The 114,659-nt window shown below is 67.8% G+C and carries 100 protein-coding genes and 1 tRNA gene (1 of these 101 only partly in view); 39 read left to right on the plus strand and 62 right to left on the minus strand.

Annotated features, from left to right (window positions below; all coding sequences use genetic code 11):
• The 3 genes from AC04ME_RS16425 to manA all read right to left on the minus strand — a co-directional run.
• Nucleotides 1-2,425, minus strand: partial view of a glycosyltransferase gene (locus AC04ME_RS16425; protein WP_475436050.1) — the 5' portion only. The gene continues 668 nt to the left of window position 1, outside the view; only the first 2,425 of its 3,093 coding nucleotides appear in the window; it begins with the start codon at nt 2,423-2,425; its stop codon lies beyond the left edge, outside the window.
• A gap of 147 nt (nt 2,426-2,572) precedes the next feature.
• Entirely contained in the window at nt 2,573-2,890 is a 318-nt protein-coding gene (locus tag AC04ME_RS16430; RefSeq protein WP_079112584.1) for a WhiB family transcriptional regulator, read from the minus strand.
• Between the two features lie 158 nt (nt 2,891-3,048).
• Nucleotides 3,049-4,191 (minus strand): mannose-6-phosphate isomerase, class I, encoded by a 1,143-nt coding sequence (gene manA, locus AC04ME_RS16435; protein WP_475436052.1) that lies wholly within the window; start codon nt 4,189-4,191, stop codon nt 3,049-3,051.
• Between the two features lie 87 nt (nt 4,192-4,278).
• On the opposite strand from manA, the gene AC04ME_RS16440 reads away from it, so the two are divergent.
• From AC04ME_RS16440 to AC04ME_RS16455, 4 genes are all read left to right on the plus strand, one after another.
• A complete protein-coding gene (locus AC04ME_RS16440) occupies nt 4,279-5,694 on the plus strand; it encodes an O-antigen ligase family protein (protein WP_311879396.1) in 1,416 nt (471 codons plus the stop codon).
• On the plus strand, nt 5,691-6,989 hold the full coding sequence (locus AC04ME_RS16445) for an O-antigen ligase family protein (RefSeq protein ID WP_475436053.1): 1,299 nt from the start codon (nt 5,691-5,693) through the stop codon (nt 6,987-6,989). The genes AC04ME_RS16440 and AC04ME_RS16445 overlap by 4 nt, the downstream gene beginning before the upstream one ends.
• A 97-nt stretch (nt 6,990-7,086) precedes the next feature.
• The gene (locus AC04ME_RS16450; protein ID WP_475436055.1) at nt 7,087-8,043 is read left to right on the plus strand and encodes a glycosyltransferase family 2 protein; all 957 of its coding nucleotides are present in this window, start codon (nt 7,087-7,089) and stop codon (nt 8,041-8,043) included.
• Nucleotides 8,044-8,047: 4 nt separating this feature from the next.
• The gene (locus AC04ME_RS16455; RefSeq protein WP_475436057.1) at nt 8,048-8,668 is read left to right on the plus strand and encodes a hypothetical protein; all 621 of its coding nucleotides are present in this window, start codon (nt 8,048-8,050) and stop codon (nt 8,666-8,668) included.
• Nucleotides 8,669-8,696: 28 nt separating this feature from the next.
• Here the strand turns inward: AC04ME_RS16455 and AC04ME_RS16460 are convergent, their stop codons facing one another.
• Entirely contained in the window at nt 8,697-9,062 is a 366-nt protein-coding gene (locus tag AC04ME_RS16460; protein WP_042541943.1) for a hypothetical protein, read from the minus strand.
• 43 nt (nt 9,063-9,105) lie between these two features.
• The gene (locus AC04ME_RS16465) at nt 9,106-9,804 is read right to left on the minus strand and encodes a glycosyltransferase family 29 protein (protein WP_475436060.1); all 699 of its coding nucleotides are present in this window, start codon (nt 9,802-9,804) and stop codon (nt 9,106-9,108) included.
• A gap of 83 nt (nt 9,805-9,887) precedes the next feature.
• On the opposite strand from AC04ME_RS16465, the gene pseI reads away from it, so the two are divergent.
• Nucleotides 9,888-10,949 carry a pseudaminic acid synthase gene (gene pseI, locus AC04ME_RS16470; protein ID WP_231567646.1) on the plus strand — a complete coding sequence of 354 codons (1,062 nt, stop codon included), beginning with the start codon at nt 9,888-9,890 and terminating at the stop codon, nt 10,947-10,949.
• Between the two features lie 9 nt (nt 10,950-10,958).
• On the opposite strand, the gene AC04ME_RS16475 is transcribed toward pseI, so the two are convergent.
• Complete coding sequence (locus tag AC04ME_RS16475; protein ID WP_475436062.1) at nt 10,959-12,443, minus strand: GNAT family N-acetyltransferase; 1,485 nt, start codon at nt 12,441-12,443, stop codon at nt 10,959-10,961.
• Between the two features lie 106 nt (nt 12,444-12,549).
• On the opposite strand from AC04ME_RS16475, the gene pseB reads away from it, so the two are divergent.
• From pseB to AC04ME_RS16490, 3 genes are read left to right on the plus strand one after another with little or no spacing between them, the layout of a single operon-like run.
• Nucleotides 12,550-13,539: a UDP-N-acetylglucosamine 4,6-dehydratase (inverting) gene (gene pseB, locus AC04ME_RS16480; RefSeq protein ID WP_042541945.1), complete on the plus strand. Its 990-nt coding sequence runs from the start codon at nt 12,550-12,552 to the stop codon at nt 13,537-13,539.
• Nucleotides 13,540-13,541: 2 nt separating this feature from the next.
• A complete protein-coding gene (locus tag AC04ME_RS16485) occupies nt 13,542-14,666 on the plus strand; it encodes a DegT/DnrJ/EryC1/StrS family aminotransferase (protein WP_042541946.1) in 1,125 nt (374 codons plus the stop codon).
• Nucleotides 14,552-15,394, plus strand: a complete 843-nt coding sequence (locus AC04ME_RS16490) for a cytidylyltransferase domain-containing protein (protein ID WP_228385678.1) — start codon at nt 14,552-14,554, stop codon at nt 15,392-15,394. The genes AC04ME_RS16485 and AC04ME_RS16490 overlap by 115 nt, the downstream gene beginning before the upstream one ends.
• A 25-nt stretch (nt 15,395-15,419) precedes the next feature.
• On the opposite strand, the gene AC04ME_RS16495 is transcribed toward AC04ME_RS16490, so the two are convergent.
• The 8 genes from AC04ME_RS16495 to rfbA all read right to left on the minus strand — a co-directional run bounded on the left by AC04ME_RS16495 (nt 15,420) and on the right by rfbA (nt 25,790).
• Complete coding sequence (locus AC04ME_RS16495; protein WP_042541947.1) at nt 15,420-16,157, minus strand: ABC transporter ATP-binding protein; 738 nt, start codon at nt 16,155-16,157, stop codon at nt 15,420-15,422.
• Complete coding sequence (locus AC04ME_RS16500; RefSeq protein ID WP_042541948.1) at nt 16,154-16,975, minus strand: ABC transporter permease; 822 nt, start codon at nt 16,973-16,975, stop codon at nt 16,154-16,156. Before AC04ME_RS16500 ends, AC04ME_RS16495 begins: the two co-directional genes overlap by 4 nt.
• Before the next feature lie 10 nt (nt 16,976-16,985).
• Entirely contained in the window at nt 16,986-18,122 is a 1,137-nt protein-coding gene (gene glf, locus AC04ME_RS16505) for a UDP-galactopyranose mutase (RefSeq protein WP_042541949.1), read from the minus strand.
• Nucleotides 18,123-18,214: 92 nt separating this feature from the next.
• A complete protein-coding gene (locus tag AC04ME_RS16510; RefSeq protein WP_475436065.1) occupies nt 18,215-20,245 on the minus strand; it encodes an acyltransferase family protein in 2,031 nt (676 codons plus the stop codon).
• A gap of 116 nt (nt 20,246-20,361) precedes the next feature.
• On the minus strand, nt 20,362-22,506 hold the full coding sequence (locus AC04ME_RS16515) for an acyltransferase family protein (RefSeq protein WP_475436066.1): 2,145 nt from the start codon (nt 22,504-22,506) through the stop codon (nt 20,362-20,364).
• Entirely contained in the window at nt 22,503-23,918 is a 1,416-nt protein-coding gene (locus tag AC04ME_RS16520) for a sugar nucleotide-binding protein (RefSeq protein ID WP_475436068.1), read from the minus strand. The genes AC04ME_RS16515 and AC04ME_RS16520 overlap by 4 nt, the downstream gene beginning before the upstream one ends.
• A 4-nt stretch (nt 23,919-23,922) precedes the next feature.
• Complete coding sequence (gene rfbB, locus AC04ME_RS16525) at nt 23,923-24,921, minus strand: dTDP-glucose 4,6-dehydratase (protein ID WP_042541952.1); 999 nt, start codon at nt 24,919-24,921, stop codon at nt 23,923-23,925.
• Entirely contained in the window at nt 24,921-25,790 is an 870-nt protein-coding gene (gene rfbA / locus AC04ME_RS16530; protein ID WP_475436070.1) for a glucose-1-phosphate thymidylyltransferase RfbA, read from the minus strand. Before rfbA ends, rfbB begins: the two co-directional genes overlap by 1 nt.
• Nucleotides 25,791-25,894: 104 nt before the next feature.
• Here rfbA and AC04ME_RS16535 point away from each other — a divergent pair, with 104 nt between their 5' ends.
• From AC04ME_RS16535 to AC04ME_RS16550, 4 genes are read left to right on the plus strand one after another with little or no spacing between them, the layout of a single operon-like run.
• Nucleotides 25,895-28,180, plus strand: a complete 2,286-nt coding sequence (locus AC04ME_RS16535) for a hypothetical protein (RefSeq protein WP_475436072.1) — start codon at nt 25,895-25,897, stop codon at nt 28,178-28,180.
• Between the two features lie 28 nt (nt 28,181-28,208).
• Entirely contained in the window at nt 28,209-28,964 is a 756-nt protein-coding gene (locus AC04ME_RS16540; RefSeq protein ID WP_042541955.1) for a glycosyltransferase family 2 protein, read from the plus strand.
• A complete protein-coding gene (locus tag AC04ME_RS16545; RefSeq protein WP_455904552.1) occupies nt 28,961-29,359 on the plus strand; it encodes a DUF2304 domain-containing protein in 399 nt (132 codons plus the stop codon). The genes AC04ME_RS16540 and AC04ME_RS16545 overlap by 4 nt, the downstream gene beginning before the upstream one ends.
• The gene (locus AC04ME_RS16550; RefSeq protein ID WP_475436075.1) at nt 29,356-30,303 is read left to right on the plus strand and encodes a glycosyltransferase; all 948 of its coding nucleotides are present in this window, start codon (nt 29,356-29,358) and stop codon (nt 30,301-30,303) included. Before AC04ME_RS16545 ends, AC04ME_RS16550 begins: the two co-directional genes overlap by 4 nt.
• A gap of 6 nt (nt 30,304-30,309) precedes the next feature.
• On the opposite strand, the gene AC04ME_RS16555 is transcribed toward AC04ME_RS16550, so the two are convergent.
• A complete protein-coding gene (locus AC04ME_RS16555; RefSeq protein WP_475436077.1) occupies nt 30,310-31,311 on the minus strand; it encodes a glycosyltransferase in 1,002 nt (333 codons plus the stop codon).
• A gap of 110 nt (nt 31,312-31,421) precedes the next feature.
• Between AC04ME_RS16555 and AC04ME_RS16560 the strand changes: the two genes are divergently transcribed.
• Complete coding sequence (locus AC04ME_RS16560; protein WP_475436079.1) at nt 31,422-32,678, plus strand: polysaccharide biosynthesis protein; 1,257 nt, start codon at nt 31,422-31,424, stop codon at nt 32,676-32,678.
• A complete protein-coding gene (locus AC04ME_RS16565) occupies nt 32,675-33,421 on the plus strand; it encodes a glycosyltransferase (protein WP_042541958.1) in 747 nt (248 codons plus the stop codon). Before AC04ME_RS16560 ends, AC04ME_RS16565 begins: the two co-directional genes overlap by 4 nt.
• A 45-nt stretch (nt 33,422-33,466) precedes the next feature.
• On the opposite strand, the gene AC04ME_RS16570 is transcribed toward AC04ME_RS16565, so the two are convergent.
• From AC04ME_RS16570 to AC04ME_RS16585, 4 genes are read right to left on the minus strand one after another with little or no spacing between them, the layout of a single operon-like run.
• Nucleotides 33,467-34,357: a glycosyltransferase gene (locus AC04ME_RS16570; RefSeq protein WP_042541959.1), complete on the minus strand. Its 891-nt coding sequence runs from the start codon at nt 34,355-34,357 to the stop codon at nt 33,467-33,469.
• Nucleotides 34,354-36,294 (minus strand): DUF6541 family protein, encoded by a 1,941-nt coding sequence (locus AC04ME_RS16575; RefSeq protein WP_475436081.1) that lies wholly within the window; start codon nt 36,292-36,294, stop codon nt 34,354-34,356. Before AC04ME_RS16575 ends, AC04ME_RS16570 begins: the two co-directional genes overlap by 4 nt.
• Nucleotides 36,291-37,190 (minus strand): glycosyltransferase family 2 protein, encoded by a 900-nt coding sequence (locus AC04ME_RS16580; RefSeq protein WP_228385676.1) that lies wholly within the window; start codon nt 37,188-37,190, stop codon nt 36,291-36,293. Before AC04ME_RS16580 ends, AC04ME_RS16575 begins: the two co-directional genes overlap by 4 nt.
• Nucleotides 37,187-38,872, minus strand: coding sequence for a glycosyltransferase (locus AC04ME_RS16585; RefSeq protein ID WP_475436083.1), 1,686 nt, complete (start codon nt 38,870-38,872; stop codon nt 37,187-37,189). The genes AC04ME_RS16580 and AC04ME_RS16585 overlap by 4 nt, the downstream gene beginning before the upstream one ends.
• A gap of 230 nt (nt 38,873-39,102) precedes the next feature.
• Here AC04ME_RS16585 and AC04ME_RS16590 point away from each other — a divergent pair, with 230 nt between their 5' ends.
• Both AC04ME_RS16590 and AC04ME_RS16595 read left to right on the plus strand, forming a co-directional pair.
• Nucleotides 39,103-39,936, plus strand: coding sequence for an ABC transporter permease (locus tag AC04ME_RS16590; protein WP_042542182.1), 834 nt, complete (start codon nt 39,103-39,105; stop codon nt 39,934-39,936).
• Nucleotides 39,920-40,663 carry an ABC transporter ATP-binding protein gene (locus tag AC04ME_RS16595; protein WP_042541962.1) on the plus strand — a complete coding sequence of 248 codons (744 nt, stop codon included), beginning with the start codon at nt 39,920-39,922 and terminating at the stop codon, nt 40,661-40,663. The genes AC04ME_RS16590 and AC04ME_RS16595 overlap by 17 nt, the downstream gene beginning before the upstream one ends.
• A 36-nt stretch (nt 40,664-40,699) precedes the next feature.
• Here AC04ME_RS16595 and AC04ME_RS16600 read toward each other — a convergent pair whose 3' ends face one another.
• Nucleotides 40,700-41,773, minus strand: a complete 1,074-nt coding sequence (locus AC04ME_RS16600) for a glycosyltransferase (protein WP_079112561.1) — start codon at nt 41,771-41,773, stop codon at nt 40,700-40,702.
• Nucleotides 41,774-41,882: 109 nt separating this feature from the next.
• Here AC04ME_RS16600 and AC04ME_RS16605 point away from each other — a divergent pair, with 109 nt between their 5' ends.
• Nucleotides 41,883-43,643, plus strand: a complete 1,761-nt coding sequence (locus AC04ME_RS16605; RefSeq protein ID WP_475436086.1) for a DUF4012 domain-containing protein — start codon at nt 41,883-41,885, stop codon at nt 43,641-43,643.
• A gap of 143 nt (nt 43,644-43,786) precedes the next feature.
• Nucleotides 43,787-44,368 (plus strand): hypothetical protein, encoded by a 582-nt coding sequence (locus tag AC04ME_RS16610; protein ID WP_056376206.1) that lies wholly within the window; start codon nt 43,787-43,789, stop codon nt 44,366-44,368.
• Between the two features lie 229 nt (nt 44,369-44,597).
• On the opposite strand, the gene AC04ME_RS16615 is transcribed toward AC04ME_RS16610, so the two are convergent.
• The 6 genes from AC04ME_RS16615 to AC04ME_RS16640 all read right to left on the minus strand — a co-directional run bounded on the left by AC04ME_RS16615 (nt 44,598) and on the right by AC04ME_RS16640 (nt 50,499).
• Nucleotides 44,598-46,052 carry an LCP family protein gene (locus AC04ME_RS16615; protein ID WP_042541966.1) on the minus strand — a complete coding sequence of 485 codons (1,455 nt, stop codon included), beginning with the start codon at nt 46,050-46,052 and terminating at the stop codon, nt 44,598-44,600.
• Nucleotides 46,049-46,516 carry a 5-(carboxyamino)imidazole ribonucleotide mutase gene (gene purE, locus AC04ME_RS16620; RefSeq protein WP_042542183.1) on the minus strand — a complete coding sequence of 156 codons (468 nt, stop codon included), beginning with the start codon at nt 46,514-46,516 and terminating at the stop codon, nt 46,049-46,051. The genes AC04ME_RS16615 and purE overlap by 4 nt, the downstream gene beginning before the upstream one ends.
• A gap of 109 nt (nt 46,517-46,625) precedes the next feature.
• Nucleotides 46,626-47,750 (minus strand): 5-(carboxyamino)imidazole ribonucleotide synthase, encoded by a 1,125-nt coding sequence (locus tag AC04ME_RS16625; protein ID WP_475436089.1) that lies wholly within the window; start codon nt 47,748-47,750, stop codon nt 46,626-46,628.
• 89 nt (nt 47,751-47,839) lie between these two features.
• Nucleotides 47,840-48,394 carry a PH domain-containing protein gene (locus tag AC04ME_RS16630; RefSeq protein WP_475436090.1) on the minus strand — a complete coding sequence of 185 codons (555 nt, stop codon included), beginning with the start codon at nt 48,392-48,394 and terminating at the stop codon, nt 47,840-47,842.
• Nucleotides 48,395-48,451: 57 nt separating this feature from the next.
• A complete protein-coding gene (locus AC04ME_RS16635; RefSeq protein WP_475436092.1) occupies nt 48,452-49,213 on the minus strand; it encodes a biotin--[acetyl-CoA-carboxylase] ligase in 762 nt (253 codons plus the stop codon).
• A 2-nt stretch (nt 49,214-49,215) separates the two neighbouring features.
• Nucleotides 49,216-50,499, minus strand: coding sequence for a CDP-glycerol glycerophosphotransferase family protein (locus AC04ME_RS16640; RefSeq protein WP_475436094.1), 1,284 nt, complete (start codon nt 50,497-50,499; stop codon nt 49,216-49,218).
• Nucleotides 50,500-50,650: 151 nt separating this feature from the next.
• Here AC04ME_RS16640 and AC04ME_RS16645 point away from each other — a divergent pair, with 151 nt between their 5' ends.
• Nucleotides 50,651-51,676 (plus strand): glycosyltransferase, encoded by a 1,026-nt coding sequence (locus AC04ME_RS16645; protein ID WP_042542184.1) that lies wholly within the window; start codon nt 50,651-50,653, stop codon nt 51,674-51,676.
• 25 nt (nt 51,677-51,701) lie between these two features.
• Here AC04ME_RS16645 and AC04ME_RS16650 read toward each other — a convergent pair whose 3' ends face one another.
• The 3 genes from AC04ME_RS16650 to AC04ME_RS16660 are packed head-to-tail and all read right to left on the minus strand — an operon-like array spanning nt 51,702 to nt 56,061.
• Nucleotides 51,702-53,138: a CDP-glycerol glycerophosphotransferase family protein gene (locus tag AC04ME_RS16650; RefSeq protein WP_475436095.1), complete on the minus strand. Its 1,437-nt coding sequence runs from the start codon at nt 53,136-53,138 to the stop codon at nt 51,702-51,704.
• A complete protein-coding gene (locus tag AC04ME_RS16655; RefSeq protein ID WP_475436096.1) occupies nt 53,135-54,388 on the minus strand; it encodes a CDP-glycerol glycerophosphotransferase family protein in 1,254 nt (417 codons plus the stop codon). Before AC04ME_RS16655 ends, AC04ME_RS16650 begins: the two co-directional genes overlap by 4 nt.
• A gap of 53 nt (nt 54,389-54,441) precedes the next feature.
• On the minus strand, nt 54,442-56,061 hold the full coding sequence (locus AC04ME_RS16660) for a S1C family serine protease (protein ID WP_475436097.1): 1,620 nt from the start codon (nt 56,059-56,061) through the stop codon (nt 54,442-54,444).
• A 100-nt stretch (nt 56,062-56,161) separates the two neighbouring features.
• On the opposite strand from AC04ME_RS16660, the gene AC04ME_RS16665 reads away from it, so the two are divergent.
• Complete coding sequence (locus AC04ME_RS16665) at nt 56,162-57,361, plus strand: aminotransferase class I/II-fold pyridoxal phosphate-dependent enzyme (RefSeq protein ID WP_475436099.1); 1,200 nt, start codon at nt 56,162-56,164, stop codon at nt 57,359-57,361.
• A gap of 13 nt (nt 57,362-57,374) precedes the next feature.
• On the opposite strand, the gene AC04ME_RS16670 is transcribed toward AC04ME_RS16665, so the two are convergent.
• Nucleotides 57,375-58,187 carry a carbon-nitrogen hydrolase family protein gene (locus AC04ME_RS16670; RefSeq protein ID WP_475436101.1) on the minus strand — a complete coding sequence of 271 codons (813 nt, stop codon included), beginning with the start codon at nt 58,185-58,187 and terminating at the stop codon, nt 57,375-57,377.
• A gap of 78 nt (nt 58,188-58,265) precedes the next feature.
• Between AC04ME_RS16670 and AC04ME_RS16675 the strand changes: the two genes are divergently transcribed.
• Nucleotides 58,266-58,339: transfer RNA gene (locus AC04ME_RS16675), tRNA-Met, on the plus strand.
• A 229-nt stretch (nt 58,340-58,568) separates the two neighbouring features.
• Here the strand turns inward: AC04ME_RS16675 and AC04ME_RS16680 are convergent.
• Entirely contained in the window at nt 58,569-61,466 is a 2,898-nt protein-coding gene (locus tag AC04ME_RS16680) for a UPF0182 family membrane protein (protein ID WP_309687253.1), read from the minus strand.
• Between the two features lie 46 nt (nt 61,467-61,512).
• Nucleotides 61,513-62,607 carry a YlbL family protein gene (locus AC04ME_RS16685; protein WP_475436103.1) on the minus strand — a complete coding sequence of 365 codons (1,095 nt, stop codon included), beginning with the start codon at nt 62,605-62,607 and terminating at the stop codon, nt 61,513-61,515.
• Nucleotides 62,608-62,723: 116 nt separating this feature from the next.
• Between AC04ME_RS16685 and AC04ME_RS16690 the strand changes: the two genes are divergently transcribed.
• Nucleotides 62,724-64,139 carry a zinc-dependent metalloprotease gene (locus tag AC04ME_RS16690; protein ID WP_309687248.1) on the plus strand — a complete coding sequence of 472 codons (1,416 nt, stop codon included), beginning with the start codon at nt 62,724-62,726 and terminating at the stop codon, nt 64,137-64,139.
• Between the two features lie 788 nt (nt 64,140-64,927).
• Here AC04ME_RS16690 and AC04ME_RS16695 read toward each other — a convergent pair.
• Together AC04ME_RS16695 and nudC are read right to left on the minus strand one after the other, a co-directional pair.
• Nucleotides 64,928-66,649, minus strand: coding sequence for an ATP-dependent helicase (locus AC04ME_RS16695; RefSeq protein ID WP_042541978.1), 1,722 nt, complete (start codon nt 66,647-66,649; stop codon nt 64,928-64,930).
• Nucleotides 66,646-67,545, minus strand: coding sequence for an NAD(+) diphosphatase (gene nudC, locus AC04ME_RS16700; RefSeq protein WP_475436106.1), 900 nt, complete (start codon nt 67,543-67,545; stop codon nt 66,646-66,648). The genes AC04ME_RS16695 and nudC overlap by 4 nt, the downstream gene beginning before the upstream one ends.
• A gap of 63 nt (nt 67,546-67,608) precedes the next feature.
• Here nudC and AC04ME_RS16705 point away from each other — a divergent pair, with 63 nt between their 5' ends.
• Nucleotides 67,609-68,940: a phosphotransferase gene (locus AC04ME_RS16705; protein WP_475436107.1), complete on the plus strand. Its 1,332-nt coding sequence runs from the start codon at nt 67,609-67,611 to the stop codon at nt 68,938-68,940.
• On the opposite strand, the gene AC04ME_RS16710 is transcribed toward AC04ME_RS16705, so the two are convergent.
• Entirely contained in the window at nt 68,886-72,335 is a 3,450-nt protein-coding gene (locus AC04ME_RS16710) for a UvrD-helicase domain-containing protein (protein ID WP_475436109.1), read from the minus strand. The genes AC04ME_RS16705 and AC04ME_RS16710 overlap by 55 nt on opposite strands.
• On the minus strand, nt 72,332-75,568 hold the full coding sequence (locus AC04ME_RS16715) for an ATP-dependent helicase (RefSeq protein WP_475436111.1): 3,237 nt from the start codon (nt 75,566-75,568) through the stop codon (nt 72,332-72,334). Before AC04ME_RS16715 ends, AC04ME_RS16710 begins: the two co-directional genes overlap by 4 nt.
• 186 nt (nt 75,569-75,754) lie before the next feature.
• On the opposite strand from AC04ME_RS16715, the gene AC04ME_RS16720 reads away from it, so the two are divergent.
• The 3 genes from AC04ME_RS16720 to AC04ME_RS16730 all read left to right on the plus strand — a co-directional run bounded on the left by AC04ME_RS16720 (nt 75,755) and on the right by AC04ME_RS16730 (nt 76,522).
• Nucleotides 75,755-75,979: a DUF3107 domain-containing protein gene (locus AC04ME_RS16720; RefSeq protein ID WP_042541981.1), complete on the plus strand. Its 225-nt coding sequence runs from the start codon at nt 75,755-75,757 to the stop codon at nt 75,977-75,979.
• A gap of 7 nt (nt 75,980-75,986) precedes the next feature.
• Nucleotides 75,987-76,274, plus strand: a complete 288-nt coding sequence (locus AC04ME_RS16725; RefSeq protein WP_475436113.1) for a hypothetical protein — start codon at nt 75,987-75,989, stop codon at nt 76,272-76,274.
• Between the two features lie 89 nt (nt 76,275-76,363).
• Nucleotides 76,364-76,522: a hypothetical protein gene (locus tag AC04ME_RS16730; protein ID WP_197066113.1), complete on the plus strand. Its 159-nt coding sequence runs from the start codon at nt 76,364-76,366 to the stop codon at nt 76,520-76,522.
• Here the strand turns inward: AC04ME_RS16730 and AC04ME_RS16735 are convergent.
• Nucleotides 76,519-77,232 carry a ferritin-like fold-containing protein gene (locus AC04ME_RS16735; RefSeq protein WP_042542188.1) on the minus strand — a complete coding sequence of 238 codons (714 nt, stop codon included), beginning with the start codon at nt 77,230-77,232 and terminating at the stop codon, nt 76,519-76,521. The two genes, AC04ME_RS16730 and AC04ME_RS16735, sit on opposite strands and share 4 nt — an antisense overlap.
• 167 nt (nt 77,233-77,399) lie before the next feature.
• On the opposite strand from AC04ME_RS16735, the gene AC04ME_RS16740 reads away from it, so the two are divergent.
• Nucleotides 77,400-78,923 carry a DEAD/DEAH box helicase gene (locus tag AC04ME_RS16740; RefSeq protein WP_475436116.1) on the plus strand — a complete coding sequence of 508 codons (1,524 nt, stop codon included), beginning with the start codon at nt 77,400-77,402 and terminating at the stop codon, nt 78,921-78,923.
• A gap of 97 nt (nt 78,924-79,020) precedes the next feature.
• Here the strand turns inward: AC04ME_RS16740 and AC04ME_RS16745 are convergent, their stop codons facing one another.
• Nucleotides 79,021-79,896 carry a PHP domain-containing protein gene (locus tag AC04ME_RS16745; RefSeq protein WP_042541984.1) on the minus strand — a complete coding sequence of 292 codons (876 nt, stop codon included), beginning with the start codon at nt 79,894-79,896 and terminating at the stop codon, nt 79,021-79,023.
• Between the two features lie 87 nt (nt 79,897-79,983).
• Here AC04ME_RS16745 and AC04ME_RS16750 point away from each other — a divergent pair, with 87 nt between their 5' ends.
• The 3 genes from AC04ME_RS16750 to AC04ME_RS16760 are packed head-to-tail and all read left to right on the plus strand — an operon-like array spanning nt 79,984 to nt 83,368.
• Nucleotides 79,984-81,006, plus strand: a complete 1,023-nt coding sequence (locus AC04ME_RS16750; protein ID WP_475436118.1) for an endonuclease/exonuclease/phosphatase family protein — start codon at nt 79,984-79,986, stop codon at nt 81,004-81,006.
• A 37-nt stretch (nt 81,007-81,043) separates the two neighbouring features.
• Nucleotides 81,044-82,465 (plus strand): aminopeptidase P family protein, encoded by a 1,422-nt coding sequence (locus tag AC04ME_RS16755; RefSeq protein ID WP_079112544.1) that lies wholly within the window; start codon nt 81,044-81,046, stop codon nt 82,463-82,465.
• A 9-nt stretch (nt 82,466-82,474) separates the two neighbouring features.
• Nucleotides 82,475-83,368, plus strand: a complete 894-nt coding sequence (locus AC04ME_RS16760) for a phosphotransferase (RefSeq protein ID WP_475436119.1) — start codon at nt 82,475-82,477, stop codon at nt 83,366-83,368.
• Between the two features lie 175 nt (nt 83,369-83,543).
• Here the strand turns inward: AC04ME_RS16760 and AC04ME_RS16765 are convergent, their stop codons facing one another.
• The 3 genes from AC04ME_RS16765 to AC04ME_RS16775 form a co-directional block, all read right to left on the minus strand.
• Nucleotides 83,544-84,194, minus strand: coding sequence for an alpha/beta hydrolase family protein (locus AC04ME_RS16765; RefSeq protein ID WP_475436121.1), 651 nt, complete (start codon nt 84,192-84,194; stop codon nt 83,544-83,546).
• Nucleotides 84,194-84,679 (minus strand): magnetosome magnetite crystal formation protein family, encoded by a 486-nt coding sequence (locus tag AC04ME_RS16770; RefSeq protein WP_475436123.1) that lies wholly within the window; start codon nt 84,677-84,679, stop codon nt 84,194-84,196. Before AC04ME_RS16770 ends, AC04ME_RS16765 begins: the two co-directional genes overlap by 1 nt.
• Before the next feature lie 260 nt (nt 84,680-84,939).
• Entirely contained in the window at nt 84,940-85,698 is a 759-nt protein-coding gene (locus AC04ME_RS16775; RefSeq protein ID WP_079112540.1) for a YflT domain-containing protein, read from the minus strand.
• Nucleotides 85,699-85,797: 99 nt separating this feature from the next.
• On the opposite strand from AC04ME_RS16775, the gene AC04ME_RS16780 reads away from it, so the two are divergent.
• The 4 genes from AC04ME_RS16780 to AC04ME_RS16795 are packed head-to-tail and all read left to right on the plus strand — an operon-like array spanning nt 85,798 to nt 89,204.
• Entirely contained in the window at nt 85,798-87,063 is a 1,266-nt protein-coding gene (locus AC04ME_RS16780) for a magnesium transporter MgtE N-terminal domain-containing protein (RefSeq protein WP_042541990.1), read from the plus strand.
• A complete protein-coding gene (locus AC04ME_RS16785) occupies nt 87,063-87,608 on the plus strand; it encodes a DUF1003 domain-containing protein (protein WP_079112539.1) in 546 nt (181 codons plus the stop codon). Before AC04ME_RS16780 ends, AC04ME_RS16785 begins: the two co-directional genes overlap by 1 nt.
• Nucleotides 87,605-88,723, plus strand: a complete 1,119-nt coding sequence (locus tag AC04ME_RS16790; protein WP_475436125.1) for an Mrp/NBP35 family ATP-binding protein — start codon at nt 87,605-87,607, stop codon at nt 88,721-88,723. The genes AC04ME_RS16785 and AC04ME_RS16790 overlap by 4 nt, the downstream gene beginning before the upstream one ends.
• A gap of 7 nt (nt 88,724-88,730) precedes the next feature.
• Nucleotides 88,731-89,204, plus strand: a complete 474-nt coding sequence (locus tag AC04ME_RS16795; RefSeq protein ID WP_475436127.1) for a YcxB family protein — start codon at nt 88,731-88,733, stop codon at nt 89,202-89,204.
• Nucleotides 89,205-89,210: 6 nt separating this feature from the next.
• Here the strand turns inward: AC04ME_RS16795 and AC04ME_RS16800 are convergent, their stop codons facing one another.
• Nucleotides 89,211-89,780, minus strand: coding sequence for a hypothetical protein (locus AC04ME_RS16800; protein ID WP_475436129.1), 570 nt, complete (start codon nt 89,778-89,780; stop codon nt 89,211-89,213).
• A gap of 41 nt (nt 89,781-89,821) precedes the next feature.
• Nucleotides 89,822-90,208, minus strand: coding sequence for a twin-arginine translocase TatA/TatE family subunit (locus AC04ME_RS16805; protein ID WP_042541994.1), 387 nt, complete (start codon nt 90,206-90,208; stop codon nt 89,822-89,824).
• 89 nt (nt 90,209-90,297) lie between these two features.
• Between AC04ME_RS16805 and AC04ME_RS16810 the strand changes: the two genes are divergently transcribed.
• Entirely contained in the window at nt 90,298-90,933 is a 636-nt protein-coding gene (locus tag AC04ME_RS16810; protein ID WP_042541995.1) for an O-methyltransferase, read from the plus strand.
• 90 nt (nt 90,934-91,023) lie between these two features.
• Here the strand turns inward: AC04ME_RS16810 and AC04ME_RS16815 are convergent, their stop codons facing one another.
• The 3 genes from AC04ME_RS16815 to dapE all read right to left on the minus strand — a co-directional run bounded on the left by AC04ME_RS16815 (nt 91,024) and on the right by dapE (nt 93,566).
• Nucleotides 91,024-91,197, minus strand: a complete 174-nt coding sequence (locus tag AC04ME_RS16815) for a DUF3117 domain-containing protein (RefSeq protein WP_079112537.1) — start codon at nt 91,195-91,197, stop codon at nt 91,024-91,026.
• A 96-nt stretch (nt 91,198-91,293) separates the two neighbouring features.
• On the minus strand, nt 91,294-92,511 hold the full coding sequence (locus tag AC04ME_RS16820) for a hypothetical protein (protein WP_475436132.1): 1,218 nt from the start codon (nt 92,509-92,511) through the stop codon (nt 91,294-91,296).
• The gene (gene dapE, locus AC04ME_RS16825; RefSeq protein ID WP_042541997.1) at nt 92,493-93,566 is read right to left on the minus strand and encodes a succinyl-diaminopimelate desuccinylase; all 1,074 of its coding nucleotides are present in this window, start codon (nt 93,564-93,566) and stop codon (nt 92,493-92,495) included. The genes AC04ME_RS16820 and dapE overlap by 19 nt, the downstream gene beginning before the upstream one ends.
• Nucleotides 93,567-93,631: 65 nt before the next feature.
• On the opposite strand from dapE, the gene dapD reads away from it, so the two are divergent.
• Complete coding sequence (gene dapD / locus AC04ME_RS16830) at nt 93,632-94,585, plus strand: 2,3,4,5-tetrahydropyridine-2,6-dicarboxylate N-succinyltransferase (protein WP_475436134.1); 954 nt, start codon at nt 93,632-93,634, stop codon at nt 94,583-94,585.
• Nucleotides 94,586-94,812: 227 nt separating this feature from the next.
• Nucleotides 94,813-96,228 carry a DEAD/DEAH box helicase gene (locus AC04ME_RS16835; RefSeq protein WP_475436136.1) on the plus strand — a complete coding sequence of 472 codons (1,416 nt, stop codon included), beginning with the start codon at nt 94,813-94,815 and terminating at the stop codon, nt 96,226-96,228.
• A 98-nt stretch (nt 96,229-96,326) separates the two neighbouring features.
• On the opposite strand, the gene AC04ME_RS16840 is transcribed toward AC04ME_RS16835, so the two are convergent.
• The 7 genes from AC04ME_RS16840 to AC04ME_RS16870 form a co-directional block, all read right to left on the minus strand.
• Nucleotides 96,327-96,797, minus strand: coding sequence for an SRPBCC family protein (locus tag AC04ME_RS16840; protein WP_042542000.1), 471 nt, complete (start codon nt 96,795-96,797; stop codon nt 96,327-96,329).
• An 11-nt stretch (nt 96,798-96,808) separates the two neighbouring features.
• A complete protein-coding gene (locus AC04ME_RS16845) occupies nt 96,809-98,128 on the minus strand; it encodes a citrate synthase (RefSeq protein ID WP_153302153.1) in 1,320 nt (439 codons plus the stop codon).
• Between the two features lie 144 nt (nt 98,129-98,272).
• Nucleotides 98,273-99,385 carry a succinyldiaminopimelate transaminase gene (dapC, locus tag AC04ME_RS16850; RefSeq protein ID WP_475436139.1) on the minus strand — a complete coding sequence of 371 codons (1,113 nt, stop codon included), beginning with the start codon at nt 99,383-99,385 and terminating at the stop codon, nt 98,273-98,275.
• A 3-nt stretch (nt 99,386-99,388) separates the two neighbouring features.
• A complete protein-coding gene (gene fdxA, locus AC04ME_RS16855) occupies nt 99,389-99,709 on the minus strand; it encodes a ferredoxin (protein WP_050721431.1) in 321 nt (106 codons plus the stop codon).
• 9 nt (nt 99,710-99,718) lie between these two features.
• Entirely contained in the window at nt 99,719-100,195 is a 477-nt protein-coding gene (locus tag AC04ME_RS16860) for a histidinol dehydrogenase (RefSeq protein WP_228385672.1), read from the minus strand.
• A 35-nt stretch (nt 100,196-100,230) separates the two neighbouring features.
• Nucleotides 100,231-100,545 (minus strand): AzlD domain-containing protein, encoded by a 315-nt coding sequence (locus AC04ME_RS16865; protein ID WP_042542003.1) that lies wholly within the window; start codon nt 100,543-100,545, stop codon nt 100,231-100,233.
• Nucleotides 100,542-101,252 (minus strand): AzlC family ABC transporter permease, encoded by a 711-nt coding sequence (locus tag AC04ME_RS16870; protein ID WP_475436142.1) that lies wholly within the window; start codon nt 101,250-101,252, stop codon nt 100,542-100,544. The genes AC04ME_RS16865 and AC04ME_RS16870 overlap by 4 nt, the downstream gene beginning before the upstream one ends.
• A gap of 93 nt (nt 101,253-101,345) precedes the next feature.
• Here AC04ME_RS16870 and AC04ME_RS16875 point away from each other — a divergent pair, with 93 nt between their 5' ends.
• Nucleotides 101,346-101,894: a helix-turn-helix domain-containing protein gene (locus AC04ME_RS16875; RefSeq protein WP_475436143.1), complete on the plus strand. Its 549-nt coding sequence runs from the start codon at nt 101,346-101,348 to the stop codon at nt 101,892-101,894.
• Between the two features lie 3 nt (nt 101,895-101,897).
• On the opposite strand, the gene AC04ME_RS16880 is transcribed toward AC04ME_RS16875, so the two are convergent.
• From AC04ME_RS16880 to typA, 4 genes are all read right to left on the minus strand, one after another.
• The gene (locus AC04ME_RS16880; protein WP_309687148.1) at nt 101,898-103,535 is read right to left on the minus strand and encodes an MFS transporter; all 1,638 of its coding nucleotides are present in this window, start codon (nt 103,533-103,535) and stop codon (nt 101,898-101,900) included.
• Nucleotides 103,536-103,563: 28 nt separating this feature from the next.
• Nucleotides 103,564-104,577, minus strand: a complete 1,014-nt coding sequence (glsA, locus tag AC04ME_RS16885; RefSeq protein ID WP_042542006.1) for a glutaminase A — start codon at nt 104,575-104,577, stop codon at nt 103,564-103,566.
• A 172-nt stretch (nt 104,578-104,749) separates the two neighbouring features.
• Nucleotides 104,750-105,634 (minus strand): aggregation-promoting factor C-terminal-like domain-containing protein, encoded by an 885-nt coding sequence (locus tag AC04ME_RS16890; protein ID WP_475436146.1) that lies wholly within the window; start codon nt 105,632-105,634, stop codon nt 104,750-104,752.
• 163 nt (nt 105,635-105,797) lie between these two features.
• On the minus strand, nt 105,798-107,711 hold the full coding sequence (gene typA / locus AC04ME_RS16895; protein ID WP_042542007.1) for a translational GTPase TypA: 1,914 nt from the start codon (nt 107,709-107,711) through the stop codon (nt 105,798-105,800).
• Between the two features lie 101 nt (nt 107,712-107,812).
• Between typA and AC04ME_RS16900 the strand changes: the two genes are divergently transcribed.
• Complete coding sequence (locus tag AC04ME_RS16900) at nt 107,813-108,598, plus strand: CPBP family intramembrane glutamic endopeptidase (RefSeq protein ID WP_231567654.1); 786 nt, start codon at nt 107,813-107,815, stop codon at nt 108,596-108,598.
• A 15-nt stretch (nt 108,599-108,613) separates the two neighbouring features.
• Here the strand turns inward: AC04ME_RS16900 and AC04ME_RS16905 are convergent, their stop codons facing one another.
• The 5 genes from AC04ME_RS16905 to AC04ME_RS16925 form a co-directional block, all read right to left on the minus strand.
• Nucleotides 108,614-109,177 (minus strand): PH domain-containing protein, encoded by a 564-nt coding sequence (locus AC04ME_RS16905; protein WP_475436147.1) that lies wholly within the window; start codon nt 109,175-109,177, stop codon nt 108,614-108,616.
• A 2-nt stretch (nt 109,178-109,179) separates the two neighbouring features.
• Nucleotides 109,180-110,853: a dipeptide ABC transporter ATP-binding protein gene (locus AC04ME_RS16910; protein ID WP_042542009.1), complete on the minus strand. Its 1,674-nt coding sequence runs from the start codon at nt 110,851-110,853 to the stop codon at nt 109,180-109,182.
• Complete coding sequence (locus AC04ME_RS16915; RefSeq protein ID WP_042542010.1) at nt 110,850-111,794, minus strand: ABC transporter permease; 945 nt, start codon at nt 111,792-111,794, stop codon at nt 110,850-110,852. The genes AC04ME_RS16910 and AC04ME_RS16915 overlap by 4 nt, the downstream gene beginning before the upstream one ends.
• A complete protein-coding gene (locus AC04ME_RS16920) occupies nt 111,787-112,713 on the minus strand; it encodes an ABC transporter permease (RefSeq protein ID WP_042542011.1) in 927 nt (308 codons plus the stop codon). The genes AC04ME_RS16915 and AC04ME_RS16920 overlap by 8 nt, the downstream gene beginning before the upstream one ends.
• A gap of 103 nt (nt 112,714-112,816) precedes the next feature.
• Nucleotides 112,817-114,490 carry a peptide ABC transporter substrate-binding protein gene (locus AC04ME_RS16925; protein WP_153302152.1) on the minus strand — a complete coding sequence of 558 codons (1,674 nt, stop codon included), beginning with the start codon at nt 114,488-114,490 and terminating at the stop codon, nt 112,817-112,819.
• Nucleotides 114,491-114,659: the final 169 nt, after the last annotated feature.

Genomic DNA, 114,659 nt, shown 5'->3' on the forward strand with positions numbered 1-114,659 from the left:
CCAGCGTCGTGAGGTCGGCACCGCGCAGCTCCGTCGCTGTCGACAGGATCGTCGTCTGGGCGCTCAGCGTCTCACTTCCGCCCCACGCGACCTCGGTCGCGAGCCCTCCGTCGTTCTGGGGGGTGAGCACGAGCGTGCCGATCTGACGGTCAGCGCCCGCCTGTGCGGCGACGTACGCCGGCAGCGTCGACGCAGGGCCGTCGGTCAGTTCGGAGGAGTCCGAGTGGAATGCGGCGAGCGCCGGAACCGCGCACACCGCGATCGACAGTCCGGCGACCGCCGCGCTCAGGACTCGCACCCGTGGCATCGACAACGCGGTGTCGAGGGTCACGAGGGCGGCTCCCGTGACGCCGACCCAGGCGAGACTGAGACCGGAGCCCGGCCAGATCGCGACAGGCTCCCCCTGGGCGAAGGACACTGCGACGCCGACGGCGAGGAATGCGGTGGCGAGGCCGGACAGTGCGACGACCAGAAGGGTGATCCCCGCCCGCCAGCGAGGAGCGACCGACGATGCGAGAGCGAGAAGTGCCAGAGGGGCCAGCAGCACCGCGACCCACGGCGCGAGTTCGACGCCGAGCCAGGAGGCCCATCCGGCCATGTCTCCGGTGGGGAACCCTGTGGCCAGGGCGAGCCTTCCTGCCGCATCGGCCGTCGCCTGCGGACCGTTCCAGACCGAACCGGGATCGGCGAGCACCGCGAGGATGTCACCGTGGCGAAGCTGCCAGAGCACGAGCGGAGCGAAGAGCGCGACGGCAGGAACAGGCACCCACAGGAGGCGGACGGCCCCGCGGATCCGCGCCCCGGCCAGAGTGATGCCGAGCGCCACGACCCACAGCAGCAGGAGCGCCGGGGCCAGCGACGGCGCGCACGCCGCCACCGCGGCGAAGAGGAGGGATGCGGCTCCCGCCGCGCCCCATGAACGGTGAGCCACGGCTGCTGCGTGGAAGAGCCACGGCAGCAGAAGGTGCACCAGCAATCCTGCTGGGCGACCGTCGACCAGCGCAGTGAGGAAGGTCGGCGCGAGCGCCCACACGATTCCGGCGAAGATGCGCAGGCCCGCTCGATCCGTCACACGCGTTGCGGCGAACCAGCCGCCGAGCACGGCAAGCGGCAGCGCCAGCACCCAGAGCAGCACGAGGGAGAACGACGGGGCACCCGGCCAGAGCGAGCCGAGCACGGCGAGCACACCGGCGAACGGATCGGCCGGACCCACCACATCGACTCCGAGACCTCGCAGCCCCCAGGCCGCGTCGTTCCAGAGCGCTCCGACCGTTTCGCGCAGCGGAAGCAGGGCCCCGCCACCGAGCACCGGCCACGCGAGGATCGTGGTGAAGGTGGCGAGGCTGACCACGAGCGCGGCGAGCACCGCCCAGGCGCCACCGCCCGAGAAGAATCGAAGTTCGCTGGCGGATCCGCCTTCGCTGCCATGGCCGTCGTCCAGCCGTCGACGCAGGTCGGAGCTGCTCACCCGCAGCGGTGCGATGCTCGACCAGCTCGATGTCCGGAACGAACGGATGCGCGCACGAGAGCGAGCGATCGCGCCGAAGCGGAACATCGCCGTGACTGCCGCCGCCCACTCGGGAGCGACCGCCTCCGGCCTCTTGCCGATCAGATCGGTCATCGATCGCCAGAGTGCGAGCGGGAGCAGGCTCAACCAGTGCAGCGGCACGGCGATCGCCGGGGCGTAGGCGAGCCGGCGGTGCAGCTGCGCAAGTCTGGTCGCGAAGGCGCGCCTGCCTCGTGCGGTCGGCAGTGCCGCTGGTCCATCGGGCGAGACCGACACTCTCGCCGACGGCGCGAGCACGACACGTCCGCCGCCGAGTCGGGCGCGGACTCCGAGATCGAGTCCCAGATCCGCTCCGGCGAGGGCCGGATCCGGCCGAAGCGCGTCACGGACCTCGCCGCGGATCAGCATGCCGCGGATGTCTGCACCCAGCGCGTCGTCGCTGCCGTCGTGCTGTCCCTGATCCAGCTCACCGGCTGCCAGCTCTACGGCGCGTCCGAGAGTCGTCATGCTGACACCGAGGGAGACGATCTCGCGCTCGTTGTCCGTGTGCACGAGCTTGGGCGCCACGATCGCCGCAGACGGCGAGCGCTCGAGGGTTCCGACCAGGCGCTCGAGAGCGCGCTCGTGCGGCGCGGTGTCATGCGCGAGCAGCCAGACGGCACTCCCCTCGAGGATGCGAGGTCTGGCCAGCTCGACCGCATCGGCGAAGGACGTACCGCCGCGTGCCTGGATGATGCCTTCGACAGCGCCGGCGATGGCCCCGCTCTCACGAGCCGAGGCCGCATCGCCGCACATCACCAGGGTGATCGCGGCTGGGGGTGTGGTCTGGGAGCGCAACGCATCGAGTGTGCGGAGCAGCTGCGCGCGGGCGGAAGAACCGGGGCGCGCGACGATGATTGCATGAACTCGGGCTGGCATGACCTGGTCAGCCTATGCGCGCGGCAGGACTCCGAGGCATACCTGCTTCGGCGTGGCCGCGAAGCTATGAGAATCGCGAGTCGCCTCGGGCGACGTGTCCCTGGGAGCGGCTCGGAGCGCGCCTCCCGACGGCCGTCGCATACCGGATCAGCTGGCGCGACGCTTGAGCTTGCGGCGCTCGCGCTCCGAGAGGCCGCCCCAGATCCCGAAGCGCTCGTCGTTGTTGAGCGCGTACTCGAGGCATTCGCCGCGGACATCGCACGATGTGCAGATCCGCTTGGCGTCGCGGGTGGACCCGCCCTTCTCGGGGAAGAAGGCCTCGGGATCGGTCTGCGAGCAGAGCGCATCGCTCTGCCATGCCAGAGCATTGTCGTCGTCGGTCTCGATCTTCCGAACCCCGGGGACACCGAGGTTGATCGGATCGACGAACCAGTTCTCCGGTACGTCTGAACGGTAACCCGTCATCTCGCTCTCCAACCCCTAAATTCCGCCCCCTCGGCGGGCCGTGCTCAACTAATTACACCCGTGTCATTCGCATCGGTCAAGTCGCGGATCGTAAACCCTCAATCCGGTCTTGAAGGTTCTTGACCACCACACGGCGTGTCGCACGCCCGCGCCGAGGGTCACCCTTCTGCGGCAGGATCGCCGGGAGCGGCGACGAATACCTCGCCTCGACCGCTGATCGTCAGGCGCTCCTCCTCGGGCGTCGCGAACGCGACCGTGCCGACCGGGACTTCACGCCGCTCGCCGTCTGCGCCGCTCACCACGACACGACCGACCGTGGCGAGGACCATGGTGGGTCCGTCCACGTCGATCACGACACTCGCATCGTCGAGCTCGATCCGTCTGAGCGAGAAGTCGGCGACGGGCACCGGGTACACGGTGACGGCATCAGCCGCCGCCGGACGCAGCACGGGCACTTCACCCGTCGTCGTATCGAGGATCGAGAGCAGCTCAGGCACATCGATGCGCTTGGGAGTGAGGCCTCCGCGCAGCACGTTGTCGCTGGCCGCCATGATCTCCACCCCGAGCCCCGAGATATAGGCGTGCAGCAGACCGGCCTTCAGGAAGACGCCCTCTCCCCTGCGCAGCACCACGTGGTTCATGAGGAGCGCGACGACCACGCCCGGGTCACCCCGGTAGGTCTCCGCGATCGCAGCCACTCCACGAAGGGTGGCGGCCCACTCGCCCGACGCGGAGCCTGCCGCCGTGTGCACCGCGTCCACGACGTCATCCACCACCGCCTGCGCCTCACCCGACAGCAGCCAGCCGATCGTGTCGCGCAGCACGTCACCCTGGCCGTCGAGACGAGAGACGAGCTCCGCGACCCCCGCGCTCTCTCCCAGCACGTCGAGCAGGCGCAGCGTATCCTCGACGGGCCGCAGCCCGCTCAGCGACTCGAAGCGATCGCTCAAAGCGACGAGCAGCTCCGGCTTGTGATTGTCGTCGCGATAGTTGCGATTCGGGTCCGTGGCAGCGAGCGCCGACTCGCGCGCCCACCCCGCTCTCGCCTGCTCGATGGTGGGGTGCACCTGGATCGACAGCGGCGATGCGGCCGCGAGCAGTTTCAGCAGGTAGGGCAGGGATCCGCCGGTGACGTCGTCGAGCGTCCCGTCGCCCTGCACATCCGCAGGGTCTCCAGGGTGGTCGCCGAACCACACCTCGGCCTCCGGACCCCCCGTGGGGGTGCGGCCCTCCAGGTCGGCGAGAAGCGTAGGCGACCCCCAGGCGTAGTCACGGGGCACGTTCGAGAGGCTGAGAAGCATGTCACCAGGGTATTGGCATGCGAACTCGCCGTGCCACGACGTACTGCATCAGGTTCGTCGCGATGTCCGCGCTGTAGCCTGAACGCGATGGCGCAATATACGAAGCACCCGGTCGCCGCCCCGCCCACCGCTCCAGAGCGCGAGTCGACGGGGCATCTCCTGCTGCGCGGATACATCGGGCTGGTCCTCTTCGCGACCTTTGCTCACTCGGCGGTGTACAACCTCGTCGGCGAGATCGGCGCCTTCGTCACCCTCATCGTCTTCTTGATCTCCACGCTCGCCATCGGCGTTCCGATGGTCGCCCGCCGCCGTCCTGCCGCGTTCGCCTGGCGGCGACTGCCATGGGCGGCCATCGCCTACACCGCCTTGGCTCTGCTCTCGGTCGCGTGGTCGCAGTGGCGAGGGGCGACGATCATCACCTGGTTCCTGCTCGCGACCGTCACAGTGAACGCCCTGTTCATCGTGCACGTGCTGTCGTGGCAGGAGATCGTGCGAGCACTGGCCTCCGCCTTCAAGTGGATCCTCGGACTGTCCCTCGCGCTCGAGTTGTGGGTCGCGCTCGTGGTGCGCGCTCCGATCCTGCCGAACTTCTTCGTCCGGCCCGACGGCGAGACGAATGCGCATTGGTACTGGGTCAGGGGCAACCTGCTCGACGGCGGCCGCATCCAGGGGATCGTGGGCAATTCCAACGTGCTCGCCATCGTCTGCCTGTTCGCGATCCTCACGTTCGGTGTGCTGTTCGCCGCCCGTGCGCGATGGCGCACGACTCTGGCCCTCTGGACTCTGCTGGCCGGGTACTTCTTCCTCCGAGCCGGATCCGCCACAGCGTACGCATGCGCGGCGGCCGCGGTCCTGGTGCTCGTCGTCGCACTGCTGATGCGCCGCACGAAGACGCCGGGCGCGCGGACGAGGCTCTACGTGGTGTCCATCGGCGGCGTCGCGATCGCGGGAGCCGCAGCCTGGCTGCTTCGTGAACCGCTCTTCGCCCTCCTCGGGCGCAGTGCAGACCTCACCGGTCGCTCCGACACGATCTGGGACAAGGTCCTCGCGCGGGCCGCCGAGCACCCGATCTTCGGCAACGGCTTCTCCAGCCCCTGGGTGCCTTTCGACCCCGCCTTCGCCGGGTGGATCGAGGATCACGGCATCACCGTCTTCCACGCGCACAACATGTGGCTCGATGTGCTGATGCAGCTCGGCGTCGTCGGTGTCGTCCTTGTTGCGCTCGCCTATCTCAGCCTGCTCTGGCGTTCGTGGTTCTTCGCGGTCGACAGACCTCGATGGGACCTGAAGTCCGACCGCACCTTCTCGGCGATCACACTGCTTCCGAGTCTCTTCACCGTCGTGCTGCTCGTGCAGGGCCTCACTGAGTCGACGCCCATCATGCTCTGGGGCTGGATGCTGCTGGTGATGCTGACGTTCAAGATCAAGGTGGTGCCCCTGGTCGGCGTGGGCGAACGGGAGCGCGTGATCGAGCGCGGCGAGCGAAGCCGGCGGGTTCCGTGACGACGCGACGTCGTCTGAGCGATCTGCTCGGCTCGGCCGAATTCGCTCGCGCGTACACGGTGGTGGCCCTCACCGCGGTCTTCTCGTCGTTCACGATCGAACACGCGGCCTCCCACGTCACCCTCGCCACGATCATCGCCGTCCTCTGCGTGCTCGGCGCCTGGGTCCTGTGGGTGCGTCGAGAAGAGCTCTCGCTGCTGCGCATCGCTCCGTCATCGCTCCTGGCCTTCCTCGCCTGGGCGCTCGTTAGCATCGTGTGGACGACCGACAAGTCGTCCACCGCTTTCGGGTGGATGGAGCTCTTCGGATTCGCGTTCCTGGCGGTCACGGTCGGCCACATCCGTGACACGCTCCAGACGGTCCGCGCCCTCGGCGATTCGCTGAGGTTCCTCCTGCTCGTGTCGCTCGGCCTGGAGATCCTGTCCGGCGTGCTGCTCGACACCCCCTTCACCTTCCTCGGAATCCAGGGCGACCTGGCCGTCGGCGGCCCGGTGCAGGGAATCTTCGGCAGCAGGAACATGCTCGGATTCGTCACGGTGATCGCACTGATCACATTCGTGGTCGAGTGGCGCTCCCAGTCGCTGACGGCTCGCCTCGCGGTCCCGTCGATCGCTCTCGCGTCGCTGCTGGCGTTCTTCTCGTCCTCCCCCACCGTGCTGGTGCTCGCGGCCGCGGTCGGCGTCGTCGCCGTCGCTCTCGCGATCGTCCGTCATGCGCCTGCGGAGAGACGGACCATCGTGCAATGGGTGCTCGGCGTTCTCGTCGCCCTCGCCCTCGCTGCGGCCTTCGCTCTGCGCCACGTGATCATCGCACTGCTCGACGCGGGGTCTGACTTCTCGATCAGGGCGACCCTGTGGAACACGATCCTCGATTTCGTCGCTCTCAAGCCGGTGGAGGGATGGGGGTGGTTCGGGTCCTGGGCCCGCGGCGAGTTCCCCTTCACCTACATCAACTTCCTGCTCGACGACCACCATCAGAGCGCGCTGAACGCCTACTTCGACGTCCTGCTGCAGCTGGGCACGGCAGGACTCGTGCTCTTCCTCCTGTTCGGAGGCATCGCCACCGTCCGATCGTGGCTCGTCGCGAGCGTACGACGTTCGGTGGTCTACGCCTGGACGCCTCTCATGCTCGTCACTCTCGCTGTGGAGTCGATGTTCGAGAGCTTCACCCTGGTCGGTGCCGGGTGGTTCATGCTGGTCCTGTGCGCTCTGCGGGCCGGCCAGACGAGGTCGTGGCGCGAGAGCATAGATGCTGCGCACACCGGTGCGATCCCGACCCTGCGCCCCGAACGCTGACCACTCGCCGCGCCCTCGGCGGATTCCGAACTGCTCCAGGTAGGGTGGAGCTGCTCGCGGCGCCCTGCGGGCCCCCAGCCACCGGAGATTGCACCTCGTGACTCACGCCCCTTTCGACCCGGCGTCCGCGACGATCGTCATCGTCACGTACAACCGGTCTCACCTCCTGACCGGTCTCCTCGAGAGCATCAGCGCGATGGACCCGAAGCCTGGCCATGTCGTGATCATCGACAATGCCTCGTCCGACGACACCACCGACGTCGTGGAGTCCTTCCGGCCGATGCTCGGCACGGAGGTCGTGTACCGCCGACTCGAGACGAACACCGGCGGCTCGGGAGGCTTCAGCGAGGGCATGCGCACCGCGTACGAACTCGGCTCCGAGTGGATCTGGATGATGGACGACGACGTCGAGGTCGTCACCGACGGCCTGGCCAAGATGGGCAAGTGGGCTCCGCGCTTCAAGAGCATCCAGGGCCGCCGCTACGACTACGACGGCAGTGAGTTCTACTGGCAGTACCGGATCGCCGAGCGAATGGGCATCCCGATCCCGTTCGCTCCGTCCGGCTTCGACGCCTCCGGCTTCAAAGAGATGAACAGCGGATGCTTCGAGGGGATGTTCATCCATCGGTCCATCGTCAGGCAGATCGGTCTGCCCGACCACCGCTTCTTCATCTACTGGGATGACCAGATGTACGGGTGGCTCGCCTCGCGCAAGACCACTGCGGTGATCGTCGACGAGTTCGTCCTGCGACGCACCCGCGAGATCAAGCAATGGGACATGGGCATCCGTCACATGAACGCCTCGAGCAACGCCTACCGCTTCTACATCATGCGCAACCGGGCGTACATCAAGAACTACTACCGCGTGCACGGCAACTACAACCCTGTGCTGTTCGGACTCGGGACGTCGATGACGTTCGCGAAGGAGCTCATCAGGCTGCTGTTCGTCGAGCGCACGGTGCGAGGAACGAGCAACCTGTTCCGGGGACTCAAGGAGGGCGGCAAGCTCGGCCGCGATCGCTCCTGGACGCCCATGCCCGCTCTGGAGGATTGACAGCATGACCGACGAACCGCAGCCGGACCTCCGCTGGGCCCCTCTGGAGCCGAAGCCGCGCAATCGTGGTCGAGTCTGGCTCATCGTCGGACTCGTCGTCGCCGCGCTCGTCATCGTGGGCGTGCTGCTGTTCTTCCTTCTGCCGCGCGGAGAATCTCCGACCCCCGGCGCCAGCGGGTCACCGTCCCCTTCCGCGTCACCGTCGGCGTCCCCGTCGATGTCGCCCTCGGCCTCGCCGACGCCGACCCAGACCGAGGTCCCACAGCCGACGGCGGAGCCTGAGCCGACGCCGATCACGACTCCGCCACCCGCCGCAGACCCCTCGGTCGATGCCTTCCGCGGGCAGGTGCAGGGGTGGCTCGACGACGCTCTGACGGGGCTTCAGATCGCGAGTGAGACCAGCGGTCAGGACGCCACGTCCGTGATCGAGAGCCTCCAGGCCGACGCGCAGCGGCTCGGAGAGACCGCAGCTCCTGCGTCGATCGATTCCGCCTGGGGCACCGCGGTGAACGACTACATCCAGCAGCTCAGCGCGTTGCGCTCGGAGGTCGCCGCGGGCGGACCTGCGTCAGTCGACAATGCACGCTCTGCCGTGAACGAGCTCCGCGGCCTCGTCGGACTCTGACCGCGAGCGAGTCCTGCTCCGAGCGAGCTCAGTCGACGCCGGACTCGAGGCGGCGCAGGCGCTCCTCGTAGTGGGCGGCGAGTTCGAGTCGGATTCGCGCGCGCTCGTGTTCTGCCTGAGCACGGCTGAGCGCGCCGTCGGGATCCAGGTCCCCCGCATCGAGCCGCACACGAAGCCACTCGAAGCGCTGCTCGAGCGCCGCCACCTGGGGGGCGATGCGATCGAACTCGGATCTGATGTACGAGAAGTCCGCTTGGGTGCCGGCGAGGCGCGCCTCGTAATCGCGCTGTGCGTTCTCGAACTGCTCGACGGCGCGGCCGAGCCTGGCGTCCACTCTCGCGTCCACACGGCGTTCGACGACGGCGTCCAGTCTGCGACGGAGTCGGTTCAGCATTCAGTCCTCAATCATTCGGGTGATTGTCGATGGTCTGTGAAGTTCAGCGGTGATAGCCGACGCGGCCGGATTCGATCCAGCCTCGCACGAGCTCCGATTCCAAGTCGATCCGGTGCTCCGCGCCCACAGCCGAGGGATCGCCATAGGCGTGGTTCCAGGATGTCTGATCCGGGGCGTCGACGAATGAGAATCCGGCGGCATCGACCTGAGCTTCAGGGAACAGGCGCGTCGCGATCCACAGCATCACGGTTCCCGTCGTCGCCCACTGGCCGCCGCTGCGCGGATCGGCGCCCATCGCCTCACCGAGGGGCAGCACCACCTCGCGGTTCGGCATCGTCACGATCCCGAGATCAGCAGGCCAGAAAGCGGGAAGCTTCGGATTCTCCCAGAGCAGGCGCCCCGGTTCGATCATGAGATAGAGGCGCTCGGAATACCCGTCGAAGAACCAGGGGGTCGGCCGCACACCGCGGTTGAACACCACAACGTCGGCACGGCGCCCGACCGACGGTGCTCCGTCGACGTCATCCACGCGGAAGCCGTTGACTCGGAACACGACGTCCGCCGTATCGATCATCTCGGCCCTGTGGCCGGACGGCTCGAGCGGCTGATTGCCGACGACGGCGATCCGGCGCACCGGGGCCGTCCTGGCGTACGCGCTGACGAGAGGACGGAGGCGGTCGTAGAACTCCGCCTCACCGGCCATCGCCGTGTCATCACCGACAAGCTCCGTCACACGCCCCATGAGACCTCAGCTTAGGGCACGCCGACAGCGACTCCCGCGGCACGGCGGTGAGTCCTCGACAGGACGCGTCTAGAGTTGTCGGCGTGACTTCTTCGCAGACCATTCAGCTCTCCACGGCGAGCATCGGCCCCGGCTCGCCGGTGTTCACGATCGCTGAGATGTCGGGAAACCACAACGGCGACCTCGATCGCGCGCTCGCGATCGTCGACGCCGTCGCCGCCACGGGTGCCGATGCCCTCAAGATCCAGACGTACACGGCCGACACCCTCACGATCGATTCGGACAAGCCCGCCTTCCAGGTCGCGAGCGACCACGGCCTGTGGGGCGGCCGCAACCTGTACTCCCTGTATCAGGAGGCCCACACGCCGTGGGAGTGGCACGCGCCGATCTTCGAGCGCGCACGGAGCCACGGACTCATCCCGTTCTCCACCCCGTTCGACCCGAGCTCGGTCTCGTTCCTCGAGGAGCTGGGCGTGGAGATGTACAAGACGGCGTCCGCCGAGATCATCGACCTGCCGCTCCTCCGCGAGGTCGCCCGCACCGGCAAGCCGATGATCGTGTCCACCGGCATGGCGACGCTGTCGGAGATCGACGCGGCCGTCACCGCGATCCGCGGCGCCGGCGGCACGGAGCTGGTGCTCCTGGCCTGCACCGCCGCCTACCCCGCGGTTCCCGAGGAGGCGCGGTTGGGCAACATCGAGGCGCTGCGGAACGCATTCGATGTCCCGGTGGGGCTCTCGGACCACACGCTCGGCATCGGAGTCGCAGTCGCGTCTGCAGCCCTCGGTGCGGTCGTGATCGAGAAGCACGTCACGCTCGACCGCACGGATGGCGGCGTCGACGCGGACTTCTCTCTCACGCCCGACGAGTTCCACGCCCTCGTCATCGCCTCCGAGCAGGCGCGTGTCGCGTCGGCGAGCGGCGTATCGTTCGGACCGACAGCCCAGGAAGAGGCGGTTCTCGCCCTCCGCCGGTCTCTGTTCGTCGTCGCCGACGTGCGTGCCGGCGACAGCGTGGGTCCTGAGAACGTGCGCTCGATCCGCCCGGCCGGAGGACTCCGCCCCGATGACTTCGCCCTCGTGAGCGGACGCACGTTCACGAGAGACGTCGAACGCGGCACGCCGCTGACCTGGGACGTGCTCTAGGTCACGCCGCTACGACAGTCGCCATCGCGCCACGGTGAGGAAGCCGTCCTCATCCGCAGGCAGATGCGGAAGATAGCCGGCGCGCTCGAACAGCCGACGAGACGCCGCGTTGTCGCGGTGCACGACAGCGACCAGCCGGATCGGGGGCAGCTCAGCGAGCGCGCTCTCCGCCGCCTGGACCGCCGATGCAGCGACACCGCGACCACGCATCTCGGGGGCGACCGTGATCGAGATCTCCCATGTGTCTGCCGACCTCCTGTCCCAGCGGCATGTGGCGACCGGCATCCCGTCTGACTCGATCATAAGCAGCAGACGATCGGGATCCTCGAGGCTTCTCGCGAGCCACTCATCATGCGATCCTCGGTCGATCTCGCCGCGCGAGCGGGAGTTCAGGCGGACTGTGGGGTCGTTGCGCCACTCGAAGAGCTTCTGGCCATCGTCGATCATCGCCGGACGAGCGCTCAGCGCAGTCCGAGGTCCGACCTGAGGAGGCGTGCTCAGCAGCTGCTCCCAGGAGGTCACGATGCGCCAGCTGCCGAGGCCGTCAACGATGCGTTTCAGGGCGGCAGCCGTCTCGGCGAGCGATTCCGGCGATTCGAGAAGATCGGCGAGCAGGCCGATACGCTCCTCAAGGCTCTGATGGGGCGGCTCTCCCAGCCCGATGGCGAGCCCACGCTCGACGACCTGGCGGTAGCCGACGCGCTGATTGTCCGCCACGCATACCAGTGCCATCGGAAGGCCCATGCACGCGAAGTCCCAGACGGAAGTTCCCGCCGCGGTCACGGCCAGATCGTGGTCTCGGGCGATCGCGGGGAGGTCGTCGACGAAACCCAGGACCTCGACGGCGTGGCGCGAAGATTCGGCCGCTGAGACGACTTCCTCGCGGCGTCGGGGGTCGATCACGGTGATCTGCACCTCGGAGGGCAGGCGATCGAAGGCGGCGACGACACGAGCGGTCACTCCGTGGGGATCCGTGCCGCCCATCACGACGAGCACCCGAGGCACGGCCGAGGGTGTCGTCCGCACATCGCGCTGCGCCAGCACCTGCGCGCGCACGACCGCGGCGTCGATGCCCGCCAGATGGCTCAGGCTGCGCTCCGGGTCCACGAAAGTGCGCTCGGATGCCAGGTTGGCATCGATCGCGAGATCGGCGTCGCGCACGCCGAACGGACCGTCCTGCATGTTGCTGATCAGCGGTCCGACGGACGAGAGATCCGGGATCTCCCGGTAGCTGTCCAGATGGATCACGTCGACGCCACGCGCGAGATCGGCGAAGTCGCCGATGCTCACCTCGGCCCCCTGCGTCGTGACGAGCGGCAGGTCTGGATCCATCCGGCGCAGGGTGTCCGCACCTGCCTCGTCGACATCGCCGAACACCGTCGCCGACCACCCGCGGTCGCGCGCGATGCGAGCCACCGTGAGCGTGCGCATGAGGTGTCCCATGCCCGACTCGACACCGGCGTTGCAGTGCAGGAGGACCCGTCGCCCGCTCATCGCTCGTCCCTCTCCTCCGGGGCGCGCCTGCGCCCACCCGATAGGATAGGCCGGGCATGGAACAACCCGAGCATCCATGCGATCACGACAACGCTGAGGAGACAGAGTGTCGGTTCTCGAGGGCGCGAGCATCCTCATCACAGGCGGCACCGGGTCGTTCGGCAAGGCGTTCATACGGCACGCCCTGGCCCACCTCAACCCCCGGCGTCTGGTCATCTTCTCGCGTGACGAGCTCAAGCAGTACGAGGTGCGACAGCAGTTCGGCGACGACCCCCGGCTGCGATGGTTCATCGGCGACATCCGCGACGAACGACGTCTCGCTCGTGCGCTGCACGGCGTCGACTACGTGGTGCATGCCGCGGCGCTCAAGCAGGTGGACACGGCCGAGTACAACCCGTTCGAGTTCGTGAAGACGAACATCCTGGGCAGCCAGAACGTGATCGAGGCATCGATCGATGCCGGAGTGAAGCGCGTCGTGGCGCTCTCGACCGACAAGGCCTCGAGCCCGATCAACCTGTACGGCGCGACGAAGCTCACCGCCGACAAGCTCTTCATCACGGGCAACCACTACGCCGCCGCCTACGACACGCGATTCGCGGTGGTGCGCTACGGCAACGTCATGGGATCACGCGGCTCGGTCATCCCGTTCTTCTCCCGTCTGGGCGCCGAGGGCAAGCCGCTGCCGATCACCGATCTGCGGTGCACCCGGTTCTTCATCACACTCCCCCAGGCCGTCGAGATGGTGGTCGACACGTTCGAGCTCATGCAGGGCGGCGAGCTGCTCGTCCCCCGCATCCCCTCGATGAAAGTCACGGACCTCGCCCACGCCGTCGTGCCGGGAGCCGAGCTCGTCGACGTGGGTCTGCGCCCGGGCGAGAAGCTGCACGAGGAGATGATCAGCCCGGAGGAGGGCCGCCGCGCGGTGACGGTCAGCGACGGCAAGTACTTCATCATCCAGCCCGACCTCGCCTCGTGGGGCTATCAGATGCCCGCCGGCGCCGTGCCTGTGCCCGAGGGCTTCGCCTATCGCTCGGACAGCAACGACCGCTGGTACTCGCAGGCCGAGATCGCGGAGATCATCGAGGCGGGGATCTGACCGTGCTGCCGTACGGACGTCAGTCGATCTCGGAGGACGACATCCAGGCCGTCGTCGACGTGCTCCGCGGCGACTGGCTCACGACGGGTCCGGCGGTCGCCGCCTTCGAGGCGCGACTCGGCGAGGTCGCCGGAGGGCACCGGGCGATCACCGCGACCTCGGGCACGGCAGCGCTCCACATGGCGTACGGCGCCGCAGGGGTCACCCGCGGTGACACCGTGATCTCGACGCCCATGACCTTCATCGCCACGACGGCGATGGCGTCGGTCCTCGGTGCGAACATCGTCTTCGCCGATGTCGAGGAAGACACGGCTCTGATCGACCCGGATGCGGTCGACGCGCTCGTCGATGAGCGCACCAAGGTGATCGCCGCCGTCGACTACGCCGGCCATCCTGCGGATTACGACCGGCTCTCCGCTGCGGCCGCACGGGTCGACGCGCTCGTCCTCGATGACGCCGCGCATTCGATCGGCAGCACGTACAAGGGCCGACCGGTCGGTGATCTCGCGGATCTGACGACCTTCTCGTTCTTCCCCACCAAGAACCTCACGACCGGCGAGGGCGGCGCCCTCGTCGCCAAGGATCCGCTGATCGCACAGCGCGCGCACGAGTTCCATTTCATCGGGCTCGTGCGCGACGCGGACCGCTTCGCGGTGACGACCGAAGGCGCCTGGCATCAGGAGGTGCACGAGTTCGGCTTCAACTACCGCCTCGACGACATCGCCTGCGCACTCGGCCTCTCCCAGCTCGCACGGCTCGACACGTTCAGACGGCGACGCGCCGAGATCACTCGTCGCTACGACGCGGCCCTCGCTGGCATCGACGGGGTTCGCACGCCGATCCAGCGCCACGACGTCGAACTGATCCGGCATCTCTACCCGGTGCGCATCCTCGATCAGCGCCGTCGAGAGGTCTTCGACCGGATGCGTGCAGACGGCATCGGTGTGCAGGTCAACTACATGCCCGTGTACTGGCACCCCGTCTATGCGGATGCCGGCTACCGCCGCGGCATGTGCCCCAATGCCGAAGCGTTCTACGCCGAGGAGCTCTCGCTCCCCATCCACCCGGAACTGACCGACGACCAGGTCGACCAGGTCGTCGAGTCGCTGGTCAGGGCTCTGCATTGACACGCATCGGGATCATCACCCAGGCGCGGATGACCAGCAGTCGCCTTCCGGGAAAGGTGCTGATCCCGGCTGGCGGCCGCTCGATGCTCGATCACCACATCGACAGGCTCAGCAGCGCCGATCTGCCCGTCGTCCTCGCCACGACGACGAACGCCGCTGACGACCCTCTCGCGGATCTGGGGCATCGGCGAGGGATCGAGGTCTTCCGCGGCAGCGAGGGTGACGTCCTGAGCAGGTTCGCGGGGGCGGCCTCTTCCGCAGGGCTCGATGTCGTCGTCAGAGTGACGTCGGACTGCCCTCTGATCGATGCCGCGTTGATCTCCGATGGCGTCCGCCGGTTCGTCGAGCTGGATGATCCTCACGCCCACGTCTCCAACGTCCTCGAACGGACGTACCCGCGCGGGTTCGACTTCGAGGTCTTCGCTGCGTCCGCCCTCGCCGAGGCCGACAGGAACGCCACCGAGCCGGCCGAGCGCGAACACGTCACCCCGTACCTCTACACAGGACGATCGCCGCGTTCGAGCATCCACTCGATCACCCAGCAGGTCGATGCCTCGCACTATCGGGTGACCCTGGACACTCCGGAGGACCTCACCGTCATCCGGGCGCTCATCGAGGACCACGGCGCTGCCGGGCTGGACGTCTCCGAGATCGTGGCCGTCCTCGACTCTCATCCGGAGCTCGCCGCGATCAACTCCCACGTCGAGCAGAAGAAACTCGGCGAATGACCGTGAGGACGGCCGCCCGCCCGCGTCAGCCGCGGTTGTAGTCGGCGTTGTACCTGTCGAGGACGTCTGCGATCGGACCGTCGAGAACGAGCCCGCCCTTGTCGAGGTAGAGACCGCGGGTGCAGAAGCGGCGGAGGTCGCGCTCACTGTGGCTGACGAAGAAGAGCGTTCGCCCCTCGGCGAGGAGCTCGTCGATCCGCTTGTAGCACTTGTCGCGGAAGGCCTTGTCTCCGACCGCGAGCACCTCGTCGACGAGCAGGATCGGCTCGTCGAGCTGCGACACCACCGAGAAAGCCAGTCGGACCTTCATACCGTTCGACAGGTGCTTGTACGGGGTGTCCTCGAAGCCCGCCAGCTCTGCGAAGGCGATCATGCCGTCGTAGCGCTCTGCGACCGCGTCCCGAGGCATTCCGTGCAGTCCGGCCATCAATGCGACGTTCTCGCGTACGGTCAGGTCGCCGACGAACCCGCCGGTGATCTCGATCAGCGGAGCGACTCCGCCCTTCACCTTCACCGACCCCTCATCGGGGAGCAGCACCTTCGCGACGAGACGGAGCAGAGTGGACTTGCCCTGGCCGTTTCGCCCGACGACGCCGATCGACTCCCCCTGCTGCACCGTGAACGAGACGTCGCGCAACGCCCAGAACTCTCCGGAGCGCGACCGCCGCGCCGCAGGGGCGAACAGATCTTTGAAGTTCTGGCGCCCACGGCGGTTGCGGCGGAAGCGGACGCCCAGCCCGCTGGCCTCGATCGCGACGGTCATCCCAACTCCTTCAGCACGGTGCGCTCGAGGGACCGGAACGTCCATACGCCGAGCGCCAGAATGACGAGGGTCATCCCCACGCTGACGAGCAGCGTGAAGAGGTTCCACTGGTCGGGGAAGAACGGCATCCGATAGAGCATGAAGATCCCGGCGAGTGGATTGAACGCACCGAGAGTCTGAAAGATGCCAGGAAGATCCGTGACGTTGTAGATGATCGGAGTCGCGTAGAACATGGCGCGCAGGATCAGCGCGGTCGTGCGCTCCAGATCGACGAACAGGACGCAGAGCGGAGCGATGAGGAGCCCCAGGCCCACGAGCAGAACGGTCTGCAGGAACACCGCGACGGGAACCCAGAGGATTCCCCAGCCGACCTGGACCGTGTGCGCCGGGTCCTGTTCCACCAGCAGGTTGATGATCACGAATGCCGCGAGCACCGGGAGCGAGAACAGGAACTCGACGCCCTTGCTCAACACGATGCGGTTCACCCAGATCGAGCGAGGGATCGCAGTCGAGCGCACCAGCTTCGCATCCTTCTTGAATGCGCGAGTGAAATCCGTGACCGACGTGTTGAACCACACCCAGGGCAGCAGGGCGCTGATGAGGAACACGATGTACGGATCCTCACCGACATCACGGTTGAAGATCTGCGTGAAGACGAACCAGTAGATCACGCTCATCACGAGCGGATCGAGCACCGACCACAGGTAGCCGAGCAGGCTCGTCGAGTACCGCACCTTCAGGTCCCTGGCTGACAGCAGCCACAGGGAATGGAGATAGCGCCGGGGCGTTCCGGGGGCCCCGGCAGCAGTGTGACTCACAGTGCCGAGTCTACGAGAGCGAGTTGTTCCACAGCGACAGCGCCGAGCCGATGGCCATGTGCATGTCGAGGTACTGATAGGTGCCGAGGCGTCCGCCGAAGTGCACGTCCCGCTCCCCCTTCGCGAGCTCACGGTATGCGAGCAGGCCGTCGCGGTCCGTCGGGGTGTTCACCGGGTAGTACGGCTCGTCCTCGCGGTTCGCGAAACGAGAGAACTCGCGCATGATGACGGTCTTGTCGGATTCGTAGACGTCCTTGCGCTCCGGGTGGAAGTGCTTGAACTCGTGGATGCGCGTGTAGGGCACGTCCATGTCCGGGTAGTTCATCACGCTGGTGCCCTGGAAGTCGCCGATGTTCAGCACCTCCTGCTCGAAGTCGAGCGTGCGCCAGCTGAGGGCGCCCGCCGTGTAGTCGAAGTAGCGGTCCACGGGACCCGTGTAGATGATGGGCAGCTGCCCGACCGTCGCCTTCTTGTTCAGCGGCTGACTCTCGTCGAAGTAGTCGACGTTCAGCTTCACCTCGATGTTGGGGTGATCGGCCATCCGCTCGATCCACGCGGTGTAGCCGTCTGTCGGCAGGCCCTCCCACGTGTCGTTGAAGTAGCGGTTGTCGTAGGTGTAGCGCACGGGGAGCCGGCTGATGATGTCGCCCGAGAGCTTCTGCGGGTCGGTCTGCCACTGCTTGGCGGTGTAGTCCCTGAAGAACGCCTCGAACAGCGGCCGCCCGACGAGGGCGATGCCCTTCTCTTCGAAGTTGGCGGCCGTCTTGACGTCGAACTCCCCCGCCTGCTCGCGCACGAGGGCCCGCGCCTGGTCGGGCGTGTAGGCCGACTGGAAGAACTGGTTGATGGTGCCGAGGTTCACCGGCATCGGGAAGACCGTTCCCTTGTGCGTCGTGTAGACCCGATGCACGTAGTTCGTGAAGCTCGTGAACCGGTTCACGTACTCCCACACCGTGGCGTTCGAGGTGTGGAAGAGGTGGGCGCCGTAGCGATGGACCTCGATGCCCGTCTCAGGCTCCGCCTCACTGTAGGCGTTCCCGCCGATGTGGTGGCGACGGTCGATGACCGTGACCTTGCGGCCGGCGTTGGCGGCACGTTCTGCGATGGTGAGGCCGAAGAAGCCCGACCCGACGACAAGAAGATCCATGTTGCTGCTTTCTGCCCACGAGGCTCAGATCCGCACGGCATCGCGCGGCACACAGCAGACAACTCTACCGGCAGCGGACTCGACGCAACCTGTCAGCGCGCCTCGGCACCGAGGGGCCCTCCGACCTCCAGCATCTCCTGCAGCATCGGAGCGAGAGTGCGCCCGTATGAGTCGGAGATGTGATTGTCGTCGATGTACACGGCGATGTTGCCGATGGATCCCCGACACACGCCGTCCGGGCAGAGCCAGGGGCGGAAGTCCACAGCGGTGACCCCGTCGACCGCCGCGAGATCGTCGAGATCCTCCCCGAGGGCGAACCCGGGCTCGGGAACGTCGCACGATGCTGCATCAGCGTCGGGAGCGATCTCCGACTCCTCCAGGGCGCACTCGTACATGTCGAAGTCGAAGCGGGGATTGTCTCGTACGGCGATCACCTGGATGCCGTTCGCGGTGAGCTCGTCTGCGATCTCGCGGATCCCCTCCACGAGCACCTCGCGAGCGGCAGGAGTCGCCCGAGTCACGACGAGGTACACGGCATCGGGCTGCACCCTCGTCGCGTACTCGATCGCAGCGGCACGCCACTCCTCGCACGGCGGGCCGGCGGCCGACCACGTCGGCGCTCCGATGCCGATCGCGCATCCTCCCTTCAACAGGGCGACGATGCCCCACCCCTGCTGATCGGCGAGAACCGTGAGTGGCGACATGAGCTGTTGCGCGTGCGAGTCCCCCATCACGAGCACCCGCCATGCATCCGAGTCAGCTGCATTCGCGGTCTGAGCACAGCTGCCCTGCAGCACCGGCTCCACGGGCTCGAGTTCGCCCGCGCAGCTTCCTTTCAGATCCACCCATTCCTCATCGAGCGCGGTGGCCAGCGGGATCAGCGGCAGATCGGCGCCCGAGAGGTCGATCGGTGTGTCGATCTGCGCCGCCCCCGGGTATCCGCCGCTGGCGCTGGCACGCAGCGCCGCCTCACGCTGCTCGATCGTGAGCTGCCATGCGCCGAGAGGTGCGGAGACGACGAGGACGGACGCGGCGAGAACGAGCGCACCGAGCCGATGCGACCGATCGAGGACGGCGGAGTCTCTGATCGGTCGCTCGACCAGCATCGACACGAGTCTCGCCAGCACGAATGACAGGAGGACGATTCCGATGCCGGCGAGCCATCCCGGCTCGGTACGACCGCTCAGCATCATCCACGTCACGAGCACGGGCCAGTGCACGAGATAGAGCGCGTACGCGTCGCGTGAGACGTAGCGCAACGGCGCCGACTCGAGAATCATCGCGGGGCCGCCTCGCGGGCGGTCACGCCCGGCGATGATGACGAGCGCTGTGCAGATCACCGGCCACAGAGCGAGATATCCGGGGAATCCGCCCTGCACGTCGAGCACGATTCCGCACATCACGATGCCGACGATGCCGATCCATCCGAGGATCGCCCCGATCGTCGGACGGACACGGACGTGGGGAAGGGCGAGTGCGACGAGCGAGCCGGCCGCGAACTCCCACAGGCGCGTACGCGTGTCGAAGTAGGCGAACGACTGGGCCCGCATCGTCTCGACGACCGAGAACCCGAATGAGGCGATGAAGATGGCGCCGAACACCAACGCCAAGGCGGGGACGATCATGCGCCGTCGTCTGCGGAGCACCACCCACACCGCCGCGATGATCAGCGGCCAGAGGATGAAGACCTGCCCTTGGACCGAGAGCGACCAGAAGTGCTGGAACGGACTGGGCGTGACGGACTCGCGCGCGTAGTAGTCGACCTCCGACAGCGCCAGCGTCCAGTTCTCGACGTAGAAGAGGCTCGACCATGCCTCACGCCAGACGCGCGGCCACTCGGTCTGCGGATACGCCGCGAGCGCGACGCCGAGCACACCGACGATCGTCACGGCGGCCGCGGGCAGCAGCCGTCGGAAGCGGCGCAGCCAGAACGACCCGAGTGCGAGCGGGCGCTGGGTCTCTACCCGCCGCACGAACGACGCGGTGAGGAAGAACGCCGACACCATCAGGAAGACGTCGACTCCGCCCGAGACGCGACCCAGCCACACGTGGTACGCCACGACGAGCAGGATCGCGAGCGCACGGAGACCGTCGATGTCCGCGCGGTGCGTCGCGGGTCGCACGGAGCCAGCCTCGGGAGGCCGAAGCCATATCGGTCGCGTCGGGTTCATGAAGAGTGGGCGTATCGGCGGTGGGTGTCGCCGCAGTCGTCTCGGGTCGACGGTCTGCCGCTTTCAGCCTATCTGCTCTGCGTCAGCAGTGCCTCGGCAGCCGCTTCGATGTCGGGTCCGAGCAGTCTGGCGTACTCGAGGTTGAGGTGATCCGCGTCGTAGTACACGGGGATGCCGCCCACCACGGCGTAGCAGGAGGTCGCGTCGCAGAAGCGATCCGTCAGATCCAGCACGCTGATCGACTCCGAGCCGGCCGACGCTCCGGCGACGACCATCGGGTCGGCGGGGTGCGCCTCGGTGCGAGGACGTGCGCAGGACTGCGGATCGTCGGCGTTGTGGAGCACGCAGTCGGGGCTCCTGACCTCTGCGTTGAAAGGAGGGTCCGCGAGCGCGAGCACCTTGATACCCGCATCATTCCAGCGTTTCCAGTGGTCCAACAGCCCTTGCGACATCTGGTCGATCTGCGGCCTGTCGGTCCCGTCATCCACGAGCTGAAGCCGAGCCGCCATCGCGGTGATGACGAGGTCGGGGTCGTCTTCGGTGACGGTTTCGGCGAGGTCCCTCGACCACTCGCGACACCTCTCGACGTCAGCGGCACCCCACGCGCTGCGGAATCCGATGAACTCGACGTCCGCCACGGGACACCCTCCGTAGTAGCTCGTATCGACGATCCAGCCGTTCTTCTCGGCGATGTCGAACACGGCTCCCTGCCACTGCTGCGCGTGAGAGTCACCGATCAACCAGACCCGAGTCGGATCCTCTGCTCCGCGCGAGAAGTCGCACTCGTGCGTGGTCTTCAGATCTCCATAGGTGAGGATCGACAGGAACTCGCCGCACTCCCCCGGGGTGTAGAAGTACTCGTTCTTCTTCGTCATCACCGAATAGTCCGCGGCCCCGAAAGGGTCTGCGCAGTCTGCGCCAGGTGCGAGCGCCGAGGGCCCCTCGCAGGTCGATGCGACGAGGTCGTCCGGTGGGCCGTCGGCAGCGACACGTGCACTGTAGGTCGCGAGAACGCCTGCCACGAGAGCCGCGATGACGATCATCCCAGTGATCATGAGACCGAACGCCCGGCGCGAGGAGCCACGCCAGTACCCCCATGACTGGCCGGCATCCTCGACGAACCTCTTCGTCAGCGCCGCCAGCACCAGCGCGATCGCCAACACCATGAGTTTCGACAGGGTGGTCGCCTCGCCGCCGATGACGAACGGCGCGACGACGATGAGCGGCCAATGCCACAGATACAGAGAGTACGAGACGCCGCCGAGCCACTGCACGGGACGCAGGGCCGTCACCTTCGCATGCCAGAGCGATGCGAATCTCTCGCCGGCGAGGATCACCGCCGCGGTGCCGAGCACGGGCACCAGCGCGGTGTATCCGGGAAAAGCGGTCGTGTGATCGTAGACGAGCGCGGCGAAGACGATGAGGGCGAACCCGAGCAGGCTGACGATGTCGGCGGCGGTGCGCCCGAGGGGTACCCGACTTCCGAAGAGCGCGATCGCGCCGCCGACCGCGAATTCCCATCCGCGCGTGAAGGTCGCGAAGTACGCCTGAGGCGGCGCGACGGTCGTGTAGATGACACTCGCGGCGAAGGAGAGCACGCCCACCACCGCCACGACCGCGACGAGCGCGGTGGTCGTCCTCGCCCTCGCTCCGCGCCGCGTCGTCGGGCCTCCGGTGCGCCGAGCCACGGCGAGCGCCGCCAAGAGCAGCAGAGGCCAGACGATGTAGAACTGCTCCTCGACCGACAGCGACCAATAGTGCTGGACGACGCTCGCAGCGTCGTTGAGCGCCGAGTAGTTGACCGACATCGATGCCAGGAACCAGTTCTCGACGTACCCCGCACTCGCCGCGACCTCCCAGGCACCCCGCTCCCACCGAGGGTAGGGAAGCAGCACGACCATGAGCACGAGCGACACTGCGAGTACGAGAAGCGCGGCCGGAAGCAGTCGCCTGATCCGTCGCGCGTAGAACGCCCCGAGTTGCACTCCCCCGGTCCGCCGCATCTCCCCCACGAGGTGTCCTGTGATGAGGAAGCCGGAGATCACGAAGAAGACGTCGACACCGACGTAGCCGCCAGGGAGGCGAACCGGCCAGAGGTGGTTGAGCACGACCAAGCCGATGGCCACGGCGCGAAGCGCCTGGATGTCGGTTCGGAAGACCCGCGCCTTCGGAGCCGCGATGAGAGTATCCGCGGTCCGCAACGACGCGCTCACGGCGAGAGATACTCCCGAAGAAGATCGTCTCCCGCGCGCGGACGGAAGCCGATGCCGTGCACTCGCGTCAGATCGAGCACGCTGTTCAGCGGGCGCGGGGCGACAGGCGACGTCGCGGAGGCGAAGTACTGTTCCGTCGAGACACCCGTGACCCGTGCCGGATCATGGCCGGCGAGCTCGAACACACGGCGGGCGACGTCGGCCCAGGTGACGACCTCGCCCTCGGAAGTCAGGTTGTAGACGCCGAACGACGGACGGGTCTCTACCAGCGTGCGGATGAGGCGGGCGATCTCGGTCGCGAACGTGAGGCGCCCGCGCTGGTCGTCGACGACCTTCGGGTCCACGCCCTTCTCTGCCAGTGAGGCCATGGTGCGGACGAAGTTGTTTCCGCTCCCGATCACCCAGGAGGTGCGGACGATGTAGTGACGAGGGGCCGTCGAGACCGCGAGATCACCGGCGGCCTTGGTCTGGCCGTAGACGCCGAGAGGACACACGAGGTCGTCCTCGGTGTACGGCCGATCGGCGGATCCATCGAACACGTAGTCGCTCGACACATGCACGAGCGTGATTCCGTGCTCTGCGGCGATGCGAGCCAGAGCGGCCGGCCCTGCGGCGTTGACCGCCCAGGCGTCGCGCCTGCCGTCCGGCGTCTCCGCACGATCGACGGCCGTGTATGCGGCCGCGTTGATGATCGTGTCGTAGTCGCGCCAGCGGCGCGCCTCGGCCAGCGTCGTCGACCCGAGATCGAAATCGTCGCGCGTCGTCCATTCGACGCTCTGCACGCCGTCGAACTCGGCCCGCAGCGCTGTTCCCAGCTGTCCTGCCGAGCCGATCACGAGAGTCTTCCGCGGAGCGACCGGTTCCACATCTGCGAGGCGCGGGTGCGCGAGATCCTTCGCAGACACCTCGGCATCCGCAAGCGGGATGGGCCACTCGATCGCGGCGGTCTCGTCTGCGAGGTTCAGGAAGGAATAGGACGCGTCGGGTGACCAGTGGTCGTTCACGAGATACGTGTAGGCCGTATCGGGCTCGAGGGTCTGATACGAGTTGCCGACACCTCGTGGCACGAAGATGGCCTTGGAGGGATCGAGCTCGGCGGTGAAGACCACGCCGAACGTCGGGCCTTCGCGCAGGTCGACCCATGCGCCGAAGATACGGCCGGTCGCGATCGACACCCACTTGTCCCACGGCTCGGCGTGGATACCGCGAGTCGTCCCGACGGCGTCGTTGAAGGAGACGTTGTTCTGGACCGGGCCGAAATCGGCGAGGCCGAGCGCGGTCATCTTCTCGCGCTGCCAGTTCTCCTTGAACCACCCACGCGAATCGCCGTGGACCGGCAGATCGAAGATCTCCAGTCCCGGAATCGTCGTCTCGGTGCGATTCAGGGACTTGCCGAAGTCGATCTCGCTCATCGGGTCACTGTCCCTTGGAGGCGTAGAACGCCTCGGTCTGATCCTTGGAAGGCGCCCACCATGACTCGTTGTCGCGGTACCACGCGATGGTCGCCGCCAGTCCGGACTCGAAGTCGGCGAACTCCGGCTTCCATCCCAGCTCCGTGCGCAGCTTCGTGGAGTCGATCGCGTACCGAAGATCGTGACCGGCCCGGTCCGTGACGTGGTCGTACGCGTCTCGCGGCTGGCCCATCTCCTCGAGGATCAGCTCGACGACGTCCTTGTTGTTGCGCTCGCCGTCAGCGCCGATCAGATACGTCTCGCCGATCTGACCCTTCTCGAGGATCGTCAGCACCGCGGACGAGTGGTCGTTCGCGTGGATCCAGTCCCTGACGTTCTCGCCTGCCCCGTAGAGCTTGGGACGGATGCCGCGGATCACGTTGGTGATCTGACGCGGGATGAACTTCTCGACGTGCTGGTAGGGACCGTAGTTGTTCGAGCAGTTGGAGATCGTCGCCTGCACGCCGAACGAGCGGACCCAGGCGCGCACGAGCAGATCGCTGCCGGCCTTGGTCGAAGAGTACGGCGACGACGGGTTGTACGGAGTCTGCTCGGTGAACCGTTCAGGGTCGTCGAGCTCGAGGTCACCGTAGACCTCGTCGGTCGAGATGTGGTGGAACCGCGTCTCGTGCTTGCGCGCGGCTTCGAGCAGCGTGTACGTGCCGATGATGTTGGTGTCCAGGAAGGGACGGGGGCTGTGCAGGGAGTTGTCGTTGTGCGACTCCGCCGCATAGTGCACCACGGCGTCCGCCTCAGCGGTGAGCCGGTCGACCAGCTCGGCGTCGGTGATGTCGCCGTGCACGAACCGCACACGATCGTCGGGAAGTCCCGCGAGTGAGGCCCGGTTGCCGGCGTAGGTCAGCGCGTCGAGGACGGTGACCGTGTGGTCGGTGTGCTCGACCGCGTAGTGGACGAAGTTCGAGCCGATGAAACCGGCGCCTCCGGTGACGAGGATGTTCGACATCAACGACCTCTTTCCAGGGTCTCGAGCAGGTAGGTTCCGTAGCCGGACTTCACGAGCTTGGTGGCCCGCTCACGCAGGTCGTCGTCGGTGAGGAAGTCCTGACGCCAGGCCACCTCTTCCGGGACTCCGATGCGCAGACCGGTGCGGCGTTCCATCGTGCGCACGTAGTCGCCGGCATCCGACATCTGGTCGAACGTCCCGGTGTCGAGCCACGCCGTTCCGCGAGGAAGCACCTCGACCTGCAGGTCACCGCGCTCGAGGTAGGCGCGGTTGATGTCGGTGATCTCGTACTCGCCGCGAGCACTCGGCTCGAGGTTGCGTGCGATCTCGACCACGTCGTTGTCGTAGAAGTAGAGTCCGGGCACGGCGTAGTTGCTCTTGGGGTGCTCCGGCTTCTCCTCGAGCGAGACGGCGCGACCGTCGGCATCGAACTCGACGACGCCGTAGGCGTTGGGCTCTGCCACCCAGTAGGCGAAGACGGCACCGCCCTCGACGTCCGTGTAGCGCTTGAGCTGGGTGCCGAGCCCCGGACCGTACAGCAGGTTGTCGCCGAGCACGAGGGCGACCTTGTCGTCGCCGATGAAGTCCGCGCCGATGACGAAGGCCTGGGCGAGGCCATCCGGCGACGGCTGCTGCGCGAACGTGAGGTTCACCCCGAACTGCGAACCGTCGCCGAGCAGACGCTCGAACTGCTCCGCGTCATGAGGCGTGGTGATGATCAGGATGTCCCGGATCCCCGCCAGCATCAGCGTCGACAGCGGGTAGTAGACCATCGGCTTGTCGTACACGGGAATCAGCTGCTTGGAGATGCCGATCGTAATCGGGTGCAGTCGAGTTCCTGAGCCGCCAGCGAGAATTATGCCTTTCACCCCCATATCGTGCCACATCCCAGCTGGGACTCAGAAAGAGGCGATTTACTTGCGTCACACCGTTCACACTGGCATCATCTGTGCATTTCCGTCACAATGAGCAGGTGACCGGCTCAAAATCCCCCCACCTGCTCGGCCTCCTCGCCAGTGCAGCGGCTGTCGTCCTCGCCGCATCCCTGCTCGTGGCGACGCCGGCCAGTGCCGTCTCGCCCTCTTCATCCGGCGGCGTGTCGACCGCCGCGTCAGCGACGACAGCGTCGGTGGCGGCGACCGGTTCAGCCGACGCATCCATACGCGACACCGCGAACCTGGCGCAGTTCAAGTCGGGGAACATCATCTCCGATGCCGTGTTCTTCCAGAGCGACACGATGTCTGCGGGCCAGATCGACTCGTTCTTCCGCGGAAAAGTCGCATCGTGCCGCAGCGGATACGTCTGCCTCAAGGACTACCGCCAGAACACGCCGAACCGTCCGGCAGACAGCTACTGCCGCGGCTACACCGGGGCGGCGAACGAGTCGGCGGCCACGATCATCGCGCGGGTCGCGCAGTCCTGCGGCATCAACCCGCGGGTGCTCATCGTGATGCTCGAGAAGGAGCAGAGCCTCGTCACGCACACGTGGCCGAGTAGCTGGCGCTTCGACATGGCCCTCGGTCAGGGCTGCCCTGACACGGCGCCGTGCGATCCGGCCTATGCAGGCTTCTTCTACCAGATCTACGGTGCGGCCAGGCAGATGCAGATCTATGCCGAGGGACGCTGGTTCACGTACTACGCGCCGGGAAAGACCTGGAACATCCTCTATCACCCGAACAGGGCCTGCGGCTCGGCGCCGGTCCGCGTCGAGAACAAGGCGACCGCCGCGCTCTACTACTACACCCCGTATCAGCCGAATCGAGCGGCACTCAATGCCGGCTACGGCAGTGGGGACGGGTGCTCCAGCTACGGCAATCGCAACTTCTACCAGTTCTTCACCGATTGGTTCGGCAGCACGCAGACGGCGGGCGGCGCTGCCGCCACCCTCGCGCAGGTCCCCGGTCGCGCGGAGATCTATCTGGTGCAGTCAGGCATGCGCCACCATGTCGTCGCGGGCGAGGACTACGCCGCGCTTCGATCGAGGCTCGGTGGAGCCGTGTCTGTGGCCGCGACGGACCTCGACCCCATGCCCGAGGGCAAGCCGGTCACGCGTTACGTGCACGATCCTCGAACAGGCACCCTGTACCTTCTGGAACCGGACGGCACCCGGCATCGATTCGTCGACGCGGCCCAGATCGCCCTGTTCGGATACTCGTTCAGCTCGTACGTGAACCTCACCGGCGCCACGGCGGACCGTTTCTCCGAGGGCGCTGCCGTCGGGTCGTTCTTCCGCTCGGGAGCGGATCCGGAGGTGTACCTCTACCAGGCTGGTCTGCGCAGGCACGTCGCCAACCAGCAGACCTGGGTCGATGTCTCCCGAGGAACATCCGGATATGTCGCCTCGATGAAGCCCTCGGCGGCTGCGGCGATCGGCATCGGACTCCTCGTGATCAAGGCGAACAGCCTGGTGCGTGCCGCGGACTCGAATGACATCTACCTCACCCTCCTCGGCGATCGCCTGATCCACATACCCAGCACCGCGCTCGCGGGTGAGTTCGGCGCCACGGGTCTCACCGTCGTGCCGCGGAGTTCGGTCGCAGCCAACTCGAAGGTCGGGTCGACGCTGACCCCGGTCGTCGTGTGCGGCAACAGCACACTGATCGCCGCGGGCGGCAAGGTCTATCCGGTGTCGGGCACGCAGTTCGGCAACATCAAGCCGACGAAGCTGGGCAGCGGTGAATGTGGCGCGATGCCCCGCGCCAAGACGACGGTCTCCGTCCCCCTTTTCGTCCAGCCGCAGGGGGCTCCTGAGATCTACGTCATCTCGGGAGGCACGCTGCGGCATGTGCAGTCCCCCGCCGATCTGCTGGCCCTCAACGGCTCCAGACCGTTGCAGGTGCTGCCCTGGTCGCGGGGCACCGTCCAGTGGTTCGGCATCGGACCTGCGTTCCTCCCCTCGAACTCGTTCGTGCGCTTCACCGGACGCGCAGAGATCTACCGATACGAGAACGGGTTGCTGCGTCACGTCCGCAGCATCAAGACCCTCCTCCAGCTGAACGGAGGCACGCCGCCGCGCGAGTATGTGCTCCCGGGCGACCAGCTCTCGCGCTTCAAGGTCGGGTCCCCTCTGCTCACCAGCGGAGCCGACTTCGTGCAGTTCACCGGCGCGCCCGAGATCTACTTCTACGACAACGGCAAGCTCAGGCACGTGACGTCGATTGCGATCCTCCTCAGACTCGGCGGCGGACGCGCACCCGAGGTGCTCCAGATCGCGCCCGGATTCAAAGCGGACTACGCGGTGGGCACACCGATCACGTGACAGGTCGATCCGATAGGATCGGGGAACTATGAGCTTGTCGTCGGACCGTGTCCTCGTGATTGTCCCCGCATGGAACGAGGCCCGCAACGTCGGACGCACCGTGCACGAGGTCCGCGCCGCGAACGCCGACTTCGATCTTCTCGTCGTCGACGACGGATCCACGGATGACACAGGTGCGGTCGCCCGAGAAGCCGGTGCGACGGTCATCTCCCTTCCCTTCAACCTCGGAGTCGGCGGCGCGATGCGCACCGGCTTCACGTATGCGAAACGTCACGGCTACACCCGCGCGATCCAGGTCGACGCCGATGGGCAGCACAACCCGCTCGACATCGCCCGCGTCCTCGCCGGTCTCGACACCGCGGACATCTCGATCGGCGCTCGGTTCGCGGACGTCGGCGACTATTCGGTTCGGGGCCCTCGCCACTGGGCGATGCTGTTCCTGGCGAAGACGGTGTCCAGGGTCGCCAAGACCCGTCTCACCGATGTGACGAGTGGCTTCCGCGCCGCCAACAGCCGAGCCATCGAGCAGTATGTCCGCTACTACCCCGCCGAGTACCTCGGCGACACCATCGATTCCCTCGTCGCAGCATGTCACGCGGGTTTGACGGTGACGCAGGTTCCCGTGGCCATGCGGCCGCGAGTCCACGGCACGCCGAGCCAGGGTCCGGTCGGAGCATCGATCTATCTGCTGCGTTCGGTGTTCACGCTCGGCCTGGCCATGCTGCGTCGCACCGGCTCGACGAGCCAATCCACCGGTGTCCGCGAACAGGAGGACGCAAAGTGATCGTCGTCGTCGGGATCGCCCTCGCGCTGTTCATCCTCGTGCTGGTCTTCTGGATGCTTCTGACGCGACGCCTTCGCGAGAAGTACGCGGTGATGTGGATCGTCATCGCGCTGAGCGTCCTGCTGCTCGGGATCTTCCCGCAGCTCCTGCTCTGGGCGACCGCGCTTCTCGGCGTTCAGGTGCCGGCCAACCTCCTGTTCGCTCTCGCGATCACCCTGCTCCTCGGTGTCTCGCTGCATCTCTCCTGGGAGCTCTCCCAGGCGGAGGACGAGATCCGTCGCGTTGCGGAGGAGGCGGCGCTGTCGCGCGCCGAGGTGGACAGGTTGGACAGCCGCATCGCGGCCCTGGAGGCTCAGCACCGGGGCGGCGGCGCCGACAGCGCTCCCCCGGCATGACGTCGCGACACTCGAGCGACGGCGTCTGGGGCGTCGTCACCGTTCATCGCCCCGCGCAGGTGCCTCCGCTGCTCGCTGGTCTCGCTACCCAAGTCACCGGGATCATCGTGGTCGACGACGGCAGCGGCCCTGAGTTCGATTCGATCCGAGCGGAGATCGCGGCCACCGGAGCGCTGGTGCTCGCCTTGGAGCGCAACTCCGGCATCGGCGCCGCGCTCAATCGCGGCATCCGCTGCGCCCTCGACAAGGGCGCGAGCGCGATCGTCACGTTCGATCAGGACTCGACCGTCGCTCCCGGGTTCGTCGACGCTCTGAGCGCGGCGTGGGAACATGCTCGCGCTCTCGGCGTCCCCGCCGGCCCCGTCGTTCCGGAGTTCTTCGCCGACGTCTCCCAGGCCGGACCGTCGGCAGGACACGGAGTGGTCCCTGCCGCTCACGCGATCCAGTCCGGCATGTATCTCCCCGCGGGAGTGGTCGACCAGGTCGGGCTGATGGACGAAGCTCTCTTCATCGACCTCGTGGACACCGATTTCGAGCTCCGCTGCCTTGACGCGGACCTGCCGTGCATCGTCGCCCCCGGCCTCCGACTGCCGCACCGCTTGGGTGCGCGCTACCGGTTCCCGGGTCCGCTCGGGGCCTTCCTTCCCACCCTCACGCTGAGCACTCCGTTCCGGTACTACTACAGGGCCAGGAATCGCATCGTGCTGGCTCGGCGCCACCCGCGGCATCGCGCGCGCCTGCGCCGCGACGCCCGAGCCGACTACGCGTACTTCCTGATCGCGTGGATGCTGGCGAGGCCCCGCGCGACCATGCGGAAGCTGCTCGCCGCGGGATTCCGCGACGGAAGAGCCGAACGCATGGGGAGGATGGGGCCTGCGCTCATGACTGAGGCTGCCCGTGTCGCGTGGCGGGCTCGCCCCCTCCCTGACGCGGAATCTGCCTGAGGCCGTCTACGGCGCCACGGTGGGTGTCCGTCGACGCCCCCGGATCAGCCACCCCGACGCCCAGCTCCCCAGGTATGCGATGACGAACGGCGTCGGCACGACCCGTGCGCGCCGGACTCGACGCAGCATCCCCAGCGTGTCGCGCAGCCGCCGGCCCGCACCGAAGCGCCGATCCGCCTCGATCGCGGATGGCGAGCGAGGATCACGTTCCACGAGGGTCTGGGCCATGAGCTGGCGCCACCCCACGTAGATCCAGAAAAGCATCCGTGCCATCGCCCACGGCGACGCGGCGCCCTCGTACCGCACCGAGAACTCGACGGCGTTCCCCCAGGCTCGTCGCAGGGTCGCGATCGGGCCGAGACGCAGCCGGCTCGGATCACCGAACACGTTCGCGGAGTGCTGCACGTAGTCCTGCACGACGTCCTCGACGACGCGGCCGCCTCCCCGAGCCATCCCGACGACGGCGAGCCAGTGATCGTGCGCGACGGTGTGGGAGGAGAGACGTGGAAAGGGCAGCGCGGTCGACAGCAGTTCGGCGCGGAACACGCACAACGAGCCGGTGAACTGATTCACGATCATCGTCGACGCGGCATCGAGCTGCCGTCGCTCGGTGAATCCGAGCACCTCGTCACCGGGGTGGGCCACCAGCCGGGCTTGGCCCGACACGATCGCAGACTCGGAGAGATGCGGAAGCAGGGTCTCGAGCTTGTGCGGGTACCAGAAGTCGTCCTGGTCGCTCAGCGCCACCCACTCCGCCGCTGCGGGAACTGCCGCGAGACCCCTCTCGAAGTTCAGGTAGAAGCCCAGTCGACGGCCGTCTGCGAGGATCCGGAAGCGTTCGTCTCCGGCCGCGACATCGGCGAGCACCTCCTCGACGGTCTCGAGTTCTCCGTCGACGGAGATGATGCACTCCCAGTCGGTCACCGTCTGATCGCGTATCGAGGCGAGCTGACGGGCGAACAGTTCCTTGGAGGGTCGATAGGCGGCGAGCACGATAACTCCAACCATTGGTCCCTGACCTCTCCGTAAAGCCGACTCAAGTAGTCTAGGGTCGCACGCGTTCACGTCCCCGCCATCCCGAATGGTGTTGGGCCGCAATGGTCCGAGGAGTCCCATCGATGAAGGTTCTACTGTCACGCTTCGCGGGCTTTAGCGCCGTTCCTCTGATCTCCTTCATCGCCCCTCTGTTCCTGCTGCCCATCATCCCGAACGTCTTCGGCTTGGCGGCATGGGGCTCCGTGGGCACGGCTCAGGCGGTGGGAACCGTCTGCGCGATCGTCGCGGGGTTCGGCTGGAACATCTCCGGCGGTGCGCGCATCGCGCTCAGCGCCGACGATGCCGCCCGGCGTCAGATCTTCGGTGATTCGTTCTGGTGCCGCGGCCTGCTCGTCGTGGCGGCGGGATCGGTCGGCGCCGCGCTCAGCTCGGTCCTCGTCCCCGCCGAGTTCCGCCTCGTCGCCGCACTCGTCACCCTGGCGACCACGGCTGCGGCCATGACCGTCGTCTGGTACGCGGTCGGCGTGGGCAATGCGCGAGTGGTTCTGCTGTTCGAGACCCTCCCGGTGAGCATCAGCGTGGCTCTGGCGATCCCCCTCCTCCTGCTCACGGAGCAATTGCTGTGGTACCCGATCCTCACGCTGATCGGATTCCTCACCGGCCCTCTGCTTCTGAACCTCCGCCTCTATCGTCGGCCGCTGCCCCCGTTCGCAGGGCGGCGGATCCTGCGCGCATACCGCGCGAACCTCTCGGTCGCCGCGGCTGAGACGATCGGCGGCTCCTACACCTCTGCACCCATCCCGCTCGCGCAGGGCATACTCGGCGCGACGGCCAGCGGTCAGGCCACGTCTGCGGACAAGTTCTTCCGCATCGCCCTCTTCGCCGTCACCGTGCTGTCGAACACCCTTCAGAAGTGGGTGCTCGAGGTCTCCTACGCTCATGGTCGGCTGCGGCGCCACTTCGTGGCCTTCGGGCTCCACGCCGCCCTCGCCCTGATCGGAGGCGCGGCGCTGACGGTGCTCGGCCCGGTGTTCTCCTCGTTGCTGTTCGGCGAGAAGGCGACGCCCGAGATCGCCGTGTTCCTCGGGTTCGGCGCAACCTTCGCGCTCACCAGTCTGACGACGCCTTTCATCCGCAATGTCCTGGTCCCGGCAGGCCTGAACCGCTACGTGCTCTTCGGCACTCTCGGCGCTGCTCTCGTCGGGGTCCCCCTCATGGTCTTCGGAGCCCAGTGGGGCCTCAGCGGGATCATCGCCGGGCTCGCGGCCTCTGAGCTCGTGATCCTCGCCGTCGTCGTGACAGCCGGAACACATCATCTGCTCCTGGAGAGGCGATCGGCTTTCGCCCTCGTCGCCCCGGCTGAGGGAGACATCGCATGACGACGACCGTGAGCGTGTGCATGGCGACCTACAACGGTGCACGATTCGTCAGGCACCAGCTCGAATCGATCCTCGACGGACTTCACCCCGGCGACGAGGTGGTGGTGGTCGACGATGCGAGCACGGACGACACCGCAGACGTCGTGGCCGCTGTCGGAGACGATCGCATCCGGTTGATCCGCTCCGAGACCAACCGCGGATACGTGAAGGCCTTCGAGGCCGCGATAGCCGAGGCGACCGGCGAGATCATCTTCCTCTCCGACCAGGACGACGAGTGGGTTCCTGGCCGCCGTGCGCTGCTGGTCGAGGCACTTCGCGACCGATCGATCGCGGCCGGCGACCTCGTGCTGCTGCCTGACGACGCACCGCTGCGTTCTCCGCTCACCGGACGCCCCTGGCACCTCGATGCACTGCCCTCAGGCGGCTCTCTGGCGAATGAGCTGCGTCTGCTCGCCGGCGATGCGCCCTACTACGGGTGCGCGATGGCGTTCCGCCGCGAGGCCAGAGACCTCATCCTGCCCTTTCCCGAGTTCCTCGTCGAGTCCCATGATCTGTGGATCGCGACCGTCGGCAACACGGCTCGCGGGCTCGCCCACGTCCAGAGCCCGGTGCTGCGGCGTCGGTTGCACGACGCCAACGCGTCGGCCCCGAAGCCGCGAGGACTCCGCAAGGCACTGCAGTCGCGGTGGATGCTCCTCCGCGCATGGCGCGAAGCAGCGCGTCGCGTCCGCTCCGCGCGCTGACGCCACCGCGCGGTTCCGCTGAGCCGCCGCTCGGGTTCCCCGGACTCAGCTCAGATCGGCCACGTGCGCCAGCGACGATCGCAGGCCCCGCGCCGTCCCGTGCCTCAGCACGAGGGGCAGTGCGGCGATCCCGTGCAGGCGGGACATGAGGCGCACCCGAGCGGTCCGCGCTGTGCGACTCCACCCTCGCTCAGCGGCCGATCGGCGCGCGATGCGGTAATACCGCCGCTCATCGAGAAAACGGCTGCCGTCCAGCAGCGTCTTCTGGGATGCGCTCTCGAGATGGCGGCGATATGAGAACGCGAGCGTCGGCGTGTAGGCCAACGTGCCGCCGTCGAAGGCGATGTCCATCAGCAATGCCAGGTCTTGGATGACGGGAAGGTCGTCCGTGAAGTCGATACGACGAAGTGTCTCGACTCGAAGCGAGAGCGACGGCCAATAGAGCCAGTTCCCACGGATCAGCGTGGTGGCCATGTCAGGGCCGCTGAAGACCGTCACGCCCCGTCCCTTCGGAGCCAGGTGGCGCTGCTTGATCCGATCGACGAGGGGAAGGACGACAGCCCCGTCCTCGTCGATGACCTGAACCGCCGGCTGGATGACGTCGGCGTGCGGCACTGCGCGGGCCGCCGCGCGGACCACCTCCACATAGTTCGGGTGCAGAAGGTCGTCGCACCCGAGGATCGTGACGAAGTCCCCTGACGCGCGCCGAACGGACTCCCGGAAGTTCTCGGTGATCCCGACGTTGTGCTCGTTCCGGGTGTAGACGATCCGCTCGTCCCGCTCTTCACTGAAGTGAGCTGCGACCGAGTCATCGGGATAGCAGTCGTCGATGATCGTCAACCGCCAGTCCGGGTCCGTCTGAGCGCGCACGGACTCGACGGTCTCATAGAGCTGATCCGGGTCTCCCCAGAACGGCACGAAGATCTCGTAGGTCATGACCCGAGCCCGCACGAGACGATCTTGAAGAGCTTCGCGTCGCCGCGCTGCTCGACCAGCTCGACGTAGGGCGAGCTGTCGAGGTCATCGAGTCCCGAGTAGTCTCCGTCGTTCTCCTGGAAGTCCCCGTCCGCGCTGAAGTCGAGGACGTATCCGACACCGGTGTCCTCGAGCGCGGCGCAGACCTCCGGCGAGTCGCCTTCTGTGCTCAGCATCGTGTTGATCGCTTCGGCATCGTCAGTGAGGTCCATCAGAAGGTGGGGCATGAGCACCCGGCGTCCGCTCACACCGTAGGCGAACGAGGCTCCCGTCCACGGGTCTCCCGCGATGACCGCATCCTCCGGCACGAGCTCCGCGAGATCTTCCATGAGGTCGAGTTCGTCCGGAGACAGGATCGGCCCGCCGGGTCGGAGTTCATAGGTGAACTCGATGTCGGCGGCCGCCTGGCGAATGGCGGCGTTCTGGGTGACTCCGACGAGCGCGATCACGACGATGGCGATCAGGACGATGGGCAGGCGCTCGAAGAACCGCCGTACCGGCGCCAGCAGTCGCTGCCGGAGAAGCCACGTGACGAGGACGATTCCGCCCAGCGCTGCGAGGGGCAGGACACCGATCGCCCAGAAGGCGGCGATACGGGGCGGATTGTTGTACCACGGTGCCGTGAACCAGAAGCGGAGCGTCTCATACGGTGACGCCGAGACGATGATGTAGAGCACCGCCGAGATGACGGCCATCGCGAGGATCGACCAGCGCGCATAGGTGCCTCTGCGGATCACGCTGTACGCGCCGATGATCATCAGGGCGGTGATTCCGAGTGAGCTCGGGTAGCCGTACACGCTCGCCGCGACGACCTCGCCGATCGAGTCGGGAACGGTGTTGATGATGGGCCAGTAGATCTGGCTCGCCGGGGGCCGCACCACCTGCAGGAGGACGACTCCCGCCGCGGCGTATGCGACCAGCAGGCCGATCCCGATCAGTCGCGGTCGACCGGGAGTTCTCATCTGATGCAGGAGCCTCGCGAGGACGAAGGGCACCGTGAGCGCGACGACGGCCATGAGCGCACCAGGGTGTGCGACTCCCAGGCCGGGCACGACGAGCACCAGCAGAAGCGCCCAGTCCTGACGACGCGGAACCCGCCCGGGCCTGAGCAGCCACCACGCGACGACGATGGCGGCGGGGGCGACGGCGAGGCCTAGGAACAGCGGGTACAGCACGCCGTAGTGCAGGAGCAGGAAGGGGAAGGCCGGGAAGGCGGCAGCCAGAGCTCCCGCGATCACCGTCAGGATCTGATTGCGCCCCAGGAGCTCGCGCACGAGGAACACGGCGCCGATCGGCCAGACGACCGCCGCGACGACGATGATCATGGCGTTGCTGGCAAGCGGCACGGAGGCTCCGCTCAGCGCGACGATGATCGAGACCATCGCATGCCAGCCCGACGGGTAGAAGGGCACGCCCGCCGGCGATGTCATGCTGCCCAGCCACAGAGGCGACGCGTTCCCGGTGTCGAGGACGTACTGGACCGCGTTCAGGTGGAAGAAGTTGTCGTAGCGCTGCGAGAAGAACTCGGGGTCGTGCATGCTTCTGACGAGCACGAACGCGATGAGCAGGGCGGGCACGACGATCGAGACGATCACGGCGACCAGCTGTCTGGCGTTCGAGCTCTGACGGAGCAGGGCCGGCTTTCCGACGTGCTTCGACCAGAAGTACGCGGCGACCGCAGCGACCGCCGTGAGGATGAGGACGGGCAGGATGCTCCATCGGATCCCCACGAACGGAGCCGCGAGAGCAGCGACCGCGACGAGGGAGACGCTGAGCGCGGGGGCCAGCGCGAGAAGCCTCATTCCGCGCAGGCGGAGGAGGAAGCCCAGCAACAGACCCGGAAGGAAGAGGAGAGCGCCGGTGACGATCAGCGCGGGCAGGATCGAGACCCAGCTCACGCCGCCTCCGCCTCTGGATACTTGATCTTCGGGTTGAAGGTGATGCCCTTCACCCACTTGCCGAGCAGCTTGGCGCGCAGATCCAGCGGAACGCGGCCGCGGTGAAGGCTCACGAAGAGTCGCGCACCGAACTCCATGAAGTAGAGGAACCCGCGGTGGTGCAGCTGCCAGGAAGCCTCGTTGCGCACACCGTACGAGAACTTCCACAGGCTCTTGCGATCGACCATGGCGAAGTTCACGCCTCGGTTGTCACCCATGTCATGGACGACGACGCTGTCGAGCACCTGCACACCGGGGCAACGCGCGGTGAGGCGAAGCGTGTACTCGCGGTCGTCGAACCAGATGAAGTACTCCGAATAGGGAAGCCCGTACTCCGCGATGGCCCACCGCGGGATCAGCACCGAGACGAACGAGCACGCGGTCACCATGACGTTCTTCTGCCCCTTGACGAGCAGGCGTCCCCAGTCCCATGTGGTCACCGGGTTGTTCATCTCGCAGATGCTGCCGTCGGTGAACTCGACCACCGAGCACGCGAAGGGCACGTCGCCGCCCAGCTCCTGGACCGCCCCGTCGAAACCGGCGATGAGGCTCGCGAGGGCTTCCGGCTTCGGATAGCAGTCGTCGTCCATGATCCAGACGTGATCCGCACCGGACGCGTATCCGCGCAGCATCCCCTCCGAGAACCCGCCCGCTCCCCCGGAGTTGGTCGACATGGTCACGACTTCGAGGGGCACCGCTGTCTCGAGCGCGGCAAGGTACTCCGCCGTGCCGTCGGTCGAGGCGTTGTCGATCACGAACAGCGTCTCGACGGGGTGCGTCTGCGCCTCTATCGATGCGATCACGGTCTTCAGCTTCTCGAGCCGATTGAACGTGACGACCACTCCAGCGACACTCACCACGAGCCCACCTCTTCCTTGAACCATGAACTCGCGGACTGCTGAGACAGCAGCTTCTTCTCAGCCTTGCGCTCCTTGCGCCACAGCGCTTCCCTCGCCTCTTCGTCGTCGACGAGCGGGGCCACAGCCTCGGCGAGCCGACGAGCGGCCAGACGAGCGTGACGCGGAACCAGCGCGGACGCCGGGATGATGTCGCTCTGGGCGCCGACATCGGTCGAGATCACCGGCACGCCGTGCGCGATCGCCTCGAGGGTCGTGAGTGTGAGGCCCTCGTTGTGAGACGACACGACGAGAACGTGCGCCTCGTCGAGAGTCTCCGCGACCGGAGTGTCCGAGGTTCGCCGAACGATGTCGGCCTTCAGGCCCTCAGCCTCGATGATGTCGTCGACCCAGCTCGACAACTCGCCGCCACCGTGGAGGATGAAACGCAGCGAGTAGCCCTGACGCTTCAGCCTTCGCGCCATCGTGATGAAGACCTCCGGCGCCTTCTGCCGTGCCATCCGGCCGATGAACGCGACGGTGAACTGCTCCCCCGCGGCCCGCGGGCGGAACACGGCATCCTTCGGCTTCACGGTGAGTCCGCCGAGCGGTGCCATGACCACGCGATCGGCGGGGATCCGCTGCACGTCCGTCATCCAGCGGGCGAGGCTCGGAGAGATCACGTGGTGCGTGGTGATCGACTTCGATGCGATCGCACTGCTCAGGGGATAGCCACCCCCCGTGTACTCGACGATGTGCGTGCTGTCGATGATCGGGATGCCGGGACGCGAGGCCGCGATCCACGCCACCCGGTCGTACAGCCACTGATTGTGATGGATGACGACACCGCGCACGTCGAAGGTGCGCAGCAGCGATCGGAGAAGCGGTTCGACGCCGGCCGTCTGAGACTGGACGGTGGGCTCCGAGAAGGGGATGAGCAGCGCCCCGTCGAGCTCGGGACGAGTGACCCACGGCTGGTGGGAGTCCCGATTCGTCAGCACGATCGGGAGCAGACCCGCCTCGCGCACGAGACGCACGGTCTCGAATGCCCAGAGCTCGGCGCCGCCGAGCTCGAACCAGTGGAGGCCGATGATCACGGCCTTCTGCGCCCCTTCGAGGGTGGGGCCGGCCGGCACGATCACCTCGTCCTCGTGCGCACCCCCACGGCGGAACTCCGCCTCATAGTCGCGAGGCTCGATCGCGGTCGTGAGCTTGCGTCGGAATCTGAGCAGCGAGAGATCGCGCGCATCGTCATAGAGGAGCGGAGCGCGCGACTTGACACTCCGTGCGATCCCGCCGATGAGGCCAGGGCGCTGCGGGCGGTACGGATCGGAGTCGAGAACGCCGTCGGACGACACATGCAGATGCCTGGCGGGCGACGCCACGAGTCGGGCTGAGGCAGCCTCCGTGAGTTCGGGCTCACGCTCTTCGACGGAGACGGAGCTGACGATGTCGAAGCTCTCGATCCGGTGACGGTTGTTCCGAGAGAGTCCGTCGAACGTGCTGTCGTCGGTCAGTCGAGGCGTCGTCTCCACCGAGCCGTCGTAGAGATGGATCCGAAGCGTCCGCTGAGGCGCCATCAACGCGTGGAAGTTCAGCGCACCGACGAGAAGGCGACGTTCGCGCTCCGACAGATTCGCACCCGTCTGCGGGTCCTCGAATCGGAAGAGTGCAGGCTGATCGAGAGCTTGAAGAGGTGTCACGGATACAGTTTGCTTTCGGATCGACGGACGCACGAGACCTCCGCGATCCTACCAGCGACCACCCCTGCGACCCTGGGTTGAGCCTGTGCTGTGCGTTCGCGGCTTCCCCATCGATCTGCCAGGGACGATGCGTCAGGGATCGTATGATTGCTCTCGGTGCGCCCGAGACCGTCGGCGCCTCGGAAGGTGGAATCGCGGTGCAACAGGCTCGCACAGCCGACGACCAGAGAATGACGACTCCTGGCGCGAATCGAGGGCTCCTCGAGGTCTTCCGGCAAAGGCATCTGCTCTCGCTCATCGTGCGCAAGGAGGTGCAGATCCGCTATCGGGGATCCATCTTCGGGTGGCTCTGGTCGTATGTGAAGCCCCTCGTGCAGTTCGTCGTCTTCTTCGTCGCGATCGGTGTCTTCCTCGGTCTGAACGACCGGGTCGACTTCTTCCCGATCTACCTGCTCTCGGGCATCACGGTCGTGACATTCTTCAACGAGGCGTTCTCCAACGGCACCCGCTCGCTGGTCGACAATGCGGCGCTCATCAAGAAGATCTACCTGCCCCGCGAGATGTTCCCCATCGCGAGCATGATGATCGCCGCCGTGAACACGGTGCCGCAGATCATCGTCGTGATCGCGATCTCGCTGTTCTTCGGCTGGGCCCCCTCGTTCGCCTCCTTGGGCGCGATCCTGCTGGCTCTGGTGATCATCGCCGTTCTGGCCAGCGGCCTCGGCCTCTTCTTCGGCTCCATCAACGTGACCTTCCGCGACGCGCAGAGCTTCGTCGAGATCATCGTGATGGTCGCGATCTGGGCCTCTCCGGTGATGTACGAGTGGACCCAGGTCGCCAGAGTCGTGCCCGAGTGGCTCTTCGTCCTCTATCGGCTGAACCCGATCACCGCCGCCGTCGAGCTGTTCCACTACGGAGTCTGGTTCCCACTCGGACCCGATGCCTCCCCGATCCCCGACATCTGGCTGTACGGGCTCATCGCACTCGTGACGTCACTCATCGCGCTGGTCATCGGCCAGCTCGTCTTCCGCCGACTGGAGGGCCGCTTTGCCCAAGATCTCTGATGCGCAGCCTCTCCCGCGGATCATCATCGACGACGTCCACAAGACCTTCAAGCTCCGGCACACGCATTCGATCAAGGAGACGGCTCTCGCCGCGATCCGCCGCAAGCCGCTGACGACGGACTTCCACGCGCTCGACGGCGTCTCGTTCGATATCCAGCAGGGCGAATCCGTCGCTCTTCTCGGGTTCAACGGATCCGGCAAGTCGACGATGCTCAAGCTGATCTCGGGGGTGCTCGAACCGGATGAGGGCACCGTGCTCACTCGCGGCCGCGTCGCCGGCCTCATCGAGGTCGGCGCAGGGTTCCACCCCGACCTGTCCGGACGCGAGAACATCTTCCTCAACGCCGCGATCCTGGGCATGACCAAGAAGGAGACCGAGGCGCGGTACGACGAGATCGTCGCGTTCAGCGAGATCGAGCAGTTCATCGACACCGAGGTGAAGCACTATTCGTCCGGCATGTTCCTCAGACTCGCGTTCTCCGTGGCGATCCACACCGAGATGGACGTCCTGCTGATCGACGAGATCCTCTCCGTGGGCGACGAGCCGTTCCAGAAGAAGTGCCTCGCCCGCGTGCGCGAGCTGCACGCCCAGGGCAAGACGCTCGTCGTCGTCAGCCACGATCTCAACATGGTCTCGAACCTCTGCGATCGCGGCATCCTGCTTCAGAAGGGCAAGGTGCGCTTCGACGGCCCCAGCGCGGAGGCCGTAGCGGTCATGCGCTCCTGAGCGGGCCCCGACGCCCGAGGCCGAAGGTCTCGGGGCTCACAGGTCTGCGTGCAGTCCCCACACGCGTTCGGCCGCGCCGAGCCACGAGAAAGAGCGAGACCGGTCGGCGCCGAGCACGCTCAGGCGGCGCGAGCCGTCACCGACCGCGTCAGCCACGGCCTCGGCGATCTCCGTCGGCTCGGCGATCACTCCCCCGTCGGCGATCACGTCATGGTGCACTCCGCTCTCGACGGCGACCACGGGCACACCGAGGGTCATCGCCTCGACAGCACGCCAGGGCCACGCGGCGCGAGGACTCGTCGCCACCAGCGCGGACGCGCCTGCGAGGACGGCTGCCCGATCTTCGACCGACAGCGACCCGCGGATGTGCGCTTTCGATTCGGACAGTCCTGCGGCCGCTGCGACCTCGGCCAGCCTCGGCTCGGAGCCTTCTGGCGCGTCGAGCACGACGGCTTCCTTGCCCGCTGCGATCGCCGCCCGGAAACCGTGCTCGAGCGAATCGGCGGAGCCCGTGAGCACCAGATAGCCCGCGGGCAGAGAAAGGGAGGCTCTTCGCGCGGTCGCGTCGAACGGGACCACGAGGCCGCACGGGGCAGCACCGGGGATGACGCGGATCCGTCCGCTCAGCTTCGCTATCTCCGCCAGGCGCGCGCCGACGGCGTGCGAGGGCACGACGACGGCATCCGCGTGCTTGACGGCTCGCTTCAGCATCGCCCGCTGCCAGGCGACGGCGGTCTTCGAGAGAGAGTCCGGCTCTTCCCACGCCTGCAGGTCCCACAGCGTCACGGTCGTCTGGTCGTGGTCGTGCAGGCGATCGTGCCGCACCAGCGGGGCCATCAGCGTCGGCGAATGGATGAGACCTCCGCCGACCCCCCGCACGATCCCCAGCTGCCACGACGCCGCGAGCTCACGGCGCGCGAGCGACAGTCTGCGCACATCCGCGAGACCGGGGATCGGCACCTCGACGCCGGAGGGGACGATCGCCTCGACATCGCACCCGGAGGGGGCTGTCGAGATCAGCGCCGCGGTGAGGTCGGATGCCGCCGATGCGTGATCCGCGTGCACGACATGCGTCAGCTGATCCAGAACCACACGCAGCCGAGCACCCATGCGACAACAGTAATCGCCCGACCACCCTGAACCTGGGAGCGTGACCGCGAGCGACGAGGATCGGACAGCTCCGCACCCCCGATATGTCGCTTCGTGCTTGAATGCAGGGGTGAGTGACGGACGCCTGCCTGTACGTCGTCGGTGGTTGCGGTGGACCATCGGCGTGATCGTGATCTTCCTCGTGCTCGCGGTCGGCTGGGTCGCCATCCGCGGCATCGGCGCGGTGAACAACCTGCAGGAGGTCGCGGCGTCGTCATCGAAGCTCAAGCAGGCGATCGGCCAGGGAGACCTCGAGAAGGCAGCGTCGCTCTCCTCCCGCATCGCCCACCATGCGGAGTCGGCCCACGACCTGACGTCCGACCCGATCTGGCTCGGATTCGGCCTGCTGCCGTGGCTCGGTCCGAACTTCTCGGCGGTGAGCGAGGTCGCCGAGATCGCCGACGACGTCGCCTCGGATGCTCTCGTCCCCGTTCTGGAAGCGGCTGATTCACTCGACCTCGCGAGTCTCGGGCTCTCGAGCGGCGCCATCGATCTGACGCCTTTCGCGCAGATCGAGCCCTCTCTCGCCGAGGCCAGCGCGACGCTGACCTCGGCTGAGACACGCGCCCTCGGCATCGACGCGGACGCGACCCTGCCCCCGCTCGCCGATGCAGTGCGCGAGATGAGGACGACCGTCACGCAGGCCGCCACGGTGGTCGGAGCGCTGCACGGCGCGTCCGCGCTGCTGCCGAGCATGCTCGGCGCGGAAGGACCCCGGAACTACGTGCTCGCGATGCAGAACAACGCCGAGCTGCGATCGTCCGGCGGCATCATCGGTGCGATCGCGCTTCTTCACGCCGAGAACGGCCGGATCACACTCGTGCAACAGGCCTCCGTCCCGGATTTCCCCGCCCTCGAGACGCCGATCCCGCTCAGCGAGTCGACCGTCGCCCTCTTCGAGGATCGTCCGGGTCGCTACATGCAGAACCTGACGAGCATCCCCGACTTCACCGAGGCGGGACCCGCGATCGCGAAGCGATGGCAGGACCGCTTCGGTCAGCCGGTCGACGGTGTCATCGCGGTCGACGCCGTGATGACCGAGAACCTCGTCGCAGCCACGGGACCGCTCGCGTTCGGGCCGTTCACCGCCACCGAAGACACCGTGGTCGACCTGCTGCTCTCCGAGATCTACGCCGCGGTGCCCGATCCTCTCGCACAGGACGAGATCTTCTCGCAAGCGGCAGGAGCGCTTCTCTCCGCCGCGCTGACCGAGGCGGATCCGAAGGATCTCGTCGCCGCTCTCTCGGCGTCAGCCGACGAGCGGCGCATCCGCATCTGGAGCGCGCATGAGGACGAGGAGGCGATCCTGTCGGCTTCTTCTCTCGGCGGGGCGCTGCCGGAGGACGATACTCGGACCCACGTGGGCGTCCTGGTGAACGACACCACCGGCGGCAAGATGGACTTCTATGCCGATGCCACCATCACGACCTCGATCGGCACCTGCGATGGCGAGCAGACCACGCAGGTGACTGTGACCTGGACGAACGATGCACCTGCCGACGCCGGGACATCCCTGCCGCCCTACGTGACCGCTGACGGGTTCTACGGCGTACCTGCCGGGTCGACCCGGACGCTCGTGACCGTGTACGGCCCCGAAGGCGCGACTCCGTCTCACATCGACCGCGACGGAGAAGAGGTGGGCGTGCAGACGGCTCTGCTCGGCTCCCGATCGGCGGTTCAGCAGGAGGTCCTCCTGGCCCCGGGGGAATCGTCGAAGATCACCGTCGAATTCCAGGGAACCGGGGCTGGAGAACGACTGACGGTGGTCGACCACACGCCCATGGTGAACACTCCGGAGACATCTCGCGAGCAACTGCGATGCGCCTCGTGACTTTCCCGATTCCATGATGTAGTGTCAATCCCACTGGGGAATATCTGAGTTCTGCAATTCTGTCGTGGGGACAGGAAGAACTCACGCAGTCGGATGCAGGGGTGTATTCGAAGGCGATTCCGCGTGTATTTCTGGGGAGAATCATGCTGAAGAAACTGGCTGCCATCAGCCTTACCGCTGGCGTACTCGTGCTCATGGCACCTGCTGTCGCCTCTGCCGCGCCGGTCGTTCCGACCGAGTCGGACTCGTACGCGGGCACACCGCGCGTGAGCGTCGATGATCCGATCATCGACATCTGCGAAGTGTCCACTGTCGCGTTCGGCGCAGGCTACTTCCTGCCGTCCGAGAACGTCGGCGTGTCCGTCTCCGGCCTCAACGCTGGCGACTCGGCCGTCTCGGGCAACACTGCGGCCGCCGACGGCAGCCTCGTGGTCACGTTCCGCCCGCCGTCCGACGGAGAGGGCTCCTATGCCCTGGCCTTCAGCGGTTCGCGGTCGTACACGGCGACCATCACGGTCTCGCACGGCCATGACTCCGCCGTGAGCTGCGACCACGACCCCGGGGTCGCATCCGCGGGCACAGAGCTTCCGCTCACCGGCGGTGGGCTCGAGCTCGCGCTCACGGGCGGCAGCGTGTCGCCGTGGGTCCTCGGAGGTGGGGCAGCCGCACTCGTGGCCGGTGGAGTGCTCGTCGCGACAGGCGTCACCCGCCGCAAGCGCGCCTAGATCAGATTCCCGCTCTCAGCGGGAGTCGACTGGACGACGGTGATCCCTCCCCCTCCGATCACCGTCGTCTGGTGAATCCGGTCATGCACCGGAGGCCCACGGCCACCACTTTCACTCTCAGGTGGTGGCCGTGGGCTCACTCATGCGTTCATGATGGTCGAACCACGCCGCTCCGCGGCATCGCGACCGGCGACCACCGACCACGGGTCGACGATCACGGCACGGTCGATCACGGCGTCGGGGTCGGGGTCTCCGTCGGAGGATGCAGCGTCTGCTGCATCATCTCGTGGATGAACCCGTAGTCCGGAGCGTGCTCGTCTACACCCTGCTCGGGGGTGAGCTCGACCGTGGTGACAGGCTGCTCACGAGCCTTTGTCATCAGGTCGAAGAACTCGGGCAGCTTGTCCTGAGGCAGATCGGTGCTGATCAGCGCTGTTCCCGCGGAAGCCACCTCGTTGAACCGCGTGAGCACGGTCTGCGGTGTGAACTGCGCGAGAATCGCCTCCTGCAGTTCGCGCTGGCGCTTCATGCGGTCCCAGTCGCTCGTCGTGTAGCGCGATCGCGCGTACCACTGGGCGGTGTCGCCGTCCATGTGCTGCTGACCGACCTCGATCCAGCCGATCGCCCACGCATCCACGTCGTAGGGGTCCGTGCCCTCGGGCGGACCGCCCTTGGGAAGCCGTTCCGTGACATTGATGTCCACGCCGCCGAGCGCGTCGACGAGCGCCGCGAAACCGTGCATGTCGACGAAGACGTAGTACGGGATCTCGATGCCGAGAACGCCCTCGGCCGCATCCTTGGTGGCCTCGATGCCCGCATCGGAACCGTGCGCCGCGGCGTCCGGATACAGCGAGGCGCCGTTGTCGTCGCGGCAGATCTCCGCGGCGTTGCGCACGTGGTTCATCCAGCCGTTCCATCCGCATGAGCTCGAGCTGTGACCCTCGAAGCCGTTCGGGTACAGCGCCTGCATCGGGCTTCCCTCGCTGAAGGGCGCATTGGGAAGCTCACGCGGGATGCCGGTGATCGTGACGGCGCCGGTGGTCGCGTTCACCGAGACCACCGAGATGCTGTCGAACCTCATCGAGTCGCGGCCCTCACCGCTGTCCGCACCGAGCAGCAGGATGTTGTAGTACCCCTCGCTCGGCGGCAGACTCGGCCCGCTCTGGCCGAAGATCGTGTTGATCGTGCCCCGCGCGGTGCCGACATAGGACGCGGCGTATCCGGTGCCCGTTCCGACGAGACCGAGCAGAAGAAGGGCGACGAGAGGGATCGCGAATTTCGAGGGACCGGGGACTCTGATCAGTCTGACGAGACGCAGCACGTCGAAGGTGAGCACCACCCAGAGCACGAGGTAGGCGATCAGCAGCACCTGAACGAGCGTGAGGACGACCGCCGAGAACCAGCCGCCACCGACGGTGAGCCACAGCAGCACCGGCCGCGCGAACAGCGCCAAACCCGCGCCCACGATCACGAGGAACCACGCGAGCAGCGTCGCTCCGAGACCGATGCGCCCGAGCCGGCGATTGCCGGCCAGCACCTGAGCAGAACCGGGCACGAGCAGGTTCAACAGCACCAGCCACCAGCCGCGCTTGGTCATCATCCCTGGATCCGCGGTGTTCGGATGCCGCAGGGGGCGGGTCTCGATCAGCGGTCGCGCCGACCCTCGCGGCGGCGCAAGGGTCACAGGGACCCCTTCAGCCGATCGTTCTTCTCCTCGACCTGCGCTTCGAGATCGAGCGCGTACGCCTCGATGCGATCGGCGAGGTCGTCGTCGGAGGTGCCGAGAATACGTGCGGCGAGGATACCCGCGTTGCGCGCTCCCGCGATCGACACCGTCGCGACAGGGATGCCGGCGGGCATCTGCACGATCGACAGGAGCGAGTCCATCCCGTCGAGGTAGGCGAGAGGCACGGGGACGCCGATGACCGGCAGCGCCGTCATCGAGGCGAGCATCCCGGGAAGATGTGCGGCACCACCGGCGCCTGCGATGATCACTCGGATGCCGCGACCGCGCGCTTCCCTCGCGTACTGCATGAGCTTGTCAGGGGTGCGGTGCGCCGAGACGACCTCCACCTCGTGCGGGATCGCGAAGTCCGTCAGCGACTGAGAGGCGTCGCTCATCACGCGCCAGTCGGAGTCGGATCCCATGACGACGCCGACGAGGGGCGCGGTGGAGGAGTGCAATGGCTCAGTCACCCACTCAGGCTACGGTCTGGTGCTGGGAGAAACCCCGAACGGCACACCGCTCGACGCACCCTCAGTCGAAGTGAGCCGCTGCCGCACGGGCCACGTACACCGCATCGTCGAGGTCGTCGCCTGTCACGTTCACGTGTCCGACCTTGCGGCCAGGACGCGGGGCCTTTCCGTAGGTGTGGATCTTGGCCGACGGATGCGCCTCCATCGCTCCCGCGAAGCGTTCGCCGAGCGAGCCGCTCTGCGGCCCTCCGAGGATGTTCACCATCACGGACCAGGCGGCGTGAGGCGCGGTGTCGCCGAGGGGCAGATCGGCGACCGCACGCAGATGCTGCTCGAACTGTCCCGTCACGGCGCCGTCCTGGCTCCAGTGGCCGCTGTTGTGCGGGCGCATCGCCAGCTCGTTCACGAGGATCCGCTCGTCGTCGGTCTCGAAGAGCTCGACCGCGAGCATGCCCGTGACCCCGAGTCCTTCGGCGATCGACCGCCCGATCTCTTCGGCGACCTGGGCGAGACGGTCGGTCGCATGCGGCGCCGGCGCGATCACCTCGGCGCACACGCCCTCGCGTTGCACGGTCTCGACGACCGGATAGGCGACGATCTGGCCGCTGGGACGGCGGGCCACCTGCTGCGCGAGCTCGCGAACGAATCCGACCAGCTCCTCGACCAGCAGGGCCTCGCCGTCGGCGAGCCCGTCGAGCCAGTCCTGAGCCTCGCTCGCCGCTCGGACGACGCGCACGCCCTTGCCGTCGTAGCCACCGCGCGGCGTCTTCACGACGCCCTGCCCGTCGTGCTCATCGAGGAACGCCTGCAGCTCGGACGCATCGCGAACCGGCGCCCAGTCGGGCTGAGGAACGCCGAGTTCTTCGAGCCGCGCCCGCATGAGGAGCTTGTCCTGGGCGAACTGCAGAGCATCGGGCCCGGGGTGCACCGCGACGCCCTCGGCGACGAGAGCCCGCAGCACCTGCTGAGGGACGTGCTCGTGGTCGAAGGTGACGACGTCGACGTCTGCGACGAACGCGCGGACGACCTCGAGGTCGTGATAGTCGCCGACCCCGGTCGCGGCGAGCTGCGCCGCCATCCCCTCGTCTTCAGCGAGCACCCTCAGGTCGAGTCCGAGCTCGACCGCCGGAGCGATCATCATCCGAGCCAGCTGGCCTCCACCGATCACACCAACGCGCAGCGCCATGGGCCGCCTCCATTCGTCCTGACCATTCTCGCGCATCGGCGCGCACGCCGTTCACTCGTCGCGCCGACCACGGCCAAGCGAGGCTCTGCTCAGAACCCCGCGGTCCCGTCGTTGCCCGCCTGCGCATCGCGGTGCGCCAGGATCTGACTGACCTCGATCTGATCGGCCAGCGTCTCGTGCACGAGCGTCACGTTCGGGACGTTGGCGAGCCGCAGCGGCGCGTCGACCCCGTTGGACAGGGTGATCGTGCCGACTCCCCACATCCGCTGGATCACGCCGCGGCGGACGCCGATCGTATAGCCGCGAGCGTGCGACATCTCCTGCCTGTTGCGCGCACCGATGCCGTGGTGCACGATGACCCGCCGCGTGGTGAGCGTCACCGAACGCGAGTACCAGACGACCCAGGGCACGACCACCAGCAGGAGGACGATCGCTGCGGCCGCGCTCAGCAGCATCCAGTTCTCGAACGGCGCCGGGAGATTGTCATAGAAGAAGGTCGTGGCCCCGAACACCGCGACCAGCACCAGCGCGGACCAGAACAGCCTCCGGGCATGTGCGCGGAACCGAGCGATGAGCAGTTCTTCGGCGGGCGCACCCGGCGGTGGCATCGTCGGCCTTCCGCCGAGAGTCACGGGCTGAGTCACCCCTCCATTGTGCCCGTAACCGCCGACATCGCCGCTCGCACGCCGGGCGTGTCAGGGTCACGCCGGCCGGACGTGCACCACATCGCCCGCGGAGATCGGCCGCTCAGCGCCCTCCGACAGCACCAGCAGTCGACCGTCGGCATCGAGTGCTGTGGCTGTTCCGACGAGCACGGAGTCGCCGGGGAGCAGGACCTTCACGTCGAGACCGATCGTCGCGCAGCGCTCGCTCGCCGCGGCATGAAGGCCGCTCGCGACGGCATCGCCCGCTGCGGCGAGGTCGGCGACCAGCTGGTCGAGCGCTCGCAGATAGGTGGCGAGCAGCCGATCGGCATCGACCTCCACGCCGATCACGGCGAAGGAGGTCGCCGTCGGCACCGGCAGCTGAGACGCTGTCATCGCCGTGTTCACACCCGTTCCCACGACCACGGCATCCTGTGTCGCCTGCGCCAGGATCCCGCAGATCTTGCGACCGTCGACCAGCACATCGTTCGGCCACTTGACTGCCACCGCGTGGTCGGGAAGCTGCTCGGCGATCGCATCCGCCATCGCCACCCCGGCCGCGAGCGGGATCCAGCCGCGCGCATCGGCCGACGGCAACCTCCGCAGCAGAACGGAGACGGCAAGCGACGCGCCCGGCGCGGCCGTCCAGGAGCGGCCGAGTCGACCGCGACCCGCCGTCTGGTTGTCGGTGAGGAGCACCGACAGGTGCGGGCTCGAGAACGACTCGCGCGCGCGTTCGCTCAGGACCTCATTGGTCGAGCCCGCGTCGGTCAGCACCTCGAGATGCGAGGCGACTGCAGCGGTGAGCGGAAGGTCCATCGTCAGACCTCCTCTTCGTCGGCCTCTTCGTCGTCGTCGTCCTCGTCGCCGCGCACCGCCCCGACCTCGTGCGCCTGCCACTGATCCCACTCCTTCATGAGGCGCTCGATCGCGGCGTGGAACTTCTCGGTCGCGGCACCCGGCGTCGTGTCGCCGAAGTAGTGCTGCACCCACATGCGCAGCCTGGCGATGGCCACCTCGTCGGCACGGACGCGTTCGACCTCGGCGACGATGTCCCCCGCAGCATCCGCGCTGAGCCACTCGCAGTCCGACAGGTAGCCGTTGGTGTCGATCGACGCACGCTCGTCTGCCGGTCGCGTGATCATCAGCGGCTTGCCCACGGCCAGGCGGTCGTAGACCATCGCCGAGATGTCGACGACTGCGACATCGGCGGCAGCCAGCTGCCATCCGAGCTCCGCCCCGTTGTCGTACACGTGCTGGGCCGTGGGGTCGGCGGCGTTCGCGGCGGCGATGGCCGCGATGATGCGACGGTGCGCTGCGCCGTACTCGTCGTCGACGACCCCGCTTCGGGGGTGCGGCCGGTAGATCACGCGGTGACCGCGGGACGCGAGCAGCGTCGTGACCAGGGTCTCGCCATGCGTGGCGATCGACCCGTAGTGCGCGCTAGGGCGGTCGCCTTCCCACGTCGGGGCATAGAGCACGACCGTGCGCTCGTCGGGCACGTACGGGAGCGTCCCCGAGTAGTGGTCGGCCTGCGGGCGGCCGATCTCGATCGTGCGCCGATCGATGTCCCAGTCCCAGAGCGTCCGCGACAGACGGTCGCGTGCGGCCTGCCCGGCGACAAGCGCATAGTCATACGCCTTGTACTGATTCGTGGTCATGTACATCTTGTCGGACTCGCCGTGGTTGATGAACACGTGCCAGCGCCTGCCGTAGCGGAACATCTGGAAGTTGCGGGTGTTCTGGTTCACGTACAGGACGACGCGGATGTCCTGCGATGAGATGAACCTCTCGAGGTCACGGATCGTGGGGACGAAGGCGACCGGGGGGCCGTCCTCGTCGAGCAGCTTGTCGGCACCCGTCGCCGAACGGGACAGCACGACGACCGGCCACCGCTTCGACAGCTCGGCGAGCGGGCGGTACCACTGCCGCATCTGGTACATGTTCACGTCGCCGTCGGCGAAGTACACCGCCACCTGGTAGTGCTCCGGCTGGTGCGGTTCGCGTTCGGCGAGGCGCCGTCGCACTCGCTGTACAGCCTTGCGCGAGGCGAGCGCCCGCTTCAGCAGACGGTAGGCCTTCTTCACGTCGGACACTGCACCCATCCCTCCAGGATACCGAGTACGAGCGGTCGAGCCGACGGTTCCCCCGAGGCCCTCGCTGTCTCGAATCAGCGAACGTCCGAGCAGTGCATGCCATGATCGTCATGTGCCTGACAACGATATCGCCACCCCCGAGAACGGAGTGTCGTTCGTCATGCCCGTGCTCAACGAACGCGCCTACCTGGAGCACGCGATCGCCTCCGTGCTGGCGCAGGAGCTGAGCGTTCCGGCCGAGCTCGTGCTCGCGCTCGGACCGTCCACCGATGGCACGACGGAGCTCGCTCAGCGTCTCGCAGCGGAAGACGACCGGATCCGGCTCGTCGACAACCCCGCCGCGCACATCCCGGTCGGATTGAACGCGGCGATCCGGGCCAGCCGCTTCGCGACGATCGTCCGCGTCGACGCGCATTCCGAGCTCGCTCCCGGGTACGCGGCGCTGGCGCTCCAGACCCTCGAGCGCACGGGCGCTGCCAACGTCGGCGGCGTGATGCGCGCTGACGGCCGCACACCGTTCCAGACGTCGGTGGCGCGCCTCTACAACTCGCCGGTCGGTCTCGGTGGCGGCGCGTATCACGGTGGCACTCACGAGGGTGAAGCCGAATCCGCCTACCTCGGCGTCATGCGCCGGACGGTGCTCGAAGAAGTGGGGCTCTTCGACGAGTCGATCCGCCGCGGCGAGGACTGGGAGCTCAATCTCCGTATCCGCCAGGCAGGGCACCTCGTCTGGTTCGACCCGAATCTCTCCGTGACCTACTGGCCACGCGAGAGCTGGCTGCGCCTCGCGCGTCAGTTCCGGGCGACCGGGGCATGGCGCGGCGAGCTCGTGCGCCGATACGGGCGCCGCAACGGCATCCGCTTCTTCGCTCCCCCCGCGCTGGTGGTCCTCGTCGCCGTCGCCGTCGTCACCGGGATCCTTCAGCTCACCGGCGTCCTCACCGGAGTGCTGTCGCTGATCGTCTCGGCGGTCGTCTATCTGCCGCTGGTGGCGTACCTCATGCTGGTGATCGTCGTCGCGTGCCTGCCCGGCGGGGGCGGCCCACGGCAGAGGCTCTGGACGCTGCTCGTGCTGCCGACCATGCACCTCTCGTGGGGCCTCGGCTTCCTCGGCGGCGTGCTGCGCGGTGCTCGCGACACCGTCGACGCATCGCGTCTCGGCACCCGCAACACGCCACTCCCCTAGCGCACCGCCGGCGGTGCGGGTCGAATCACCTGGTGACGTACCCCTGGTCGAGGATGCGCGCGACGACCCGCTCCGCCGAGTGCCCGTCGTCCCGCGAGTTGAACTGCGCCCGCCAGGCGGCGTAGCGCTCGGCGTAGACGCTCTCATGCGCGCTGTCGGCGAGCGCGGTGACGAGTTCGTCCTGGGAGTGCACGAGCGGCCCCGGCGCGCGCGTCGCGAGATCGAAGTAGAACCCTCGGAGCTCTCCTCGGTAGTGATCGAGGTCCGGCACGAGGAAGAACATCGGCTTTCCCGTGACGCTGAAATCGAACATCACCGATGAGTAGTCGGTGATCAGGACGTCGGCCGCGAGCAGGAGCTTCGAGGTCTCGGGATACCCGGTGACATCGATGACACGGGCACCGGCTCGATCCCGCCCGGTGTCGATCGTGCGCGAGTGACCACGCACGAGCACGACGGAGTCCGTCTGCCTGGCGAGCTCCTCCGGGTCGATGAAGTCGACCATCTCGGTCAGATCATCGCGCCACGTGGGGGCGTACAGAAGCACCCGCTCGCCGTCGGCGATGCCGAGGTCGCCGCGGATGCCGGCGGCGTCACCGGTGACGAGTGCGTCGTTCCGCGGATACCCCTCGACCCAGATCGGTCGTCCGAAGAACGCGTATGCCTTGCGCAGAATGCGCTCGGAGTAGGTGTTCTGCGCCAGAAGCACGTCCCAGCGGCGGGACTCCTTGACGACGGCCGCCATGCGGCGAGGGTCGAATCCGGGTCGGTGCAGCGCGAGCCGCTTCAGCGGAGTGCCGTGCCAGGTCTGCAGCACCTTCTGCCCCGGCTTGCGGACGAACCTGCGACGCAGCCAATCGTTAACGACCAGCAGCCGCGACGCTGCACGGGCCCGCCACCACTCCGGGCTGCCCTCGACGACCGCGATCGCCCCGTCCGGAACCGCCACGGACAGGTCGACGACACTCCAGTAGCGCACGACATCCGGTGCCTGCGCGAAGAGGGCGCGGTCGATCGCCTGAGGGTTGCAGCCGACGGTGCGGCCGTAGAAGCTCTCGAAGAAGACCGCGTTCTCGGTGGCTCCGGGATGCGCGACATAGCGCCCCTCGAGGGTCGCCTGCCCCTCACTCGTCTCATACGCAGGGTCGATCGGTGCAGCGATCCGCACTGTCGCACCGTCGACGGCGATCCGCACACCCGCCAGCACCTCCGGGGCGAGGAGGAGATCACCGAACTCGGCACCCGCGATGCGCAGCTCGTAGTCCCCCGTGGGAAGCGGCAGCTCCGGGCCGCCCCACCGCGACGCGCGCAGCGGGAACGTCGCCTTCCAGGTCTTTCCCCCGCCGGTGACCCGAGCGTCGACACGGGCCCGCGGCCCGATCAGCTCCGCCGTGGTCGGGCGCTGACCGGCGCCTGCGATGACCAGCGTCTCTGCCGCCTCATCGATCCTGGCCGTGGTCATGCTGCTCCCTTCGGCGCGGGGATCCCCCGCGCACGGATTTTCTCGTAGACGCGCCGGGTGTTGCCTCCGTCGCGGAAGGCGTGCATCTCCGCGCTGAGCGTACCGGAACGCTCGGACCGCGCGGCGAAGACGTCGTCATCGTCCAGCAGCGCCGACAGCTGCGGCAGAAGCGCGTCCCAACTCGCCGGGGCGTCCTCGCCCGCGACGTCCTGGAATCGGCCGTAGAAGCCTCTCGTGCGGGCATAGTCCTCGGCGTCAGGGGCGAGGAAGAGCACCGGCATCCGCAGAAGCCCCACGTCATAGGCGAGCGACGAGTAGTCGGTGACCAGGACGTCGACCGCCGGCAGCACGGGCGTGACATCGGAGAGCACTCCGGATCCGAGCATCCTGACCCGTCGGCTGGGCAGCGGAGGCGCGTACCCGCCCTCGCCGAGCGGGTGGGAGCGAACGAGCAGCACAGCGTCACTCTCTTCGAGCACCCGGATGATCTGCACCCACTGGGCAGCCGTCGGGACCGCCGGGTCGTCAGCTCCGTCACGCCATGTCGGCGCATAGAGGATGATCCGAGAGCCGGTCGGCAGTCCGCCGATCGCACGGTCCAGAACGTCGGATGCCTTCGCCCGACGCTCGATCGGGTCACCCGACGACAGCACGTCGACACGCGGCTCGCCGGTGACGACCACTCGGCCGTCACCGAGCGCGAAGGCCGACTCGAGACGCCCCCTCGAACGGTGCGACGCGGCCGGCAGCACTCGGATGCGCTGAGCCGCACGCCGGTAGAGGATGCCGATGAGGCGGCGCAGGACCGGAGCCCCGGGGATGTCCGGGACCTGAGTGGTCGCGGGCGAGTCCAGACCGATGCGCTTGAGCGGGATGCCGTGCCACAGCTGCACGACGAAGGCACCGGACACCGCATAGCGGTTCACGTCGCCGAGTCCATGCGTCACCACGACGACGCCGGCGCGCGCCGTGGCCCACCAGCCTCGCAAGCTGTCCTTGCGCGTCGTGCGGATGCCGAGCGCCGCGGCGTCGCTGTCCTCCCGCTCGGAGGACGTCAGCCACACGGTGTCGTGCCCTTCTGCCGCGACGAGGCGCTGCAGGGCGAGAGCCCCGTCTCCGACGCCGGCCCCGCACCCGAACACCCAGCGCGTGCCACGAGGGATGACGAGCGTGCCGGCGCGCCCTGCGAGGTAGAGCGGTATCCGAAGCAGCTTGGCCGCATTGCCGGAGCCGAAAGAGAAGGACGCCACCCCGCGAGCCTATCGCGGGGTGACGCCCTTCTCGGTGAGCGGGATCGCCCGAGTCAGCCGGCGAGCTCGCCCAGGGTGACCTCGATCTCGTATTCCTTGCCTCCACGGATGTAGGTGACCTTCGCGTCGCTGCCCGCGGCGGCCGCGCGCACCTGCGCCGTGAGGTCGCTGGCGCTCGTGATGGGCACTCCGTTGAATGCGGTCACGACATCGTCGGCCTTCAGCCCGCCGGCCGCGGCAGCGCCGCCCCCGGTGACCTCGGCGATGTACGCCCCCGAGACGTCGGCGTTCTCGACGCTGGCGGCGTCTCTGACGGACGCTCCGAGCAGGCCGTGGCTGGCCGCACCATCGGCGATGATCTCCTCCGACACGCGCTGGGCGATGTTGGCGGGAATCGCGAACCCGATTCCGATCGAACCCGACTCCTCCGAGCTCCCGGAACTCGCGATCGCGACGTTGATGCCGATCAGCTCGCCCTTGGCGTTCACGAGCGCACCGCCGGAGTTCCCGTGGTTGATCGCCGCATCGGTCTGGATCACGGCGATCGAGATCGATTCCGAGCTCTGCTGCGAGGTGTTGCCAGGCAGGTCGAACTGGAAGGGGCCTTCGCCCTCTTCGGGCGTCTCCTGCTCGTTCTGCGGAGCATCCTCCGACGACGAGTCGGGGAGAGCGGACGACGCGATCTGGATGCTGCGGTTCAGGGCGCTGACGATGCCGGTCGTGACCGAGTTCGACAGACCGAGCGGCGCTCCCAGAGCCACCGCGGTGTCACCGACGTTGAGCTTCGACGAGTCGGCGAAGTCGATCGGAGTGAGATCCGTCGCATCCTCGAGCTTGATCACGGCGAGGTCGTAGATCGGGTCGGTCCCGACGACGGTCGCCGAGAAGATGCGGCCGTCAGAGGTGGTGACCCGGATCGTCGGATCGGCCACGGCACCGCCGAGGGTCACCACGTGGGTGTTCGTGAGCACGTAGCCGTCGTCGCTGATGATGACGCCCGACCCGCTGCCACCCTGATCGGACCCCGCCACCTCGATCGTGACGACCGACGGGAGTGCCTCGGTCGCGACGGCGGTCGTCTCGTTGACCGACCCGGGGTTGTTGACGGTGATGGTCTCGGGGCCCTGGGCGACGCCCGTCGACCCCTGATCCGAGATCCCGTTGAGGATCGCTCCGCCGCCGAACCCCGCGACGCCGCCGACGAGGGCGGCCGCGAGCACGATCGCGGCGAACTTCACTCCGGCGCGGGGCTTCGTCTCCTTGACCTTCGTGGAGCCATCGACCGGCTGGCCGGGCTCGGCTGCGGTGTGGAGACCGAATGCTGCACCGGGCGACGTCGCGGTCGGGCCGCCGACGGGCGCCTGGTGCAGTCCGGCCAGGGGTGCTGCCTGGTGCTGTCCTGTCTGATGTCCGGGAGCTCCGAAGTAGGGCTGGGGCACCGTCTGGGCCGCGGGTGCGACCGGAGCGCTCGGAGCCTCGAATGCCGGTGCCGGCGACGACGCGAACGTCGGGGGGACGTGGTGTCCCTGGTACGGCCCCGGAGCGGCGACGGCGCCTGGGGTCTCAGCGGCGGCATCCGTCGTCGAACGGTCGACGACCTCTGCTGCCTCGGTGGACGGCGCTGCGTCATTCGACGCAGGTGCCGAGTGGTCCTGGGTGCTGTCTTCGTTCATGGTGTGTGCTCCTTCAACAACGCCCTCTTAGAGTGACGCCTGTATCTGTGCGTTTCGTATGGCGAAGATGAGTTTCACCTATGGCCTTAGCCTGTTCTTCATGAGTGTCATCCCCGGAGCATGGCGGCGCACGGCAGCGGGAGCCGGTCTGCTCGCACCAGACGGAAGCGTCGCGCCCACCATCTTCGCAGAGATGTCCGCTGCTGCGGCTCGAACCGGTGCGATCAATCTCGGGCAGGGATTTCCTGACGAGGACGGCCCCGCGGAGGTGCTCGCGGCTGCCAGGGAGGCGATCTCCCGCGGGATGAATCAGTACCCGCCCGGCAGAGGGACCCCCGATCTGCTCGACGCCATCAGCGAGCACCAGCGTCGCTTCTACGGACTGGACGTGGACCCCTCGCGCGAGGTGATCGTGACGGCCGGCGCGACAGAGGCGCTGACCGCGACTCTGCTCGCCCTCATCGACAGTGCGGACGACGAGGTCGTCGTCTTCGAGCCGTACTACGACTCCTATGCGGCCGCGGTCGCTCTCGCAGGTGCCCGACTGCGCACGGTGCCGTTGAGAGCCCCCGACTTCCAACCGGATCTCGAGCACCTGGCGGCCACGGTCTCCGACCGCACACGCATCATCCTGATCAACGATCCCCACAATCCCACCGGTGCCGTCTTCGATCGCGAGGTGCTCGCGGAGGTCGTCCGTCTCGCGGAGCTGCACGACGCGATCATCGTCACGGACGAGGTCTACGAGCATCTTGCGTTCACAGGTCCGCACACCCCGATCGCGACGCTCCCCGGCGCCGCAGAGCGCACGCTCACGATCTCGTCTGCGGGCAAGACGTTCTCGGCCACCGGCTGGAAGATCGGATGGGTGCACGGCCCCGCGGAGCTCATCACCGCGGTGCTGACGGTCAAGCAGTACCTGACGTACGTGAACGGCTCGCCCTTCCAGCCGGCCATCGCGGTGGGCCTGCGGCTCGGAGACGACTTCTTCGCGGGTGCCGCGGCGACGCTGGCGCACAAGCACGAGATCCTCGGCGAGGGACTCCGTGATGCGGGGTTCACCGTGTTCGCGCCGCAGGGCGGCTACTTCACCGTCGCCGACGCGTCAGCGCTCGGTGGAGCGGATGCGGCCGAATTCTGCCGCGCGCTCCCCGAGCGGGCGGGAGTGGTGGCGATCCCGCTGACTGCCTTCGTGTCGGAGGCACACCGAGAGGACTACGCCGGACTGGTGCGCTTCGCGGCGTGCAAACGCGTGGAGATCCTCGAGGAGGCGGCGACGAGGCTCGTGTCGAGCTTCTGACCTCTCGGCCGAGTCAGCGCGGTCCGACGGCGTATCGGCGCACCCGCAGCGAGGGATTCACAGCGCGCACGCGCTCGATGGTCGCCCGCTCGACGGCCGCGACCGCGATGCCCTCGGTCGTTCCCACCCCGGCGAGCACGACCCCCTGCGGATCGACGATCTGCGAGTGACCGACGCCGATCGGGGTCGGATGGTCGGCGGCGATCACATACGCGGTGTTCTCGATCGCTCGCGCCGCGAGGAGCGTCGTCCAGTGATGCTCCTTGAGCGGACCGCGCACCCATTCGGCCGGCACCACGAGGGCGTCAGCGCCGGCGTCGATCAGGGTGCGCGACACCTCGGGGAAGCGCAGGTCGTAGCAGGTCATCAGCCCGAAGCGGATGCCGGCGAGCTCGAAGGTGGCGGCCTCCAGATCGCCTGCTTCGATCCAGTCCGACTCGGTCTGGCCGAACGCGTCGTACAGGTGCTGCTTTCGGTAGCTCGCGAGGATCCCGTCGCCGCGCACGGCGACCACGGTGTTGTGGACATGCTGGGCGTCCGAGGCAGTCTCGACGAGACCCGCCACGATCACGACGCCGTGGTCCGCCGCGAGCGCCGTCAGGGTCGACACGAAATCACCGTCGAGACTCTCCGCATTCGCCGCAAGGGACTCGTCCATCGGATCCACGAAGTAACTCGAGTACTCGGGGAAGACGATCAGCCGCGCACCCCGCGCCGCGGCATCCGCCGTCAACTCCGCGATGCGGTCGCGATTGCCTTCTCGCGACGACGTCGGCGCGAACTGGCAGACGGCGACGGGAACGGCGGCGGAAGCGGTCTCGGTCATGCTCACATCCTCCCCCATCGCGCCTGCCGCGCCTCGATTCGCGGACTTCTGATTCCCGTGTTAGGCTATAAAACGTGCCGCGGGGTGGAGCAGTTCGGTAGCTCGCCGGGCTCATAACCCGGAGGTCGCAGGTTCAAATCCTGTCCCCGCAACGAGAATGCGACACAAGAAAAGCCCTTGATCGGGAGAAATCCTGATCAAGGGCTTTTCGCATGCATCCGCCTGCTGCTCGGCGACCGAGCGACTCCGGAGCGGTCATCCGGCCTAGGACGCGAACCACCCGGCCACCTTCGCCGGCGGCGTCCCCGATACCGCTCGTGATCCTGCCGGATACGACGGATGCCGCCCCTCGAGAGGAGCGGCATCCGGCACTGCAGAGGGTTACTCCCCCGCGCCCTGTTCCAATCCGAGCAGCGTGTTCACAGCATCCGTGAGCCGCTTGTCGGCCTCGGCGAACTTGGTCAGGTCGCCTTCCTTGAGCGCTGCCTCGCGGTCGGTCAGCGCCTGCTGCGCGGCCGCCAGGGCCTCGGCCTCGGCGTCGGTCGGCACGGTCGGCTCGGTCGGGACCTCACCGGTGTCCGGATCCGGTTCGGTCGGCTCGACCTGATCGTCTCCACCGGCCGCGCCCGCGTCACCCCCGAAGAGGGTGTCGAGCGCCGCGGTCAGCGTGTCCTCGAAGGCGACCTTGTCTCCGAAGGCCACGAGGACCTTCTGCAGACGAGGAAGCTTCGTGCCCTCGGAGGACTGCACATAGACCGGCTGCACATAGAGCAGACCGCCACCCACTGGGAGCGTCAGCAGGTTGCCGTAGAGCACCTCGGACTCTCCCTGCTGCAGCAGGTTGAGCTGCGGCACCACAGCGGTGTCGGAGTTGTAGGTGTTCTGCACCTGGCCGGGGCCGGGCACCGTCGTATCGGTGTCGATCTCGAGCATCCGCAGCTGACCGTAGCCCTCGGCCTTTACGCCCGCCTCGGATCCTGCGTCCGAGTCGACGGCGAGGTAGCCCATCAGCACGTCACGGTTGCCACCGCTTCCCGTCGCCGACGGGATGAACGTCGAGAACATCGAGAACCGCGGGGAGTCCTGCCCCGGCATCTGCATCGTCAGGTAGTACGGCGGCTGCAGGACCGCGTCGCTGCGCGGGTCGTTGGGCGTCTGCCAGCGGTTGTCCTGCTGCGCGAACGAGCCCGCGGTGTCGATGTGGTAGATCCCGAGGATGTCGCGCTGGACCTTGAAGAGGTCGGTCGGGTAGCGCACGTGGCTCATGAGATCAGCCGACATGTCGCTCACCGGCTTCAGCGTCGAGGGGTAGATGTTCTGCCATGTCTGCAGCACCGGATCCTCGTCGTCCCAGGCATACAGCGTCACCGAGCCGTCGTACGCGTCGACCGTGGCCTTGACCGAGTTGCGGATGTAGTTGATGTCGTCGATCGCGAGCGTGGGCGACGGGAGGTTCGAGTCGGCGATCGCCTCCGACAGGCTCACGTTCGTCGAATACGGGTAGGTCGCGCTCGTCGTGTAGCCGTCGACGATCCAGACCACGCGTCCGTCGACCACGCTGGGGTACGGGTCGCTGTCGAGCTCGAGATACGGTGCGACCTTCTGCACACGCGTCTTGGGGTCGCGGTCGTAGAGGATCTGGGAGTCCTCGTTCACCAGGTTGGAGAACAGGATCTGCTCCGACTGGAACTTCAGAGCGTAGAGCAGCTTCGTGAAGGTGCTGCCGATCTGCGGTCCGCCGTCGCCTTCGAACGTGGTCTTGGTCTCGGTCGAGCCGTCCTTGCCGCGCGGGTAGTCGATCTCGACGGGGTCGGTGCCGTCCGGCGAGCCGACGATCGAGTACTCGGGCGAGTTCTCGCCGAAGTACACGCGAGGCTCGAACTTCTCCTGCTCGGTGAGGAAGCCCGCGGACGGGATGCCGCGCTCGAGGAACACCGGCTCGCCATCGGACGTGCGCTGGTTGCCCGCTGCGACCACCAGGCCGTAGCCGTGCGTGTAGACGGCGGCGCGGTTGTTCCAGTTGCTGACATCGACGCCTTCCATGTCGAGGTCACGGACGGACACCACGGTGTCCTGCATCTCGCCGTCGATCTCATAGCGGTCGACGTCGAGGTTCTGCTGGAACTGGTAGTACCCGCGGTACTGCTCGAGCTGGCGCACGGCCGGGCTGATCACGGCGGGGTCGACGATGCGGATGGATGCCGTCGTCTCGGCATCCTCACGCAGCTGGCCGGCCTCGGCGTCGGTCTCGGCCTCGAAAGGCGTCGTCTCGAGGTCGGCGACCCCGTACGCCTCCTTCGTGCCGTCGATGTTCCGCTGGTAGAACTCCGCCTGGTACGCGTTCTGGTTCGGCGCCACCTGGAAGGTGGTCACCGCCCACGGGAAGCCGACGCCCACGACGAGCGAGGCGACGATCAGCAGCGCCGTCGCGGCGAGGGGGAAGCGCCAGCGACCGATGATCGCCGTGACGAAGAAGAGGATCGCGACGATCGCCGCGATGATCGTGAGGATCGCGAGACCGGGGATCGTCGCGTTGACACCGGTGTACGCAGGACCGACGATGCGGTCGTCCTGGGCGACGAGGGTCTTGTACCGGTCGAGCCACAGGCTCGCCGCCTGCACGAGCAGGTAGAGACCCGCGATGATCGCGAGCTGGATGCGGGCGGGCTTCGAGATGCGCAGCTCGCCCTGGCCGATCCGGACGGAACCGTAGAGGTACGACACGAGGGCGGTCACGATGAGGGTGAGCAGCAGGACCGCCGACACGAAGGCCAGGAGGATCGAGTAGAAGGGCATCGCGAACATGTAGAAGCCGGTGTCGACACCGAACTGCGGGTCGACGGTGTCGGTGGCGACGCCGTTCACCCAGAGCCAGACGGTCTTCCACTGGCTGGCCGCGGAGAAGCCCGCGAACAGACCGAAGAAGATCGGCATGCCCCACATCGCGAGGCGGCGCAGCGGCTCGATGACCTCCTGGTATCTGTCCAGCTGCGAGCTGAGCCGCACGTAGACGGGGCGCAGACGGTACGCGAGCTGGATGGCCACGAACAGGGGCACTGCCATGCCGAGGAATCCGACGACGAACATCACCGCCGTGGCGATCCACTGGGTGGTGAGAACTCCCTCGAAGCCCACCTGGTCGAACCAGAGGTATTCGGTGTAGAGCGACGCGAAGACGAAGAAGGCGGCGATCAGCGCGGCGATGATCGCCAACGAGATGCCGAAGATTCGTCGCGAGGTTCGGGGAGTGGCCGGGTTCGGTGCAGAAGTCGAGGTCACCGTCCCATCCTAGGCACGCCTTACTGTGCTGCGGCTGTCATCCCTGTCACGGGGAGGTCACGACGTCGCATGACGGCAGGGATCCGACGTCACCGTCCTCGGCGATCACATCGAGCGCGGCGAGCGATTCCTCCAGGCTCGACGTGCTGATCACGGTCAGGCCGTCGGGGATATGGCCGGCGACCTCGTCGCAGTTCGTCGACGGTGCGAGGAAGTACTCCGCGCCCGCATCACGAGCGCCGTAGAGCTTCTGCCGGATGCCGCCGATCGGTCCGACCGTGCCGTCGGCTTCGATCGTGCCGGTGCCCGCGACGTTCTTCCCGCCGTTGAGCTCTCCCTCGGTGACGGTGTCGATGATGCCGAGTGCGAACATCATCCCGGCACTCGGGCCGCCGACGTTGTCGAGCTGGAGCGTCACATCGATCTCGAAGTCGTAGTCCGTGCGCAGGGTCACGCCGATCAGCCACGTCGTCACGTCGCCGTCGGTCTGCTCCACCGGCGTCACCTCGACGACCTGCTCTTCGCCGCCGCGCTGCACCGTGAGCTCGACCGGCGCACCGGCAGCATCCTGGATCGCCTGACGCAGTTGCTTGGCCGAGGCCACTGCGGTGCCGTCGACGGCCGTGATGACGTCTTCCGCCTCAAGAGCGCCCTCGGCCGGCGCATCCTCGACGACCTCCTGCACGACGACCTCGGCTCCGGTGTCGTAGCCGAGCTCGTTGAGCGCCGCGGCTGTCGCCTCGTGCTGCGAGTCGACCATGAGCGTCGCGTTGCGTTCGTCCCGCTGCTCTGTCGTGACACCCTCGGGGAACACCGAGTCGAGCGGGACCACCGCTCGGGAGGAGTCCATCCAGGCCAGCGCGAGTTCGAACCAGCTCGGTGTGCGCTCGCGGTTGCCGACGACCTGCACCGTCGTGAGGTCGAGCGATCCGGCGGTCTCGAACGTCTCGGTGCCTTCGACCTGGATGAGGGGGACCTGCTCGCCGTCTGCGCCGGCCGCAGTGCCGAGGGTGTCGTAGACCGGGCCGGGACGCTGGATGACGTACGGCGTCGGGAGGAAGGTCAGCACGACGAGCGCGATCAACGCGACGACCAGCGCCCAGACGCCAAGTCCGAGCCTCACAGGCCGGGTTCGATCCACAGGTTCCTCCGTCGTTCGCGGGCGGCGTACAGCGATCTGCCCGCTTCGGGGTCTCGCGGCCGATCCTGTGACTAGCGTAGATGCCACGGCTTTAGGCGTGCTGAGAGGCGAGCGACATGTCAGACAACGACCCGACCCCCGAGGACTTCCAGGAGTTCCTCCGACGAATGATGTCCGGCCAGGGTGCCGGCGACATCGACCCCGAGGCGCTGCAGAACGCCTTCGCGGGCATGGATGGAATCCAGTTCGACCCGGCGATGATGCAGACCATCATGTCGCAGCTGCAGGGCGCGTTCGGCGGCGACGCCTGGGAGAACGCGCTGCGTCAGGCGCTGCACATCGCCAACCGCGACGGCCTCGGCATCACCGACGGTTCGCGGAGCTCGCTCGTCGACTCGTTCGCACTCGCCGATCTGTGGCTCGGCGAGGCGACGACGATCTCCGAGCTCAGCGAGTCGCCCAAGGCGATGACACGCGGCGAATGGGTTGAAGCGACCCTCCCGGTGTGGAAGGAGATCGCCGGCCCGGTGTCGACGAGCATCGCCGATGCGCTCACCAGCGCCCTCGACACGCAGGTGCCCGAGGAGATGCGCGACGTCGTGCAAGGCGCCGGCAAGCTCATGCGCGGTCTCGGCGGCTCGGTGTTCGCCGCCCAGTTCGGGCAGGTGCTCGGCAACCTCGCGCTCGAGGTGGTGTCGGGCGGAGACGTCGGCATCCCCGTGCTTCCGGCCGGAACCGCGGCTGTCATCCCGCAGAACCTGACGGCGTTCGGCGACGGTCTCGAGATCCCCGAAGACCAGATCACCCTCTACCTCGCGACCCGCGAACTCGCCTACGCCCGGCTGTATCGCCATTCGAAGTGGCTGCACCTGCACGTCATGGCCCAGATCACCGACTTCGCGCGCGGAGTCACGGTCGATGTCGATGCACTCGAAGACGTCGCGAGCCGCCTCGACCCCTCGAACCCCGAGGAGCTCCGCGCGGCCATCGAGGGCGGTGCTCTGCTGCCCACGCAGACGGAGGCGCAGCGCGAGGCCCTCGCGCGTCTCGAGAACCTCGTGGCGACGATCGACGGCTGGGTCGACGTGGTGACGGCTCAGGCCACGTCTCGCCTCCCCGATGGGGCACGGATCGCCGAGGCGGCCCGCCGTCGCCGCGCGGTCGGCGGTCCGGCCGAGGACGCTCTCGGCGCGCTCGTCGGCCTCAAGCTGCGGCCTCGTCGTCTGCGCGAGGCCTCGGCCATGTGGCAGGCGGTGACCGACGCCGTCGGCATCGCAGGACGCGACGCGCTCTGGGACTACCCCGACCTCATGCCCACCTCGGAGGACATCGACGACCCGTCCGCGCTCATCGCGCGACTTCAGGCGAGCGCACGAGGCGAGCAGCCCGTCGCAGATGAGTTCGACGAGGCCCTGGCCCGTCTGCTGGACGGCGACGACTTCTCGAGCGAGCAGCCGGAGAGATCTGATGCCTCGGAGGATGAGCAGGACTCCGACGGCGGTGACGGCCCGGGAGGCGATCGCCCGGTGTGAGCGGGGCGGGAGCGGGGTGCGCTGACTTTTCCACGGATGCCTGAGACTCCCCCACCGGAGGTTCGGCTTTGCGCAGAATCGAGGGATGTCTCCTCTGACACCCAAGACCCTCACCCGCCTGGATCCCGCCGTTCCGCTGCTTTGGCGAGACGGTGAGACACTGCAGATCGGCATCGAAGGCACGCTGCGCATCGCGGCGTCCGAGCCGTGGGTCGAGCGACTGATCGGTCGGATGGCTGCCGGGTTCCGGCGCACGGCCTTCGATGTGGTCGCGCACGCCGCAGGGGCACCGCGCGCGGAGGCACGGATGCTCCTCTCACGACTCGAACCGCTGCTCGTCGACGAGGCCCCGGCGCCGAGGGCCGCATGGGTGGAGAGCATCGACGTCGCCGACGCGCGCTGCGACTACCGCATGCGCGAAGCACTTCTCGACGAGGGGATCGCCGCCGGGGCGCGGGAGAACCCCGCCGACATCGGAGTCGTGCTCGTCGAAGGCGCAGCAGCCGCCCTGCACTTCGCCCGCTACCTTCGCGACGACACCTCGCATCTCCCCGTGGCGCTCGAGCGAGGGCGGACGACCGTCGGCCCCCTGGTGGTGCCCGGCGAGACCCCCTGTCTCACCTGCCGCGACGAGCACGAACGCGAGCGCGACGACGCCTGGCCGCGGATGCACGCGCAGCTCATCGGGCGAGCGTCGGGTCCGATCAGCGTCGCTCGGATCGCGGACGCGGCGACGCTCGTCGCGCGGCTCCTTGCGGAGACGTCATCAGCGGGCTCGTTCGTCGATGTCAGCGGCGATGGCCGGCGCGAGTGGCGTTCGGTGACGTTTCATGCAGAATGCCGGTGCCGCGCGCAGTCGTTCCCATCTCTGCCAGGAACCGCGACGGCGCCCGCTCCCCTCGCCCCGCTGAGCGTGACCACGACAGCGAGAGAGTACGCGCGGCCCGCGTGACGCCGACGTAGGCGAGGCGGCGTTCCTCGTCGATCGCCTCGAAGCCGGTGGCGTACGAGATCGGAAGCGCGCCTTCTGCCCACCCGGCCAGGTGGACGTGCGGCCATTCGAGACCCTTGGCGGCGTGCAGTGTCGAGAGCGTCACGGTGCGCATCGTGGGCTCGTGCTGGTCCTTCGCCCGTGCCATGAGCGCATCGCTGAAGGTGCGCAGGTTCTCGTCCGGCCCCGCATCCTCGGCGAGACGCAGAATCGCGCGCCGAGCCTCCCACCCGTCGCGCTGCGCGCCACCGGCCGCGGGTGGCTCATCGGAGAGCCCGAGCTCGCGGAGGACTCGCTGAACACCGGGGAGGAACCCCTGCTCCGTCGGAGCCACGGCGGCGGCCCTCAGCGCCAGGATCGCCTGACGCACCTCCGGCATGGCGAAGAACCGCGTTCCGCCTAGCACGGAGGTCGGGATCCCCTCTGCGGCGAGCGCCTGCTGCAGCACCGCCGACTGGGCATGGGCGCGGTAGAGCACCGCGATCTCCGAAGGCGACGCGCCGGATTCGATCCGCGCCGCCACGGCAGCGGCGATCCCCTCGGCCTCGTCGCGCTCGGAGTCGTAGGCCGTGACCGTGGGTGATTCCGCGTTGAACGTCTCTCTCGCCGGGATGAGCTCGAGCGCGCCCGGCCGACCCTTCATGAGAGCGTTGGCCGCTTCGAGGATCGGCGCCTGCGAACGGTAGTTCGTCTCGAGCCGCACGACCGTGGCATCCGGATGACGCCGCTCGAACTCGAGCAGGAAGCGCTGTTCCGCGCCGGCGAACGAGTAGATGGTCTGGCTCGCATCGCCGACGACGCAGATGTCCTTGCGGTCGCCCAGCCAGAGTTCGAGCAGTCGGTTCTGGAGCGGAGAGACGTCCTGATACTCGTCGACCGTGAAGTGGCGATACTGCTCGTGCACGGAGGCGGCGACGCGCGGCTCCGCTTCGAGCATCCCGGCGCATGCGAGCAGCACGTCCTCGAAATCGAGTTGGCGCCGCTCATCCTTCAGCGCCTCGTAGCGCTGCTGCAGCTCGACGAACTGCGCGGAGTCGATCCCGCTCACCGTGCGACCGAGCAGCGAGTGCTGTTCGACCGAGAGCATCGACACCTTGCGCCATTCGATCTCGGAGGCGATGTCGCGGAGGGTCGCAGTGCTCGGGCGCAGACGCATCGAGTCCGCAGCCTGGCCGAGCAGTCTCACCTTGTTGTCGATGATCGACGGCGCGGGCGAGCCGGCCAACGTCGGCCAGAAGAAGTTGAGCTGGGCGAGCGCCGCGGCATGGAAAGTGCGCGCGGCGACCCCCTCGACACCGAGAGCGCGCAGGCGTCCCCTGAGCTCTCCCGCGGCCTTCGCGGTGAAGGTGACCGCCATGACCCGAGACGGCGAGTACGCCCCGGTGTCGACGCCGTGGGCGATCCGATGGGTGATCACACGCGTCTTGCCCGTTCCCGCGCCGGCCAGCACGGCGACGGGACCACGCAGAACGGATGCCGCCTCCCGCTGTCGATCGTCGAGGGCTTCGAGCGCGCTCACGCGCGCTCCTCGAACCACTCGAGGATGAGTGCGCGCGCGATCGATGCGGGCCCAGGCAGACCGACCGGTCCGTCGCCTGCGAGAGCGGACCCGATCTCGTCGCGAGAGAACCAGCGCACGTCGATGATCTCCTCGCCGTCCGGACGCAGCACGTGATCGTCCAGCGCCACCGCACGGAAGCCGAGCATGAGCGAGCGGGGGAAAGGCCAGGGCTGAGACGAGACGTAGCGCAGTGAGGCCAGTCGTACGCCCGATTCCTCCTCGAGCTCCCGATGCACCGTCGATTCCAGCGACTCGCCCGCCTCGGTGAATCCGGCGAAGCAGGAGTACATCCGTCCGCCCCAGTTCGCGTTCGCTCCGAGCAGGAGCCGTTCGCCGTCCGAGCTCTCGACCGCGACGATGACCGCAGGGTCCGTGCGGGGGAAGTGCTCGCGACCGCAGACGAGGCATCGGCGCGACCATCCGGCCTGCCGCAGCTCGGTCGCTCCCCCGCAGCGGGGGCAGAACGGCGCGTCGCGCAACCAGCCGCCGAGCGCGAGGGCCTCGATGAGCAGCTCTGTGTCGCCGGAGCCGAGACGCGCGCCCAGGTCGCGAAGGCCCAGCCAGACCTCATCCGGGGCGGTGTCGACGGTGTCGCCCTCCGGCGGCAGTACCGCGAGAAGCACAGCGGTTCCGTCACCGTCGCGCCCGAGGAGCGCCCAGGTGGCGTCGACCATCTCGGAGGCCGGCACCCGCAGCAGAGTGGCCGGATCGAGATCGGCGCCCGAGATGCGCACCCGACCATCGCGCACGGCGATCACCCTCGTCGCCTCCTCTGCGCGGAGTCGATCGAGGATCCCTGGCTCGATGCGCAGATCGGCTGCGCGGTCGAGGGAAGTGCTGCTGTCGGCGATCATCGGCTCCTCTCTCACGGGCGTGGCGGAAGCGGGACCGCCCCTACGTCCACCTACCCTGGAGGCATGGGACGCTCTCCATTCACTCTAGCCGCGGCGGTGACTGCCGCACTGCCCGGCGCCGAGGTGACCGGGGCGCGCGCGCTCAGTGCCGACGGCGACGGCCGCTTCGACTCCGCCGTCGCCACGCTCGCCGACGGACGCGAGCTCGCGATCCGCGTGGCAGACGACGACGAGACCTCTCGGGAGCTCGCCGCCGAGGCCCTCGCCCTCAGAGCGCTGACGGCCGGTGCGCGGGCGATGCTGCCCTTCAGAGCTCCCGAGTACATCGGCGAGACCCGGCTGGCGGACGCACACGCACTGGTGACCGAGCTGCTGCCCGGTTTCCAGATCGAAGCCGCGATGGTGCCAGCGGGCCGGGGCGCCGCCGAATCGATGGGCGCGGCGATCGCCGCCGTCCACGCGCTCCCCACGTCGGTCGTGCGCGGCGCCGGTCTGACCACACGGTCTGCTCAGGAGAGTCGCGACGAACTCGCTCGACTCGTCGACGCCGCCGCATCGACCGGGCGCGTCCCCGCTCGACTCACGGTGAGGTGGCGCGACGCCATCGCCGACGACGACCTCTGGCGTTTCGAATCGACGGTCGTGCTGGGTGGAGTGCAGTCCACCTCGTTCATCTTCCGCGACGACCCGGAGCTCGGCCCCGAGGTCACCGGACTCGTCGGGTGGCATTCGCTGGCTGTGGGCGACCCGGCGATCGACCTCTCGTGGCTGTCGACCGCCCCTGATGCCGCAGATGACGTCCACGCGTCGTATGCTCGTGCCGCCGATCGCGGCCCGGACGCAGCACTCGAGGTGCGCGCTCGGCTGCTCGCCGAGCTCGAGTTCGCCCGCTGGCTGGTGCATGGGGACTCGCTGCACCGACCCGACATCGTCGACGATGCCGCCGCTCTCCTCGAGGCGCTCGCAGACGGACTGCACAGCGACGATCTCGGCGTGATCGCATCGCGCAACGAGGGTGTCGAGTCTGCTCTCGATGCGCTCGACCGGGTTCCGTCGAGCGCCGTCTCCGGGGTCGACACATCGATGCAGACCGACGCGTACAACCCGGACGACCTCTGGCGCGACGACAGCGACGCCCAGAGCACGAGCGATCTCAGTGAGACGGCGGATGCCGCCCATCGCCTCCAGGTGGGTGGCCTCGAGACCGAGGACCTGTCCGGGGTGCGCGACCAGCTCTCGGAAGACCGCGGTGCGGAGCAGCGCACGACCGGCGATGCTCATCATGCCGACAAGCCCAAGAAGGCGGATGGCTCCGACGAGGGGTCGCCGGAAGATGAAGCTCAGCGGGCCGCCCGAGCAGCGCTCCAGCGCTGGAAGAGCTCCGGCTCGGAGTAGACCCGGTCACCGCGGATGACGAGGTCGTCTGCGACGTAGTAGAGCGCGACATCGATCTCGTCGAGCGGCACGCCGAATCGGCGATGGTAGGCGAGGCGATACAGCGCGAGCTGCAGCATCCGCTCTTCCCGCTCCTGGGGTGTGCGCGGGGCCTTGCCCGTCTTCCAGTCCACGATCTCGATGCGCCCGCCCCGGTCCTCGCGTCGGTAGACCGCATCGAGCTTGCAGATGACGATATGGCCCTCATCGCCCGGCAGCGCGCCGCCACCCAGCGCGAAGTCGATCTCGATCTCGACCGCGATGGGCTTGAGGGATCCCCACTCGCTGGCCTCGAAGATCTCCTGCAGAGTCGAGAGGTCTGCGGCGTCGGCTGACGACACCTCCGCTCCGCCTGCGCTCTCGCCGAAGGAGAGGTCGTCTTCGTCTACCTCCCAGAGTGCCTCGTCGACGCGCTGGCCCACGCCGACCAGTTCGCTGCGCCGCTCGACCCAGGCATGGAACAGCGTGCCCAGGCGAGTCTGCCGATAGGGTCGCTCGGGCATCGGGCGGACGAGGGAAGACACCGTGCCGGCGAAGTCGGTGACGTAGTCCTTGAAGCGGGAAGCGGGCACGCGAGTCGGGGGTGGCGCATCGACGCCGTGCAGTCGAGCGGCACGCTCGGCGAGCAGACGGACCAGCTCCGGGGAGGCCACAGGGTCGCCCTCGGCGGCAGCGCGCACAGCTGCGGCCGCGGACTCGACGATGCCTCGCCGAGCACCGAGTGGGTCGAGCGGCCAGGTGAGCGTGGCGCCCGGACCTTCATAGGGGTTCTCGTCAGGATCCACGGGCTCGATCGGCCTGCGACCGAGCACCTCCATGGCCTCGATCAGGTACGGGCTCGGCGCCTTCGGCTGCTTCTGCCCCGCCCAGTGCGCTCCGGTCAGGAGCAGGTGGCTGCGCGCCCTGGTGACGGCGACGTAGGCCAGTCGGCGCTCCTCCTCTTGCTGATACTCGCGATAGGAGTCCTTGAAGACGGTGATCGCGCCCGGCGCCGTCTTGCTCTTGCTCGTCAGAGATGCGATCCCGGCCTTCAGCCGCTTGGCCGGATCGAGCTCCTCGTCAGAGGGGGCGATCCAACTGAACGTCGGCAGCGCCGCGCTGTCGCCGCGCAACGCGAAGGGCAGCACCCCGAAGCCGAACCACCCCGAGGTGTCCGTCGGTCGCGACGGCAGTTCCCCCTCGACCATGCGCACCACGGCGACCGCATCCCATTCCAGGCCTTTGGAACCGTGGACGGTCAGAAGCTGAACCACTCCCGGCTCCGGCGGCTCCGGGCGCGGCACCAGTTCATCCGTGCTCTCGGCCTTCTCGAGCCAGGCGAGGAGGCTCGAGATCGTCCCGCGCTCGTCGGCGGCGAGGAACGACCTGACCTCGTCGGTGAACGCACGCAGCTGGGTGGCGGCGATACGAGCCGGCCCCCTCGTCTCGTTCGCAGCGAGCTCGATGTCCAGACGCAGTTCGAGCTCGATGAGCCTCAGCATGTCGGGAAGCGGCAGCGACGAGGCTCTGCGAAGACGTTCGAGCATCTCCCCCGCTGCGCGTATGCGAGAGCGACCCTCCGGTGTGATGCCCGACAGAAGGCGATAGTCATCGCTGAGGCCGCGGAGCACATCGACGGCGTCGATGATGGACAGCGCCTCGTCCGCGCCTCGTGACGCGCGGATGCGCTTTCGGAGTTCGTCGTCCAACGGCAGCAGACCGCTGTCTCTCCGCGAGAGCTCCGCTGCAAGCCCCTGCAGCGCGGCCATGTCGGCGACCCCGACCGAGAAGCGAGGGCCGACGAGGAGTCTGATCAGAGCTGAGCCGGCGGTGGGATCGTGCAGCACCCGCAGTGTCGAGACGACATCGACCACCTCGGGCGTGGCCAGGAGACCACCGAGGCCGAGGATCCGGTGGGGAATGCCCTGCGCGGCCAGGGCTGCCGCGAAGGTCTGCATGTGGCGCTTCGACCTGAACAGCACCGCCCCGGTGTGCGGCTTGGCTGGGTCGTCGTGTGCTGCACGACGCGCGGCGAACCACTCGGCGACCGCGCGCGCTTCCTCATCGACCGTGAGCGGGAAATCCACCTCGACCGCCCCGGGGCCCGCACCCGGGCGGGCCTCGAGGGGCGGCACGTCCAGCCCAGGTCTGCGAAGCGGACCGAGGATGCGGTTGGCGACGCCGAGGATGCTCCGGTCGTTGCGCCAGCTCGTCATCAGACTGTAGTTCCCGACGGTCTCCTGCTCGGAGAAGGTCCGCGCGAAGGCGTGCAGGTTGTCGGCGCTGGCGCCTCGCCATCCGTAGATCGACTGGTGGGGATCGCCCACCGCCATCACGGCGGAGTCTCGGAAGAGCCGTGCGAGGAACTGCGTCTGGATCACAGAGGTGTCCTGGTACTCGTCGAGCAGCACGACCTGATGCTGCTGTCGGAGATCTTCGCGCACATCGGGTGACGACTCGACGATGTCGTAGGCGCCGCTCACCTGGTCGGCGAAGTCCAGCACACCACGTCGTTCCTTCTCGGCGATGTAGTCGCGGACCAGCACCGACAGAGCGGGAAGAGCGCGAAGATTCGCCACCGCGGTCGCGACATCCGCATTGCTCGAGTACGGCTCGAACGCCTCGGCCTGACGCAGCGCGATCCGGTCCGCGCGGTCGAGGTCGACCCTGTGGTCGAGCGAGTCACCGGCCAGCCTCTGCACCGCATCGACCACTCCCGCCACAGATCGGTCTATCTGTTCCAGCTCGGGGAGGTCGGCGCGCAGCACGACGTCGCGCACCAGCATCCAGGACGCCGCCTGACTGAGCATCGCGACGTCGGACTCGCGGCCGATGCGCGCCGCGTGCTCGCGCACGATGCCGTCTGCGAATGCGTTGTACGTCGACACCTTCGGACGGATCAGCAGGTCCTCGGCCGACAGGGGGGCCGAGTCGCCCGCGGTGCCGAAGCGCTGGGCGAGTTCATCGAGCACCTGCGATCGGACGACCTCGCGCTGACGGCCGTTCGCTGCTTTCGACACGCGATCGAGAGCGTGGCTCGCCACGATCTCGGGAAGGTGCGGCAGCAGCCCCCTTCTTCCGTATTCGTCGATGAGCGCCAGCCTGGCGCCGATCCGCTCGGCGAGCTCACCGGCGGCCTTGCGGGTGAAGGTCAGCCCGAGAATCTGATCGCGGCGCACGTGCCCGTTCGCGACGAGCCAGACGACGCGACCGGCCATCGTCTCGGTCTTGCCGCTGCCCGCTCCCGCGACCACGAGCGCAGGTGCGGGTGGCGATTCGATCACCCTCTGCTGCGCCTCCGTGGGCGCCGGGAGGCCGAGAGCGGCGGCGACGTCCAGTGCAGAGATCCCGTGCCCCGCTCCCGTCCACGCAGTCACGCGCTCACCGCGGCGACGGTGTGGATGCGGCACGGCTGGACCCGCCATTGGGTGTCTGCGCAGTGCGCCTCGACGTGCGCGGTGAAGCTGGACGCCGACATGCCTCGCGCGGCCTCGGCGATGCGTCCGAGGAACTGCACCCGCTCTTCGCCGGCGAGGGTGTGCTGGTGTGCGACGCGGAAATCGCTCCCGGCAAGGGTCTTGGCGACCAGCACGAGCCGCGCTCCGGCCAGCGCCGCCGGATCCGCTCCCTCGATGAGCCCCTCTTGCACAGCCACCTGGTATGCGGCGAGCTGCGCGTGGTCTGCGACCTTCTGCTCGCTCTCCGGCTCGTACTTGCCGGTCTTCAGATCGACCACCACGACGCGTTCTCCTCCCTGCGCATCGGCCATACGCGTCCATCTCTGCCCTCGGGCCTTCGCATGCTCCCCGCCCCCGGCGGTGTACGCCTCGACCCTGTCGATGAAACCGTGGACGATCGCGTGGTGCGGGTGGGGGTCGTCCGGTTCGGTGCTCACCGGGCGGACAGCAGGCGGGACGCCGATCTCCTCCGGAACCTCGACCGCGAATCGGAACTCGACCTCCCCGGCGATCACGCGACCGCCTTCCTCTGCCACGTCCGAGAGATAGCTGTGCAGTCGATCGATGTACAGGTCGGCTCGACGACGCTCTTTCCTGCCGATCCAGGCCGTCTCGAAGTCGAGCTCGGGCCAGTGCTCGGCCAGAACGTCGCGAAGGCGATCCAGTTCCCCGTCGGGCACCTGCTCCATCGCTTCATGGATGATGGTGCCGATACCCGCCGACGGCGGCATCACGGTGTCGCCGCCGAGCGCGGAGACCGCCCAGTTCAGCTCGCATTCCTCGAACGATTCCATGCGTGACGGCGACACCCGAGCGGCATCGACCGCGAGGTCGTGCAGTGGGGCGTCGGTCGTCGGCGGAGCCACGCCGTACCACTCGGACGGGTCCGCGCCCGGCACGCCCTCTCTCGCGAGCACCGCCAGCTGCGCGGACGCGTGCTCTCGCGCGGCCGGGGAGGTCGAGGTCGTCAGCACCCGGCGATGACGGGCGACGAGCCCGCGCAACGTGAGCGGATGCTCCGCCGATGCATGCAGCTCGGGCGGATCGGGCGGCGGGAGGAAACCGAAGAACGGGCTGGGCATCAGGTCGTCGTCGTCGACCGCGGTGACCAGGAGCCGGCGGCGCGAGCGAGAGATCGCGCGCACGAAGAGCCGCAGTTCGTCGTGGAGTGCCGCGCGGCGCCGGTCGAGGGTCTCGGGCGGGTGCTCGACGGTTCCGGTGCGGGCGGCGAGCAGCGCATCGGCGAGGCGCCAGGTCTGCAGCATCCCGCCGCGCAGACGCACGTTCGGCCAGATGCCGTCCTGCACTCCGGCCACCACGACGGCGTCGAACTCGGTGCCGAGCGCTGTCGCAGGTGTGAGCAGGGTCACCCGTCCCGGCCGATCGGGACTCGACAGGGAGTCTTCGGGCACCTCACTGTCGAGGATGTCGCGCACGAACACCTCGGGCTTCTCATTCGGGGTGCGTTCGACGAACCGCTTCGCCGCACCGAACAGGGAGACGAGGGCGTCGAGGGCTCTCGCGGTCTCCGCACCGCTGGGCTGCAGCGACATCTCGCGCCACGCGACCTGGAGCTTGCGCCCGTCGACTGCCCTGGACTGATCCCAGACCCGCCACAGAAGATCGTGGATCGTCTCGCCGTCAGCCGCCGCGGAGGCCACCTCGGCGATGGTCGAGGCGAAGCGCGCGGCCAGGCGGGATTCCTGCGCATCGATGAGAGTGAAGTGGTCGGGCGCGGCCAGCGCCTGGCGCAGCAGCTCCCGAGCCGGCGTGGACCCGCCGAGGTCGAGCTCGATATGACGCAGACGTGCCCGCAGACGCCGGAGACCGATCGCATCCATGCCGCCGAAAGGAGTGCGGAGCGCCTCCTCCCAGTCCTGGGAGGTCCGGTCGTCAGGTGCGGTGAGGGCCAGGCGCACGATGCCGACGATGTCGCGCACGATCGGCTCGGAGCCGAGGGGCCGCTGCACACCCGCGGCTCTCGTCGGGATCTCGCGTGCCGCGAGCTCGGACTCGAGGTGCGTCACCTGCCGGGTGTCGTGCGCGATCACCGCGATGCGATCCCACGGAACACCGTCTGTGAGATGCCATTCGCGCATGACGCCGGCGATGCGGTCGAGCTCTTCGTGCGGCGACGGCGCGATGAAGGTGCTGACGTCGGTGGGGGCGCCTGATTCCTGTGCGTCGAGCGGTTGGGGGGCGCGTCGGTGGTCGATGCGGCCCGACGCCCCGATCGCCTGAGTGACGGTGCGGGTGAGCGCGGTGAGAGCGGGCGCCTCCCGATGGGGCCTGTCGAGGACGTGCACCTCGCCGAGCGCGGCGGCGAGCTGAGCGAACAGCTCCGGGCTCGCACCGCGGAAGGCTCCGGAGGAGATGTCAGGGTCGCCGAACGCGAGCACTGCCGTGCCTCGCGCGCGCAGCGCCTCGACCATCGCGATCCCGCCACGTGTCAGCTCCTGCGCGTCGTCGATCAGCACCACCCTGAGATCCGCGAGGGGCCCCAGGACAGTCGACTCGGCCGTCTGCAGGATCGTGCGCGCCTCGGCGAGCAGATCTGCGGCGTCACGGTGGGATGCCCGCGCCAGATCGAGCACCGCGCGGTACTCGACGAGGAAGTCGGCGACGGCCGACCAGGCCGCATCGTCGGCCGCGCGCAGCTCCCCGGGCTGCGCGCCGAGCTCGACGCACTCGGCGAGGAACGCACGAAGCTCGGAACGGAAGCCCTTCGATGCGCGAACCGCGGGGCTCAGCGCCTGCGGCCATACGATGCGCTCGTCTTCCGCATCGCCCGCGAGCAGCTCGGCGATCAGACGGTCCTGGTCCGCCCCTGTCAGCAGGGCCGGCGGCTCTGCTCCTGCGCGCACCATCGCTCCGCGCACGACCTGGAAGGCGAACGATCCGAGCGACCTGGCCAGCGGGCCGGGGGTGGCCTGACCGATTCTGACTCCGATGCGGTCGCGCAACGCGGTGGCCGCCTGCCTGCTCGGCGTGAGGACGAGGAGCTGCTCGGGGCGCATCCCGACGGTGTCGAGCAGATGCACCACACGCTCGGTGAGGGTGCGGGTCTTGCCCGTTCCGGGCGCCCCGATGATGACACCGGATGCCGACACCTCTGCGCCGATCACGGCGTTCTGCGCGGCGTCCTCTGTCATGTCCTCCACGCTACTGCGGCGCACGGACATCGCCGCCCGCCGCCGTCTCACGACGCTGTGCGCTCAGGGCGAAACCCACCCGATCGGCGGATCCCGTCGTCTCGCCGCCCGGTAGAGTTGGGCGCAGTCGTCGACCCCCGAGGTCGACTCGACCACAGCATCGTCGACTGGAATACAGGAGTACGCGTGGAAATCCGCATCGGCATCATCAACACCGGCCGCGAGCTCAGCTTCGAGACCGCTTCGAGCGCGGACGAGGTCCGCGCACAGGTCTCCTCGGCTCTCGAGCAGAACACCTCTCACCTGAGCTTCGCCGATGTGAAGGGCAACTCCTACCTGGTTCCGACCGCGAACCTCGCGTACATCGAGCTCGGCACCGAGGAGTCTCGTCGCGTCGGCTTCTTCGCCTGACGCCACGATGTACATCCTCCTCGCTCTCGTCGGAGCGTGCGCGCTCGGCATCGCGGCCCACTACACGATCGGTGGCCGGGAGCTGCGCGGGGTCGCACTGACGCCCGCGATGGCCACGGCCCTCGCCGCGCTCTTCTATACGGGCATGCAGTGGCTGGGCGTCGGAGAGGACAGCATCTGGCTGTGGCTCGCGAGCATCGTCGGATCCGTCGCGGTCGCCGCAGGCCTCACGGTCGCGATCGTCGCGTCGCGCCGTCGGTCGGACGCATCGGCCAGGGCCGCGCTCGGCATCTGAGCATTCGTGAGCGAGCGTCGCACGCTGCGGTGGATCCGCGTCAGCGTCGGCGTGCTGATGCTCGGCCTCGTGGTCAGCGGTGTCATGTCGTGCCGCTCGCGCTCATCGCCGGCAGCATCCGGGGCATCCCGCTCGGCTGGCAGCTCATCGACATCTCGTTCGGCGTGGTGGGCGCAGTCCCCGCCGTCGTCGCCTGGCGTCTGACCCGGCGGCTCGAGCGGATGCGCACGCAGACCGCTGCGGGCTAGGAGGCCAGCCCCATCGCGTCCATGCGACGCGCGTGCGCGCCCATCAGCTCGGTGTAGACCAGCTCGACGCGGTCTTCGCTCATGGCGGCGAGTTCGGGCTGACGCAGGGCTGAACGGCACACCAGGATCGTGTCGCCGACCAGGCGGCGCGCCCACATCGACAGGAGCGATCGCCACTCCCCGTCGCCGTCGATGGTCTCCTGGATGATCGCGACGATCTCGTGACGGGCGTCGTCCTCGCCCAGGATGGCTGCCACCCGCTCGCCGGTCTCTCCGTAGCTCGAGGCGAGCGCGAAGTAGAAGTCGTCGAGCATCCCTGCGGTGATGTAGACGGCCAGCAGCGTCTCACGTGGACGCGCCCCGATCGTCTTGCGACGGAATGCATCAAGGTTCTCGCGGAACGGGAGCATGAGCTGCGTCGGATCGTCACCGCGCTCGGCGATCAGGTCGACGATTGCCCGATGCTTCGTGAGAGCGGCGCCGGCCGCGCGAGACAGGGATTCCTTCTCGGAGAGCTCGGGCGTCGCCCTGATCAGTCGGGTGAGCGTCTCGAAGTAGCCCAGCTGCAGGTACGCGGCCTGTCCGAGGAATCGTGGCAGCTCCGGCGCGAGTTCGGCGAAGTCGACGCGCGTCGCCGCGCCTTGATCCCCTCGACTGCGCAACGTCAGTGTGCGCCGGGGCGTCCTTCGCTTCCAGAACCAGTTCACCACGGGGTTCACAATACTCGGACGAGAGGGGCCTTCCGGGCGCCGCCACCCCCTCGGGTAGGCTGTCGGTGTCCCCGCCGTCGGAGCGGGGCCCGCGCCTGTGGCACAAAGACGGCGTGGATCCGTGAACGTGGCGATCCTCGCAGGTCGCCGGACAGGCACTCTGAACATTGACAACCTTCGCTGATCTCGGAATCGATCAGGACATCATCGACGCACTCGCCGCCAAGGGCATCGTCGACGCCTTCCCCATTCAGGAGCAGACCATCCCCCTCGGCCTCCCCGGCCAGGACATCATCGGCCAGGCCAAGACCGGCACCGGCAAGACCTTCGGATTCGGCATCCCTGTCGTGCAGCGACTGGGGCTCAACCCCGAGCACGGCGTCAAGGCGCTCATCGTCGTTCCCACCCGCGAGCTCGCGGTGCAGGTGTACGAAGACATCGACCTGCTCACGAGCAACCGCTCGACCAGCGTCGTCGCGATCTACGGCGGCAAGGCCTACGAGGGTCAGATCGACCAGCTCAAGGCCGGCGCGCAGATCGTCGTCGGCACGCCGGGTCGTCTGATCGACCTCGCCGGCCAGCGCCTTCTCGATCTGTCGAACGCGACCGAGGTCGTGCTCGACGAGGCCGACAAGATGCTCGACCTCGGCTTCCTCGCCGACATCGAGAAGATCTTCCAGAAGGTCCCCGCGGTGCGGCACACGCAGCTGTTCTCGGCGACCATGCCCGGCCCGATCGTCGCGCTCGCTCGTCGGTTCATGTCGAACCCCATCCACATCCGTGCCAGCGACCCCGACGAGGGCCTCACCCAGGCGAACATCAAGCACCTCGTCTACCGGGCTCACTCGCTCGACAAGGACGAGATCATCGCGCGCATCCTGCAGGCCGAAGGCCGCGGCAAGACCGTCATCTTCACGCGCACCAAGCGTGCCGCGCAGCGCCTGGTCGACGAGCTCTCCGACCGCGGATTCAACGTCGGCGGCGTGCACGGCGACATGGGCCAGGATCAGCGCGAGCGCTCGATGGCGGCCTTCAAGGCCGGCAAGCGTGATGTGCTGGTCGCGACCGACGTCGCCGCCCGCGGCATCGACGTCGATGACGTCACCCACGTGATCAACCACACGATCCCCGACGAGGACAAGACGTACCTGCACCGCGTCGGCCGCACCGGTCGGGCGGGCAAGACCGGTATCGCCGTGACGTTCGTCGACTGGGAGGACCTGCACAAGTGGGCGCTGATCAACCGCGCCCTCGAGTTCGGCCAGCCCGAACCCACCGAGACGTACTCGTCCAGCCCGCACCTGTTCGAAGACCTCGACATCCCCGCCGGCACGAAGGGCCGTCTGGTCTCTGCGCCCAAGACGCAGTCGGTGAAGACCGAGCGGGCTCCGCGCCCCGAGCGTGCAGCAGACGTGGCAGCAGAGGGCACCGACGAGGGCGGCACCCGTCGCCGTCGGCGTCGTCGGGGCGGTTCGACCCCGGTGGGTTCCACGTTCGCAGAAGGCGCCTCCGAGGCGCCCGCCGGCGACTCGCAGTCCACGACGTCAGCCGACCGCAGTGCCGAAGGCGCCGGCACCCACGACGGCGCAGGCAAGGAGCACCACGACGGCAAGCCGGCTCCGGCGCGCCGTCGCCGTCGTCGTCGCGGCGGTTCGGGCGGAGCGGGAGCGGCTCCGGTCTCCGGCGCCTGATCGACCTCAGAGGGGGCGGATGCTGCAGCAGCGGCATCCGCCCCCTCTGCCGTCTCCCCGGGCACACCGCACCAAGCGGTCGACGGAACGCCCGGCGTCAGGCGTACCGCGGCGCGGTTCCGCTCGCGCGCTCGATGAGCCGCTGCACCATCTCGTCGGAGGTCGTGTTCTCGCCCGGCAGGTTCGGTTTTCCGGTGCCGTGGTAGTCGCTCGAGCCCGTGATGATCAGGTCGTGCTTCGCCGCGATCGCATGCAGCGCCTTCTTGCCCGACGCGGTGTTCTCGCGGTGGTCGATCTCGAAACCGCCCAGACCGGCGGCGATCAGCTGCTCGATGAAGTGCAGGGGCATCATATGGTCGCGACCGACGGTCGCGGGGTGCGCGATGATCGCCACTCCCCCGGCATCCGTGATCAGACGCACCGCGGTGAGCGGATCCGGAGCGTAGTGCGGCTCGTAGTAGCCCTCACGCGGATGCAGGATCCCGTCGAACGCCTCGGTGCGATCGCGGACGATTCCCCGAGCGACGAGAGCGTCGGCGATGTGCGGGCGGCCGACCGTCGCGTCGAGCGTGGTCTGGGCGAGGACGTCGTCCCAGTCGAGGTCGTAGTCGCGACCGATGCTGCGGACGATCCTCTCTGCTCGGCCGATCCGATCGCCCCGGATCCGATCGGTCTCGGCTGTGAGCGCCTCGTCGAGCGGGTCGAACAGGTAGCCGAGCACGTGCACGCTGCGCCATTCGTGCTTCGCCGAGAGCTCCATGCCGGGGATGAACGTCATCCCCAGTCCTGCGGTGGCCGCTGCCGCCTCGTCCCACCCGGTGCTGCGGTCGTGGTCGGTCAGCGCCACGGTGCGCAAGCCGTACGCGTGCGCCTGGCGCACGACCTCAGCGGGCGTCTCTGTACCGTCCGAGTGATTGGAGTGCATGTGCAGGTCGGACGGACCGGCGAAACGGCGTGAGGGAGCGGAGGCCATGCTCCGAGCGTACCGACGACCGCGGACGCCGGTCGCGCATGCCGTCGCTCTAGGGACTTCACAGGGGGGACTTCTAGGCTGGTGGGGATGTTTCGACTACTGGGGATCCTCTTCACCGTGCTGTTCGCGATCGCGACGGCAGTCGTGGTGTGGCCTCAGTTCTTCCATCTCGAGCAGACGTTCCCCTTCGCTCAGATCGTCGCCGCCCGTGGAGTCGTGCTCGCAGCATTCCTCGTCATCGCCGCGCTGTCACTGCTTCTCCTCCTCGCCAAGCCGTTGCGTGGCTTCGCGGCATCGGTCCTGATCGTCGCGCTGCTCGGAGCTGGGGCGACCGGAGCCATCGGCTTCCTGCGCGGATTCGGCGCAGACACGCTCCCCGCCCCCACCGAGTCGAGCCTCCGCGTGCTCACCTGGAACACCGCCGGCGACGAGGTGTCAGCCGAGGAGATCGCCCGCGAGATCCTCGATCGAGGCGCCGATATCGTCGCGCTCCCCGAGACCACGGAGGAGGTCGGCGAACAGGTCGCTGTGCTGCTGCGTGATCAGGACCACCCGATGTGGGTGCACCACGTGCAGTTCAAACCCGACGTCGTCGACGGCCCGAAATCGTGGCACACGACCGTTCTGGTATCCCCCGACCTCGGCGAGTACTCCGTGATCGCGTCGTCGGAAGACGGTTCGAACAACACCGGCTCGGTTCCCAGTGCGGTGCTGATGCCGGTCGATGGCGCAGGTCCGGCCATCGTCGCCGTGCATGCCGTCGCACCGCGCATGGACGACATGGCGCAGTGGCAGAGCGATCTGCGCTGGATCGCCGATCAGTGCCCCGCGGGCGACTTCATCCTCGCCGGAGATTTCAACGCGACGATCGACCACATGGCGGGCCTCGGGGTCGACGGCGGCGACATGGGCTACTGCCGCGACGCAGCGACCCGATCGGGCAACGGCTTCAGCGGAACCTGGCCGAGCTCGCTGCCGGCGCTGCTGAGCACGCCGATCGACCACGTCATGGCATCGCCCAGCTGGACGGCGACCGGATCGGTCGTGATCGGAGGCGGGGGTGGCAGCGATCACCGCGGCCTGGTCGTGCAGCTCGAGCCCGCAGGCTGACATCCCGCAGTCGTCACGCAGGTGACAGACTGGAGGGATGAGCACCGCAGAACGCGACACGATCGCAGAGCCGACGACCGAGACTCCCGTCGAAGCCACCACCACGAACCGGAAGCAGCCCTTCCCCCGCGGGTTCCTCGACACGATCTCGACCGGATGGGCCGAGCGCCCCGAGTCGATCCCCGCGCCCCGCGCACAGGCGCCGTTCGCTGCCGTGCGCCGCGCAGCCGTCTCGGCAGCATTCCCCGGCAAGCGCGTGGTCATTCCTGCCGGGTCGCTCAAGCAGCGCAGCAACGACACCGACTATCCGTACCGCGCCCACTCGGCCTTCGCACACCTCACCGGCTGGGCATCGGACGCCGAGCCCGACTCGATCCTCGTGTTCGATCCCACCGACTCGGGCCACGACGTCACGCTGTATTTCCGCGAGCGCGCGGACCGCACCACGACCGAGTTCTACGCGGATGCCACCGTCGGGGAGTTCTGGATCGGCCCGCGCCCCTCGCTCGCCGGGGTCGCCGCAGACCTCGATGTCGCGACCGAGCACCTCGCGGAGTTCACGAGCGCTGACGGCGAACTCGTGCTCGACGAGGACGCCGACCTTACCCGGTTCGTCTCGGAGCTTCGTCTCGTCAAGGACGAGTACGAGATCGCCGAGATGCGCCGTGCCGTCGACATCACCGCCCAGGGCTTCGAAGACGTCATCCGTTCGCTCCCCGACGCGATCGCGCACGCTCGGGGCGAACGGGTCGTCGAGGGCGTCTTCCATCGCCGCGCCCGCGAAGACGGCAACGGCGAGGGGTACGACACGATCGCCGCATCGGGTCCCCACGCCTGCTACCTGCATTGGACCCGCAACGACGGCACCGTGGTCCCCGGCGATCTGATCCTCGTCGACGCGGGCGTCGAAGCCGACAGCCTCTACACCGCGGACATCACCCGCACTCTCCCCGTCTCCGGCACCTTCAGCGAGGTCCAGCGCCGGGTCTATGAGACCGTGCGCGAGGCTGCGGACGCCGCCTTCGCCGCGGCACGGATCGGCGTGCGGTTCCGCGAGGTGCACGAGGCCGCCATGCGCGTGATCGCCGCCCGCGTCGCCGAATGGGGCCTGCTGCCGGTGACCGCGCAGGAGGCGCTGGACGCAGATGCCGGCGGACAGCACCGTCGCTACATGGTGCACGGCACGTCGCACCATCTGGGCATCGATGTGCACGATTGCGCTCAGGCCCGTCGAGAGATGTACTACGACGGCATCCTCGCGCCCGGCATGGTGTTCACGATCGAGCCCGGCCTGTACTTCCAGATCGACGACCTCACCGTGCCCGCGGAGTACCGCGGCATCGGCGTGCGCCTCGAGGACGACATCCTGATGACGCAGGACGGTCCGATCAATCTGTCCGCCGACATCCCCCGCACCGCCGACGAGGTCGAGGCCTGGATCGCTCGCATCCAGAGCTGAGCCCGCTGCATGCACGAGGGCGAGCTCGCACTCACGGAGGAGACCGCTGCGCGACTGATCGCGCAGCGGTTTCCCGCGCTCGCCCACCTGCCGGTCGAGCGCATACGCACCGCGGGCACCGTGAACACGATCACCCGGATCGGCGACGAGTTCGCGGCGCGGTTCCCCCTCGTCGTCGAATCGGCAGAGGCACTCGCTGCTGAGGCCGCGGCGATGGAGGAGCTCGCAGACGTCTGCGCGGTGCCTTCGCCCCGCTCTCTCGGCATCGGCATGCCGACGGCAGAGTATCCATCCGCATGGTCGGTGCAGACATGGGTGCCTGGCGACACAGCGTGCCGAGACCTTCACGCGACTTCTGATGCCCTGGCGCTCGACGTCGCCGCGCTGATCGCGTCGCTACGGGCCGCCGATGTGCGCGGGCGCGAGTTCGACGGTCAGGGGCGTGGTGGCGTCCTCACAGATCACGACGAGTGGGTCGCACTCTGCATCGAGAGAAGCGCTCATCTGGTCGATCCGGCCCGGGTGCGACGACTGTGGCGGGCTCTGCGCGATCTGCCGCGCTCCGGTCAGGATGTGATGAGCCACTGCGATCTCACCCCGTTCAACCTGCTGGTCGCGGGCGATCGCGTTGTGGGCGTCCTCGACGGCGGCGGATTCGGCCCTGCTGATCGCGCTCTCGATCTGGTCGCCGCCTGGCATCTGTTCGACGCGTCTCGCCGATGCATGGTGCGCGAGCGCGTCGGAGCGTCGGATGTCGAATGGCAGCGGGGCGCCGGGTGGGCGCTGCAGCAGGCGATGGGACTCGGCTGGTACTACGAGGACTCGAGTCCCGCGATGAGTGCTCTCGGACTCTCCACGGTGCGCCGTCTGCTCGACGACGCAGAGCTGATGTCGCTCACGTGATGCCTACGCCGGCGGATCCGCAACGATCTCGACTTTGAATCCCTGGTCGTTCTCGACCCACCCGGCGTAGTGATCCGGGCCGCCTGCAACCCCAATCGAGTAAGCAGCCAGTGCCAGCTTCGCGAAGCCTCGTCGAGATCGGGCACCCAGATCTCGACATGGTGCAGACCCCTCATCAGGGGTGCACGAGCTCCGCGACGAAGGGTGCGAGCGACGCGCCGATCTCGGATGCGGGGCGCTTGCGTCCCTTCACCTCGAAGGTGTGACCGCCGCCGTCGATCCAGATGATGCGCGCGTCCTGGCAGGTTGCGACGACCTCCTCGAACTGCGCCAGCGGCTGGATGAACGGATCGTTCGTGCCCTCGATGAACAGCTGCGGAACGCTGATGGCCGGAAGGTGCTCGGCGCGCGGCTTCTCCGGCTTGCCCGGTGCGTGCAGCGGGTATCCCAGGTACGCGAGACCGTCGACGGAGAGTCCCTGCGCGACGGCCATCGACGCCATCCGCCCGCCATACGACTTGCCGGTCGCCCAGATGGCCGCATCCGGGTCCTGCTCACGCGCGAACGCGACCACGGCGTTCCAGGTCGCGATCGCATGAGTCGCCGGCCCTGGCATCCGGCGTCCCTGCTCGACGTACGGGAAGTTGAAGCGCAGCGTGGCGTGTCCACGGGAGGCGAGCTCTTCGGCGAAGCCGGTGAGGAAGGGGTGGTCTTTGCCGGTGCCTGCGCCGTGCGCGACGATCACGGTCGATCCGCTGTCCCCTGCCGACCAGTCAGCCGAGATGGCGACCGGTCCGGCGGGCAGATCGACGAGGATCTCGACCATCAGGCGCGCAGGTAGGGAATCGCGAACGGTACGCGCATGACTCTGCCGCCGGACGCCTTCACCATGCCCATGATGACCAGGACGACGTGGAAGGCCGACAGCGCGAAGTAGATCGTGATCGGGATGCCGATGGGGTAGAACCCGCTCGACGGAGAATCGGCCGTGAGTGAGAACAGGATCACGAAGTGCGAGATGAGCAGAACCGTCGACACCAGCAGGTATGTGAGCCCCCAGTTCGCGGCCGCCCGAGCGTTCTCGCCGGCCACGCCGCCGAAGCGACGCGATGTCCCGCCGCTGACGGCCATGGCGATCCCCGATGCGAGTCCGCCGACGAACGGGAACGGGATCAGGATCAGAAGGCCGAGAGCCCATGGAAGAAGCCCGCGCGGCGGTACCGCGGCGGGATAGGTCCCCGCGGGGTAGCCCTGTGCCGGATAGCCCTGTGCCGGATAGCCGGGTGCCGGATGCCCCTGGGAAGGAGGCATCTGCGGCGGGGTATAGCCGACGGGCTGCTGAGGCGCCGGAGCCTGGCCGGGAGCGGCGGGCGGCGCGTACCCCGGTGACTGCGACGCGGGCTGCTGCGCATATCCCGGAGGCTGCGGCGGCGCGTAGCCGTACACAGGCGCCGGTGCAATCGGGCCCTGCGCGGGAGGCGCGGAAGGCACGGGAGGCACGGGAGGCACGGGAGGTACTGCGGGGTGTGCGGGTGTCGCCGACGGGTCGGACGCGCGGTCTGCGCCGGACATCAGACGGTTCCCGCCGAGGTGGGCGGGAGGCCGGGCTTGCCGGGGTCGGGCGTGTCGATCGGCGGTGCGGCCGGCGGTGCGGCCGGATCTGCGGGGCGCGGCGGAACAGTCGGCTCTTCGGGAGCGGCTTCAGGTCCACCGAGCGGCGGGGTCGGGCCGGGAGTCGGGTCCTCTGGCGAGACGGGAGGCGCTGCCGGAGGCGCAGGCGCAGGAGCGGGCTGGCCACCCGGAGCGATGCGCTCGCCGTACCTCGGCGGCTCGTCCAGATCGACGGGCGCACGCACCGGTGCAGGCTTGGCCGCCCCCAGGGCGAGACGCGCCTTCGCGAGTGACGTGGCCTGCACCCGCACCTCGTAATGGTCTGCGGCGAACTGCGTGACGCTCGCGAAGTCGCGGCGTCGGCGCACGATCGCATAGGTGACGAGGCTGAGGAGCATTCCGAGCGCGACGCCGATGAAGACGAACCCGACGAAGAGCTGGATCGGCACCTCGGGGTTGCCGATCACGAGGATCGCGGAGAGGAAGAGACCGATGAGCACGCCGTTGATGGCCCCCGATCGTGCCGCGGCGGCATAGCCGAGTCGCCCCGTGATGCGCTCGACCGTCCGGACGCTCTGCCCGATGATCGCGATGTCTCGGGCCGGCACCTCCTGGGCGATCAGTTTCGACACCGTCTTCTGGGCGCCTTCGTAATCGCGGGTGGAGGCGACGATCTCGCCCTCATCGCGGCTGTCGGCTGGACGGTTCAGCATGCTCATCCCGCCATTGTTCCATGCCTTGTGGTGACAGGGCCGGGAGTGTGTCGTGCTGCGGCCCCGCGGGGGCCGCGGGAGGGCCCTGCGCACTACGCTGGACGAGTGAGCACACAACGGGTATTCGCCGCGCGCCTGGCAGGCTGCGCCGTCTTCGATCCCGTCGGCGACCGGCTCGGCAAAGTCCGAGATGTCGTCATCGTGTACCGAAGTACGGCTGCTCCGCGTGTCATCGGCCTCGTCGTCGAGATCCCCGGGCGACGACACGTCTTCCTGTCGATAGGACGAGTGACGTCGATCCGTGCAGGCCAGGTCATCAGCACCGGACTCATCAACGTGCGCCGCTTCTCGCCGCGCGCCGGAGAGGTGCGGGTTCTCGCAGAGCTCTTGGGTCGACGGGTCAGCCTCGTCGACGGCACCGGCACTGCTGTCATCGAAGACGTCGCCATCGAGCCGAACCGCCTGGGCGAGTGGGCCGTCAGCCAGCTCTTCCTCCGTCGCCCGAAGACCAGCGCCTCGCCGTTCGCCAAGGGCCCGACGACGTTCGCCGCCTGGAACGAGGTCACCGAGCAGCACTCCCCCGGCGAGTCCCAATCGGCCGAGCAGCTCGTCGCCTCCTACTCCGAGCTGCACGCCGCCGACCTCGCGAACACCCTGCTCGATCTGCCGCAGCAGCGCATGATCGAGGTCGCAGAGGAGCTCTCCGACGATCGGCTCGCCGACGCCCTCGAAGAGATGCCCGAGGACGACCAGGTGCACATCCTCGACCGCCTCGGCGACGAGCGAGCCGCAGACATCCTCGACCAGATGGAGCCGGATGACGCCGCCGACCTCCTCGCCCAGCTGCCGCCCAATCGCCTCGAGCAGCTGCTCGAGCTGATGGAGCCGGAGGAGGCCGAGGACGTCAGGATGCTGCTGCGATACGGCCCTGACACCGCCGGCGGTCTCATGACGCCCGAGCCGATCATCCTCTCCGCCGATGCGACCGTCGCCGAAGCGCTGGCCCTCATCCGGCGTCACGAGCTGCACCCCGCCCTTGCTGCAGCCGTGTTCGTGACCCTGCCGCCCTTCGAGACGCCGACGGGCCGACTGCTCGGAATGGTGCACTTCCAGAGGATGCTGCGCTACCCGCCGCACGAGCGGCTCGGCGCGATCATGGACGACAGCCTCGACCCCGTGCGCGTCACCGCATCGGCTGCGGAGGTGGCCAGGATGCTCGCGAGCTACGACCTCGTCTCGCTTCCGGTGATCGACGCCGCCCATCGTCTGGTCGGCGCCATCAGCATCGACGACGTCCTCGACTATCTGCTGCCCGACGACTGGCGCACACACGACAGCGACGAGCCGTCGATCCCGAAGGAGGTGCGCTGATGCCCCGCTCCCGCTCGCGCTCCCCTCAGCTCGACGCCCCTCTGGGCCGCGGCACCCCTCGGCAGCGGCCGACATCGCGTGACCGCTTCGGCCGCTTCACCGAATGGGTCGCCCGTGCCATGGGCACCCCGGCGTTCCTGCTCATCCTCACCCTGTTCTGTGTGCTCTGGATCTGCTGGAACACCCTGCTGCCCGACCACCTGCGCTTCGACGATGCCGCGCTCGGCTTCACGGCCCTCACCCTCATGCTCTCGCTGCAGGCGTCGTACGCGGCCCCCCTGATCCTCCTCGCGCAGAACCGCCAGGACGACCGCGACCGCGTGCAGATCGAGCAGGATCGCCAGCGTGCCGAGCGCAACCTCGCCGACACGGAGTACCTGGCCCGAGAGATCGTCGCGCTGCGGATGTCGCTCGAAGAGCGCAACAACCAGGTCGTGACCCGGGATGTGCTGCGCCACGAGCTCAAGTCGCTGCTCGCCGAGCTCGGCGAGCAGGACGACGAGCCGACCGAGCGACGCCCCCGCGGCCGCTCCACATCATCATGAGCTCAGCCGACTCCGTCCGAGCGGCCGTCGCCGCTGTCACCGACCCCGAGCTTCGCAGACCCATCGGCGATCTCGACATGGTCAGGGATATCAGTGTCGATGGAGCACACGCGCACGTCGCGATCGTGCTCACGATCGTGGGCTGTCCCGCAGCGGCTCGCATCGAAACCGATGTCCGCGCCGCGGCCGCTTCGGTGCCCGGCATCGCCGAGGTGGACGTCGAGGTCGGCGTGATGACGCCGTCAGAGCGCAAAGCGCTCACCGAGAAGCTGCGCGACGGGCGGCCTCCTCGCCAGATGCCCTTCGGCCCGGACTCACTCACACGGGTGATCCTCGTCTCGAGTGGCAAGGGCGGCGTGGGCAAGTCCACTGTGACGGCGAATCTCGCGGTGGCGCTCGCGGCTCAGGGCCTCTCGGTCGGCCTCGTCGACGCCGATGTGCACGGCTTCTCGATCCCGGGCCTCCTCGGCATCCCTGCGGGAACACAGCCCACGCGCATCGACGACCTCATGCTCCCGCCCGTCGCCCATGGCGTGAAGACCATCTCGATCGGCATGTTCCTCCGTGACGGGGAGGCTGTGGTCGCCTGGCGCGGACCGATGCTGCACCGCACCGTGCAGCAGTTCCTGACAGACGTGTTCTTCGGCGATCTCGACATCCTGCTCATCGACATGCCTCCTGGCACCGGTGACATCGCCATCTCGATCGGGCAGCTGCTGCCCCACGCCGAGGTGCTGGTCGTCACGACGCCGCAGGCGGCAGCATCCGACGTGGCGATCCGCAGCGGGCTGGTCGCTCGCCAGACCGGGCAGCGGGTGATCGGGGTGGTCGAGAACATGGGAGCCCTCACGCTTCCGGACGGCACCGTCGTCGATCTATTCGGTTCAGGAGGCGGTGCAGCCGTGGCCAGTGCGCTGTCGGAGACGCAGTCCGTGCCGCTGCTGGCATCGATCCCCCTCAGTCCCGCGCTGCGTACGGGAGGCGACGACGGGGTGCCCGTGGTGCTCAGCGCCCCCGACGATGCGGCGGCCGTCGCGATCCGCGAGCTCGCAGGTTCCCTCGCCACTCAGGGGCGCGGCCTCGCCGGTCGTTCGCTGCCGATGACCCTGGGCTGAGACGATCGTGGCTCTCACCGTCGACGAACAGCTGCTTCGGGGCATGGCACGCGACGCCGCGATCTACGCCCTCACCCGCCCTGTCGCGATCGTGATGTGGATCGCCCTCGTCGCGGCATTCGTCGTCAGCATCCTCAACCTGACCGCCGTCCGCGGCCCCCAGGGGCTGGCGGGTCTGCTGCCCGTCGCGAGCATCGCCCTCATGGTCTACGCGGTCGTCATGACTGTCGTCGGCGCCAGACGCGCCGTTCGGGCCGCCACCCCTCCCGGCAGCGCGGTGTGGCTTCGGCTCGATGACACCGCTCTGCACGTCGGCGCCGGCAGTCGGTCGTCGGACATCTCTTACAGCACCTTCCAGAGCGTTCGTGCCGGCAGGCATGCCGTGCTCTTCAAGCTTCGAGGCGCGTCTGCGATCACGGCGATCCCCCGTGCGCTGCTGTCCGATGACGACATCGCGACTCTCCGGGCCAGGATCGGCTGACTGCGATCAGGTCCGGGGCGGCCTCGGAACGCGGCGGGTGACCAGGCGCCTCAGCAGGATCACCAGAGGAAGAAGCACCGCGAGGGGTGGACACATCACCGCTCCGAGAGCAAGCAGAGTCCCCACCGGGTAGTCGTTGCCGCCGGTGCGGCCCAGTCCGATGCCGTCACCGATCGAGTCGCCGGCGACGAGGAATCGCCCGTCGTACGTGTCGAGCGAATCCCGGCAGTCCACCAGGTGAGTGCCCGCCTCGGCCGCGGTGAACTGGGCGGACTGCACGAACCCGGTCCGCGGCGTCATCCACCACAGCACATCGTCCCAGCTCACCGCGGATGGGCCCTGCTGCGGACGCTCGGCGCCGTCCCGCCCGATGACGCTGCAATCCATGGTGCCGAGCGTGGCGGAGATCCCGCTGGTCCAGATACCGACCCGAGCCCCGGAGTCGAGGTCGACCGCCATCGTCTGCCCGATCGGGACGTCCTCGGCGCTCTCGATCGACCGCACGATCGGCAGCACCCAGAGGGCCCAGATGAGGACTCCGGTCACGGCGCAGATCGCGGCGGCGAAGAACGCCATCCGGTCTCTGGTCCGAAGCCGACTCTCGTCGACCGTCCGCGTCACGTGGCTTCGGGATCGAACGGAGGCGGACTCGCGACCGAGAACTCCGGTCGCACCCTCGGCGTTCGCACCGGCTTCACCGTCGGCTCTGCGACGACCGCTTCGGCCCTGGCGGGCCCGGGCGCCGCGTCGTCTTCGAAGAGAGCGTCGCGGATGATGCGTCTGGGGTCGTACTGCCGAGGGTCGAGCTTGCGCCAGTCGACGTCATCGATGTCGGGGCCCATCTCGTCGCGGACGCGCGATTTGGTGTCACGGAGGAACTCGCCGGCACGCCGAGCGAGCTTCGCGACGCTCTCGGCGTAGCGGGGCAGCCGCTCCGGTCCGATGAGCAGCGCAGCGATCAGACCGATGAGCAGCAGCTTCTCGAAGGTGATCCCGAACTGCATGTGTCCAGGCTACCGCCGCGCCTGCCGTTGTGCCGCGCACCGAGCGCATACGCTGGGAGAACACATATCTCAGTCGGGAGAATCAGTCAATGAGCGAGAACGATGCGAACGCACGTTTCATCCGCGAGTCGATCGTGGAGCCTTCGCCGATCGCCCGCGCGCGTGCGCACGCCATCGAACTCGGCGCTTCGCCGATCAGCGCGGCCGTCGGCTCGCAGATCGCGGTGCTCGCCGCGGCGACAGGTGCCAGGTCGATCGTCGAGATCGGCACCGGAGCCGGTGTCTCGGGCCTCTGGCTGCTGCGAGGGGCGCCGCAGGCCGTACTGACCTCGATCGACAACGAACCGGAGCATCTGGCCGCGGCTCGTCAGGCGTTCTCCGACGCTCGGGTCGCCCCGACGAAGGCTCGGTTCATCACCGGTCGCGCCGCCGACGTGCTGCCGCGCATGAACGAAGCGTCCTATGACATCGTGCTCGTCGATGCGGACCCCGAGAACGTCATCGACTACGTCGAGCACGGGCTGCGGTTGGTGCGCACCGGCGGGATGGTCCTGGTCCCCCGGATTCTCGGTGGCGGCCGCGTGGCCGACCCCGTGCAGCGTGACGAGGTGACCTCGGCCTATCGCTCGCTCGTGCAGGAGACCCAGGAGTCCTCAGCGGTGCTCGCGACCGTCTCGAGCTCCGGTGAAGGCCTGCTGCAGCTGATCAGCGTCGGTGAGGGCTGAGCCGACGACACCCCGCACAGACGGAAGAGGGCGACGGATCGATGATCCGTCGCCCTCTTCGTGAATCCGCGTGCGCGAATTCGAGTTCTCTCAGGCGGGCTTCACGACGGCTGCCAGCACGTCGTGGAGTTCCTTCGCCTCTGCGTCGTTCACGGAGACGACCAGACGGCCGCCTCCTTCGAGCGGGACGCGCACGATGATGAGTCGTCCTTCTTTTACGGCCTCCATGGGTCCGTCTCCGGTCCTCGGCTTCATCGCTGCCATCGTGGGCTCCTTTTCCTCCGGTGGTATGCGATCAGTTTATCGGGTGTTACCGGAACCTGGATGTCCCCTATGAAGAAATGCATCAAGCCTTAACATTCACGGCACCTGCCAGAACGTGTTCCCCAACGCGTAGATGTGGTAGATCCAGAGCCACTGACCCAGCAGGCAGACCGCCAGAACCCCCAGCCGCCAGACGCGCGAGCGCGGCACCGCGAGTGCTCCCCAGGCAGGACTCAACGGCAGGAGCAGCCGGAAAGTGCTCGACTGCGGGAAGAAGACGGCGAGCAGATAGAGAAGGTAGCTCGCGCTCCAGAGCCTGAGATCGGGACCGAGCGCGCGCACCTGGGGCAGATAGAGCAGAGCCGCACCTGCCGCCACGACGAGGAGCGCCAGAGCGACGGGGCCCCACGCGCCGGGAAGCCCCCACTGGGCGAACCAGAACTGGGACGCCTGGATCCAGCCTTCGAACGGCACGAAACCCTCGACGCCGCCGACGAGCCAGTTACTGCGCCAGGCGAGCTCGGTCGCGAGGTACGCGCCGGGGTCTCCGGTGACGATGCCCGCGATGACCTGCCACGAGAAGCCAGCGATCGTGGCGAGGGCGCCGAGCGCCACGATGTGCACGATCTCCCGCAGGGCGAGCGGGTCGTCTCGGCGGTGCCACCAGCGGAGGATGCCGTGCAGACCGAGGTAGAGCGCGAATGCGAGGATCCCCGGTCTCGTGAACGCCATGACGGGGATGAGAAGGTAGAGCCAGACGTAGTTCCTGCGCACCGTCGCGTCGAGCGCCAGGAACAGCAGGAGGAGGAACAGGGTCTCGGCGTATCCGACCTGGAACATCGCCGCGACAGGTCCGGAGGCGAAGAACACCACCGACCACATCGTCGCCCGCGCGCCGATGCGCTCACGCAGCAGTCGGTGCAGCGCGAGGCAGGCGAAGTAACCGGCCACGAACGACAGCAGGAAAGCGCCCATCCCCCACGAGCCGAACACGAACCCGACCGTCTTGGCGGCGAAAGCGAACACCGGCATGAACGCCCAGGCGTTCTCTGCGACCTCACCGGACTCGGTGAGGGGAAGAGAAGACGGATATCCCTCTTCGGCGACGAGCCAGTACCACTGCGCATCCCACCCGACGATGAAGTCGGCGAGCCCCGGCTCTGCCCCGAACCTCGACAGCGACGTCGACAGCGTCGCCGCCGCGATCATCATCGCGGTCGTCACAGCGCGCGCCGCGAGGTAGATCAGGGCGATCCGCAGCGCCAGCGGTGCGGCCGCCCACCGACGGGTCGCGGTCAGCGCGAACTGAGCCATGCGCGCAGTCCTCGCTCGACGGCGTCGATCTGCGCGAGCGGAACGCGCTCCTCGTCATGATGCGCGAGGTGCGGGTCCCCCGGTCCGTAGTTCACGGCGGGGATGCCGAGGGCCGAGAAGCGAGCGACGTCGGTCCATCCGTACTTGGGGCGCGGCTCGGCGCCGACGGCAGTCACGAAGTCCCGGGCGATCGGGGCATCGAGACCTGGCCGCGCGCCTTCGGCGGCATCGGTGATCTCCACGTCGAAACCTGCCAGCAGGTTGCGGATGTGCGCTTCTGCATCCGCCGCCGACTTGCTCGGAGCGAACCGGTAGTTCACCTCGACCTCGCACGCATCGGGAATCACATTGCCCGCGACCCCTCCCGTGATCCGGACGGCGCTCATGCTCTCGCGATACAGCAGTCCGTCGACCGCGATCTCCTTCGCACGGTACTCGGCCAGACGCGCGAGGATCGGGGCCGCCCGATGGATGGCGTTCTCTCCTATCCAGGCGCGGGCGGCGTGCGCGCGCACGCCGGTGGTGCGCACGATCGCACGCATCGTGCCGTTGCAGCCGCCTTCGACCTCACCATTCGACGGCTCACCGAGGATCGCGAAATCGGCCCGGAAGAGGTCCGGCCGCACCGCAGCGAGGAGAGCCAGCCCGTTCTTCGACGCCTCGACCTCCTCGTTGTCGTACCACATCCAGGTGATGTCGACCGTGGGCTCGGTGAGCTCGGCCGCGAGTTTGAGCTGCACCGCGGTGCCGCTCTTCATGTCGACGGTCCCTCGACCCCAGAGATGGGCGACACCGTCGATCTCGAGGTCCTTCGTCGGCACGTTGCCGTTGATCGGCACAGTGTCGATGTGCCCTGCGATCGCCACCCTCTGGGCTCGTCCGAGGTTCGTACGGGCGACGATCGTGTTGCCGTGACGGATCACCTCGAGGTGGGAGTAGACGGAGATCGCCTCCTCGATGGCGTCCGCGAGCGTCTTCTCGTCACCCGAGACACTCGGGATGTCGCAGATCGCACGGGTCAGGTCGACAGAGGACGCTGTCAGATCGAGCATCATGCACCCAGCCTACTTACCCCGACATCTGTGCGATCGTCCACGCCCGCTCGCGATACCGTGGAGGCATGACTGAGGCGCGCACCGTGTGGGGTACCGGACTTTCGACGACCGCCGGCGACGGCACAGTTCTCGACGCGTGGTTCCCCGGGGTGCTCACCGAAGCCCCGTCGGCCGAAGACGCCGAGGCCGCACTCCTCGCGCTCGAAGCGCTGGCAGGTCCCGACGAGCGACGCAACGTCACCATCGAGACCGTGCAGCTGCACATCGATCTGGATGCCGCGCCCACGTCGACAGTCGACGCCTATCTGCGACTGCACGCGCTCTCACACCTGGTCGTGCGGCCGAACGAGCTCAACCTCGACGGCATCTTCGCCCACCTGCCGAACGTGGCCTGGACCAACGCCGGCCCCGTGCACCCCGATGACGCCGCACGACTTCGCCCGTTGCTGCAGCGGGCAGGGATCCAGGTGCAGGGGCTCGACAAGTTCCCCAGACTCACCGACTACGTGCAGCCGGCGGGCGTGCGCATCGCTGATGCCTCACGCGTCCGCCTCGGCGCCCACCTCTCCCCCGGCACGACGGTCATGCATGAGGGCTTCGTGAACTTCAACGCGGGCACGCTGGGTGCGTCGATGGTCGAAGGACGCATCTCTCAGGGGGTCGTGGTCGGCGACGGCAGCGACATCGGCGGCGGCTCGTCGATCATGGGCACGCTCTCGGGTGGCGGCGCACACCGCGTCTCGATCGGCTCGCGCACACTGTTGGGCGCCAACGCGGGAATCGGCATCTCGCTCGGCGATGACTGCGTCGTGGAAGCCGGACTCTACGTGACGGCGGGCACCAAGGTCGTGCTCCTCGACGCTCCGGCGACGCCTGACGGCGGCAGGCAGACCGTCAAGGGCGCTGAGCTGTCGGGCCAGAACGGCCTGCTGTTCCGCCGCAACTCGCTCAGCGGAGCGGTTGAGGCCGTGCGGCGCGCGGGTGTCGGCGTGACACTCAACGAGGCGCTCCACGCCTGAGCGACGCGCTGAGCGGGAGCGCGTCCCAGGCTTCTCCCCCTGACGCGTGATAGTGTCGAATCGACGATCCTCGCACTGCGAGTCGTCTGCGTCGTCGACACGCTCCCGCGCCACTTGCCTGGTTCTGGCCATTTCGAACGGCGAAACGATGCGCGATCCCGCGCCGTCGCCCACCCTTCCGCACCCGGCCCGTTGGTACGTGCGTGCATTCTCACGGAGATACCTTTATGACTTCCTTCCTCGATCTCGGCGTGCCCGCCGACCTCGCCGCCGTCCTCACCAAGGACGGCAAGACCGAGGCGTTCGCGATTCAGCGCGACACGCTTCCCGATTCTCTCGCCGGTCGTGACCTCCTCGGCCGCGGCCGCACCGGCAGCGGCAAGACGATCGCGTTCGCCCTCCCCCTCGTCGCCCGCCTCTCCGCGTCTTCGCGCAGCAGCCGCCCCGGTCACCCGCGTGGTCTCGTGCTCGCGCCGACCAGGGAGCTCGCCACGCAGATCGCAGCGACCATCGCACCGCTCGCCGAGGCCAAGGGCCTGCGCGTCACGACCGTCTTCGGCGGCGTCAGCCAGCGCCCGCAGGAGCAGGCGATGCGCAACGGCGTCGACATCGTCGTCGCGTGCCCCGGCCGTCTGGAAGACCTGATGAAGCAGCGGGTCGTGCAGCTCGACGCCATCGAGGTCACCGTCCTCGACGAGGCCGACCACATGGCCGACCTCGGGTTCCTCCCGGGCGTCACCCGCATCCTCACCGCCACGCCGGCCGGCGGCCAGCGTCTGCTCTTCAGCGCGACCCTCGACCGCGGCATCGACACGCTCGCCCGCCGCTTCCTGTCGAACGCCGTCAGCCACGAGGTCGACGAAGAGAGCGTGCCCGTCGGCGAGATGACCCACCGCGTGCTGGTCGTCGACTCGACCGACAACAAGACCGAGCTCGTGCGCGAGCTCGCGTCGGGCACCGGCCGGCGCATCCTCTTCACCCGCACGAAGCACCAGGCCAAGAAGCTCGCGAAGCAGCTCACCGCAGCAGGCATCCCGGCCGTCGACCTGCACGGCAACCTGTCGCAGAATGCGCGTGAGCGCAACCTCGGCGCCTTCTCGGCAGCCCCCGAAGACGGCGGCGTGCGCGTCCTCGTCGCCACCGACGTCGCTGCCCGCGGAGTGCACGTCGACAACGTCGATCTCGTCGTCCACGTCGACCCGCCCATGGAGCACAAGGCATACCTGCACCGCTCAGGTCGCACTGCTCGTGCCGGAGCCGCAGGAACGGTCGTCACGGTGGTGCTCCCCGAGCAGCGCCGCGATGTGAAGGATCTGCTGCGCAAAGCAGCGATCAGCGCCGCTCTCGAGCCCGTCACGACGGCCGCCGTCAGCGAGCTGGTTCCCGAGCGCGCCGCACACGTGCGTCCTGCTCCCGTCCAGGCGCAGCAGCGCCAGGCGCCCAAGCAGCGTCCCGCGGGCGGCGAGCGCAACTCGGCCGCCAACCCGCCGTCGCGTCGCAGCCGTCGCCCCCGCTCTGGCCAGAGTGGTCAGGGTGCGCCGGCAGCGCAGACCGGTTCGCGACAGGGCGGCCAGGGCGGATCTCGCCAGGGCGGTCAGTCGCGCAACCAGGGCGGCCGCGGCTGGAGCTCGCAGGGTCGCTGAACCCCGCTGCAAGAGAGGCGGGTGCGCCGATACTCAGGCATCGACGCACCCGCCTTTCTGCGCCCCGACGAAACCGGAGTGTGCGGAGGGCGCCGTGATCAGCGTCCTACCGCCGCCAGCACCTTCGGATCCGAGCAACCGCGGGCGAACCCGGCGAGGCGACGACGGATCTCGAAGCCGAGCACTCGAACTCCGATCCATTCGGCGAACGGTGCGAGCCACGCGGGGCGGCACGAGAAGTTGTACTTCCACACAGCCAGCGTGCCCTCCGGCACCTCGGTGAACCGCCAGCCGCCACCGAGCTTGGTGAAGAACCAGGGACCCCGCTCCATCACCATGCCCACGTTCGTGGGTGGGGCGTACGACACGTAGCGGCTGACCATCGAGAGACCGAACCGCTGCCGGGTGAAGGTGCGCACACCCTTGGCGGGCGCATCCGCGTCGTCCATGAGGTGCTGCTCGCTGATGAAGCGGTCCCAGCGTCGCCGCACCGCTCCCGTCGTCTGAGACACCGCGAACGCCGTCGCGGGGTCCACCGGCACGACCGCTTCGGCGCTGACGACAGGCATCGCGCTCGGCGTCAGCGAGTCTGGAAGGTGCGCTCGGGAGACCCCGTGTAGAGCTGCTGCGGGCGGCCGATCTTGGTCTGCGGGTCGAGCTGCAGCTCACGCCACTGCGCGAGCCACCCGGGGAGACGACCGATCGCGAACAGCACGGTGAACATGCGGGTCGGGAAGCCCATCGCCTTGTAGATCACACCGGTGTAGAAGTCGACGTTCGGGTAGAGACGACGCTCCTTGAAGTAGTCGTCTGCGAGAGCGAGCTCTTCGAGTTCCTGAGCGAGGTCGAGAAGCGGGTCCGTGACGCCGAGCTCGGCGAGCACCTCACCGGCTGCTTCCTTGACGAGCTTGGCGCGCGGGTCGTAGTTCTTGTAGACCCGGTGCCCGAAGCCCATGAGCTTCACGCCCTCTTCCTTGTTCTTCACCCGCTCGACGAAGCGAGACACGCTCTGGCCGGAGTCACGGATCTGGCCGAGCATCGTGAGGACGGCTTCGTTCGCACCACCGTGCAGCGGGCCGGACAGCGCCTGGATGCCCGCAGAGATCGATGCGAACTGGTTCGCACCGGTCGAGCCGACCAGACGCACGGTCGAGGTCGACGCGTTCTGCTCGTGGTCCTCGTGCAGGATGAGCAGCAGCTCGAGGGCCTTCGACATGACCGGGTTGACCTGGTACTCCTCGGAGTGCACGCCGAAGTTGAGCTTGAGGAAGTTCTCGACGAAGCCGAGGGAGTTGTCGGGGTAGAGGAACGCCTGGCCGATGCTCTTCTTGTGCGCGTAGGCGGCGATGACCGGCAGCTTCGCCAGCATCCGGATCATGTTCAGCTCGACGTGCTCGGGGTTGTGCGGGTCGGTCTGACCCTCGTAGTAGGTCGAGAGAGCGGCGACGGCCGACGACAGCACAGACATCGGGTGCGCCGTGTGCGGCAGCGCCGAGAAGAACCGCTTCAGGTCTTCATGCAGCAGCGTGTGCCGACGGATCTTCTCATCGAACTCCGCGAGCTCGGCGGCGGAGGGCAGCTCACCGTAGATGAGGAGCCAGGCGACCTCGAGGTAGCTCGTCGATCCGGCGAGCTGCTCGATCGGATATCCGCGGTAGCGCAGGATGCCCTTGTCTCCGTCGATGAAGGTGATCGCGGACTTGGTGGACGCGGTGTTGACGAAACCGTAGTCGAGCCCTGTGTAGCCGGTCTGCCGCGTCAGCGTCGAGAAGTCGATGCTGTCGGTGCCCGCCGTGCCTCGCACGAGTGGGAACTCAGCGGTCGTATCGCCGATCGTCAGCTTCGCTGTCGCCTGCTGCTCTGCCGCTGCGCTCACGCGGGCCTCCTCATGGATCTTCATCAAGTCGGATGTGGCGATGTCACGGCGCTGAGCACCAGGTCTGTTCGAGATCATCGATACACAACCGAATCGCCTTTACAGCCTAGTAGGCACACAGGCCTACTGTGACAACCGACAAAAGAACCCGCAGTCTGAGGCGAGAACCTACACGGCTTGTTCGCGCAGGCGCCGGGCGCCCTCGGCGATCCGTTCGGAAGGAGCCGTCAGCGCCAGCCGCACGTGCTCGTTCGAGAACGCGCCGTAGAACGGGCCGGGACCCGCGAGGATGCCGAGATCCGCAAGCCTCTCGATGCTCGTCCAGGCATCCTGCCCCTCGGTCGCCCACAGGTAGAGGCCGGCTTCCGATCCATCGATCCGGAACCCCGCAGCTTCGAGCGCCGGCCGCAGGATGTCGCGCCGCCCACTGTAGAGCTCCTTCTGAGCCGCGACGTGCTCGTCGTCACCCAGAGCCACGGCCATCGCGTGCTGCACAGGCTCCGGTGGCATCAGCCCCAGGTGCTTGCGCGCGGTGAGCAGCTCGCCGACGATGCGCGCGCACCCCGCCACGAAAGCGGCCCGGTAGCCGGCGAGATTCGACTGCTTGCTCAGCGAGTAGACGCTGAGCAGATTCGCCCTGCTCCCCCCCGTCACGCGCGGGTCGAGGACCGAGGGGATCGGCTCGGTCGCCCACTGGCCGTCCCACCCGAGCTCGGCGTAGCACTCGTCGCTCGCGAGCACGGCCCCCAGCTCCCGAGCGCGCAGAACCGCGGCGGAGAGCTCCTCCACCGTCCAGGTGCGACCGTCGGGGTTGCCCGGCGTGTTGATCCAGATGAGCTTGGTGCCCTCGGGCCAGTCGGCAGGATCGTCGGAAGGCAGCGGCGTGGCCCCGACGACGCGGGCACCCACCTCGTAGGTCGGGTATGCGATTCGGGGATGCACGACGATGTCGCCGGCGCCGAGACCGAGCAGGGTCGGCAGCAGGGCCACGAGCTCCTTCGAGCCGATCGTGGGCAGGACGTTGTCGACCGTGAGGTCGACCACTCCCCTGCGGCGGGCGTACCACGCGACGATCGCCTCACGCAGAGCGGGAGTGCCGACGGTCTGCGGGTACGCGTGCGCGTCCGTCGCCTCCGACAGAGCTCGGCGGATCAGCTCGGGCGTCGGGTCGACGGGCGACCCGACGGACAGGTCGACGATCCCCTCCGGATGCAGGGCAGCGCGCTGACGATAGGGAACGACCGCATCCCACGGATAGTCGGCGAGATCCCGAACGCTCACCGACTACTCGCCCTGTGGCGGGAGAGCGGCGATGATCGGGTGATCGTGCGCGATGACGCCGACCTTGGCGGCACCACCCGGAGAGCCGACCTCGTCGAAGAACTCGACGTTGGCCTTGTAGTAGTCCTGCCATTCTTCCGGCAGGTCGTCTTCGTAGTAGATCGCCTCGACGGGGCAGACGGGTTCGCACGCGCCGCAGTCGACGCATTCGTCGGGGTGGATGTACAGCGAGCGTTCGCCCTCGTAGATACAGTCAACGGGGCATTCGTCGATGCAGGCGCGATCCTTGACATCGACGCACGGGAGAGCGATCACATACGTCACTCGACCAGTCTACGACTCGCCGCCGGTCCGATCGCCCAGAGCGGGGGCACGCCGAGCACTCGGCGCTTCGCCGTCGGACGCCCCAGACGACATTGCGGGCGCAGGCGCAGGCGCATCGGTGCGCGCGGGAAGCCGGGAGAAGGACGGCCATGCCACGGCGAGAAGCACGAGTCCGGCGACGAGATAGGTCCAGATGCGACCGCTGAGCGTGTCTTCGACGACCACCGACCCACCAGGGCCGACGCCGGAGATCAGCATCAGCATGCCGAGCATGCCGAGCCCCGCGGCGAGAGTCGCGCCCCGGTCGTGGGTGAGCGCCCGGATCGCGACGAGGATCGCCCCGCACGCGACCGCTCCCACCAGCAGCCCCACGGGCACCGGTCCCCACATCAGGCTGTGTCCGATCGTTCCCGCGACGCCGAAGACGCCGCCGACGAGAGCCGCGGCGATCCAGGAAAGCACCCGGGAGATCCATCCAGTACGCACGAGTCGATCCTACGCGCGCCGAGGATCTGCTCGACTCAGGCAGCGAGGCCGAGAAGCCTCAGGATCGCGGCGACGACCGCAGCGGCGAACACCACGACCAGGAACGACTGACGCAACCACAGAAGACCGGCCGCGACGAGCAGAGCGGGGACCCGTGCATCGACGACCACGGCCTGCCCGGCTCCGAGAGTCTGCACAGCCACGAGTGCGGCGAGGAGCGCCACGGTCAGCAGGTCGGAGATGCGAGCCGGTCGTGGCGCCTCGAGCACGCTCGGCGGAACGAGATAACCGCTGGCCTTGAGCGCCAGGCAGATCACCGCAGCGAGCAGGATCGCGCTCCACACGCTCATCGGTCGATCTCCCCGGGGCCGGCCGTGGAGCCGTCGACTCGTCCCAGCCAGTTGAACCAGCCGACGACGATCGCGACGACAGCCGCGACCAGCACGGGCAGACCGGGCATGATCAAGGGCGTGAGCGACGCGGCCACGACAGCTGCGGCCACACCGACCGCGATCGCCTGGCGCTCCTTGAGGCGCGGCCAGAGCAGAGCCAGGAACGCAGCGGCAGCGGCAGCATCCAGCCCCCAGGTCTTCGGGTCGCCGAGCACGTCGCCGACCAGAGCGCCGATCAACGTCGTGATGTTCCATCCGATGAAGATCCCGATGCCGGTCACCCAGAAGCCGACCTGCCTCAGACGAGGATCTCTCTGCGAGATGGCCACCGCGGTGGACTCGTCGATCGTGAAGTGCGCCGCCGCGACTCGGCGGGCGGGCGTGGTTCCGACGATCGGAGACATCCGCATGCCGTAGGCGGCGTTGCGCACCCCGAGCAGCGTCGCCGAGGCGATGGCCGAGGGAAGCGCCGACACGCCTCCGGCGGCGAACACGCCGACGAATGCGAACTGCGATCCGCCCGTGAACATCAGCAGGCTGAGCACGCACGTCTGCCAGACATCCAGACCGGATGCCACGGCGAGCGCGCCGAAAGAGACGCCATAGGCGCTGGTCGCGAGAACCACGCCCAGCGCCTCGCGCCAGACTTCGCGCTCAGCGGTCATCGCGAGATCGTTCGCTGCAGTGAACACATGATCATCATTCTGAACAACGCCTCATGGATAGTCAAGCGAACGATCGTTTGACATACTGAACAGATGGAGGATCTCCGCACCCGCATCGCCCGTACCGTGCGCAACGAACGTGAGAGAGCCGCGCTGTCCGTCTCCGAGCTCGCGCGTCGGGCGGGAATCTCGAAGGCGACTGTCTCGCAACTCGAATCAGGCTCCGGCAATCCCAGCGTCGAGACGCTGTGGGCTCTGGGTGTCGCGCTCGGGGTGCCTTTCGCCGTGCTCGTCGACCAGCAGATCAACGCGCCGACGCTCATCCGCGCCGACGACCTCGCCGGTGTGCCGTCGTCAGCGGCGGCGTACAGCGCGACGCTGCTGTCTGCGAGCCCACCGGGCGCCCGCAGGGATGTGTACCTGATCCAGGCGGAACCCGGTGATCAGCGGCGCTCCGATCCGCATCATCCGGGCACCACCGAGCACGTGGTCCTCATCTCGGGGCAAGCTCTGATCGGGCCGACGGACGACCCTGTGCTGTTGAACCCCGGCGACTACCTCTCGTACGCCGGAGACGCACCGCACGTGTTCGAGGCGATCGTCGCCGGTACAAGCGCGGTTCTCATCTCCGAACTCCGCTGAGCATCATTCCGGCCCCGGACCCGAGCCCGAGACCGGTGACGGGTCGGGGATCTCCTCGGGCTTGTACTTCGGAAGTCTCGATGCGGGCAGGATCGCCACCGCGCTGAGGCCGGCGAGCAGCAGCAGCCCGAGTCGCAGCGTGCCCAGACGAGACTCCTCGTTGACGGCAACCGCCGCGTCGATCTGCTCGGGGGTCGCATCGGTCTGCTCGAGGGCGGCGCGGAGGTCGTCGTTGCTGACGAAGTTGAGGTTGTCCAGGTCGACCTGCGCGACGAGCGAGGGCGGCAGCTCGGGATGCTCGACGACCGCACGACCGATGCTCAATCCGAGGAGCGATACGAGGAGCGCGCCGGCCAGAGCGGTGCCGACCGCGGAGGCGAGGTTCTGCGTGGTGCCTCGGAGCGAACCGACATCCCCCGCGAGCTCGGCGGGCGCCGAGGTGACGAGCACGTTGAACACGAGCGTCACGAGCGCGCCCTGGCCGATGCCGAAGACGATCAGCCCCAGGATCGTGGGCAGGGTCTCCCAGTTGTTGTTGACCACGACGGACAGCCAGACGAGCGCGACCGTGGTCAGGATGAACCCGAAGACGCCGATCACCCGCGGCGGGTAGCGCTTGTAGAAGCGGACGACGAGGGTGGCCGTGATGAAGACCGTCAGGTTGAAGGGCATCATCGCGAGGGATGTGTCGAAAGGCGTCCTCCCCTGCACGATCTGGATGTACAGCGGGATGGTGAAGTTCACGCACGCCTCGAGAGCCACGACGATGAACATCGCGTAGACGGCCGCTCGCTCCTTCGATGAGTCCAGGATGCTGAGGTCGATCAGCGGCACCTTGCCCTCGGCCATCCGCCTCCGCGTCCACACGAAGAAGCACTGCCCGAGCACGATTCCCACGACCACGAAGGCGGGAGCTGGCGAGAGCCCCAGGATGCTGAAGGGCGCAGCCTCCGTCGCGGCGACGGCTCCCCACCCGTTGAGGTTGTTGAAGCCGAGGGTGAGAAGGACGATCGCCGCACCGATGAGCAGCGACGCCACGAGGTCGATGCGGATCGACGCGTCGCCGCGATCGCCGCGAAGCGTGAAGCTGAAGGCGAACACCACCACCGCGATGCCGAACACGATGAAGAACATCGGACGCCATCCGACGAGCGTTCCGAGGGTGCCGCCGATCAGGAAGGCCGTGACCCCGGAGATGGCCCTGGCCGAGCCGATCGCACCGATCGCGGTCGCCTGTTGCGCTCCGCGATAGTTCTCGGCGATCAGCGCCACGATCGAGGGCACGATGATCGCCGCAGCAGCGCCGGCGACCGCCTGCCCGGCGATGGCCCAGCCCACGCTCGGCGACACGATCATGAGCACCGAGGATGCGGCGAAGAGGCCGATCACGATCCGGAAGATGAGCACCCACCCGATGCGCTGGCCGAGCTTCGCGCCGGTCATCACCAGTGCGGCCACGGCGAGCCCGTACATCACGATCGTCGTGCTGGCGACAGTCGGCGGCACGCCGAACTCGCTGACCATGCCGCCGAGCGAGATCGGAAGGGCGGCCACGTTGAACGACATGAGCACCTGGGCGAGGAAGAGGCTGACGAGCGGCATCCAGGAGGTCTTCGTGGGAGCCGGAGCGATGTGTGTCATGACAGGGTCCTCCGAACGGTGAGAGGGGTCAGTCCGTCGAGCGAGGGGTCGCCGACGGCGCGGAAGCGAACAGGTTCAGGCCGAGTGCGCGCGAGAGGTGGCCGATCGCGAGCTGCGACCGCACAGAGTTGCCGGCTCGGTCGAGGCGAGGTGAGAATCCGGCGACCGCCCCCTTGCCGGGGGCGACAGCCACGATGCCTCCGGCGACCCCCGACTTGGCCGGCAGGCCGATCTCGAACAGCCACTCCCCCGAAGTCTCGTAGAGGCCGGTCGACGCCACCACGGCGAGAGTGTCGCGGCAGACGTCCGCCGAGACGACGCGCTCACCGGTGATGGGGTTCACGCCGCCGTCTGCGAGCGTCGCGCCCATCACCGCGAGGTCATGAGCGGTGACGCTGAGCGCGCACTGACGCGTGTAGACGTCGACCACGTCATCCGGGTCGCCGGTCAGCCGTCCGTAGCTTCGCAGCAGCCACCCCATCGCTCGGTTCCGCTCGTTCGTCTCCGCCTCGGACGCATAGACGACCCCGTCAAGACTCAGCGGGCGTCCGGCGAAGGCCGACAACCCCTCTCGGACGCGCTCCCACTGCTCGACGGACGTCTGCCCCGGCATCAGCGCCGTGGTGGCGATCGCACCCGCGTTGACCATCGGATTCATCGGATGCCCCGCGTTGAGCTCGAGCGCCATGAGCGAGTTGAAGGCGAGCCCCGTGTTGTTGACCCCCACGATCTCGCGCACCCGCTCGTGGCCGTGCTCCTGGATGGCCAGCGCATACACGAACATCTTCGAGATCGACTGGATAGAGAACGGATGCAGCGCGTCTCCGGCGTCATGCAGGCCGCCATCGACCTCGATGACCGCGAGACCGAACAGCTCGGGGTCGGCCTCCGCGAGCACGGGGATGTAATCGGCGACTGCACCCGTGCGGTCGTCCGCATAGCGGCGGTGGGCTTCGCGCACGAGCTCGTCGACGCGGTCCCACCCCGGCAGGGCGCCGGTCGACACCTGCTGCGGGATGTCTGTCAGTGCCGCGACGTCCATGCGTTCTCCTCCGAGTCCACGACCCCCCAGCCGTCACCGCTCACCGTAGTGGCAATGCCTCGCTCTGCCTAGAGCACTGAGCGCCGGTTTCAGGCTGCGCCCTGAAACGCCGAGACCCACCGCCGCACGCATGCGGGGTGGGTCTCGGTGGTGCCGGTCGGGCGGCGGAGGCTCAGTACCAGTTCACGGACTGGGAGTGCCCCCACGCGCTGCAGGGGGTGCCGTACACGGAGGAGATGTATCCGAGACCCCAGCGGATCTGCGTGGCCGCATTCGTCTGCCAGTCGGATCCGGCAGACGCCATCTTGCTTCCGGGCAGAGCCTGCGGAATCCCCGTCGCACCGCCCGAGGCGTTGTACGCCTGGTAGTTCCACCCGGATTCCTTGGTCCACAGCGAATCCAGGCAGGAGAACTGGTCGTCGCCCCACCCGTACTGACCTGACGCGATGTCGCGCGCCGCGGCCTTCGCGCCGTCGACGGTGTTCGTCTGAGCGAGTGCGGCGGCTTCAGCGGCCGCCTGCTCGGCAGCCGCATCCGCAGCGGCTTTGGCCTGCTGAGCTGCTACGTAGGATTCCTGCAGGGCGGCGGTCTCAGCGACGATCTCGTCCGTGCCGGTGACCGCATACGCAGTGAGGCTCGTGAGCTGCCTGTTCGAGAACTCGTCGCGGTCGGCGAGCTGATCGACCCAGGCGGTCACGTCGGAGGTGTCGACCGAGGAGGGTGCCGCGCCGAGGTCGAGGCCCGATGCCGCGACCTCGGCGTTCAGCGCCTCGGCTGCAGCAACGGCGTCCTGAGCGGCGACCATCGTCAGGGCTGAGTCGTCGGCGCTCTTCGCCGGCTGCTCGGTCTCGCCGGTGACGAAGGACGTGACGCCGGCGACGGCGTCCGGCACCTCGGCACCAGCCGCGGGCGCCGACACCATGCCGACGGTCAGGGCGAGGCCGAGCACACCGCCGGTGATCGTTCCGAGAAGCAGCTTGGGGCGACGTGCCGTGATCGCGTTGCGGGCTGACGCCGCCGCGTGGGCGCGCCGAAGCGCACGAGTGTTTTGAAGCATGGGTTCGACTTTCGGGTCGTCGTACGCCCGTCACAGGACACTCATCGGGAGATTGCCCCAGGCGCAAGGTAACGATTCTGCAACGGCCCGCCTGGACGTTTCGTGAGAAAAGGGCCCTGTACAGCCGTTTTCGGCGGTACAGGGCCCTTCTCTTAGACGATTCTCAGGAGCCGGCGTCCTGACGCTTGAGGCGCGCGGTGTCGCGAGCACGCGTGTTGGCGTCGAGGTTGACCTTGCGGATGCGGACGACCTCGGGCGTGACCTCGACGCATTCATCGTCACGCGCGAACTCGAGGCTCTCCTCGAGGGTGAGCTGGCGCGGAGGGGTCATCGACTCGAAGGTGTCGGAGCTCGCCGCACGCATGTTGGTGAGCTTCTTCTCCTTCGTGATGTTGACGTCCATGTCGTCGGCACGCGAGTTCTCGCCGATGACCATGCCCTCGTAGACCTCCTGAGTGGGCTGCACGAAGAACGACATGCGCTCCTGCAGGGCGATCATCGCGAACGGGGTGACGACACCCGAGCGGTCGGCGACGATCGAGCCGTTCTGGCGGGTCGTGATCGACCCTGCCCACGGCTCGTAGCCGTGCGAGATCGCGTTGGCGATTCCGGTGCCGCGGGTCGTGGTGAGGAACTCGCTGCGGAAGCCGATCAGACCACGAGACGGGACGATGAACTCCATGCGCACCCAGCCGGTGCCGTGGTTCGTCATGTTCTCCATGCGGCCCTTGCGGTTCGCGAGCAGCTGCGTGATCGCGCCGAGGTGCTCCTCAGGAGTGTCGATGGTGAGGTGCTCAAACGGCTCGTAGGTCTTGCCGTCGATCTTCTTCGTGACCACCTGCGGCTTGCCGACGGTGAGCTCGAAGCCCTCGCGACGCATGTTCTCGACCAGGATGGCGAGCGCCAGCTCGCCGCGGCCCTGGACCTCCCAGGCGTCGGGGCGTCCGATGTCGACCACCTTGAGCGAGACGTTGCCGATCAGCTCCTTGTCGAGACGGTCCTTGACCATTCGAGCGGTGAGCTTGTGGCCCTTGACCTTGCCCATCAGCGGCGAGGTGTTCGTGCCGATCGTCATCGAGATGGCGGGGTCGTCGACCGTGATCGCGGGAAGCGGGCGGACGTCCTCGGGGTCGGCGATGGTCTCGCCGATCGTGATGTTCTCGAAACCGGCGATGGCGACGATGTCGCCGGGGCCGGCGGACTCGGCGGGGTAGCGCTCGAGCGCGCGCGTCTTGAGCAGCTCGGTGATACGTGCGTTCTGGTGCGTGCCGTCCGCACGGACCCAGGCGACGGTCTGGCCCTTCTTCAGCGTGCCGTTGAAGACGCGGAGAAGCGCGAGGCGGCCGAGGAACGGGCTGGAGTCGAGGTTCGTGACCCAGGCCTGCAGCGGGTGCTCGTCGTCGTACTCCGGAGCGGGAACATGCTCGAGGATCGCCTCGAAGAGCGGCTCGAGGTCGTCGTTGTCGGGCAGCGATCCGTCGGCCGGACGGTTGCGCGACGCGGCGCCGGCACGGCCGGACGCGTAGACGACGGGGACGTCGAGCAGAGCGTCGACGTCGAGGTCGGGCACGTCGTCGACGAGGTCGGACGCGAGGCCGAGCAGCAGGTCGTGGGCCTCTTCCTCGACCTCGGCGATGCGAGCGTCGGGGCGGTCGGTCTTGTTGACCAGGAGGATGACGGGAAGCTTGGCCTCGAGAGCCTTGCGCAGCACGAAGCGGGTCTGCGGAAGCGGGCCCTCGCTGGCGTCGACGAGCAGCACGACGCCGTCGACCATCGACAGGCCGCGCTCGACCTCTCCACCGAAGTCGGCGTGGCCGGGCGTGTCGATCACGTTGATGGTGATCTCCTTGCCCTGAGCATGCTTGCCCTTGTAGGTGATCGCCGTGTTCTTGGCGAGGATCGTGATGCCCTTCTCACGCTCCAGATCGTTGGAGTCCATCGCGCGTTCATCGACGTGCGCGTGTTCGCCGAAGGAGCCCGTCTGACGCAGCATGGCGTCGACGAGGGTGGTCTTACCGTGGTCGACGTGAGCGACGATAGCGACGTTGCGGAGGTCAGAACGGAGGGCGTGCGCCATGCAGATGTCCTAAAGAGTGTGGGGTTTTGTCGAGAAGCCGACGTTCCAGACTACCGTATGCCGACGACTCGTTCCTGAGCGCTCGAAGTACGATCGGGAGCGTGACCGTCGTCGACCTCTCTCCCCCGCCCTCGCGCGCTCGTCTATGGTGGGAGATCGCCATCGTCCTCGCCCTCGGACTCGGTCAGTCCGCGGTGTATGCGATCGTGCAACTGGCCTACCGGCTCACCGACGAGACGCCGCTGGCCGATCAGACCGCGACCCTGAATCCGTCCCGGAGCGACAGGGAGATCTTCGACCTGATCTACCAGGTCCTGTCGATCGGGTTCTCCCTCGTCCCGGTGCTGCTCGTCTGCTTCCTGCTGTGGCAGTCGTCCAGACCGCACCTGAGCAGGCTGGGTCTGGACGGCACCCGGGTCGGAGCGGATGTGGGCCGCGGGATCCTCCTGGTCGCAGCCATCGGCATCCCCGGTCTCGGTCTGTATCTCGCCGGCCGTGCCCTCGGACTCTTCGTCGCGGTGAACCCCGCGGGGCTCGACAGTCACTGGTGGACCATCCCGGTCCTTCTCCTCGCGGCAGCGCGCGCATCACTGCAAGAGGAGTTCGTGGTGCTCGGCTACCTCTTCGCCCGGCTCCGGCAGCTGGGCTGGGGGCCGTGGGCGATCATTCTGACCACCTCCGTGCTGCGGGCGAGCTACCACCTCTACCAGGGTCCCGGAGCGTTCATCGGAAACCTCGCCATGGGGCTGCTCTTCGGATGGCTGTTCCAGCGCAGCGGACGGCTCATGCCGTTCCTCGTCGCGCACTTCCTGATCGACGCCACGGTGTTCGTCGGCTACCCCTGGGCGGCGGCCACCTGGCCGATGCTCTTCGGGCTTCCCGGCTGACGGAGCTCCGCGCGATCAGGCGTTCGCGATGAGGATCGACGCCACAGCCCAGATCACGATGACGCCGAGCGCGATGAGCGCCTGAGAGTCCCAGGTGCGGCGGATCGGCGCGTCCGCTGACGAGGGAGCCGCCTGCCAGCGGTCACGGATGTCGGTGAGCTCGCGGAGGCCGGCCGGCGCCTTGGCCTCGTCGTCCTCGCGCACCTGGCGCCGAATCGGACGCGCTCTCGCAGGCCCCCCGTAACTCGAGAGCTCCGAGCCGTCCTCGAGCGAGAAGACGAGCTGCCAGCGCAGGTCGATGTCGCGGACGCGGCTCCAGCCGAAGGACGTCCGGCGCAGCATGTTCTGCACCATCGCTCCCTCGCCGTCGACACGCACGACCGAGACGAAGGCGATCTCGTACACGACCCAGAGACCGAGCAGCACCCAGGGGGCGAGCAGCAGCATCTGCCCCCATCCCGCGCGCACGACCGCATCGCCGAGCAGGAAGATCGCGAGCAGCGAGCAGAGGACGAGGGAGACAGGCCCGGAGGCCGCACGGAATCTCCGTGCGGCCTCCGGTCGAGGTTCGATGCTCACTCTCAGTGACCGCCGAGGGTGATCGATGCACCCGGGATCGCCTTCAGCAGGCGATCCGTGTACTCCTGCTGCGGGTTGGCGAAGATCTCGTCGACGGTGCCCTGTTCGACGATCTTGCCCTTCTCCATGACGCACACGAGGTCGCTCGAGACACGGACGACCGCGAGGTCGTGCGTGATGAACAGATACGTGAGCCCGAGCTCCGACTGGAGTTCGGCGAGCAGCTGCAGCACCTGATCCTGCACCAGCACGTCAAGCGCCGAGACGGCCTCATCGAGGACGATGATGTCGGGCTTGAGCGCCAGCGCACGCGCGATGGCAACACGCTGACGCTGTCCGCCCGAGAGCTCGTTCGGATACCGGGTCGCCAGAACGCGCGGCAGCGATACCTGGTCGAGAAGCTCCTCGACCCGCTCACGCTGTGACGCGCGGTCGCCGACGCCGTGGATCTGCAGCGGTTCGGCGATGGTGTTGCCGATGTTGCGCAGCGGGTCGAGCGAGCCGTACGGGTCCTGGAACACCGGCTGCATGCGCCGACGCAGTCCGAACGCCTGGGCGTTCGAGAGCTTCGACACGTCCTGGCCGTCGATCTCGATCACGCCGCTGGTCGGCTCCTCGAGCTTCAGCACCATCTTCGCGACGGTGGACTTGCCGGAACCCGACTCCCCCACCAGTGCGAGAGTCTTGCCTCGAGGGATCGCGAACGAGACGTCGTCGACCGCACGGAAGGCTTCGCTGCGGAAGCCGCCCTGACGGATCCGGTAGTCCTTCGTGAGCCCGGCGACGCGCACCGTCGGCGGGATGGCGGCGAGGTGGTCGAGAGTCTCGATGCCCCGGTCCTCCACCACCGCCTGGATGCGCTGCGATGCCACGCTGGGCGCCGCGGCGACCAGACGCTTCGTGTACGGATGCTGCGGGTTCTCGAGGATCTCGCGGCTGGGGCCGGCCTCGACGATGTTGCCGCCGTTCATCACGATGATCTTGTCGGCACGCTCGGCCGCGAGGCCCAGATCGTGCGTGATCAGCAGCACCGAGGTGCCCTTGTCGCGGGTGAGCGAGGCCATGTGATCGAGGATCACGCGTTGCACCGTCACGTCGAGAGCCGAGGTCGGCTCGTCGGCGATGAGCAGCTTCGGGTCGGCCGCAAGGCCCATCCCGATCAGCGCGCGCTGACGCATGCCACCCGAGAACTGGTGCGGGAACTGGTGCAGACGCTTCTCGGCGTCGGCCAGGCCCGCCTGCTGCAGCACCTCGACGGTGCGTGCTTTGGCGGCGTCGCGCCCCTGGGCGATGCCGTTCGCACGGATCGCCTCCTTGACCTGGAAGCCGATGCTCCAGACAGGGTTGAGGTTCGACATCGGGTCCTGCGGCACGAAGCCGATGTCCCGACCGCGCACAGCCTCGATCTCGCGACGGTTGAGTGTCGTGAGCTCGCGACCTTCGAGGGTGATCGACCCGGCGGTGACCTCGCCGGTTCCCGGGAGCAGGTTCACGATGGCCGTGGCCGTCGTGGACTTGCCCGAGCCCGACTCGCCCACGATCGCGACGGTCTCGCCCGGCATGACGTCGAAGCTGACTCCGTGGAGCACTTCGCGCAGACCCTCCTGCGTGCGGAACGCGACTGTGAGGTCGCGGATGCTCAGCAGCGGGACCTGTTCGGTGATTCGCTCGCTCATCGGCGTGCCCTCGCCTTCGGGTCGAGGGCGTCTCGGATGAGCTCGCCCAGGGTGACGAACGCCAGCACCGCGAGGGTGAGCGCGATCGACGGATAGATGAGTGCCATCGGTGCGACACGCAGTGATGCCTGAGCCTTCGCGATGTCGTTACCCCACGACATCACGTCACTGCCGAGCCCCACGCCGAGGAACGACAGCGTCGCCTCCGCGACGATCGCCGCCGCGAGTCCGAGGGTCGAGACGACGAGGAGCGGCGCGATGGCGTTCGGGACGACGTGATTCAAGAGGATCTTGAACTTGGACTGCCCGAGCGCCTGTGAGGCCATCACGAAGTCCGCTTGACGCACCCGGAGCACCTCAGCGCGTACGACGCGAGCCGTCGAGGCCCACGCGAATGCTCCGATGGCGAATGCGAGTGTCCACACCGAACGGGAGTCCCGGAACACGGTCATCACGACCACGGCCGCGAGGATGTACGGGATCGCGAAGAAGATGTCGCCGATGCGCGACAGCAGGCCATCGAGCCAGCCGCCGTAGAAGCCCGCGAGGGCTCCCATGATCAGTCCGAGGATCGACGAGATCAGGGTCGCGATGAGGCCGACTGCGAGAGAGGTCTGCGAACCCCAGACGATGCGGGCGTAGATGTCACAGCCCTGGAACGTGAACCCGAGCGGGTGGCCGTCGGTCGGACCGCCGTTGCTGTTCGCCAGCTGGCAGTCGTCGTTCGGAGGTGTGGCGGTGAACAGTGTCGGCCACAAAGCCATCACGAGGAAGAAGAGCGCCAGCACTATCGAGAACCAGAACAGCGGTCGACGCCGCACGTCGAACCAGGCGTCTCGCCACAGATTGCTGGGCTTGTCGGAGATGCGGACGGCGTCGACAGCGATCGACTCCGTCTCGATCGGAGCGACGTAGTGCTTCTGAGAGGTGGGATCAGGCATAGCGAATCCTCGGGTCGAGCAGACCGTAGAGCAGGTCGATGAGAAGGTTCACCAACACGTACAGGATGACGAACACGGTCACGAACGAGACGACCGTGGGTCCCTCGCCGCGCTGGATCGCCTGGAACAGCGTGTTTCCCACACCGGGGACGTTGAAGATGCCCTCGGTGACAGTGGCACCCACGAGCAGCACGCCGAAGTTCGTGGCGGAGTTGGTGATCACGGGGATCAGCGAGTTGCGCAGCACGTGCACGGGCAGCACGCGGTTGCGCGAGAGGCCCTTGCTGTACGCCGTGCGCACCCAGTCCTGGTTGAGGGTCTCGATGACGGAGCTGCGCATCAGACGCATGCTGACGGCGTAGAGGCTGAAGCCGAGCACGATCGCCGGCAGCCAGAGACCGCCCCAGTCGTTGTCGGCGCCGACAGTGGGCTTGAACCATCCGAGCTGGATCGCGAGGAAGTACTGTGCGAGGAACGCGACGACGAAGATCGGGATCGCGATCGCGACCAGCGCGACGACGAGCGAGATGTTGTCGAAGAGCTTGCCCTTGCGCAGCGCTGAGATGGTGCCGATGATGATCGCCAGCACGAACTCGATGGCGATCGCCATCACCGCGAGGCGCCCCGTCACCGGAAGCGTGGCGGCGAGCACTGCAGAAACCGGCCGACCGGAGTAGGTGGTGCCCAGGTCGCCTTGGAACACACCGGTGATGTAGTACCAGTACTGCACGATGAACGGGTCGTTCAGGTGGTACTGCTCGCGCAGCTGCGTGACGACTGCCGGACTCGGCGTCTTGTCGCCGAACAGGGCGAGGATCGGATCGCCGGGCATGGCGAACACGAGGAAGTAAATGAGCAGGGTGGCTCCGAAGAAGACCGGGATCACCTGCAGTAGACGTCTCAGAATGTAACCGAGCATCCGCTTGTCCCTTCTTAGAGGGCAGAGAAAGCCGTGCGAACACAAGCCTGTGAGGCGGTGACGAAGAATCGTCACCGCCTCACAGGTGAAGTGCCGTCAGACTTTACTCGCCGGCCTTCGTGATCTCGTAGTACAGCGGAACCGAGTTCCAGCCGAACGTGACGTTGTCGACGTTCTCGCTGAAGCCACCGGTCACGTTCGAGTACCACAGCGGGATCGCGGGAAGGTCCTGGAAGAGGACTTCCTGAGCCTTGCTGAAGTCCTCGATCTGCGCGTCGGCGTCGGGGTTGCTGATTCCGGCCTTGATGAGGTCGTCGAACTCGGGGTTCGAGTAGTCACCGTCGTTGGAACCGGCGCCCGTTGCGTAGAGCGGTCCGAGGAAGTTGTACAGACCCGGGTAGTCGGCCTGCCAGCCCGAACGCGCTGCCGTGGTGATGGAGCGGTCGTTGATCTTGGTGCGAAGATCCTGGAAGGTCGGGTACGGGTCGCCCGATGCCTCGATGCCGAGCGTGTTCTTGATGCTGTTGCTCACCGCGTCGACCCAGGCGTCGTGCCCGCCGTCGGAGTTGTAAGCGATCTTGAACTCGCCGTCCCACGGCGAGATGGCGTCGGCCTCGGCCCACAGCTCCTTCGCCTTCTCGGGGTCGTAGTCGAGGACCTCGCTGCCGGGAACCGAGTCGGACCAGCCCGCGATGACCGGCGACGTGAAGTCGGCTGCCGGGGTGCGAGTGCCCGAGAAGATGGTCTCGGTGATCTCTTCGCGGTTGATGGCCATCGACAGCGCCTGACGACGCAGCTGGCCCTCTTCGCCGCTGAAGTGCGGGAGGAACTGACCGATGGTGAACGACTGGAACACAGCCGACGGCTGGTTCACTGCGCGGTCGCCGAGCTCGTCTGCGAAGACGGGCAGGGAGTTGGTCGGGATCGCGTCGATGACGTCGACCTCGTTCGACAGCAGGTCGGCGTACGCCGCTTCCTGCGTGGCGTAGAACTTGATGGTCAGACCGCCGTTGGCCGCCTTGCGGGGGCCGTCGTAGTCGTCGTTGCGCACGAGGTCGATCTGCACGTCGTGCTGCCACGCGTCTTCGCCGTCGATCATGTACGGGCCGTTGCCGATCGGGAACTGGCCGAAGGCCTCCATGTCCTCGAAGGCGGCGTCGGGCAGCGGGTAGAACGCCGAGTATCCGAGACGCAGAGCGAAGTCGGAGGCCGGCTTGTTCAGCGCGATCGTGAAGGTGTAGTCGTCGACCTGCTTGAGGCCGGCCATGTCGCCCTGCGCCCCGAACACGTCGTCATCGGGGTTCGCGGGGTCACCGGCGTCGTTGATGAAGCCCTCGATGTCCTCGAAGAAGTAGCCCGAGAGCTGAGCGTTCTCCGCCTGAGCGCCGTAGTTCCACGCCTTGATGAAGTTGTCGGCGGTGACTTCTTCACCGTCGGTGAAGGTCAGGCCTTCCTTGATCTTGACGGTGAGGTTCTGCGGGTCCTCCGTGGTGATCTCCTCAGCGACGTCGTTGACGGGCTTGCCGTCGGCGTCGTAGTAGATCAGACCGGCGAAGATCTCGTCGAGGATCTTTCCGCCACCCACCTCGTTGGTGTTGGTGGGGATCAGCGGGTTCTCGGGCTCCGAGCCGTTCGTCGTGATGATGGCGTCCGCGTCACCGGTTGCACCGGATCCGCCGTCGCCGTCGTCGCTTCCACCGCTCGCGCAGCCCGCGAGCGCCAGGGCGCCGATCGCGAACAACGCAGTGCCCGCAAGGGCGATCTTGTTGCGCTTCACTTTGTGTCCTCCTGTGGACGGGTATTCATCAGACTGCGCGCTCATCGTCGAACGCGTAGGGATAGTTGACTGTAACCCGCGATTCAGGGGACTCCGCTCTCGGCTAATGAACCGTTACTGAGTGGTGATCAACTGAAACATCCCTGAAACACGCGGAAATGCACGGAAC

The organism is Microbacterium sp. LjRoot205 (assembly GCF_056175745.1).

What these genes read in the sequence shown, in the direction of transcription:
- AC04ME_RS16645 (WP_042542184.1), top strand. Translation starts at nt 50,651, where the DNA reads ATGCCCGTGCTCAACGAACGCGCCTACCTGGAGCACGCGATCGCCTCC.
- AC04ME_RS16565 (WP_042541958.1), top strand. Translation starts at nt 32,675, where the DNA reads ATGACGACGACCGTGAGCGTGTGCATGGCGACCTACAACGGTGCACGA.
- AC04ME_RS16660 (WP_475436097.1), bottom strand. Translation starts at nt 56,061, where the DNA reads ATGAACGAAGACAGCACCCAGGACCACTCGGCACCTGCGTCGAATGAC.
- AC04ME_RS16715 (WP_475436111.1), bottom strand. Translation starts at nt 75,568, where the DNA reads ATGACAGAGGACGCCGCGCAGAACGCCGTGATCGGCGCAGAGGTGTCG.
- AC04ME_RS16560 (WP_475436079.1), top strand. Translation starts at nt 31,422, where the DNA reads ATGAAGGTTCTACTGTCACGCTTCGCGGGCTTTAGCGCCGTTCCTCTG.
- AC04ME_RS16640 (WP_475436094.1), bottom strand. Translation starts at nt 50,499, where the DNA reads ATGGGTGCAGTGTCCGACGTGAAGAAGGCCTACCGTCTGCTGAAGCGG.
- typA (WP_042542007.1), bottom strand. Translation starts at nt 107,711, where the DNA reads ATGGCGCACGCCCTCCGTTCTGACCTCCGCAACGTCGCTATCGTCGCT.
- AC04ME_RS16870 (WP_475436142.1), bottom strand. Translation starts at nt 101,252, where the DNA reads ATGACCGCTGAGCGCGAAGTCTGGCGCGAGGCGCTGGGCGTGGTTCTC.
- AC04ME_RS16915 (WP_042542010.1), bottom strand. Translation starts at nt 111,794, where the DNA reads ATGCCTGATCCCACCTCTCAGAAGCACTACGTCGCTCCGATCGAGACG.
- AC04ME_RS16880 (WP_309687148.1), bottom strand. Translation starts at nt 103,535, where the DNA reads ATGACACACATCGCTCCGGCTCCCACGAAGACCTCCTGGATGCCGCTC.
- AC04ME_RS16705 (WP_475436107.1), top strand. Translation starts at nt 67,609, where the DNA reads ATGGGACGCTCTCCATTCACTCTAGCCGCGGCGGTGACTGCCGCACTG.
- AC04ME_RS16625 (WP_475436089.1), bottom strand. Translation starts at nt 47,750, where the DNA reads ATGGCGCTGCGCGTTGGTGTGATCGGTGGAGGCCAGCTGGCTCGGATG.
- AC04ME_RS16600 (WP_079112561.1), bottom strand. Translation starts at nt 41,773, where the DNA reads ATGGGTGCTCGGCTGCGTGTGGTTCTGGATCAGCTGACGCATGTCGTG.
- AC04ME_RS16590 (WP_042542182.1), top strand. Translation starts at nt 39,103, where the DNA reads ATGACGACTCCTGGCGCGAATCGAGGGCTCCTCGAGGTCTTCCGGCAA.
- AC04ME_RS16760 (WP_475436119.1), top strand. Translation starts at nt 82,475, where the DNA reads ATGCACGAGGGCGAGCTCGCACTCACGGAGGAGACCGCTGCGCGACTG.
- AC04ME_RS16670 (WP_475436101.1), bottom strand. Translation starts at nt 58,187, where the DNA reads ATGACCGAGACCGCTTCCGCCGCCGTTCCCGTCGCCGTCTGCCAGTTC.
- rfbB (WP_042541952.1), bottom strand. Translation starts at nt 24,921, where the DNA reads ATGTCGAACATCCTCGTCACCGGAGGCGCCGGTTTCATCGGCTCGAAC.
- AC04ME_RS16550 (WP_475436075.1), top strand. Translation starts at nt 29,356, where the DNA reads ATGACGTCGCGACACTCGAGCGACGGCGTCTGGGGCGTCGTCACCGTT.
- AC04ME_RS16690 (WP_309687248.1), top strand. Translation starts at nt 62,724, where the DNA reads ATGTCAGACAACGACCCGACCCCCGAGGACTTCCAGGAGTTCCTCCGA.
- AC04ME_RS16840 (WP_042542000.1), bottom strand. Translation starts at nt 96,797, where the DNA reads ATGCCTGTCGTCAGCGCCGAAGCGGTCGTGCCGGTGGACCCCGCGACG.
- AC04ME_RS16755 (WP_079112544.1), top strand. Translation starts at nt 81,044, where the DNA reads ATGAGCACCGCAGAACGCGACACGATCGCAGAGCCGACGACCGAGACT.
- AC04ME_RS16770 (WP_475436123.1), bottom strand. Translation starts at nt 84,679, where the DNA reads ATGCCTCCTTCCCAGGGGCATCCGGCACCCGGCTATCCGGCACAGGGC.
- AC04ME_RS16820 (WP_475436132.1), bottom strand. Translation starts at nt 92,511, where the DNA reads ATGGCTCAGTTCGCGCTGACCGCGACCCGTCGGTGGGCGGCCGCACCG.
- AC04ME_RS16635 (WP_475436092.1), bottom strand. Translation starts at nt 49,213, where the DNA reads ATGGACCTTCCGCTCACCGCTGCAGTCGCCTCGCATCTCGAGGTGCTG.
- AC04ME_RS16835 (WP_475436136.1), top strand. Translation starts at nt 94,813, where the DNA reads ATGACTTCCTTCCTCGATCTCGGCGTGCCCGCCGACCTCGCCGCCGTC.
- AC04ME_RS16540 (WP_042541955.1), top strand. Translation starts at nt 28,209, where the DNA reads ATGAGCTTGTCGTCGGACCGTGTCCTCGTGATTGTCCCCGCATGGAAC.
- AC04ME_RS16865 (WP_042542003.1), bottom strand. Translation starts at nt 100,545, where the DNA reads ATGAGCGTGTGGAGCGCGATCCTGCTCGCTGCGGTGATCTGCCTGGCG.
- manA (WP_475436052.1), bottom strand. Translation starts at nt 4,191, where the DNA reads ATGCTTCTCAGCCTCTCGAACGTGCCCCGTGACTACGCCTGGGGGTCG.
- AC04ME_RS16890 (WP_475436146.1), bottom strand. Translation starts at nt 105,634, where the DNA reads ATGCTTCAAAACACTCGTGCGCTTCGGCGCGCCCACGCGGCGGCGTCA.
- AC04ME_RS16570 (WP_042541959.1), bottom strand. Translation starts at nt 34,357, where the DNA reads ATGACCTACGAGATCTTCGTGCCGTTCTGGGGAGACCCGGATCAGCTC.
- AC04ME_RS16555 (WP_475436077.1), bottom strand. Translation starts at nt 31,311, where the DNA reads ATGGTTGGAGTTATCGTGCTCGCCGCCTATCGACCCTCCAAGGAACTG.
- dapD (WP_475436134.1), top strand. Translation starts at nt 93,632, where the DNA reads ATGACTGAGGCGCGCACCGTGTGGGGTACCGGACTTTCGACGACCGCC.
- AC04ME_RS16650 (WP_475436095.1), bottom strand. Translation starts at nt 53,138, where the DNA reads ATGACCACGGCCAGGATCGATGAGGCGGCAGAGACGCTGGTCATCGCA.
- dapE (WP_042541997.1), bottom strand. Translation starts at nt 93,566, where the DNA reads ATGATGCTCGATCTGACAGCGTCCTCTGTCGACCTGACCCGTGCGATC.
- AC04ME_RS16920 (WP_042542011.1), bottom strand. Translation starts at nt 112,713, where the DNA reads ATGCTCGGTTACATTCTGAGACGTCTACTGCAGGTGATCCCGGTCTTC.
- AC04ME_RS16440 (WP_311879396.1), top strand. Translation starts at nt 4,279, where the DNA reads ATGGCGCAATATACGAAGCACCCGGTCGCCGCCCCGCCCACCGCTCCA.
- AC04ME_RS16430 (WP_079112584.1), bottom strand. Translation starts at nt 2,890, where the DNA reads ATGACGGGTTACCGTTCAGACGTACCGGAGAACTGGTTCGTCGATCCG.
- AC04ME_RS16845 (WP_153302153.1), bottom strand. Translation starts at nt 98,128, where the DNA reads ATGAAGATCCATGAGGAGGCCCGCGTGAGCGCAGCGGCAGAGCAGCAG.
- AC04ME_RS16520 (WP_475436068.1), bottom strand. Translation starts at nt 23,918, where the DNA reads ATGAGCGAGATCGACTTCGGCAAGTCCCTGAATCGCACCGAGACGACG.
- AC04ME_RS16785 (WP_079112539.1), top strand. Translation starts at nt 87,063, where the DNA reads ATGCCCCGCTCCCGCTCGCGCTCCCCTCAGCTCGACGCCCCTCTGGGC.
- AC04ME_RS16750 (WP_475436118.1), top strand. Translation starts at nt 79,984, where the DNA reads ATGTTTCGACTACTGGGGATCCTCTTCACCGTGCTGTTCGCGATCGCG.
- glf (WP_042541949.1), bottom strand. Translation starts at nt 18,122, where the DNA reads ATGGATCTTCTTGTCGTCGGGTCGGGCTTCTTCGGCCTCACCATCGCA.
- AC04ME_RS16800 (WP_475436129.1), bottom strand. Translation starts at nt 89,780, where the DNA reads ATGGCGTTCTTCGCCGCCGCGATCTGCGCCGTGACCGGAGTCCTCATC.
- purE (WP_042542183.1), bottom strand. Translation starts at nt 46,516, where the DNA reads ATGGGATCCGACTCCGACTGGCGCGTGATGAGCGACGCCTCTCAGTCG.
- AC04ME_RS16665 (WP_475436099.1), top strand. Translation starts at nt 56,162, where the DNA reads ATGAGTGTCATCCCCGGAGCATGGCGGCGCACGGCAGCGGGAGCCGGT.
- AC04ME_RS16725 (WP_475436113.1), top strand. Translation starts at nt 75,987, where the DNA reads ATGTACATCCTCCTCGCTCTCGTCGGAGCGTGCGCGCTCGGCATCGCG.
- AC04ME_RS16815 (WP_079112537.1), bottom strand. Translation starts at nt 91,197, where the DNA reads ATGGCAGCGATGAAGCCGAGGACCGGAGACGGACCCATGGAGGCCGTA.
- AC04ME_RS16495 (WP_042541947.1), bottom strand. Translation starts at nt 16,157, where the DNA reads ATGACCGTCGCGATCGAGGCCAGCGGGCTGGGCGTCCGCTTCCGCCGC.
- AC04ME_RS16910 (WP_042542009.1), bottom strand. Translation starts at nt 110,853, where the DNA reads ATGAGCGAGCGAATCACCGAACAGGTCCCGCTGCTGAGCATCCGCGAC.
- AC04ME_RS16805 (WP_042541994.1), bottom strand. Translation starts at nt 90,208, where the DNA reads ATGCAGTTCGGGATCACCTTCGAGAAGCTGCTGCTCATCGGTCTGATC.
- AC04ME_RS16465 (WP_475436060.1), bottom strand. Translation starts at nt 9,804, where the DNA reads ATGGGGCGTGTGACGGAGCTTGTCGGTGATGACACGGCGATGGCCGGT.
- AC04ME_RS16775 (WP_079112540.1), bottom strand. Translation starts at nt 85,698, where the DNA reads ATGAGCATGCTGAACCGTCCAGCCGACAGCCGCGATGAGGGCGAGATC.
- AC04ME_RS16745 (WP_042541984.1), bottom strand. Translation starts at nt 79,896, where the DNA reads ATGGCCTCCGCTCCCTCACGCCGTTTCGCCGGTCCGTCCGACCTGCAC.
- AC04ME_RS16765 (WP_475436121.1), bottom strand. Translation starts at nt 84,194, where the DNA reads ATGGTCGAGATCCTCGTCGATCTGCCCGCCGGACCGGTCGCCATCTCG.
- AC04ME_RS16460 (WP_042541943.1), bottom strand. Translation starts at nt 9,062, where the DNA reads ATGCTGAACCGACTCCGTCGCAGACTGGACGCCGTCGTCGAACGCCGT.
- AC04ME_RS16790 (WP_475436125.1), top strand. Translation starts at nt 87,605, where the DNA reads ATGAGCTCAGCCGACTCCGTCCGAGCGGCCGTCGCCGCTGTCACCGAC.
- AC04ME_RS16610 (WP_056376206.1), top strand. Translation starts at nt 43,787, where the DNA reads ATGCTGAAGAAACTGGCTGCCATCAGCCTTACCGCTGGCGTACTCGTG.
- AC04ME_RS16875 (WP_475436143.1), top strand. Translation starts at nt 101,346, where the DNA reads ATGGAGGATCTCCGCACCCGCATCGCCCGTACCGTGCGCAACGAACGT.
- nudC (WP_475436106.1), bottom strand. Translation starts at nt 67,545, where the DNA reads ATGATCGCCGACAGCAGCACTTCCCTCGACCGCGCAGCCGATCTGCGC.
- glsA (WP_042542006.1), bottom strand. Translation starts at nt 104,577, where the DNA reads ATGGACGTCGCGGCACTGACAGACATCCCGCAGCAGGTGTCGACCGGC.
- AC04ME_RS16810 (WP_042541995.1), top strand. Translation starts at nt 90,298, where the DNA reads ATGAGCGAGAACGATGCGAACGCACGTTTCATCCGCGAGTCGATCGTG.
- AC04ME_RS16475 (WP_475436062.1), bottom strand. Translation starts at nt 12,443, where the DNA reads ATGAGCGGGCGACGGGTCCTCCTGCACTGCAACGCCGGTGTCGAGTCG.
- AC04ME_RS16455 (WP_475436057.1), top strand. Translation starts at nt 8,048, where the DNA reads ATGACCGACGAACCGCAGCCGGACCTCCGCTGGGCCCCTCTGGAGCCG.